This is a genomic window from Pseudomonas sp. Irchel s3h14 (genome assembly GCF_900187425.1).
Lineage (GTDB): Bacteria > Pseudomonadota > Gammaproteobacteria > Pseudomonadales > Pseudomonadaceae > Aquipseudomonas.
The window spans coordinates 320,824-433,136 of record NZ_FYDJ01000003.1 but is presented as its reverse complement, the minus strand read 5'-3'; the positions used below and the strand labels follow the sequence as shown (position 1 = coordinate 433,136).

Genomic DNA, 112,313 nt, shown 5'->3' with positions numbered 1-112,313 from the left:
CGGCCAGCACGTGGAACTCGTGGGAGCCGGCACCACCGATCGAGCCGTTGTCGGCTTCAACCGGGCGGAATTTCAGGCCCAGACGGGTGAACACGTTGCAATACGCCTGGTGCATGCGGTCATAGGTGACCTGCAGCGATGCCTGGTCAGCGTGGAAGGAGTAGGCGTCCTTCATGATGAATTCGCGACCGCGCATCAAACCGAAGCGTGGACGGATTTCGTCACGGAATTTGGTCTGGATCTGGTACAGGTTGATCGGCAGCTGTTTGTAGCTGCTCAACTCGTTGCGCATCAGGTCAGTGATGACTTCTTCGTGGGTCGGGCCGGCGCAGAAATCGCGACCGTGGCGATCCTTGAAGCGCAACAATTCAGGGCCGTATTCTTCCCAGCGACCGGATTCCTGCCACAGCTCAGCCGGTTGGGTGCTCGGCATCAACACTTCGAGAGAGCCCGCGGCGTTCATTTCTTCACGAACGATGGCTTCGACCTTGCGCATCACTCGCAAGCCCATCGGCAGCCAGGTGTACAGGCCCGAGGCGAGTTTGCGGATCATGCCCGCGCGCAGCATCAGCTGATGGCTGATCACGACCGCGTCGGAAGGCGTTTCTTTCTGTGTGGCGAGCAAAAATTGACTGGTGCGCATGGTTGGCCGTTGTCGGTTGCTGATGACGAGAAATGACGGAGCATTGTACGGGCGAGATCTGCTGGCGTACAGGCGTGCGGTCGGCGGGGTGTGGCGGGAGGGCGGGAATCCCCGCGCCCTCGGCTCTGCTTCCTGGTGAAGAACCTACGATTCTTCCGCGACCTGGGTCGGAACCGGTTCTGGTGTCGGCGTTGGCGTCGGGCCTTCGCGGCGGCTCTCCTGGAACCAGTGCAACGCGATCAACAGTAGCGTCGGTACGCCCAGCAGGGCGGTGATGAGGAAGAAGTTGTGATAACCGAATTTCTCCACCATGACCCCCGAGTAGCCGCCGATCAGGCGTGGCAGCAAGAGCATGATCGAGCTGAGCAGGGCGTACTGGGTCGCGGAGAACTTCAAGTTGGTCAGGCTCGACAGGTAGGCGACAAACGCCGAGGTCGCCAGGCCCGAACTGAAGTTATCCAGGGAAATGGTGAGGATCAGCATGTTCAGGTTGGCGCCCATGTCGGCGAGCATCAGGAACAGCAGGTTGGTGCCGGCTGATGCAATGCCGCCGATGAGCAGAATCGGCAAGATGCCGAAGCGCACAATCAGCAGGCCGCCCATGCCGGCGCCGACCAGGGTCATGATCAGGCCAAAGATCTTGCTGACGCTGGCAATCTGATCCTTGGTGAAGCCTTGGTCGATGTAGAACACGTTGGCCATCACACCCATGACCGTATCGGACATCCGATAGGTGGCGATCAGCCCAAGCAGCAGGAACGCTTGCCAGCGGTAGCGCAGAATGAAGTCGTTGATCGGCGTCAGCACCGGCGCCAGGCCACGGCGGCCAATGGCCGACAGGCACATGGCAGTGAGCGTGGTGTAGAGGATCGCTCGCAGGAACGCGCGGTCTTCTAGCAGCAGGTCGAGCACGCTCGCGCCTTCGAACAGCACGCTGGCGAAATCGGTGTTGTACAGCTGAGTGAACATGGCTGGCACGGAAACCAGCAGCACGATCAGCACAAACACCGATGCCAGTTGGTGCACAAAGCTGTAGCGCCCGGCCTGAAGCTGCGTGCGCAGCGGCACCGGCGGTTCGCGCATGAAAAAGGAAGTCAGCAGCGCCGGAACCATCAAGGCACCAAACAGGATGTAGGTGCCGGCCCATGCCGAATGCTTATAGTTGAAACCGGTCGAGCCGAAGCCCTCAGCGAAGAACAGGGCGCCGGCGGTGGCCAGCAGTGCGGCGATCCGATAACCGGACATGTAACTGGCGGCGAGCGCGGCCTGGCGGGTGTCGTCGGCGATTTCCAGGCGATAGGCGTCAACTGCAATGTCTTGCGTCGCCGAGGCGAAAGCAACGACCACGGCAATAGCGATCAGCCAGGACAAATGCTTTTGCGGGTCGCAGAAACCCATCCCGATCAGGCCGAGGATGACCAGTGCCTGGGAAAGCACAAGCCAGGAACGTCGGCGACCGAGCTTGCCGAGAAAAGGCAGGCGCCATTGGTCGAGCAGCGGTGACCAGACCCATTTAAAGGCGTAGGCCAGGCCGATCAGGCTTGCATAGCCAATGGTTTCGCGAGCCACGCCGGCTTCGCGTAGCCAGACCGAAAGTGTCGAAAACACCAGCATGTAGGGCAGGCCGGCGGCGAAACCAAGCAGCAACAGTACAAGCGTCGAGGGGCTGGCATAGGCGGCGAGCGCGGCGCGCCAGGTTTTACGGGGCATGGGCTGGAGTCTGCCTCAAGAAATACGGAAACAAAGCGCGCACTCTAACCGCTGTGCTCTACCGGGCGCCAGCCATGGCGCTGAATATCAACACGATTGTTCAGGATACTGATGCCCTCCATGCGCAAACGCGCGCGTTGTTCATCCCCCGAAGGGCTGCCTGCAGGCAGGCTGATACGCCCGCCGGCGCCGAGCACGCGGTGCCAGGGTAATTTGCTGTCGCCCGGCAGTTGGCTCAGTGTCCGCCCGACGAAGCGGGCGGCGCGACCCAGTCCCGCCAACTCGGCGAGCTGACCGTAACTCACGACTTTGCCCTCCGGGACTTGCGCCAGTGTCAGGTACAGCGCCGTGCGTCGGATTTGCGCCGGACTATCGGTTTCAGTGGTTGAGTCGGTCACGTCGGCAGTTCCTGAAAAAGTTCGCCTTACCGTCTGTAGAGTAAATCCTGGATCGCCTATTGAGAAATGAACTCAATAGAAATAGTCGGGTCAGTCCTTGTTAGGGCCTTATTCGTATGGATAATGCCGACTTTTTTTCGCAAGCTTGAGCCTGTATTTGCTTATGTTGTCCAGAACCCTGCTGTGCCTCGCTGTCGTCAGTGCCTCCACGCCCTTGCTCGCCGATACTGTCTGGTTGAAGAACGGTGACAAGCTGAGCGGCAAGATCACCGTTTTCGATGGCGGCAAGCTGTTGATCCAGACCGAATACGCCGGTGCCGTCCCGATCGACTGGAAGCAGGTCAAAACCCTGGAAAGCGATCAGCAGTTGCTGGTCAAGCAGGATGCCTACACCGGCGAAAAGGCCAAGGCACTGCATGCGGCAGAAGACGGCAAGGTCACCCTGGCCAATGGCGACGGTCCCAAGACCGTCGAACTGGCCAGCATTCAGCAGATCCTCAAGCCCAAGCCGGTGGTGGAGGATTTGGTGTGGAAGGGTAATGTCGATGCAGCGCTGGATTATCAGCGGGCCGAGAAAGACACCGACGATTACGATATCGATTTCAAGACCACTGCGCGTCATGGCAGATGGCGACACACCGCAGAAGGCGAGTACAACCGCGAATTTCAGGATGACGTGGTCACTACCGACAACTGGCGGGGCGAATACTCGCTCGACCGCTTCCTGACCGAAAAATGGTTCTGGCAAGGGCGCGCGGTCTATAAGCGCGACAAGGTCGAAGAGCTGTCCCGCCAGCGCACCGTCGGTACCGGTCCGGGTTACCAGTTCTGGGATGACGAGCTGGGCGCATTTTCGCTGGGCTCGCTGGTCAACCGCACGGACTATGAGTTCGCTGACGGTGGCAAAGAAAACTTCTATTCCCTGGCGATGAAGTGGGATTACAACCGCTACCTGATTGGTAAGAAGGTGGAGTTCTTCACGAACGGCGAAGTGGGCAAGCCGTTGTCGGGCGTGGCGGATTACGCGCTCGATGCCGAAATGGGCTTGCGCTACAAGGTGACCGAGTGGGCGTCGCTTAACCTGAAGGCCGAACGAGACATCATCAGCGGCACCGACGATGCTGATTTGGACAAGACGCGCTACACCGCAGGGTTTGGCGTGGCTTGGTAAGACGCAAAAAATCGCAGCCATGGGCTGCGATTTTTTTTTTTGCCTGCAAAACAGACAGGCACAAAAAAGCCCCGCTTTTGAGGGCGGGGCTTTTTACTAAAGCAAGTACAAGTTAGATAACTTGAACTTCTTCAGCTTGCATGCCTTTCTGACCGCGGGTAGCGATGAAAGAAACCTGTTGGCCTTCTTTCAGGCTTTTGAAGCCGTCGGATTGGATAGCTTTGAAGTGAACGAACAGGTCGTCACCGGATTGTGGAGTGATGAAGCCGAAGCCTTTTTCATCGTTGAACCACTTAACGGTACCAGTTTGGCGATTAGACATGGTGTAACTCCTTGAACAAAGATAACTGCGACGCAGGAAGAACCCTGGCCGAGACTGAGTGCAAAGAGCAGGAAAAATTCTTGTAGATGGTTGGATCGAAATTCAACATATCGTGTAGAGATTCTCAGTGACACAAGCAGCACAGTGGCGCCACCTTAACCCTTTTTCCGGAACGTGCCAATGCTTGCGACGAAGGTTTCTCTGTTTTCATGACTGACGGTCCGCCGGTTTACCCGCAAGAGCCGGAAATTACGGGGGATCGGCAAGATTTGTGACCCGGACTTTGAACCCGAAGCGCGCGCCCGGTAAGATGCCGGACAGATTTTTTCCACCTCGCTATTCAGGACACCCGCCATGAGCATCAAATCGGACAAGTGGATTCGCCGCATGGCGCAAGAGCACGGCATGATCGAGCCCTTCGTAGAGCGCCAGGTGCGCGGCAGCGACGATAGCCGTGTGATCTCCTACGGCGTGTCAAGCTACGGCTACGATGTGCGTTGCACAAATCATTTCAAGGTGTTCACCAACATCAATTCGGCTATCGTCGACCCGAAAAACTTCGATGCCGGCAGCTTCGTCGACATCCACAGCGACGTGTGCATCATTCCGCCGAACTCCTTCGCCCTGGCCAGCACCGTCGAATATTTCCGCATTCCGCGTAATGTATTGACCATTTGCCTGGGTAAAAGCACCTATGCGCGCTGCGGTATCATCGTCAACGTCACGCCGCTTGAGCCTGAGTGGGAGGGTCATGTGACCCTGGAGTTCTCTAACACCACCAATCTGCCGGCGAAAATCTACGCGAACGAAGGCGTGGCACAGATGCTGTTCCTTGAATCCGACGAAGAGTGCGAAGTGTCCTACAAGGACCGTGGCGGCAAGTATCAGGGCCAGCGCGGCGTTACCCTGCCACGCACCTGATCCGTTCGTCAGGCAAGTCGTGGGAATTCTTGAGCGGGTGGACACTCTATTGGGTGTACTGCCCGGTTCGCGCAATGCGGACGGGCCATCGCTCAGGAGTGCCCTATGAAGATCGATCCGCGAATAAGTGCCGAACTGGCAAGGCTTGAGCCCAATCAGGTTGGCGTTTTGGCCTGGTCCTTGTTGGCACATCCACCTATCAACATGGCAGGGGGCATCCCCGGTCAGCCTGATCCCGATACCCCCAACGAACAGCCCACCGAGCCTGGTGAGCCCACCTTGCCGGACGAGCCGCCTCCAGCGCCCGTTGTTTGATCGCCGCCTGCGAAAAACGAATGGCGTGTAGGAGCGAAGCTTGCTCGCGAAGGCGGTGTGTCAGGCACGATAATGTCGGCTGACACACCGCCTTCGCGAGCAAGCTTCGCTCCTACAGGGTTTTAGGTTTACTTGAGGTTACCGCTCAGGAACTGCTTCAACCGCTCACTCTTCGGATTGCCCAGCACATCCTCTGGCGCGCCTTCTTCCTCGACCAACCCCTGGTGCAGAAACAACACCTGGCTCGATACTTTGCGGGCGAAGCTCATTTCGTGGGTCACCATGATCATGGTCCGGCCTTCTTCAGCGAGGCCCTGAATCACGCGCAGTACTTCGCCCACCAGTTCCGGGTCGAGCGCTGAGGTCGGTTCGTCGAACAGCATGACTTCCGGTTCCATCGCGAGTGCCCGGGCGATCGCCACGCGTTGCTGTTGACCTCCGGAAAGAAACGCCGGGTATTGATCCGCCACGCGCGAGGCCAGGCCCACCTTGTCGAGATAGCGCCGGGCACGGTCTTCGGCTTCCTGCTTGCTGCACCCCAGCACCCGACGCGGGGCCATGGTGATGTTTTCCAGCACCGTCATGTGGCTCCACAGGTTGAAGTGCTGGAACACCATCGCCAGGCGGGTGCGGATCCGTTGCAGTTCATCGGCGTCAGCCACGTGCATGCCGTGGCGATCCTTGATCATGCGGATGTTCTGGCCGTCCAGGCTCATGGCGCCGTCGTTGGGTTGTTCGAGAAAGTTGATGCAGCGCAGGAAGGTACTTTTGCCCGAGCCGCTGGCGCCGATCAGGCTAATGACGTCGCCGGTGTTGGCCTTGAGCGAAACGCCTTTGAGTACTTGATGTTCGCCATAGCTTTTGTGCAGGCCTTCAATGGTCAGTTTGTACATGGGGCATGCATCCTCAAGGCGAAAGTAGGTAGCCGCTGCGATAGGCTTCGGTGCCCGCAATATGGGCGATCACCATGCCGGCAGTGGCCATGCGCCGTAGCGAACGGGCGTACATCAACCCGGCAACGGTGCAATGAACGGGGGTGACGCGGTCAAAGATCGGGTCGATGATTTCAGCGATCAGTTGCCCGGCTTCGAGGTATTCCCCTGGTAGCGCGATGAATACCAGCAGTCCGCCGACCGGTGTTGCCACCGGTTCAACGCCGGCCAGCGGTGTGGCCGGGTAGGGCAGCTCGGGTAGCGACGTGGGTTCGCCGGCAATGGCGCCGAAGTGAATCAGGTAATCGATCAGCGCCTGGCAATCGAGGCTCGCCAAGGGGTGATTGACGTCGCCCTGACCGCGCAACTCGACGGTGACCGAGAAACTGCCTAGCGGAATATCGAAGTGTTCGCCGAAGCGTTCCTTCAACTGCCACCAGAGCAGGGTGAAGCATTCATCGAACGACTGACCGCCGGAATCGGTGGCCAGCAGGCTGGCTTCGGCACCGATGTACCGGGCCAGCGGCTCGACCTGCGGCCACGCCTCGGGCGTGGTGTAAAGGTGGGCGACCGCTTCGAAATCGCAATGCAGGTCCAGCACCATGTCGGCATCGCAGGCCAGCCGTTGCAGAGCCAGGCGCTGGGATTGCAGTTGCGTGCTGGCAGTCTGTTGGGCGAGGGCATTGCGCAGGCTGCTGCGAATTAGTTCGAGGTTGTGCTGCGGATCGTCGCCGAGCAGGCCTTCGATCTCGTTGCCAACGGCTTCGCTCAGATCGACGAACCAGCGGTTAAAGTTTTGCCCACTTTCGAGGTCGTAACGGCCCAGTGGCACATCCATCAGCACTTGTTCGAGGCCTACCGGGTTGGCCACCGGCACCAGCACGATTTCGCTGCGCAGACGGCCAGCGGCTTCGAGTTCCGCCAGACGCTGCTTGAGGTGCCAGGCAACCAGCATGCCCGGCATTTCGTCGGCGTGCAGGGACGACTGGATGTAAATCTTGCCTTTGGCCGCTGATGGGCCGAAGTGAAAGCTGTGAATCTGTCGAGCGGTCCCCGGCAGCGGGGCCAGCAGGTCATGAATCTGGTGGCGCATGTCTCTTTATTCCTAAAGCGGGTCCTAGTGGGTCGGCCCGAGGAAGGCCAGCCATCGGCGTTCGGCGAGGCGGAACAGGCCGACCAGCGCAAAGGTAACGGTCAGGTAGATCAGCGCAGCGATGCCGAACGACTGGAAGGTCAGGAAGGTCGCCGAGTTGGCGTCCCGCGCGACTTTCAATACGTCCGGGATGGTCGCGGTGAAGGCCACGGTGGTTGAGTGCAGCATCAAAATCACTTCGTTGCTGTAATAAGGCAACGAACGACGCAGGGCCGAAGGCATGATCACGTAGGCATACAGCTTCCAGCCTGTCAGACCGTAAGCCTTGGCCGCTTCGACTTCACCATGCGCCATGCTGCGAATCGCCCCGGCGAAAATCTCCGTGGTGTAGGCGCAGGTATTCAGGGCGAAGGCCAGGATCGTGCAGTTCATCGCATCGCGAAAGAACGCATCCAGTACGGGTTGGGCGCGCACGGCGGCCAGACTGTAAATCCCGGTGTAGCAGATCAGCAACTGAATATAGAGAGGCGTACCCCTGAACAGATAGGTGAAGAACTGAACCGGCCAGCGGATGTAGAAGTGCGGCGAAACCCGGGCGATGGACAGCGGGATCGACACCACGAAACCGATGAAGATCGATGCGCTGAGCAGCCACATGGTCATGGCCAGGCCGGTGATGTTGTAGCCGTCGGTATAAAGGAAAGGTCTCCAGTATTCCTGCAAGAGCTCGATCATCGTACGGCCTCCCGGGAACCGGCGGCATAGCGGCGTTCGAGCCAGCGCAGGACGAAGTTGGAGGCGCTGGTGATCAGCAGGTAAATCAGCGCTGCAAGCACCAGGAAGTAGAACAGCTGATAAGTGCTTTTACCGGCATCCTGCGCCGCCTTGACCAGGTCGGCGAGGCCGATGATCGAGACCAGTGCGGTGGCCTTGAGCATCACCATCCAGTTGTTACCGATACCCGGCAGGGCAAAACGCATCATCTGCGGGAACACCACGATCCAGAAACGCTGGCCGCGCTTGAGGCCATACGCGGTCGCCGCTTCGACCTGGCCCCGTGGCACCGAGAGAATCGCGCCACGGAAGGTTTCGGTGAAATACGCGCCATAAATGAAGCCCAGGGTGATGACCCCGGCGCTGAACGGGTTGATCTCGATGTATTCCCATTCCATGAAGTCGGTAAACGACGTCAGCCAGGTCTGCAGGCTGTAGAAGATCAACAGCATCAGCACCAGGTCCGGCACACCGCGAATCAGCGTGGTGTAGAGCTGGGCCGGTATTCGCACCAGTTTGACTTTTGACAGCTTGGCACTGGCGCCGAGCAGCCCGAGCAATACGGCCACCAACAGCGACAACACCGACAATTTGATGGTCATCCAGGTGCCTTCCATCAGCAACGGACCGAAGCCCTGGAGGCTGAAGGCTGAGAGCCCCAGGTTTTGTAATAGGTTTTCGAACATAAATCAGCAACCTGATCGGATGAAAAAAGCGCCCATCGCAAGATGGGCGCCGGGCATTATTTGCCGCTGTACAGATTCAGATCGCCAAAGTGTTTCTTCTGAATGGTGGCGTAGGTGCCATCGTCGTGTAACGCTTTGATACCTTTATTCAAAAGGTCTTTGAGGTCTTTGTTACCTTTAGAGATACCGATAGCTGTTTTGGCTGGCAGCAATTCACTGTCCACCGGCTTGCTGACTTCGTAGCCCTCGCCTTTTGGCGACTTCAAAAAGCCCAGTTCGGCTTGCAGCATGTCCTGAATCGCCGCGTCGAGGCGACCGGAAGTCAGGTCGGAATACACCTGATCCTGGTTCTGATAGGCCTGGGTTTTCACGCCAGCCTTGTCCAGAACGGCTTTGGCATAGGCTTCCTGAATGGTGCCTTGCTCGTAGCCGACGGTCTTGCCCTTCAGCGAAGCGACGTCTTCGGTCAGGCCGGAACCTTTCTTGAATACGTAGGCGGTTGGGCCGGAGAACAGCTCGTCAGAGAAGTCGATGACTTTTTCGCGGGCCGGGGTGACGGTCATCGAAGAGATCACACCGTCGAATTTATTGGCCTTCAGGCCCGGAATCATGCCGTCGAAATCGCTTTCGACCCATTTGCACTTGACCTTCAGCTCGGCGCAGATCGCGTTACCCAGATCGATGTCGAAGCCTACCAGGCTACCGTCAGCCGCTTTTGACTCAAACGGAGCGTAGGAAGGATCAACGCCAAAACGCAATTCCTTGTATTCCTTGGCCAGCGCGGAACCGGCTGCCATGCACAACGCCAGTGCAGAAAGGGTCAGCAATGCTTTTTTCATTATTCAATCCCTAAAAACCAATATGAGCGCTTGTGGCGCAGAATTATTGTTACTGGAAAGCGTAAGACCCTATGAAAGTAGCAATTTCCGAACCAGAGTCCCGAACAAGTGTTTTAAAAGGTGATTCAAGAAATGGCAAGGAGGGATTTGTGCACGAAAACGGGCGCCGGAAAACAGCTGCACCGATAAGGGGCGTAACTGATCGTTCCCACGCTCTGCGTGGGAATGCCTCCATGGACGCTCTGCGTCCAATCTGGGACGCGGAGCGTCCCGGGCTGCGTTACCACGCGGAGCGTGGGAACGATCTGGAAGGGTTCTAACTGATCGTCAGCCGAGTAAATCCTGCAACGTTCCTAAATTGTCCGCTTCCTCAACCGACTTATCCTGCCGCCAGCGCAGCATCCTCGGAAACCGCACCGCAATCCCGCTCTTGTGTCGTTTGGACAGAGCGATACCTTCAAATCCCAGTTCAAACACCAGACTCGGCGTCACACTGCTCACCGGCCCGAATGTCTCTACGGTGGTCTTGCGCACGATGCTGTCGACCTGGCGCATTTCTTCGTCGGTCAGCCCCGAATAAGCCTTGGCGAACGGCACCAGTGCGCGTTCGCTCGCGTCAGGCGGCCCGTCCCACACGGCGAAGGTGAAATCGCTGTAGAGACTGGCGCGACGACCATGGCCGCGTTGCGCATAAATCAGCACCGCGTCAACGCTGAACGGGTCGACTTTCCATTTCCACCAGACGCCCATGTCCTTGGTCCGCCCGACGCCATACAGCGCATCCCAGGCCTTGAGCATCATGCCTTCGACACCGAGCTTGCGGGAGGCTTGCCGTTGTCGGGCGAGGTCGAACCAGTCTTCGCCGGTGAGCACCGGTGAGATGAGTAATACCGGGTTGTTGCAGCGGGTGACGACGTGCTCCAGTTGAGTGCGACGCCTGGACTGAGGCTGATTACGCCAGTCTTCACCCTGCCATTCCAGCAGGTCGTAGGCGAGGATCACCACCGGCACTTCTTCGAGGATTTTTTTGTCCAGGGTTTTACGGCCGATCCGCTGTTGCAGCAGCGCGAAAGGCTTTACCGCGAGTGAAGCCGGGGGATGAGGGTTGAAGGCATCCCCGGTGGTGGGTTGTTCGGTTTTCCAGGCAACGATTTCACCGTCGATCACCGTACCCTCGGGCAAGCAGTGAACCAGACTGTCGAGTTCTGGGAAGCGCTCGGTGACCAGCTCTTCACCTCGCGACCAGATCCACAGTCGCCCGTCGCGTTTGACCACCTGGGCGCGAATACCATCCCACTTCCATTCCACTTGCCAATCGCTGGCCGGGCCGAGCAGGGCTTCGAATTGTTCAACGGGTTGTGATAGCGCGTGGGCCAGGAAAAACGGGTAAGGCTGACCGCCCCGTTTGGCATGTTCGTCAGACGATTCGGCGGCGATCAACTTCAAATAACCCAACGCGCTCGGGCGGTTGGACAGGTCGGTGTAACCCACCAGTCGCTGGGCGACGCGTTTGCTGTCGAGCCCGGCCATGGCCGCCAAGGCGCGGGTAACCAGCAACTTGGAGACCCCGACGCGGAAGCTGCCGGTGATCAGTTTGATGCACAGCATCAGGCTCTGGCGGTCCAGTTGCGACCACAGGGCAGGCAGTCGCTCGGCGAGGACTTGCGGGGTTTCACCGCGCAGCGGCAGCAGTTTGTCTTCAATCCACACCGCCAATCCATCGTTGGAGCTGTGAAGCGCCTCGGGCAGCACCAGCGAAATGGTTTCCGCCAGATCGCCGACCGCCTGATAACTCTCTTCGAACAGCCACGGCGCGAGGCCGGAGATCTCCACCGCCAACTCTCGCAGGATGCGCACCGGCACCAGTTGTCGAGGTCGCCCGCAGGACAAAAAGTAAACAGCCCATGCGGCATCTTCCGGCGCGGCCTCGGCGAAGTAGTGTTGCATCGCCGCCAGTTTGGCGTTGCTCGACGTCGTGGCATCGAGTTCGGCATACAAATCGGCGAACGCCTTCATGGCAGCACCTCGGCGCTCTCGGGTTCGACGGCTGCGTTTTCTTCCTCATCGTCGCCGTACTCGGTGCTGAAACTCATGGCATCGAGGCCCTGTTCGCGCAGATGGCGCACCAGTACCCCGACCGAACCGTGGGTCACCCTCACTCGCTCAGCACCGGTCTGTTCGATGGCCCAGAGCAGGCCGGGCCAGTCGGCGTGGTCAGACAGTACGAAGCCACGATCCACTCCACGTCGCCGCCGCGTGCCACGCAAACGCTTGCCACCACTGATTGATCTCGGCGAAGACGTGCGCCTGGGGTTGCCAGCGATAAATCGGCAGGCCGAAGGTCGATTCAGTGATGAAGGTATCGCAGCGCACCGGTTCGAATGGCGCGCAGGTGCCGTCGGGCTCGATCTTGTAGTCGCCCGAGGCGACCCAGACTTCGCCGCCGTATTCCAGACGCACCTGTGCCGAGCCGAGGACATTGCCGGCGGGGGTGAAAACTCAAGGTGACGCCATGACCTTCAGGACGCGCGATAACAAGATCCATGTTGTTACCAAAATGGAGGGACTTGTTTGCTATGAGGTTTGCGCGAGGCTAGAAGTTCTATTAATTTTTCAGGGATTCAGATCGTTCCCACGCTCTGCGTGGTAACGCCTCTAGGGACGCTCCGCGTCCAGTGACGCGGAGCGTCACGGGCTGCATTCCCACGCGGAGCGCGGGAACGATCAGGTGGAGGCGGAATTACTTGCCAGGAGTCAGCGTCAACCGCGTCTTCCCATACACCTTGTCAAAGTTCTGCGGCTGCATTGGCAAACTCATGTATTGCCCCTTCAGCCACGGATCAATGCTGTCGAGGTAGTTCGGACTCGCCGGATTACCGGATTGCCCGGTACCGTTCTGCCCCATCAGCGGTTCGGCCTGGCCGAAGTCGACGATAAAGCGCATGGCCGGTGCCAGGGTGGTGTTGAAATCCTGACCCCAGGCGAATGCAGCTGTATTCAGCGTGGTGTGGTCGCCGCCGGCCGCAAGCGGACCGCGCACCGTCTGGCCACTGGCGTTTTTCCATTCGTAGCGGTGCAGCTTGCCCCACTGCCAGGCTTTGTGATCGCCGCCCAACTGGCTGTCGCCCGCGCTGATCGCGGCTGCCAGGCAGCGAGCGAGAATCGCCGGTTTATCTTCTTTCTGCGGTGTGCGAGCGTCATCCCAGAACGGACTGTCCTCACGCCCCAGCAGGTGATCAGCCTGGGCCGCGTAGGACAACTTGCCGTTGGCGATAAAGGCTTTCCACGCCGGACTGCTTTCCGGGCCCAGTTCGTCGAGGAATATTTGCTGGGTGCTTTGCTGGAGGAACAGCTCATAAATCGCCGCATCGGTCGAGGTCGGGCTGAGTTTTCCGTCGAAGGCCATCAGGCGGGTATACGCCTCGCGAGCCTTGCCGCGATCCGCCACAGGCAATGCTTCAATGGCCTGCTTGAGCGGTTGCGACATGCCCGGTGCTTCGAACATTTTCTTCAGCTTGGCAGCGAAAGTGGTGGTCTGGTCGTATTGCATGGCGATCAGGCTGCGTGTGTCGTGTTTTCCCACTCCCGCCAGTTCGGCCAGGCGTTCGCCACGTTCCGGCGCCGACCATGAATTGGACAACTGCATGCCGTAGCCATGGGGAATGACGCGCTGGTTGGCAGTGCCGAGCCAGCCTTGGGCCGGATCCTGGTCATAGGGATGGAGCATCGGATCGGCGTAACCATCCCAATCGTAACGACCTTCCCAGCCCGGCGACGGCAGCAGGCCTTCGCCTTCGCGACGGTTCGGGAAGCGACCGGTGACTTGCCAGCCGATGTTGCTGGCGTCGGCGAATACCAGGTTCAGCGCGATGGCGCGGATTTCGCGGCTGGCGTCCGAGGCTTTCTCGACGGTCTGGGCGCGGGACAGGTCGAAAAACGCGTCCAGGGTCTTGTCATCGGTGAAGTTCGGCGACTGCAAGGCCAGGCCGAAACCGTTAGCCAGCGTCGTGCCTTGGGCACTGTTAAGCAGCGGGCCATGGCGGGTTTCGTACACCACTTCGCGAATCGGCCGCTGGCCTTTGACGAAGTAGGTTTCGTTTCGCACGATCGCCGGCTGCCATTTGCCGCCCACCTCGTAGGAAAGACTGTTGCCCTGGCGTTTGATTTTTTCCAGGAACAGGTCCTGGTTGTCACCCATGACGGTGGTCATGCTCCAGGCCACTTTGCCGTTGAAACCGCCAAGCACCATCGGCAAACCGGCAATTGTCACACCAGAAGCCTGGTACTTCGGCGCGCGAATCTGCACGTAGCTGAACAACGACGGCACGCCCAGTGGTCCATGGCTGTCGCTGGCCAGCAGGCTTTTGCCGCTGCGGCTGCGTTGCGGGCCGATCGCCCAGTTGTTCGACGAGGTGGCGCCCAGCAGGTTCAGATCGGACAGTTGGCTCGTGGCTTTGCTGATCTCGGCCAGGCCCGGGATTTGCCCGTTGAGCTTGATGCCCTGAAGTTTTTCAGCTTCGGCCAGCGGCAGCTTTTCATCGGGAGCGGACGGGGTCAGCCATGCGAGCTTGTCGGTGCTGACGGTCTGGGCCAGCATCAGCGACGAAATCTCTTCCGGCAGGTTCGCCGATTGGCTGAAGTTCAGCAGGCAGAAAATCAGCGCCGAATCTTCCGGCTTCCAGTATTCAGGCTTGTAGCCGGTGGCCGCGAGGTCCGCCGGCAGTTTGTCGCGATAGCGGAACAGGTAGGCGTTGACGCCGCGGGCATAGACTTCGAAGAAGCGTTTGAGGCGCGGCGAAGACGCCTTGTACAGCTCGCCTGCGCTTTTCTTCAGGTTGACGGCGCGCATGTAGCGGTCAGCGTCCAGCAGGTCCGAACCGGACATCTCCGACAAACGGCCCTGAGCCAACAGGCGCAGAGTGACCATCTGCGTGATGCGGTCGGTGGCGTGGACGTAACCCAGGGTGAACAGCGCGTCGTGGAAGGTGTTGCTTTCGATCAACGGCATGCCCATGGCATTGCGGCGCACCGAAACGTTCTGCGCCAAGCCCTTGAGCGGCTGCACACCGGTGGTTGGCGGGAGGGTGTCCTGGGTGTTCCAGGTCTGACAACCGGTCAGGCTCAAAACACCGGCCACTGCTGCGGCAACGCCGAACCGGGGAAGAAAATGTGTAAGGGCTGGCGAGGCCATGGCAAAGCTCCTGCGGGGGTAGAGGCGCAATAAAGGCGCTACGTTAGTGAGCAGGAGGTGCCCGCGCAAGCGGCGGCGGGGTTATTTCTTCAGTGATCGTTCCCACGCTCTGCGTGGGAATGCCTCAACGGACGCTCTGCGTTCGGCTGTAGATGTGACGCGGAGCGTCACGGGCTGCATTCCCACGCGGAGCGTGGGAACGATCGTAGGAAGGGGTCAGGATTTAGGCGGATTGACCTTGGCCGCGAGGGCATACGCCTTCACCGTCGCCGGACGGCTCTGGATGTGGTTGAACCAGCGCAGCACGTTGGGGAAGTCTTCCAGGTTCTGGTTCTGCCACTTGTGGGAAACGATCCACGGGTAGATTGCCATGTCGGCAATGCTGTATTCGCTGCCGGCGACGAAGTCTTTATCGGCCAGCTGCTTGTCGAGTACCCCGTAGAGGCGGGCGGTCTCGTCGATGTAGCGCTTGATCGCGTAGGGGATTTTCTCCGGCGCGAACCGACTGAAGTGATGATTCTGCCCGGCCATCGGCCCCAGACCGCCCATCTGCCAGAACAACCATTGCAGCGCTTGCTGGCGACCACGCAAGTCTTTGGGCAGGAACTTGCCGGTTTTCTCTGCCAGGTACAACAGAATCGCCCCGGACTCGAACAGTGCCAATGGCTCACCGCCATCGGCCGGTTCGGGATCGACGATGGCCGGAATTTTGTTGTTCGGGGAGATTTTCAGAAATTCGGGTTTGAACTGGTCGTTCTGGCTGATGTTGATCGGGTGAACGTTGTAGGGCAGGCCGGCTTCTTCCAGGAATATCGAGATTTTGTGGCCGTTGGGGGTGGTCCAGTAATACAGGTCGATCATGGAGTACTCCAAATCAAAAGATGTCGTTACTTGCGGACAGCAAACGCCGGCATCAGGTCGTCCTGTTTGCGTTCGATAGCTTGCCTGTAGGAGGAGGTGATGCTGAAGTGTGGGGAATTCAATGACCCCGCATGAGAAAAAACGGCATGGAGCTCAAAACAAACGCGGCGCTGATCATCATCGATCAACAAAAAGGCATCCTGCATCCCAAACTCGGTCGCCGAAATAATCTTCAGGCCGAGCAGCGAATCCTCGATTTGCTAGGGCATTGGCGTCGAACCGGGCGACCGGTCATTCATGTACAGCACCTGTCCCGTTCTCCCGACTCAGTGTTCTGGCCGCAGCAATCGGGGGTGGACTTTCAGGAGCGGTTTCTGCCACAGACCGGTGAGCAGCTTATTCAAAAGCAGGTGCCGGATGCGTTTTGTGCGACGGGGCTGGAAGCGAGTTTGCGAGAGGCAGGGATCGATCAGTTGGTCATTGTCGGCGTAGCGACCAACAACTCGATGGAATCCACGGCGCGAACGGCCGGGAATCTGGGGTTTGAAACGTGGGTGGCGGAGGATGCGTGCTTTACGTTCGACAAGGCCGATTATTTTGGCAACGCCCATTCAGCTGAAGAAGTGCATGCGATGTCGTTGGGCAATCTGCATGGGGAATATGCGACGGTCGTCAGCACCGCACAGATTTTGTAGGAGCAAGGCTTGCCCGCGATGAACGATGATGCGGTCCATCTGATACACCGCGGCGACCCAATCGCGGGCAAGCCATGCTCCTACAGGGATCTGCTACGCAACAAATTGCGATAGCGATTCAACAGGCGAAGAACATCTCCACCCGAAGCATCAAGCGCCGTGGCACTTCTTGAATTTCTTGCCGTTGCCGCATGGGCAAGGGTCGTTGCGGCCGACGTCTTTCAGGGCGTTGCGCACCGGTTCCTGGTGGGCGTGGCCGCAGTTCGGGCCGTGGACATGGCCATGGTCGTGATCATGGTGGTCGTGATGGTCATGATCGTGGTTGCAGTCAGGGCCATGGACATGGGGTTGCTGGGTCATCGGTTTTGCTCCGGAATTAAATCGGCGGCGATTATCACGCCATTGCGCGCCAGGTGCACGTAGTGCGCGATGAATAAACCGGTTTCCAGTTCACCTTCCAGACGATAGGGAATCGGCTGGTCGGGTTTTTTCAGCAGTTTCACCAGATCCCGCACCTTGGGCCACAGGTTGGTGCGGATCGGCACTTTGAAGTAGGCACTGCGCTTGGGCCCAACGGTGAACCAGTGTTCGTGCTCACCTTCAGTCAGCAGCATGTCGCCCAAGTGAATGCGGTACTCGATGCCCCGCACCGTCAGGTCGCTGTCGTTAGGGTTGTCCACGCGAAAGTGCAGCAGGAATCGCTGCTGCATCAGTTTGGCCTGGACCACTTCGACCTTGACCAGATGCACCTGCGGCTCAGGCAGATCATCGCCGAACCAGGACGCGCAGCCGCCGAGCCCCAGAAACAGGAGCAGGGTGAGGGTTTGAAAGACGCGCCGCTGACTGAGCATGGACTGACTCCTTCCCTTGTAGCAGCTGGCGAAGCCTGCGTTCGGCTGCGAAGCAGTCGTAAATCCGGCTTGCACGGTCTGCCTGAGGCACCGCGAGTTCTGATTTTGCGACTGCTTCGCAGCCGAACGCAGGCTTCGCCAGCTGCTACAGGTCACTCACCTCAACTGCTGAAATAACCCGCACAACACTTCTTGAACTTCTGCCCGCTGGCGCAAGGGCACGCATCATTGCGCCCGGCCTTGAGTTGTACGGTGGGATCGATGAAGTACCAGTGACCGGCGTTCTGCACGAACGACGAGCGCTCGCGGTGGCTGTGTTCACCGCTGCCGTCGTGCCAGCGCGCGGTAAAGGTCACGAAGGCATGTTCCGGCTGACCGCCGAAGACCTCGGAGCTTTCCACTTCAAGGCCCAGCCAGGTGCTTTGGGCGCTCCAGTCGCTGATGGACTGCCGATCCAGGCCTGCCTGTTGTGCGGGCAGGGTGGTCGCCACCAGATAATCGATCAGCCCCAGTACGTAGGCGCTGTAGCGCGAACGCATCAAGGCTTCGGCACACGGCGCCGGATGACCGGCATGGTAATGGCCGCAGCAGGCATCCAGCAGGGTGCCGCTGCCGCAGGGGCAAATGGATGTACTCATGGCGTTACCACCAATATTTCCCGAAGTTTTCCGGATTGGCCCAGAACCGTGAGTTGAGCCAGTCGGGGACTTGTTTGTAATCAAGCAGATCATAGGTGAACAGGGTCAGCACTTGATCGTCGCGCTGGAAGCGTTCGCTGGCTTGCAGGGCCAGGGAGAAAAAATCGGTCTCCTGCCAGCCGCTGGCCGGCAAGTCGGCCAGCACCGCGATGCGACTGGCGTTGAGGTTACGCACCCCGCCAAGCAGATTCAGGCCATCGCGTTTGGGCAAGTGTTCGAGGCAATCGACCACCAGCGCCAGGTCAAACCGGCGCGCCGCCAATTCAGCAGGCAACGGTCCAGGTGCCGCATGGGCCACACAAGTGTCCGGGTGCGCCAGCTTGAAAGCTTCAAGCGCGGGGAACTCGCTGGCGCCAATCAGCAACAGGCGCGCGGGGGCGTAACGATCAAGCAAAGCGGCCAACGCCTGCTGGGGCGTGCGCGAAGAAATACCTGCAATCATCGAAGATCCTCAATCAGAGCTGCCAAGACTAGCCTGCTCAAAGGGCCGGGCCTAGAGCTGGTTTGTCCCAAAAGCGCCGATGTGCCGTGAACACGGGTTAAAACTGCAATGGCCTATTGCTGGCGGAGATTAAAACTCGGGTCTTTACTACCTGAATCGGTTCTAAGCCGATCCCTCAGGAGAAAACTAGATGAGCATAGTTCGCACAGCATTACCCTTGGTTCTGCTAACCAGTGTGTTGACTGGTTGCGCAGGTTTGCAGAAAACCGACTGGCCGACCTGTGCGGCGGTCGGTGGTGTCGTGGGTGCAGGTCTCGGCGCGACCGAGAGCTCGGCATGGGCGGGGTATGGCGCGCTGCTCGTCGGCGGCACGGCTGCGGCCTATTGCTGGGTTCACGGTGATGGCGACGAAGACGGCGATGGCGTGCCGGATAGCCGCGACAAGTGCCCGGGAACACCTAAAGGCGTGCGCGTCGATGCCGACGGTTGCCCTCCACCGGTGCCTGCGCCAGTGGTCGAAGAAGCAGCCGTGGTTAGAGAAGAAGTCATCGTCATTCGCGATGTTCACTTCCAGTTCGACAAGGCCACGCTGACCCCTGCCGACAAAGTGGTACTCGATAAAATCGCCACTCGCTTGAAAGGGGAAGCGCCTAACGCCCAACTGACTGTAACCGGTCACACCGACAGCGTGGGCAGCGATACCTATAACCAGAAACTGTCAGATCGTCGCGCTCACTCGGTGGTTGAATACCTCATCCAGGAAGGCGTGCCACGCAGCAGCTTCGTCTCTGTCACCGGTGCCGGTGAAAGCCAGCCGGTTGCCGATAACAAAACCGCTGACGGCCGCGCGTTGAACCGTCGCACGGAAATCAAAATCAACCGCTAAACCCCTCGTACTCCGCGGCTTGTGCAGTCGCGGATGCGGGTCTTTACTCCTGTGTGACCGGCATTGGCCGGTAACACAGGAGCTTTCACCATGAGTGTTCTCACACGGACTGTCTTGCCGGTTGTGCTGCTTGGCAGCCTGTTGACCGGTTGCGCGACTCACAGCGATGGCACCGCCCCCCTCAATCAACGAACCTGGCCAATCTGCAGCGTTATCGGCGGCCTGGTGGGTGGCGGTTTGGGCGCTCTCCAAAGTAGCGGTTGGGCGGCCGGTGGGGCGGCGCTTGGTATCTTGACCGGTGGCTTGATCTGTTATGCCCAGGATGGCGACGAAGACGACGATGGTGTCTTCGATCGACGTGATCGCTGCCCTGATACGCCCGCCAATACTTCCGTTGAGCATCATGGTTGCCCATTGCCGCAGTACCCGGTCAGCGTGCCCGAACCTGCGCAATCGGAGGTCATCACCCTGAGCGACGCTGGCGACGTACTGTTTGCCTTCAACCAATCCGACCTGACCCCAGCCGCGCAGGTTCAGCTGGATTCGCTGATGCCCAAACTGCAAAGCGCCGATGTGGTGAGCATCAAGGTGATCGGGCATACCGACAGCGTAGGTTTGGACACCTATAACCAGGCACTCTCGGAACGTCGCGCCAGTAGCGTGGCAGCCTACCTGTTGAGCCAGGGCCTGGCGCCGAACAAGCTCACCAGCGAGGGCAAGGGCCAAAGTCAGCCGGTGGCCGATAATGAAACGGAAGAAGGACGGGCGAAAAACCGTCGGGTGGAGTTGCACGTCAATCGCTGAGCCCCGAGATAGAGCCGTCGGGCGACAATTTAAGTCGGTCCGGCGGCCATTCGGCGGCCTTCATGAAGAATTTTCCGTTGCCCTCTGGCTTATCCCGCGTGGAAGCCGGTACTGTGCGCGCAAAGAATAATTCTCAACGGGGGAGCGTATGAACGTGTTTTGGGGGCTGGGGAAGTTGTTGACCCTGCTGTTCTGGCTGGTGGTGCTGGTCAATCAGCTCATGCCGTTTGTCAATCCTCTGCATCTGCTGGTTGATCTGGCCGGCGGCCTGCTGGCATGCCTTCATCTTCTTGAGGCGGTGTTCTGTTTCCGCAGCCTCAGAGGTCGCGCTCATCCTTGGCTTGATCGCCTGAAGATCCTTTTTTTCGGTGTTTATCACCTGCAAACCATCCCGGCTCCGACCGCGTCTAAGGCTTCCCATGCGTAAACTCTGTCTGCTCGCTGCACTCATCAGCCCGTTGGCCTGCGCCCAGGTGGTGAACGTCGAAACCAACTCCTTGATGCGCTTGCCCAACACCGCCAGCACCTTGCAACTGGAACGCCTGGAAGTGGCCGACTACGGCACGTTGTTGATTCCCTCGAATGTGACCGAGGTGTCCGTCGGCGAATTGCGTCTGGGTCGTGAAGCGCGGATCGCCATCGTCCCCGGCGAACAGCCGCTTGAGCTGAAGGTCATTCGTGCGCAGTTGTCGGAAGGCAGCCAGATCACGGCTCGCGGCGCGCCGGGGACGTATCTCAAGGCCGCCCGCTCCGGGCGTAACCTGAACTTGCAGATCAAGGCACTGAGTGCGCCGCTGTTGTTGGTGGACGCTCGCGGCGGCGCGGGCGCACCGGGTTTCGTCGGTCTCGATGGGGCCAACGGTCAGGCACCGGGTTGTACCTGGGGCCAGGCCGGTCGCGGTGCCGATGGTAGTGATGGCAGTGACGGTCAGCCGGGCGCGCCGGGTGCACTGGTTCGTCTGGAAGTGCCGCGCGATTACCCGGCGGAACTGATCAAGGTTCAGGTGGCCGGCGGCGACGGTGGTTTGGCCGGGCCTGGCGGTAAACCGGGCGCGGGTGGCAAGGCCAAGGGCTGTTTCGTTTACAAGGCCGATGGCGGCAAGAACGGCAGACCGGGTGTTGATGGTCAGCCGGGGTCTGCCGGTGCGGCGGGTTCGGTGACTGTTCAACGGTTGTAACCTCTGACCGATCGTTCCCACGCTCTGCGTGGGAATGCCTCAAGGGACGCTCCGCGTCCAGTGACGCGGAGCGTCACGGGCTGCATTCCCACGCAGAGCGTGGGAACGATCATGAAGCCCTAGAACATCGGTCGGGTCGAGGCAATCGCCACCAGCACCAACCCGACAATCAGATTAATCCCCACCAACTTGCGAATTTTCCCAAGCGTAGCAGCCCCGGTCGGCCAGTCCTGCGCCGCCACCGCCGTGCGTAACTCCGGCAACATCAACGCCTGAATCCGGATAAACAACGCCGTCATCACCACGTACAACCCCATCATCACCTGCACATACCGCGGCGCCGCTTCAAAACCGCTGTACTGCAAATGAATCATGCCCACACCGCTGACCGGCAATAGCACCACCGCGACCCAGACCCAGCGGAAAAAACCTTGAAACACTTCTACCCAAAGCTTCAAGCGGGCAGGGCCCTCCAGAGCCTTCATCGCCGCGGGCCGCAAGACCATCCACGCGAAAAACATGCCGCCAACCCAGACCAGGGCTGACAAGACATGCAGGGTGTAAAGGATGCCAAAAGGTGTCATTGAGGTACTCCGTTCTGCGCGGGATTAATTAGCGGGGTATGATAGCGGCCGAACCGAACCACTGAAAATTTATCCAGCGTTTTTTGCGCCCGACAATCCATGATCAGCACCGAACTCAAAACCACGATCCAGGGCGCCTACTCGCGTTTTCTCGAAGCCAAGAGCCTCAAGCCGCGCTACGGCCAACGCCTGATGATCGCCGAAATTGCCAAGGTCCTCGGTGACATCGACACCGACGACGAAGGCCGGCGCAGTGGCGACCCCGCGATTGTCGCGGTGGAAGCCGGCACCGGTACCGGCAAAACCGTGGCCTACAGCCTGGCCGCCATCCCCACGGCCAAGGCTGCCGGCAAACGTCTGGTGATTGCCACGGCCACCGTGGCCCTGCAAGAGCAGATCGTCTACAAGGATTTGCCCGACCTGATGCGCAACAGCGGGCTGAATTTCAGCTTTGCCCTGGCCAAGGGGCGAGGGCGCTACATGTGCCTGTCCAAACTCGACATGTTGCTCCAGGAAGGTCACGCGCAAACCGCCACAGCGCAGCTGTTTGAAGAAGAAGGTTTCAAGATCGAGGTCGACGAGGCCAGTCAGAAACTGTTCACCAGCATGATCGAGAAACTCGCCGGCAATAAGTGGGACGGCGACCGCGACAGTTGGTCCACCGCCCTGGAAGACGCCGATTGGGCGCGACTGACCACCGATCACAGCCAATGCACCAACCGTCATTGCCCGAACTTCGGTCAGTGCGCCTTCTACAAGGCCCGCGAAGGCATGGGCAAAGTCGACGTGATCGTCACCAACCACGACATGGTCCTGGCCGACCTGGCGCTGGGCGGCGGTGCCGTGCTACCGGACCCGCGCGACACCATCTACGTGTTCGACGAAGGCCACCACCTGCCGGACAAGGCCATCGGCCATTTCGCCCATTACACGCGTCTGCGTTCCACCGCCGACTGGCTGGAAACCACCGCCAAGAACCTCACCAAGTTGCTGGCCCAGCATCCGCTGCCGGGCGACCTGGGCAAGTTGATCGAACAAGTGCCGGAACTGGCACGGGAGATCAAGACCCAGCAGCAATTCATGTTCAGCGCCTGCGAGCAGGTCGCCGATTTCAAACCCGGCGAAGACGTCGAAGGTCGCGAGCGGCCGCGTCATCGCTTCGTCGGCGGGGTGATTCCCGAGCACATGCGCGAAATGGGCATCGAGCTGAAGAAGGGCTTTGCCCGTCTGACCGACCTGTTCACCCGGCTCACCGAACTGCTCAAGGAAGGCATGGACGGCGAGGTCAACATCGGCATCGCCAGCAACCAGGCCGAAGAGTGGTACCCGCTGTTCGGCAGCCTGTTGTCCCGCTCTTCGGGCAACTGGGAATTGTGGGTCGCGTTCACCGCCGAAGACCCGGAAGACAACCCGCCCATGGCCCGCTGGCTGACCCTGGCCGAAAGCGGCTCGCTCTTCGACATCGAGGTCAACGCCAGCCCGATCCTCGCGGCGGAAATGCTCCGTCGCAATTTGTGGAATGTGGCCTACGGCGCTCTGGTGACCTCCGCGACCCTAACCGCGCTCGGCACCTTCGATCGCTTCCGCATGCGCGCCGGCCTGCCGAAAAAAGCTGTGACCGCGGTGGTTCCAAGCCCGTTCCATCACGCTGACGCTGGCGTGCTGCGAGTGCCGGACCTGAAGGCCGATCCGCGTGATGCGCCGGCCCACACCGCGGCGATCATCCGTGATTTGCCAGCCTTGGTGGAAGGTTCGCGCGGCACCCTGGTGCTGTTTTCTTCGCGCAAACAGATGCAAGACGTGTTCGACGGTCTCGACCGCGACTGGCGCAAGCAAGTGTTCATTCAAGGCAACCTGTCGAAACAGGAAACCCTGAACAAGCACAAGGCGCGGGTCGATGGCGGCGATTCCAGTGTGTTGTTCGGCTTGGCGAGTTTCGCCGAAGGGGTCGACTTGCCCGGCGCTTACTGCGAGCACGTGGTTATCGCGAAGATTCCATTCTCGGTGCCCGATGATCCGGTCGAAGCGGCCCTGGCCGAGTGGATCGAGGCTCGGGGTGGCAATCCGTTCATGGAAATCTCCGTGCCGGATGCTTCGCTGAAGCTGGTCCAGGCCTGCGGTCGCTTGCTGCGCACCGAAGAAGACCGCGGCACCATCACCTTGCTCGATCGACGTCTGGTGACCCAGCGTTATGGCAAAGCGATCCTCAATGCGTTGCCACCCTTCCGGCGTGAAATTTCCTGATACACCGGTGGGCAAATTTGCCCACCGCGTTGTCTATCTCTCTGCCATCGCTTTTCCACTGGCCCATTGAAGGTCGTTAGGGAGAATTTCGTTCTCATGATTCACCGTTCGCTGCGCCGTTCGTTACCTGCCGTTTTCGCCCTGATGTTCGCAGCCCCTTTGCTGGCGGCTCCTGCCGGCCAACAGACGCTGTTCAACTTTGTGCGCCCCGCCGATGTGGTCCAGGTGGCGACTCAGGACGCCAGCCTGCCGCAATCCAATGCCGAGCAAACGGCCGAAGGCGAAGTGCTGCGTCGGGTGACGTTCAACCCGGTGGCACAACCGACCTTGCGTCTGACCCCGCAGACGGGCGCCTGGGACTGGTCGCAGTCGGGCTTCATGAGTTTGCGGATTCAGAGCGCAATGAACTGGGCCGTGACCCTGTACGTGAAAATCCAGAGCAACGACGGCAAGACACTGGTTAGCCGCGTCGACTTGCCGGCCGGCCCTGCGCAAACCTTATTGGTGCCGCTGCAGCCCTTTACGCCATTGAGCCTGGGCCTGAAAGCGGGCCCACAGATGCCGATGACATTTGAGGGGCAGCGTGTATTGCTGGCCAGCAGCGCCGGTGAGCTGGAGCGCAGCCAGGTGGTGTCGGTGACCTTGTCGATGGATCAGCCGAAAGTCGCGCAAAGCATTCTGCTGGAACGCTTTGGCGTGCAGGACGGCGATGCGGTTACCCAAGCGGCTTTTGGCGGCCTAGTAGACGCCTATGGCCAGTCGACCCGGGCCAAATGGCCAGAGAAAGTCAGCAGCGACGAGCAACTGAAAAGCGCCGCCGCCAAGGAACAGCAGCAACTGAAAACCTGGCTGGCCGAGCGCGAGAAGTCGTCCCTGGACAAGTTCGGTGGCTGGAACAAAGGCCCGGTATTCAAGGCCAGCGGCTTTTTCCGCACTGAGAAGCGCGACGGTCGCTGGTACCTGGTGACGCCGGAAGGCCATCCGTTCTATTCGCTCGGGGTCAACACTGTCACCCCGGACGTCGACCAGACCTACGTCGCCGGCCGCGAGTGGATGTTTGAATCGCTGCCCAAACCCGACGAACCGTTGGCCAGCCATTTTGGCGAAGGCGACAACCGAGGCGGCAACGGCGCCGATCAGGGCCGTGGTTACAATGCCGGTCGCTGGTACGACTTCTATGGCGCCAACTTGCAGCGCTTGTATGGCGAACCTTGCGCACCGGGCAGTGAAACCAAGGCCGGTGTCGCCGAAGCCGCCAAGGCCGACGCCGTTGAGGCAACAGCCGAGAAGGCCTCTGAGCAACCTATTGCGCCTTCGACGGCCGAATCCGGTGTCGCCGAAGCCGCCAAGACCGGCGCCGTTGAAGCGACCGCCGCGAAAGCAGCTGAGCAAACAGCTGCCGAACCCTGCAAAGCGGTGGTTGATGAACAGCGCTGGGCCAGCCACACCCTTGATCGCCTGCAAGCCTGGGGCTTCAACACTATCGGCAACTGGAGCGCTCCGGCGTTGGCCAACGCTGATCGCGTGCCGTACACCTTGCCGCTGTCGATCGTCGGCGATTACGCCAGCATCAGCACCGGCACCGACTGGTGGGGCGGCATGCCCGATCCGTTTGACCCGCGTTTCGCCATGGCCACCGAACGTGCTGTGGCCATCGCCGCGCGCGACCATCGCGACGATCCATGGCTGATCGGCTACTTCGCCGATAACGAACTGGCCTGGGCCGGTCCCGGCGACGACCCGAGAGCCCGTTACGCCTTGGCCTACGGCACCTTGAAAATGACCACCGACGTGCCGGCCAAGCGCGCATTCCTCAAGCAATTGCGGGACAAGTACCGAAATCAGGCGGGCCTTTCCAAAGCCTGGGGCATTGATTTGCCGGCCTGGGAATTGATGGAAGATCCGGGCTTCGTGCCGCCGCTGCCAAGCGCCGAGTACCCGGAAATCGAAGCCGACTTCAAATACTTCCAGAAGGTCTTCGCCGACACGTACTTCAAGACCCTCTCCGACTCGCTCAAGTGGCACGCGCCGAATCAGCTGTTGCTGGGTGGCCGATTTGCCATCAGCACCCCGGAAGCGGTTGAGTCCTGCGCCCAGTATTGCGATGTGCTGAGCTTCAACATGTACACCCTGCAACCGCAGGACGGTTACGACTTCGCCAAGCTGCGCAGCCTGGATAAACCGGTGCTGATCACCGAGTTCAACTTCGGCTCCGCGGATCGCGGCCCGTTCTGGGGCGGCGTGACGCAATTGGCGAAGGAAGAGGACCGTGGGCCGGCTTACGCCAGTTTCCTCAAACAGGCGATGAGCGAACCGTCGATCGTCGGCGTTCACTGGTTCCAATACCTCGATCAACCGGTGACCGGTCGTCTGCTGGATGGTGAGAACGGTCACTTCGGGCTGGTGGGCATTACCGATCTGCCGTTCCAGGGGTTCGTCGACAGCGTACGCAAGAGCAATTTGCAGACCGTCGATCAGCTCGGTAAAGAAGCCGAGAAGGCCAAGGCTGAGGCGGATAAAGCCGGTCACGAAGCTGATTAAGCATTGAGACCGAGTGATCGTTCATCGCGGGCAAGCCATGCTCCTACAGGGGTTGTGGAGATCCTGTAGGAGCAAGGCTTGCCCGCGATAGCGCCCTCGGATTCACCACAGGTTTTCTGAACAAATCTATGGGCGGCTACGCCGCCCAGCCCGCCACAGTTCCCAAAACCCTCTAGGGCTGGAACAATGCGGGCCACTTTGTAGAGCTTTATATCCGGGGAGTTGCGGGTGCAGATTCAGGGTTTTTACGAGCTGAAGTTCGAAGCGGTGCGTGAAGCTTTCGCGGCGCTGTTCGACGATCCTCAGGAACGTGGTGCAGCGTTGTGCATCCAGATCAGCGGTGAAACCGTGGTCGACCTTTGGGCCGGCAGCGCTGATAAGGACGGTACCGAAGCCTGGCACAGCGACACCATCGCCAACCTGTTCTCCTGCACCAAGACCTTTACCGCCGTGACCGCCCTGCAACTGGTGGCCGAAGGCAAGTTGCAACTGGATGCCCCGGTTGCCCGCTACTGGCCCGAGTTCGCCGCCGCCGGCAAAGAGTCCGTGACCCTGCGTCAATTGCTCTGCCATCAGGCCGGTCTGCCGGCGCTGCGTGAGCTATTGGCCCCGGAAGCCCTTTACGACTGGCAAACCATGGTTGACGCCCTGGCCGCCGAAGAACCGTGGTGGACGCCGGGGGTTGGTCACGGTTACGCCGCGATCACCTACGGCTGGCTGGTCGGTGAGTTGCTGCGCCGTGCCGACGGTCGTGGGCCGGGTGAGTCCATCGTGGCGCGAGTCGCGAAGCCTTTGGGGCTGGATTTTCACGTCGGCCTGGCGGACCAGGAGTTCCATCGCGTGGCGCACATCGCCCGTGGCAAGGGCAATGTCGGCGATGCCGCGGCTCAGCGCTTGCTGCAAGTGACCATGCGCGAGCCGACCGCCATGACCACGAGGGCGTTCACTAACCCGCCGTCGATCATGACCAGCACCAACAAACCCGAGTGGCGACGCATGCAGCAGCCGGCCGCCAATGGCCACGGCAATGCCCGCAGCCTGGCCGGGTTCTATGCCGGTCTGCTCGATGGCAGCTTGCTGGAAAGCGAAATGCTCGAGGAACTGACGCGCGAGCACAGCCTCGGCGAGGACAAGACTTTACTGACCCGGACCCGTTTCGGCCTGGGTTGCATGCTCGATCAACCGGACGTCCCCAACGCCACCTACGGCCTCGGCCCTCGTGCGTTTGGCCATCCGGGTGCCGGCGGTTCCACCGGTTTTGCTGACCCGGAACACGATGTGGCCTTCGGCTTTGTGACAAATACCTTAGGACCGTACGTCTTGATGGACCCGCGCGCACAAAAGCTTGCGCGCGCACTGGCCACTTGTCTGTAAAACGCGCTCAGGGGTTCCAGGGCCGGAACCCCAAAGCCTTTATGGTTTCCAAGCGTCTGTTTATCCGGGTCAACCCGGTCTGATTTTTCATTACTTCATTTTGTGGATATCCAATGTCATCCAATAAAACTCTCGCTTTGGCCCTGTGCTTCGCTATTACCGGTTGCGCACAAACTCCACAAAATGACTCGGATGGCAGCAGCTGGTGGCCGTTCGGTTCCTCCGACAAAGTCGCCACTAAAGACCCGGCTCGGGCCCCTACGCCAGCCCCGGCACCTTTGAAACCTGCCGCGATCGCTCCGGTTGCCAAGGCTGAAAGCTCCAACCCTTGGTACTGGCCATTCGGTTCCGATGAAGTTCTCGACAAGAAGCCAGCGGTGAAAGCTGAAGCCAAGCCTGAAGCCAAACCGGTCGAGGTGGCCAAGGCCAAGGCTGAGGCCGATGCAGGTGGCAATTGGTGGTGGCCGTTCGGCGGTAAAGAGCAAAGCACTGCCAAAGCCGTGCCGATGCCTGATCCTAAAGTTACCCAAGCCTGGCTCGACGATTACGAACCGCGTCTGCGCGCAGCGATCAAGGACAGCAATCTGCAACTCGAGCGTCGTGAAAACGTATTGGTCGTTACCGCGCCGGTAGAAGGTTCGTTCAACCCTGACCGTCCAGCCATGCTGCTGCCGGTGACCCTCGGTCCATTCACTCGCGTTGCGAAAATCCTTGAAGTCGATCCAAAGACTGCCGTGCTGGTTCTCGGCCACAGTGATACGTCGGGTGCCGCACCGGCCAACGTGAAACTGAGCCAGGAGCGTGCCCAGTCCGTGGCAGCGATTTTCCGCCTCAGCGGTCTGCAGCGTGATCGTCTGATGCTGCGCGGTATGGGCGGCGAAGCCCCGCGTGCTGCCAACGACAGCAATGAAGGCCGTGCCTTGAACCGTCGCGTCGAACTGCTGGTGACCCCGCAAAACACCATGGTCGCGTTGCTGAGCAAGTACAACATGCCGGCCCCTGCGCCAGTGAAGTTGGTCGCTACCCAGGACGTCAAGCCAGTGGTCAAACCGGTCACCCCGGCGCCAGCCGCGAAGAAAGCGGCTGTGCCTGCTGCGAAAAAAGCCCCGGCCAAGAAAGCCGCCGCCAAGAAGGCACCGGCTAAAACCGCGACCCCTGCGAAAAAGACTGCTCCGGCCAAGGCTGCTGCCGACACGAAAAAAGTCGCCGACGCCGCCGATACTGTAAAAAAGTGATTCGTTAACCAAAAGGAATGCGCCATGACCCAGGGCCTGGCTGATATGCGTCGCGACTACACCCGTGATGGCCTGACCGAGGCGCAAGCCCCGGCCGAGCCATTCGCGCTGTTCCATCAGTGGTTCGCCGACGCGGTGAAAACCGAGCAGGCACCGGTGGAAGCCAACGCCATGACCCTGGCCACCGTCGATCAGGACGGTCGGCCGCATTGCCGCATTCTGCTGCTCAAGGGACTGGACGAGCTGGGCTTCACCTTCTTCACCAACTACGACAGCGCCAAGGGCCAGCATCTGGCCGCGAACCCGTTCGCGGCCATGACCTTTTTCTGGCCGGCCCTGGAGCGTCAGGTGCGCATCGAAGGGCGGGTGGTGAAAGTCACGCCTGAAGAGTCCGACGCCTACTTTCAGGTCCGGCCGCTGGGCAGTCGCCTAGGTGCCTGGGCTTCGCCCCAGAGCCGGGTAATCGCCGATCGCGCCGAACTGGAAGCGCTGCTCAAGAACACCGAGCAACGTTTCAGCGACACGCAACCTCATTGCCCTGAGCACTGGGGCGGTTATCGTTTGTTACCGGAGCGCATCGAGTTCTGGCAAGGCCGTTCGAGCCGCCTGCACGATCGCCTCAACTACCGCTTCCAGGGCGCCGACTGGACTCTTGAACGTCTGGCACCTTAAGCCGTCTACCGATCGGGATAACCTGCCGCAGCGGCTTCAAGCCACTGGGGCAGCTCCCGGCGCTTGATCTTCTGCGCTTGAGCGTTCGCCAGTTGCTGGAGCATGAACGCCTTTTTCTGCTCGTCTTTACCCGCCAGTGCCAACGCCAGATCGCGGTCCATCCAGCGTTTGATCCTCACGTATAGCCACCCGTGGAAATACAATCCGGCAACGGTAGTGACGACAATGATGAAGTAATCCATGACAATCCTTGGGGCAGCGACGCAGATTGCGGAATTTGCCGCTACTGTGTGGTGAGTTCGTGGAGGTGCCTGTACCGGGCCTGAATCAAACCAATTTTATCCGGGCGATGCAGTGACAGGCGTCAAGCTGCGGAGTTTAATGAATACCTGTCCTTTGGAGTTGATGCTATGCGTAAGTCTGTTCTGCTGGTTGCTTCCTTTTCCACGATGGCGATGTTGCTCACTGGCTGCCAATCGAGCCTGACCGGTGACTCCTACTCCCGTGACGAAGCGCGTCGCGTGCAGACCATTCGTATGGGCACCATCGAATCCCTGCGCCCGGTCAAAATCGAAGGCACCAAAACCCCGATCGGCGGCCTTGCCGGTGCGGCGGTTGGCGGTGTTGGCGGCAGCGCTATCGGTGGCGGTCGCGGCAGCATCGTTGCTGCGGTTATCGGCGCCGTTGCTGGCGGCCTGATCGGCTCGGCCACAGAAGAAGGCCTGACCCGCACCCAAGGCGTGGAAATCACCGTGCGCGAAGACGACGGCAGCATGCGCGCCTACGTGCAACAGGTTCAGGAGAATGAAGTATTCCGTGTTGGCGAGCGGGTGCGGATTGCTACTGTTGATGGGACTAGCCGCGTTTCGCATTAAGCGGGAATACAGGTAAAAGAAAACCCCGATCAGGTGACTGGTCGGGGTTTTGTTTGTTAAGGATTGTCACGACGCGGCGCGGGGACCTATAAAATATTCCAGCCCCTCGGGGAAGTCGACTTCTAGTAGTTCTGCAACCTGTAGGATTTGAGCAGCTGTTAGCTCCAGCTCTCCAGGCTCTATTTCTTCCAGTTTTTTTGACTCGGTCAATTGAGCCAATGCCTGGTTCAATTCATAGTTTTTGATAGTCAATTGGAACTGCAATGAATCATCTTGTTTTTCATCAGGGTAAAAACCGGTGATGGATAGATAGCGCACGTTTTTTATCTTCAGTCATTTTGAGGGCTTTCTACCTGGCTTCGCAGCCCCCCGAAAAGGGCTTCGTGACGTTAACGAAATTGGCTGACCACCGCAGTTAGCGGTAAGTCAAGTGTCTCGGGGGTTACCAGTTCTCGCGGTAATCGAAAGATAGTTGGTGATCGTAGGCGGCCAGGTCAATTATGTGGCGAAAGTAGGGTTGAATAATGGCGACCCAATGGCTGCCAACATTAAAACCTCCATTGTTAATATTGTTTTCGACAGGGATGCCGAGAGCATCAAGTATTGACTCATCGTCGCCTAAATCTTTGGAGGACTCTTCCCCCTCACAAATTTCAGTTTGCTTGTCATACCATTCCAGCCTTAGCTTCAGTCCCATCGTTGCCTCACAGATATTTTTTCTTGATGTTTCGTTCGCTTCTAGCATCATCGCGCCGCTCACCCGTTTTGGCATCAAATGCTCCCAAGTGACTCCCATTACTTGCGCGATAAGCTTCCAGCTCCCCATGCATAGAGTCCCACTCGTAGATGGTTTTGCCTTTTGCATCAATCCAGCGCTCTCTAAGTCCTCCACCTCCCACGATGGGATTCTTTTTCTTGGCCTTTTTAAGGCCCGGGAATGCAGTGATTTCTTCGGTTTTTGGTGCTGGATGATAATTGTGACCAGCTGCTGGCAAGCCTTTACGAGGAGCGCTGATCACAACATATAGCGGCGACACCCCGGAACCAGCCGGAAACACAAGAATGAAATCCTTGTACTCAGGCGGGTAAACCGGATTCACGATGATGCTGTCAGCCGTTTTCGTCGGCGGATAAACCCAAATATGCGGTGCTTGCGGCGCAGCCTCCAGCGCTGGAATACCGAGGATGTCTGAACCATCCACGGCCGGTGTCCAGATCAGTTCAACACCATCCCCCAGGACCGCCACCTGCTGGCTGCCGCGCAATGTGAACTGCACGACATCGACCATTTCCCAATCGCGGTTCTTGCCGGTGTAGAAACCGTATCCCTTGAGGCTGCCGTCAGCCTGTTGCTCGACTCTTAGCCGAACACGAGTTCGAGCCTGTTTCAGCGCGCGCAACTGATCTTCGGTATAGAGCGCGCTGTCGCCCAGGCTCGGCGTCCAGAAAAACGCGACCAGGCCGGCCAATATGGCGGTTCCAGCAGCACTGAGTGCTGCGGTGGGAACGGCGAGAGTCGGTGTGCGAAGAGCCATTCGGCCGATGCCGAGCGAGACAGTACTGCCACTGATCGTTTCAAGATTCAGCAGCCCGGCATCGTCTACCTCACGAGCACCGAGCCAGGCGACTTCTCCGTAGTCCTTGAGGCTGTCGGTAGGCACCATCCCCGAAGGATTCGAGTAATCGATGATGGCGTCGGGAAGCTTGCAGGACTTGGCGAATACGCATCCTGCGCGAACGGCCTCGTGCTTTTTCGCGACGACCTCACGACTCCGTTCGAAGGCGTCTTGCCTCGCGAGCATGGCGTCGTAAGCGTTTTGTCTGGCATCCCGCGCGGCCAGTTCGGTAGCCGTCATAAAGCGGTGAGTGACGTGATGACCGTCGCCTGACGGAGGGTTCTGAACCCGGGGAATGTCCTTATTGCCAGCCACTGATCTTCCTTGTGTTCGAACATCGACAGCCCCCAAAAAAGGGGCTGTGCGACGTTAACGAACGAGGCTGATCGTGGCTGTAGGACGAGTCTTCAATGACTCTAAGAGTTGTCTCTGTTTATCAGGATTGCAGAACGGCGCTCTTGCGACTCGCTGCCGCCGTCACCGCATAACCAATCAGCGCCGCCAGTATCGACCCGGTCAAAATCCCCATCCGGTCCATCCCGGCGTATTCACTGACACCCGGTACAAACGCCAGGGAGCCGACAAACAGACTCATGGTGAAGCCGATGCCGCAGAGGATTGCCACGCCCAATACCTGGCCCCAGTTGGCGCCTTGGGGCAGGGCGGCGATGCCGATTTTCACGGCCAGCCAGGTCAGGCCGAAGACGCCGAGGGTTTTGCCCAGCAGAAGGCCGACCGCGATGCCCATCGGCACGTGGTGGGTGAAACTTTCGACGGTCACGCCGCTCAGGGACAGGCCAGCGTTGGCGAACGCGAACAGCGGCAAGATGCCGTAGGCCACCCATGGATGCAGGGCGTGTTCGAGGGTCAGCAGCGGCGAAGGTTCGGCGTTTTTCGTGCGCAGTGGAATGCAGAAGGCCAAGGTCACACCGGCCAGTGTCGCGTGGACGCCGCTCTTGAGCACACAAACCCAAAGGATCAAACCGATGATCATGTACGGCCCGAGCTTGACCACCCCGAGCCGGTTCATCGCGATCAGGGCCACGATGCACGTCGCGGCCAGAGACAGCGAAAGGGTCGAGAGCGTACCCGAGTAGAAGATCGCAATGACGATGATTGCGCCTAGGTCGTCAATAATCGCCAAAGTCATCAGGAAAAGCTTCAGCGACACCGGTACCCGCTTACCCAGCAGGGCCAGTACGCCGAGGGCGAAGGCGATGTCGGTGGCCATCGGGATGGCCCAGCCACTCAGGGCTGCCGGGTCTTCGCGGTTCAGAAACCAGTAGACCAACGCCGGAACCACCATGCCGCCAATCGCCGCCGCGCCGGGCAGGACGATTTGCGACGGTTTCGACAGTTGACCGTCAAGGACTTCGCGCTTCACTTCCAACCCGATCAGCAGGAAAAACAGGGCCATCAGGCCGTCGTTGATCCACAGCAGCGCCGGTTTGGCGATTTGCAACGCGCCGACCTGGGCCACGACCGGAGTGTCCAGAAAGCTGCTGTAAAGCCACGACAGCGGGGAGTTGTTGATGATCAAAGCCAGGGCCGCAGCGGCGATCAATAACAGACCGCTGGCAGCTTCCAACTGGAAGAAACGCGTGAAAGTGCTACGCAGAGGCAAGGTCGCTCTCCATCGATGAATTCAAAAGGTGGCACACCCTAACCCGTACCGTTAGTTGTTAAAACAAAAGTTATATTCTTTTTTGTTATATGCCGTTACAACGTGAACGACCAGCAGGGACCTGAGCCTAGCAGTTGTCGGGCGTATTGAACCTCAGCTGTACCTGTGCGTGATGTAGGTTTTTTCCTAAGCTTGTTAGCTGAGCCTTGCAACAAGGCCGACTCAACGAGAAAACCACCATGAGCGACAACCGACAGTGGGCCCGCGAAGCCATCCGGATCATCGAGGCCGACTTCCAGCGCAGCGCCGACACCCACCTGATTCCCTTGCCGCTGCCGGGTTTTCCGGGCATCGAGTTGTATTTCAAGGATGAGTCCAGCCATCCCACGGGCAGCCTGAAGCACCGCTTGGCGCGCTCGCTGTTTCTGTATGCGCTGTGTAATGGCTGGCTCAAACCCGGTGCGCCGGTGATTGAAGCGTCCAGCGGTTCGACGGCGATTTCCGAGGCATACTTCGCCAGTTTGCTGGGCTTGCCGTTCATTGCGGTGATGCCGGCGACCACCTCCAAAGAGAAGATCGCGCAGATCGCTTTCTACGGCGGCAAGAGTCATTTGGTCGATGATCCGACGCAGATCTACGCCGAATCCGAGCGCCTGGCCCGCGAACACGATGGGCATTTCATCGATCAGTTCACCTATGCCGAGCGCGCTACCGACTGGCGGGCGAACAACAACATCGCCGAGTCGATCTTCCAGCAAATGCGCTTCGAACTGCACCCCGAGCCGAGCTGGCTGATTTCCAGCCCCGGCACCGGCGGCACCACCGCGACGCTGGGCCGTTACGTGCGTTATCGCCAGCATTGCACCCGCGTGCTCTGCGCCGATGCCGAGCGCTCGGTGTTCTTCGATTACTACCAGACCGGCGACGCCAGTCTGCGCCTGGATTGCGGTTCGCGGATTGAAGGCATTGGCCGGCCTCGGGTGGAAGCGTCGTTTCTGCCCAAAGTGATCGATGCGATGGTCAAGGTTCCGGACGCGTTGTCGCTGGCGGCCATGCATTACCTGGCGCAGCGTTTGGGACGTCGGGTGGGCGGGTCGAGCGGGACCAACCTGATCGGCGCCTTGATGGCGGCCCAGCAGATGGCGGCGGCGGGGGAGTCGGGGTCGATCGTGGCGATTTTGTGTGATGGCGGCGAGCGCTATGCGACCACCTATTACGATCAGGTTTGGCTCAAGGCCCAGGGGTATGAGTTGAGTGGTTTGATGGATGCCGTGGCGGGTTGTGTCGAGCGCGGCGAGCCGCTGCCGGCCAGCGTTCTGCGCGCCAATATTTAACCCGACGATCGTTCCCACGCTCTGCGTGGGAATGCCTCACCGGACGCTCTGCGTCCGCTTTCGGGACGCGGAGCGTCCCTGGCTGCATTCCCACGCAGAGCGTGGGAACGATCTATCTCAGGCTTCGAGGCCGAGGATGTCGCGGGCCACAGCTTCTGCAATCCGAATCCCGTCGACACCCGCCGACAGAATCCCGCCCGCGTAACCCGCGCCTTCACCTGCCGGGAACAAGCCTTTCACGTTCAGGCTCTGCATCGACTCGTCACGGGTGATCCGCAGCGGCGACGACGTACGGGTCTCGATCCCGGTCAACACCGCATCGTGCAGCGAGTAACCGCGAATCTGCTTCTCGAACGCGGGCAACGCTTCGCGAATGGCTTCGATGGCGAACGCCGGCAAGGCCAGCGCCAAGTCACCCAAGGCAACCCCCGGTTTGTAGGAGGGTTCTACGCTGCCCAACTCGGTGGACGGCTTGCCGGCAATGAAGTCGCCGACCAGTTGCGCCGGTGCTTCGTAGTTGCTGCCGCCCAGCACAAAGGCGTGGGATTCCAGGCGTTCCTGCAACTCGATACCCGCTAGCGGGCCGCCCGGATAATCGACTTCCGGGGTGATCCCGACAACGATCCCGGAGTTGGCGTTGCGTTCGTTACGCGAGTACTGGCTCATGCCGTTGGTGACCACGCGGCCCGGCTCGGACGTCGCCGCTACCACGGTGCCGCCCGGGCACATGCAGAAGCTGTAGACCGAACGTCCGTTGCTGGCGTGGTGCACCAGTTTGTAGTCGGCGGCCCCGAGTTTCGGGTGGCCGGCGTACTTGCCCAGACGCGCGCGGTCGATCAGCGATTGCGGGTGTTCGATGCGGAAACCCACCGAAAACGGTTTGGCTTCCATGAACACGCCACGGCCGTGGAGCATGCGGAAGGTGTCCCGGGCGCTATGACCGAGGGCCAGAATCACGTGTTTCGAATGGATCTGCTCGCCGCCATTGAGCTCGACGCCGACCAGTTGGCCGTCCTCAATCAACACGTCGGTAACGCGCTGCTGAAAGCGCACTTCGCCACCCAACGCGCGAATCTGCTCACGCATGTTTTCCACAACACCGGTCAGACGGAACGTACCGATGTGCGGTTTGCTGACGTAGAGAATTTCTTCCGGCGCGCCTGCTTTTACGAACTCGTGCAGGACTTTGCGACCGATGAATTTCGGGTCCTTGATCTGGCTGTAGAGCTTGCCGTCGGAGAATGTCCCCGCGCCACCTTCACCGAACTGCACGTTGGATTCCGGGTTAAGCACGCTTTTACGCCACAGGCCCCAAGTGTCCTTGGTGCGCTGACGCACTTCGGTGCCGCGCTCGAGGATGATCGGCTTGAAGCCCATTTGCGCGAGCAGCAGCCCGGCGAAAATCCCGCACGGGCCGAAACCCACGACGACAGGACGTTGCTCAAGATCAGCCGGCGCCTGGCCGACCGCTTTGTAGCTGACATCCGGCGCCACGTTGACGTTACGGTCATCGGCGAATTTGTGCAGCACCGCCGCCTCATCGCGAACGTTGAGGTCGATGGTGTAGATGAAGCACAGTTCGGAGGACTTTTTGCGCGCATCGTAGCTGCGCTTGAACAAGGTGAAGTCGAGCAGGTCATCACTGCTGATGCCCAGGCGCTGCACGATGGCAGGGCGCAGGTCTTCTTCGGGATGGTCGATCGGCAGCTTGAGTTCGGTGATTCGTAACATGACAGGATCCGGTTCGCGGGGCGCACAACTGCGCCAAGGCGTTTGAAGCCCGCGATTATAAGCCTCAACGAATGATTCCCGTGAGGCTAAAACGATCAGTCGTTACGCGATCCGCCGAAATACCCGCAACCACGCTGAACCTGGCCGTCGACGCGCAGTTCGGCGCTCATGTGCTGGACACTGCCGGTGGTGCTGTCGACGCAACGTTGCGGCGCGACCCACAGTTCAATGTGCTGGTTATTGGCTTCGGTGCTGAGGTTGAAGCGGCCATCGCCCAATTGCTCTTCAACGTAGGGCAAGGCCAATGGCGGCTGACCGGCGCGCTCGATGACCATGCCTTTGCCACTGACTTTCACGTTCCACTCAGGCCCATGGCCGGCGGCGCGCAGAATCAGCACTTTGAAATTCGGATCGTTGCACGCGGTGCCCGAGCGCTCGACGCGGTACAGCTGCGCAAGATCGAGGCGGCTGTCGGTACCATTGGCAACGATCCGGCCACGTACGTCGGCAAACAGCTTGCCCTGGGCATCGGCCAAGGTCGCGGCCTCTTGCAGGACGCTGGTGCCGCCGGTGTCGTTGACCACATAACTGCGCTGCTCATTGCACGGCTGGAACAACAGCTTGCCGTCGGCCGCCGTCAACTGGCCCTGCATGCGGGTCTGGCCCACGTGGGAGGCACTTTCACGCGGGCCATCGAGCAACTGGCAAGCGGCGAACAACGGAAGCAGGGCAACAAGGACTAAGGAACGGGCAACACGCATCTTTGAGTCTCCAGACAAGTGCCGCCACGTTACTCAGCCTGACCGTTCATCACAACCCCACCGACTTTTAGCGTCCTGTTGTCGATCACTTTGTAGGAGCAAAGCTTGCTCGCGATGGCGATCTCAAGGACGCCATCGCCGGCAAGCCGTGCTCCTACAGGTTGCGGCGGTTTAGCCCACGTGAAAGGTCTGACCTGTTTGCAGGCCTTCCACGCTTTTGGCGTAGGCCAATGCCACATCCGCTGCCGGAACCGGTTTGTAGCCGCGGAAGTACGGCGCGTATTTGTCCATGGCTTCGACCAGTACGTTCGGGCTCACCGAATTGACGCGCAGGCCGCGAGGCAGTTCGATGGCGGCGGCGCGGACGAAGCTGTCAAGGGCGCCGTTGACCAGCGCTGCCGAGGCGCCACTGCGAATCGGGTCGTGGCTGAGCACGCCGGTGGTGAAGGTGAACGAGGCGCCATCATTGGCGAACTCGCGGCCGATCAGCAGCAGATTGACCTGACCCATCAACTTGTCTTTCAGACCCAGCGCGAAGCTTTCTTCGGTCATTTCACCGAGGGGGGCGAAGGTCACGTTGCCGGCGGCGCAGACCAGTGCATCGAACTTGCCGGTTTTCTCGAACAGCTTGCGAATCGACGCACTGTCGCTGATATCCACATGGAAGTCCCCGCTGTTGCGGCCGATGCGGATGATCTCGTGACGCTCGGACAGCTCCTTGTCGACCGCCGAACCGATGGTGCCGCCTGCGCCTATCAAAAGAATTTTCATCGTGCTGTTCCTCGAAGTGGTTAAACGAGGTTGAAGTCTAGAGTGGTTTTTTCCATCGAGAAGCGTGCTAATAGGCAACCTTTGGTTTTCAAATGGAAACAATCCATGAGCGAAATGGATGATCTGGCAGCGTTTGCGGTGTTGATCGAGGCGGGGAGTTTCACCTTGGCGGCGCAACAATTGGGCTGTAGCAAGGGCCAATTGTCCAAGCGCATCAGCCTGCTGGAAACACGGTTTTCAGTGGTGCTGCTGCAACGCACCACTCGCCGTTTGAGCCTGACGGCCGCAGGTGCGGCGCTGTTGCCGCAAGCCCAGGCGCTCGTAGTCCAGGTCGAGAGGGCGCGTCAGGCATTGGCGCGGCTGAAGGACGACATGGCCGGCCCGGTGCGTATGACGGTTCCGGTATCGCTGGGGGAAACCTTCTTCGATGGCTTGTTGCTGGAGTTTTCCGGCAAATATCCCGAGGTGCAGATCGAGCTGGACCTGAGCAACAGCTACCGTGATTTGTCCCGCGACGGGTTTGATCTCGCGGTTCGCTCCGAGGTGGGCAATGACGAGCGTCTGGTGGCCCGACCGCTTTTAGCCTGGCACGAAATGACCTGCGCCAGCCCGGCTTACCTTGAGCAGTACGGCGAACCCTTGACGCCTCAAGCACTCGCCGAACACCGCTGTCTGCTCAACAGTCATTACAGCGGTCGCGAAGAGTGGCTCTATCACCAGCAACACGAGTTGTTGCGGGTTCGCGTGTCGGGACCGTTCGCCAGCAACCATTACAGCCTGCTGAAGAAAGCGGCACTGGCCGGCGCCGGCATTGCGCGGTTGCCGTCCTACTTGCTGCAAGCGGAATTGGCTGACGGGCGATTGCGATGGCTCCTGCGTGACTATCAGACCCGCCGCATGCCGATGTACCTGGTTCACCCGTATCAGGGCGGTTTGCCGAAACGTACGCAAGTGCTGGCGGATTATCTGATTGGCTGGTTCAAGCGCAGCGGTGAAGCGCTGGATCGGCTGCGCTAGAAAATGATCGTTCCCACGCTCCGCGTGGTAATGCAGCCCGGGACGCTCCGCGTCCCAAATGGACGCAGAGCGTCCGGTGAGGCATTCCCACGCAGAGCGTGGGAACGATCGGTCATCGTCGTTGAATGTAAAAACAAAAAACGGCCCGAAGGCCGTTTTTTGTTTACCGCGAAGACTCAACCACCCAAGTACGCTTCACGTACTTTCGGATCGGTCAGCAACGCTTCCCCAGTGCCTGTCATCACCACCCGGCCGTTCTCCAGAACGTACGCGCGGTCAGCGATTTTCAGCGCCTGGTTGGCGTTCTGCTCCACCAGGAACACCGTCACACCGTCCTTGCGCAGCTGTTCGATGATGTCGAAGATCTGCTGGATGATGATCGGTGCCAGACCCAACGAAGGTTCGTCGAGCAGCAACAGCTTGGGTTTGCTCATCAGCGCACGGCCGATGGCGAGCATTTGCTGTTCGCCGCCGGACATGGTGCCGCCGCGTTGGGCGAAGCGTTCTTTCAGGCGTGGGAAAAGTCCGAGAACCTTGTCCATCTGTTCCTGATAATCGCCCTTGTCGGTGAAGAACCCGCCCATGGCGAGGTTTTCTTCCACGGTCAGACGGGCAAACACCCGACGACCTTCCGGAACCACGGCGATGCTCTTGCGCATGATCTGCGCCGAGGTCTGCCCCACGAGCTCTTCACCCATGTACTTGATGCTGCCGCTGTGGGCTTGCGGCGAACCGCAAAGCGTCATCAGCAAGGTGGATTTGCCCGCGCCGTTGGCACCGATCAGGGTGACGATTTCGCCCTGACGGATTTCCACGTTGACGCTGTGCAGGGCCTGGATCTTGCCGTAGAAGGTGGAAACGTTTTCGAATTGCAGCATTTACGCTTCCCCCAGGTAGGCTTTGATCACTTCGGGATTGTCACGGATCTGTTCCGGCGTGCCGTCGGCCAGAGGCGTGCCCTGGTTGATCACGACGATGTGGTCGGAAATGCTCATGACCAGTTTCATGTCGTGTTCGATCAGCAGCACGGTGACGTTGTGCTCTTCACGCAGCATGCTGATCAGCGCCTTCAGGTCTTCGGTTTCCTTCGGGTTCAGGCCGGCGGCCGGTTCGTCGAGCATGAGGATCCGCGGACGGGTCATCATGCAGCGAGCGATTTCCAGACGACGTTGCTGACCGTAGGCCAGGGTGCCGGCCGGCCGGTTGGCGAACGCCTTGAGGTTGACCTTTTCCAGCCAGAACTCGGCGAACTCCATGGCCTCGCGTTCGCTCTTGCGGAACCCCGGGGTCTTGAACAGGCCCGCCAGGAAGTTGGTGTTCAGATGACGGTGCTGGGCGATCAAGAGGTTCTCGACCGCCGTCATGTCCTTGAACAGCCGCACGTTCTGGAAGGTGCGCACCACGCCTTTGAGGGCAATCTTGTGGCCGGGCAGGCCTTCGATCGGCTCGCCGTCCAGCAGGATGCTGCCGCCGCTCGGTTTATAGAAACCGGTCAGGCAGTTGAACACGGTGGTCTTGCCGGCGCCGTTCGGGCCGATCAGTGCCACGACCTGTTTTTCCTTCACGCTCAGGGCTACGCCGTTGACCGCCAGCAAACCGCCGAAGCGCATGCTCAGATTTTCGACTTTAAGGATCTCGCGGCTCATTTGCGCAGCTCCATGTGAGGACGTTGCATGGGCAGCAGTCCTTGAGGACGCCAGATCATCATCAGCACCATCAAGGCGCCGAACATCAACATGCGGTATTCACTGAACTCACGCATCATTTCCGGCAACAGGATCATCACCGTGGCGGCGAGTACGACGCCCAGCTGCGAGCCCATGCCACCCAGCACCACGATGGCGAGGATGGTCGCCGATTCGATGAAGGTGAAGGACTCCGGTGTCACCAGACCTTGGCGCGCGGCGAAGAAGCTACCGGCGAAACCGGCGAACGCAGCACCGAGGGTGAAGGCCGACAGCTTGATGACCGTAGGATTGAGACCCAACGCACGGCAGGCGATTTCGTCTTCACGCAACGCTTCCCAGGCACGGCCCAGGGGCATGCGCAGCAAGCGGTTGATGACGAACAACGCGAACAACGCCAGGAACAACGCCACCAGGTAAAGGAAGATCACCTTGTTGATCGAGTTGTATGCCAGGCCGAAGTACTCGTGGAACGTCTGCAGGCCTTCAGCAGCTTTACGTTCGAAGGTCAGGCCGAAGAACGTCGGTTTCTCGATGTTGCTGATGCCGTTCGGGCCGCCGGTGAGCTCGGTCAGGTTACGCAGGAACAGACGGATGATCTCACCGAAGCCCAGGGTCACGATCGCCAGATAGTCACCACGCAAACGCAGGACCGGGAAACCGAGCAGGAAGCCGAAGGTGGCCGCCATCATCCCGGCGATTGGCAGGCAGATCCAGAAGCTCAGACCGTAGTAGTGCGACAGCAGCGCATAACTGTAGGCACCGACGGCATAGAAGCCGACGTAACCGAGGTCGAGCAGACCGGCCAGACCGACCACGATGTTCAGGCCCAGGCCGAGCATCACGTAGATCAGCACCAGTGTGGCGATATCCACCGCGCCGCGGGAGCCGAAGAACGGCCAGACCAGCGCACCGATGATCAACGCGATGATGATCCAGCGCTGAGTGGTCGGCAGGGTCAGGAACGTACTGGCCTTGGCCGGCATCACCGGCATGTTCGGCGAGGATTTCCAGGCCGAGCTGATCTGCTGATCGAACAACACCCGCAAGAACATCAGCACCGAGCACACGGCAATGGTGATCAGCGTTGCGTTGCTGGTGCCATGTACTTCGAGGTTGATGCCGACAATGGTCAGTTTCAGACCGAGTACCGGGTAGGCAACGGCCCACACCAGCAAGGCGCTGAACAACGCCTGTTTAAGATTCCTAGTCATACTTTTTCAACCTCCGGACGGCCCAACAGGCCGGTTGGCCGGAACAACAACACCAGAACCAATAAGCCGAACGCCACGACGTCCTTGTATTGGTCGCCGAAAATATCGGCACCAAAGGCTTCCGCCACCCCAAGCACGATCCCGCCGAGCATGGCTCCGGGGATGCTGCCGATACCGCCCAGTACCGCTGCGGTGAAGGCCTTGAGACCGACCAGGAAACCGGCGTTCGGGTTGATCACGCCGTATTGCATGCTCAGCAACACAGCCGCGATGGCTGCCAGTGCGGCACCGATGACGAAGGTCAGGGCGATGATGTTGTTGGTGTTGATACCCAAGAGGTTGGCCATCTTGATGTCTTCGGCACAGGCGCGGCAGGCGCGACCCAGGCGAGAGCGGGAGATGAACAACGTCAGGCCGAGCATGGCGACAAAGGTCACCACGAACACCACGATTTGCATGTAGGAAATCAGCACTTCATGTGCGCCACCTGGCCCGAAGGAGATGTTACCGGGGATCAGGTTGGGGATGGATTTGTCCTTGGAGTCTTGCGCCAGCAGAACCGTGTTCTGCAGGAAGATCGACATGCCGATGGCGGAAATCAGCGGGATCAGACGGTTGCTGCCGCGCAGGGGGCGGTAGGCGATCCGTTCGATGCTGTAGCCGTAGGCACTGGTCACGACGATGGTCGCGAGAAAAGCAGCGGTCATCAACAGTGGAACACTGTCGAGTCCCATCATGGTCAGGCCCGCAATGGCAATGAACGCCACATAGGAGCCAATCATGTACACCTCGCCGTGGGCGAAGTTGATCATTCCAATGATGCCGTAAACCATCGTATAGCCGATGGCGATCAGGGCATATGTGCTGCCAATGGTCAGACCATTAACCAGCTGTTGGAAGAAGTGATAGATGTCAGGCATTACAGCGCTCCTAAAAACCTGATACGCATTTCACTGGTGGAGTCATTTTCCCGCTCGAGCCCCGTGGATCTGCACCCACTTCGAATTCGAGATTTGCCAGCGAACCGCTGATGACGGTTTTGAGATTTTCAGGTGGGGAGACTGGCGGATCACGCCAGCGCGGCCCAATACGTTCGTAAAACAAAGCCCACGGCACGCCGTGGGCTTTATTGGCAGTCAGTCAGGCAACGCCTTACTGAGGCTTGGCTTCAGTTTTTGGTTTGCCGAAGTGCCACTCGTAAACCACAAATTTGAAGTCTTTCAGGTCGCCTTTGGCGTCGAAGCTCAGGTCGCCAGTCGGAGTCTTGAAGGTGCCTGCGTGGATGGCTTCAGCCACTTTGGCAGAGTCTTCGCTCTTGGCAGCCTTGATACCGTCGGCAATTACGGTCACAGCCGAGTAGGCCGGGAACACGAATGGACCGCTCGGGTCTTCTTTCTTGGCTTTGAACGCATCAGCCAGGGCGATGTTGGCCGGATCCTGGTCGAAGGATTTCGGCAGGGTTACCAGCAGACCTTCGGAAGCGTCTTTGGCGATCTGCGAAATGGAGTCGTTACCCACGCCTTCCGGACCCATGAACTTGGCTTTCAGGCCTTTTTCCTGGGATTGACGCAGGATCAGACCCAGCTCCGGGTGGTAGCCGCCGTAGTAGACGAAGTCGACGTTGGCTTGCTTGAGCTTGGCGACCATCGAAGAGAAGTCTTTGTCGCCGGCGTTGATGCCTTCGAACACGGCAACCTTGATGCCTTTGCCTTCCAGGGTTTTCTTCACGGCGCTGGCGATGCCTTCACCGTATTGCTGTTTGTCGTGCAGCACGGCAACGATTTTCGGTTTTACGAAGTCGGCAATGTAGTTACCGGCGGCAGGGCCCTGGGCGCTGTCCAGACCGATGGTGCGGAAGATCATTTTGTAACCACGGGCGGTGATGTCCGGGCTGGTAGCAGCCGGGGTGATCATGATCACGCCTTCGTCTTCGTAAATGTCCGAAGCGGGTTGGGTGGAGCTGGAGCACAGGTGACCGACCACGAACTTGACGCCGTCGTTGACGACTTTGTTCGCGACCGCTACCGCTTGTTTTGGATCACAGGCGTCATCGTATTCAACGGCTTCGAGTTTCTTGCCGTCTACGCCGCCTTTGGCGTTGATCTGTTCGATGGCCATTTTGGCGCCACTGAACTGCATGTCGCCGTATTGGGCTACAGGGCCGGTTTTAGGGCCGGCGATGCCGATCTTGATGGTGTCAGCTGCGAACGAATGGCTGGCAACCCCGGCCAGAACCATAGCGGCAAACAGTTTGGAAATCTGCTTAGTAGCCTTAGTCATAGTGCTCCACTCTTACTGTTGTAGTTTTTATAGTCCTGGCGCCGTAGCAGCAGAACCGGGTCAGATATCTTCGATATCCTCCGGAAAATGCCCCCGGCAACTGTACCGGTACAGTGTAGAGCGCCAATTGTTAGCCTGGGAAGCTGGCGCCAGGGGGCAAAATCAGAGGGTGTCGCTTTTTTGAAAGAAAAAGACAGAATGGCGGCGGGGGTTATAGCTGAAATATCAGCAATCCTTGGCTTTCCTGCTGTTTTCAATCGGTAACTCAGTTGCATCCGGGTTTTTCTGCCAGACCACCAACGTTATGATTACGTCGATTTCTTTTCCGGACAGGACCCATGACTCAAGAACCTAGCACCCTCTATGCCAAGCTGCTTGGTGAAACCGCATCTATTACCTGGAAGGAGCTTGAGCCGTTCTTCGCCAGGGGTGCCCTATTGTGGGTCGATCCCGGTCTGGATTTGATTGCTGCAGCGGAGGCAGTCGCGACCGACGAAGGCGAGAAAGTGGCTGCCTGGCTGGCCGCCGACAAGGTTGCCAAGCTGTCTGAAACGCGGGCGCTGGATCTTTTCGAACGCGATCCGGAGCTGTGGGCAGTGGTCGTTTCGCCGTGGATTCTGATCCAGGAAAGGGCGACGAGCTGAAGATGTGCACTCTATTGGTGCGTGACTTTGTCGGGCAAAAGTGTGTAGCCGAGTAGCGTGATGGCATGTTGCCGTAGAGAAAGGCCACAGGCGGGCCAGCATCACGGTGACGTAAACGTAACGGGAACAGTTTACTAAGCAGCCTGATGGCTGCTTAATTGTTTCTGGATGTGATCGTTCCCACGCTCTGCGTGGGAACGATCGACAGTCGGTGAGTTAAGCAGTCTTGCCGGTATGGTTATTGAGGGAAATAACCTTGGTCTTGCCAATCCGGTGACGGTAAATCTCGCGCAAGTACTTGATCGCCTTCTTCACGCAATCCCGGGACAGACGAATGTCATTGATCGAGACGAACTTGTCTTTGTCGTTGATCAGCTCGCGGTACTTCTTCTCGTACATCGGTTTGATCGCGTACCAGTTGGTATCGAGGATCTTCGCCGGGTTCTCGAACTCATTAAGCAACTCGTCGATCCGGTCCTCGTCGAACTCTTCATTAATGATGAAGTCCAGGATCGAGTTATCCAGGGTCTCGTCAAAGCGGTACGGGTTTTTCGCGAAGCAACGCTTGATGAAGGCCACGATCAGCGTCAGGAAGTCGTCCGACAGGCACGGGCTCTTGGCGATCAGGGTGGTCAGCGACAGGTTGGCCGAGGCGCCGATGACCAGTGCATAACGCTTGAGCGTGGTGTTCGGGAACAGGCTGTTGAGGTGGGTCTTCAACCGGTTCAAGTCCATGTAGGACAGCTTGTAGTCCTTCGGCAACGAAACAATCGAGACCACCGACGAGCAGTTCTTGAAGAAGTGCAGGTCGTGCAACGCGGCCGCGTCGTATCCCGAATTCTTGTACTGCTCCAGCGAGGCGCGATAGCGCTTGGATTCGATTGGCAACAGGCTGATGCCTTCAATCGCCTGGGTCACTTTGTTGAAGTGCGGCAAGTCGATGGAGCGGAAGAACAGGTCGTCGATGTTCAGGCGCTGCGGTTCTTTCTCGAACACCTTGAACTTGTCGCTGCTCGGCGGCGGAGTTTCCGGCACCACGGACTCGGCGTAGGCAATCGCTACGGGGCCGGCCAGACTCATGAACAGGTCGTTGGCGTCGAGGCGAATGGTTTCGCCAATGTCGATGCCGGCGCGACGGAAATAGTTCTGGTCGTAGTCGGTTGTAACCGCCTGAGCCGTCAGAATGTTGAAGATCTGCTGTGAGATGTACTGGTTAGCGTGCTTTTCCATCGCGTTGACGTCGATGTTCTGAATGTTGCCGTCATCGCTTTCTTCGGCATAACGCATGATGTCGTTGGAGATCAGCATCATGGCGTTCCATGGGCGGATACGGCCCATGACACTGGCTTCGCTGCTGTCTTCGTTGGCGAAGTTGTAGGAGAAGTCCCACTCTTCCGACAGGTATTTACACAGCAGACGACCGGCGTTGATGTGCAACGCCTCAGACATTTCGCTGCGGTGATCGGAAATGTTCGGCAACACGCAAATGCCGCTGGTGAATATCGGTTCGAAGACGAAGGAATGACCGCTCTTGCTGTCGTGCTCGTCCATCGGCTTGGTATCGAACGTCTTGTTCATGTACGAGTGCTGCTGGGCCAGGCCGAATTCCGAGGCCATGCCCGAACCGGTACCGCCGCCGGCACTGAAGATCGAGAAGTACAGGCGCGACTGGTTGGCCTTGATCCCGCAGCTGTCGATCAGGTACGAGTGAATCATCTTCCAGTCAGGGCTGGAGAAACGCTGGGTGTCCTTGTTCAGGATGATCTTGGCCAGGTACTGGCCGAGGATCGGCGCGTTACCGGCGCCACCGGCGTGGACTTCCGACAAGTCCATGATCTTCATTTTGCTGTAGTCGCGCAGGAAACCGCTTTTTTCGCCCTTGCGCGAGAAACGGATGCGGCCGGCGATGTCTTTGTCCAGGTCGCCGAGCATCACCAGCGGCTCGACCAGGAATACCGGTTTGCTGGCCTTGTTCGGTCCCAGGCGCAGGTTGTTGCGAATCCACTGTGCCGGGCTGTAGCCCTTTTCGGCGAAGCGCTTGTCCGGCGACAGGCGATCTTCGTTATTGAATTCGTTGAGGTAGAACTTGCGGGCGTTGTACACCAGCTCGGCGACGTCCAGCGCGATGTTCGAACCGCAGCGGCCCAGGCCGATCAGGCACACCGACGGGAATTCCTGATCGCTGTGATGTTCACTGTCGCCTTCCAGATGCGGTGGGCGCGGGAACACCATGTCGCGCAGACCGTCGAGATTATCGAGGATGCGATCGGTATTGGTTTCGGTGAAGTACAGGTATTGCTGAGTTGCCAGCGGGCGCGATGGCGTCAATGGCTTCGACGGTGCGGGGCTGTTTGCCGCGGGGCTCAACGTCAGATCGGATATCGCAGTGGCCGGATTGTTTTTAGAAGTCATTGTGCGCCATTTACCTGGGCTGGTTGGTTGGGCGACACGATGTCGTCGAACCATCACGGATGGGATCTCGCGTCTTTTTTCAGCGCGTATGTGGCCCAAGCGTCAGGGCCTTGGCCTGAGCATCGCTCGGGGGAATCCTTTCCTAAGTCATGATGAATCGGCCAATATTCGATGATCTTTAATCAAAAGGAGGCCAAATGATGTCATCGTTACCTTCACTCGGGTTTGCCGGGGTCGGCCTGATGGGCTTGCCAATGTGCCGGCGCTTGCTGGCAGCGGGTTATCCGCTGACGGTGTGGAACCGCAATCCAGCCAAGTGCGCGCCGCTGGTCGAGGCCGGTGCACGACAGGTCGCCACGCCGGCTGAGCTGTGTCGGCACGCCGACGTGGTGATGTTGTGCCTGGCGGACACGTCGGTGGTGCGTGAGGTGGTGTTTGGCGCGGCAGGGATTGCGCAAGGTGCGAAAAGCGGTCAATTGCTGGTGGATTTTTCCAGCCTGGAACCTACCGCGACGCGGGAAATGGCGACCGCGCTGGTCAGCCAAACCGGCATGAGCTGGCTGGATGCACCCGTGTCCGGCGGAGTGGTCGGCGCCGAGGCCGGCAGCCTGGCGATCATGGTGGGCGGTGAAACGGCGGATCTTGAGCGCGTCAGGCCAGTGCTGTTGAGCCTCGGCCAGCGCGTGACCCACATGGGCGCCGTCGGAGCGGGGCAGGTGACCAAGGCTTGTAATCAGATGATCGTCGCCTGCAACGCGCTGGTGATCGCCGAAGTGGTGGCGTTGGCCGAGCGTTCCGGCGTCGACGCCCGTCTGATCGCCGAGGCTCTGGCCGGTGGTTTCGCCGATTCAAAGCCGTTGCAGATCCTTGCCCCGCAAATGGCCGAAAGCCGTTTCGAACCGGTGAAATGGCATGTGCGCACGCTGCTCAAGGACCTCGACACCGCGGTGAAGTTTTCCCGTGAGCAAGGCTCGGCCACGCCGATCAGTGGACTGGCCGCACAACTGATGCGCCTGCATGGGGGCCAGGGTTTTCTGGAAAAAGATCCGTCGACGTTAGTGCAGTTGTACCGCGAACCAGACTCAGAGAACTGACGATGGACGAGTGTCTGCGCTGGTTGATTTCGTTCAGCACGGGACGCAATTGCGCCAGCGGTACCGGACGACTGAGCAGGTAGCCCTGCACGAAGTCGCAGCCGTTACGCTCCAGAAACTCGTATTGCTCAAGGGTTTCGACGCCTTCGGTCACCACCTGCAAATGCAGCGTGTGGGCCATGACGATGATCGCTTGAACGATTTCCATGTCCTGGGTGGCCTTGGGAATGTCCTGGATGAACGAGCGGTCGATCTTCAGCGTGTTGAGTGGCAGCCGTTTGAGATAGGCCAGTGATGAGTAACCGGTGCCGAAGTCATCAATCGACAGCGACACGCCGAGGGCACGAATCTGGCGCAGCAACACCAACGTATCGGCGATGTTGCCCATCAGCGCATTTTCGGTCACTTCCAGTTCCAGCCGCTGCGGCGCCACTCCGGCGACCCGCAGCGCGTGTTCGATTTCATCGGCCAATTCTTCGCGTGCCAGGTTCAGGGGCGAACAGTTCACGGCGATGTGGAGTTCTTCGCAACCCTGACGCGACAACTCGCCCAGATCCTCACAGGCTTTGCGCAGGACCCAGTTGTCCAGTTCGGCGATCAGGCCGTTGGCTTCGGCGATGGCAATGAACCGGTCCGGTACCAGCAGTCCGTGAACCGGATGTTGCCAGCGGACCAGCGCTTCAAGTTTGCTGACCTGAGCGTTTTTCAGATCGTAGATCGGTTGGTAATAGAGCATCAGCCCGGTGTTTTCGCGTAGGGCGTGGCGCAGTTCTTCTTCCAGTTGCAGTTCCAGCGTCGCACGGGTTTTCAGGTTTTCGCTGAAGAAGTTCAGGCCATTGCGCCCGCTGTCCTTGGACTGATACAGCGCCAGGTCAGCGTTTTTCAGCAACTCTTCACAGGTCTTGCCATCGTCCGGAAACAAGCTGATGCCAATACTGGTGGTCATGACCATGCGCCGCCCGGACAGCTCGATGGGCTCCTTCATTTTCGCCATGATGCGCTGGGCCATATGCCGCGCTTCTTCACGATCATACAGGCCGATGAGGATGCAAAACTCGTCGCCTCCGAAGCGCGCGACCACATCTTCGTGGCTGCGCACCGAAACCTTTATGTGGTTGGCCAGGACCTTGAGCAATTCGTCGCCGGCATCATGGCCGAGGCTGTCGTTGATCCGCTTGAAATGGTCGATGTCCAGGAACAGCACCGCCAGCATGCCGCCTTCGTTGGTTTTCTCGATGAGTTTCTCGGCAAAAATCTGGTTGAAGCCACGACGGTTGATCAGGTTGGTCAGGGGGTCGTAGTGCGCCACCTGTTGCAACGACATCCTCGCCTGGTCCAGTTGACTGAGCAGGGCGTTGACCCGTTGCAGGTCGCGCTCCTTGTTTTGCAGCTTCTTGTCCGCCAGCGCCGCGCTGATGCTGCTGCCGATGATCAGCAGCGTCATGATCGCCACCGTCAGGCCCAGTTGCAGATGATTGTTTACGCCGGGCAGCGGTAGGAGGCTGTCGGCGGGCAGCACCAGATTGAAGGCAGCCATGCCGGTGAAGTGCATGCTGACGATACCGGCCCCGAGTACCAGGCTGGCGCTGTATTTGAGCAGTTGATGGAACAGGCCGGTGCCGTCGCGCAGATGACTTGATATCAGCAGGGCTGCAAGGCTGGCACCGATGGCGATCACAATGGAGAGGGCGAATAGCGTGGGTTGGTAATAGGCCACCGCACTCGAACGCATGGCGGTCATGCCCACGTAATGCATGGTGGCGATGCCCAGGCCGATGCAGATCGAAGCCTGGAGATATTGCCAAAAACTCAGGCGGGGATGACTGAGTGTATGCATGGCCAGCCACGAGGCGAGCAGGGCGATCAACAGAGAAAGGAGAGTAATGGGTAGATCATATTGAATGTCGATCGGCGCCTGAAACGCTAGCATGCCAATGAAGTGCATGGCCCAGATTCCGCCCGCCAGGCAACTGGCGCCGACCCAGCGCCAGAGCCGCTGCGAGGCGGGTTTTTCCACGTGACCGACCCGTTCGGCCATGTCCAATGTGGCAAAGCTGCCGACACAGGCGACCAAATAGGCCAGCAGTACCAGAAAAGGGTCATGTGTGCAGTTGAGTATTACCTGGCCGTTCGCCGTCAGCTCGGTAATGGAACGCAAACCAAGCCACTCCATAGCATGCCCCATTGTCATCCTGGCTGGCGCCATGAACGCTGGCGAATGCTTTGGAGTATAGAAGGCATGTTTAGAGTGCAAACGATAGTGGCACATCGGCCCTAACCATTTTGGAATGGGCGTTAGAGCGTTTGGAAATAAATGTTGTATCAGCTGCGACATCTTCCATGGGCGGATATCAGCTTTACAAATAATGACAGACAGCTCTGGCGGGCCTGACTAGATTGCAGGTTCCGGGCTCGGATGCGTTGGCAGTGAAGCCCCAATAACAATAAAAGAGACGGACCCATGCAGAACTCGACCCAAGCGGCGAATGCCTGGCGCATTCTGTTCCTGCTGTTCCTGGCCAACCTGTTCAACTTCTTCGACCGCACCATTCCAGCCATCATCATCGAACCTATCCGCATGGAATGGCACCTGAGCGACTTTCAGCTGGGGATCATCGGTACCGCATTCACCCTCGTTTATGCCATTGCCGGCCTGCCTCTGGGGCGGATGGCCGATACCGGTTCACGCAGCAAATTGATGGGCTGGGGCCTGGCGGCGTGGAGCGGGCTGACAGCAGTCAACGGACTGGTGGGGAGTTTCTGGGCTTTCCTGATCGTGCGCATGGGCATCGGCATCGGTGAAGCCAGTTACGCACCGGCCGCCAACTCGCTGATCGGCGACCTGTTCCCGGCCCACCGCCGGGCGCGGGCGATGGGTATCTTCATGCTGGGGCTACCGTTGGGGCTGCTGCTGGCGTTCTTCACCATCGGCGCCATGGTCAAGGCCTTCGACAGCTGGCGCGCGCCGTTCTTTATCGCAGCAGTGCCGGGGCTGATCCTGGCGGTCTTCATGTTCTTTATCAAGGAACCGAAACGCGGCGCCGCAGAGAGTGTGCAGGTTTCTCAGGAACGCGTAGACCGGCCGATCCGTCGGGTGTTGGCGGTGCCGACTTTCCTGTGGCTGGTGATGGCGGGGCTGTGTTTCAACTTCGCCACGTACGCCTGCAACTCGTTTCTGGTGCCGATGCTGCAGCGTTATTTCCTGATGCCGTTGCAGGAAGCGGCGGTGGCGACCGGGGTGATCGTCGGCGTCACCGGGTTGTTCGGCCTGACACTGGGCGGTTGGGTGGCTGACAAGATTCACCAGCGGGTGGCCAATGGGCGACTGCTGTTTGCCGCGTTCAGCTTGATCATCTCGACGGTGTGCACGGCTTGGGCGCTGCATTCCGGGCGGATCGAGATCGGCGTGTTTGTGGCGGTGTTCAGTGTGGGCTGGTTGTTTGCCTACAACTTCTACACCTGCGTTTACACCGCCATTCAGGACGTAGTCGAGCCGCGCTTGCGGGCTACGGCCATGGCGCTGTTCTTTGCCGGGTTGTATTTGCTGGGTGGTGGTTTGGGGCCGGTGGTGGTGGGCGCATTGTCCGACCACTTTGCGCATACCGCGATGCTCTCGGCCGGTGCTGAACAGATGACCGAGGCGTTCAAGGCTGTCGGTTTGCATGACGCGATGTATTTGATCCCGGTGGCGCTGTTTTTCACCATGGTGTTTCTGTTCCTGGCTTCACGGTGTTTTGTGCGCGATGCCAAGCGGATGAAGGAAGGGTTGGTGGCGGTGGTCGAGCCGCAGATTCCGGCGGTCACTGCGTAATGATCGCCAAATGATCGTTCCCACGCTCTGCGTGGGAATGCCTCAAGGGACGCTCCGCGTTCCAGCTCTCGAAAGGGACGCAGAGCGTCCCGGGCTGCATTCCCACGCAGAGCGTGGGAACGATCGGCAGACAAAAAAAGGCCCGCATCGCTGCGGGCCTTCTTTGTTTTAGCGGGGCAGAGCAGGGGAGTTAACCCGCCACCAACACCCGAATCGCTTCCAGTCGCAGCGCAGCCTTGTCGAGCATGGCCAGGCCTTGCTCGCGTTGCTTGCGCAAGGCAACCAGTTCGCTGTCACGCACTGTCGGGTTGACAGCTTGCAACGCGGTCAGGCGCGCCAGTTCTTCCTCGGTATCAGCCGCGAGGCGACGCTGCGCCTCAGCCACGCGCTCGGCGTGACGCGGGAAGATCTTCTCTTCGCCGGCGTTGATCCGTGGCGTCAGCTGATCGCGCTGGGCCTGGATGAACTTGTTGGCGCTGGCGCGCGGCACGCTTTCCAGCTGATCGTTAAGGGTTTCGAACGACACCCGGGTCGACAGGTCATTACCGTTGGCATCGAGCAGGCAGCGCAGGGCGGCCGGCGGCAGGTAGCGGCCCAGTTGCAGCGAGCGCGGAGCAACCACTTCGCTGACGTAAAGCAGTTCCAGCAACACGGTGCCAGGTTTCAGCGCCTTGTTCTTGATCAGCGCCACGGCGGTGTTGCCCATGGAACCGGACAAGACCAGGTCCATGCCGCCCTGAACCATCGGGTGTTCCCAGGTAATGAACTGCATGTCTTCGCGAGACAGCGCCTGGTTGCGGTCGTACGTGATGGTCACGCCTTCGTCGTCGCCCAGCGGGAAGCTGGCGTCGAGCATTTTTTCGCTCGGTTTGAGGATCAGCGCGTTTTCCGAATGGTCTTCGCTGTCGATGCCGAAGGCGTCGAACAGGGTTTCCATGTAGATCGGCAGGGCGAACTGATCGTCTTGCTCAAGGATGTCCTCGACCAGTGCATCACCTTCGCCAGCGCCGCCGGAGTTGAGCTCCAGCAAACGGTCGCGGCCGGTGTGCAGCTCGGCTTCCATGCGCTCTCGCTCGGCGCGGGCTTCGTCGATCAGCGCTTGCCACTCGCCGTCGTCGGCATTTTCCAGCAGCGGCAGCAGGCGCGGGCCGAACTGATGCTGCAAGGCGTTGCCGGTCGGGCAGGTGTTGAGGAACGCGTTCAGCGCTTCGTGGTACCACTGGAACAGGCGCTCTTGCGGGCTGGTTTCCAGGTACGGCACGTGCAGTTCGATGATGTGCTTCTGGCCGATCCGGTCCAGACGACCGATACGCTGCTCCAGCAGGTCCGGGTGCGATGGCAGATCGAACAGCACCAGGTGGTGCGAGAACTGGAAGTTACGACCTTCACTGCCGATTTCCGAGCAGATCAGCACTTGCGCGCCAAATTCTTCGTCGGCGAAGTAGGCCGCGGCGCGGTCACGCTCGAGGATGTTCATGCCTTCGTGGAAGACCGTGGCCGGAATGCCGGAACGCACGCGCAGGGCGTCTTCCAGGTCCATGGCGGTTTCGGCATGGGCGCAGATCACCAGCACTTTGGTGCGCTTGAGCATCTTCAGCTGATCGATCAGCCACTCGACGCGCGGGTCGAATTTCCACCAGCGTTCTTCTTCGTTGGCGTCCGGCTGGGCCTGGAAGCTGACTTCCGGGTACAGCTCGGCGTGATCACCCAATGGCAGTTCGAGGTATTCGTCGGGGCATGGCAGCGGGTACGGATGCAGCTTGCGCTCCGGGAAACCCTGCACGGCGGCGCGGGTGTTGCGGAACAGCACGCGGCCGGTGCCGTGGCGGTCGAGCAGTTCGCGCACCAGGCGGGCACTGGCTTCGGTGTCGCCATCGTTGACCGCAGTCAGCAAGGCTTCGCCTTCGTTGCCGAGGAAACCGTGAATGGTCTTGTGCGCTTCAGGCGACAGGCGCCCCTTGTCCAGCAACTCCTGAACGGCTTCGGCCACCGGGCGATAGTTTTCGCTTTCGGCACGGAAGGCGTGCAGGTCGTGGAAACGGTTCGGGTCAAGCAGGCGCAGACGCGCAAAGTGGCTGTCCTGACCCAGTTGTTCCGGGGTCGCGGTCAGTAGCAGGACGCCGGGAATGACTTCGGCCAGTTGTTCAACCAGCGAGTATTCCGGGCTGGCCTTGTCTTCGTGCCACACCAGGTGGTGGGCTTCGTCGACGACCATCAGGTCCCAACCGGCGGCGAACAGTGCGTCCTGGGCCTTCTCGTCTTCCACCAGCCACTCGAGTGCAACCAGCGCGAGCTGGGTGTCTTCGAACGGGTTGGCGGCATCGCTTTCGATGAAGCGTTCTTCGTCGAACAGCGCAACTTGCAGGTTGAAGCGGCGGCGCATCTCCACCAGCCACTGGTGCTGCAGGTTCTCTGGAACCAGGATCAGCACGCGGTTGGCGCGGCCCGAGAGCAGTTGGCGATGGATCACCAGACCGGCTTCGATGGTTTTGCCCAGGCCCACTTCGTCTGCCAGCAAAACCCGCGGTGCAATGCGGTCGGCGACTTCACGGGCGATGTGCAGCTGGTGCGCGATCGGTTGCGCACGCACGCCACCCAGGCCCCAAAGCGCGGACTGCAACTGGCGGCTGGTGTGTTCCAGGGTGTTGTATCGCAGGGAGAACCAGGCCAGCGGGTCGATCTGCCCGGCGAACAAACGATCGCTGGCCAGACGGAACTGAATGAAGTTCGACAGTTGGGTTTCCGGCAGGGTAACCACTTCGTTATGCCCGTTGAGGCCGTGGTAAACCAGCAAGCCGTCGACGTCGTCGACTTCTTGTACGGTCAGTTTCCAGCCTTCGAAGTGAGTGATCGAGTCACCCGGCGAAAACCGCACGCGGGTAAGGGGCGCATTCCGTAGCGCGTACTGGCGAGTCTCGCCAGTGGCCGGGTAGAGCACGGTCAACAAGCGGCCGTCCTGTGCCAGAACGGTGCCTAAACCCAGCTCGGCTTCGCTGTCACTGATCCAGCGTTGCCCCGGTTGATACTGCTGCGCCATGCTGCCTGACTCCCACCTTGAAAAAGCGGGCTATCTTAACGGAATGAGGGCTTCAGGGCCAAAGGACTCTCATAAAAACCCGAAGTCTTACGTTAGTACAGCGATGCAGCGCTTGCAGGTCGGGGCACCTATTCGTGCCAAACGGGTCACAGTTTGCGACCGATGGCTCAAGTCGGCATCCCCGCAGCCGACAGCCTGCTGACAGGAGACTAATAATTATGCTGCCACCGATGCTCCCCTTGAGTGCCGTGCCAATCACCTCACAGCAGGATCCGATTCGCCAGCGGCCGGATATTCCCCCCGTGGTGCCGGTGCAGGAAAGCTCCAACGAAAGCACCATCGACCTGCAGCAGCGCGATCCGGAAGAGGCGGCGTTTCAGCTGCGCGAGGAACAGCGCCGCAAGCAGGAACAGCAAAGACGCCGCCGTGAAGCCGATGAAGATCCTGAAGAACACCTGGCGATTCCCGGTGACGAACTCAATGCCGACAATACCGTGCCGGTGGCGCCATTGATGGAAGATCAGCCACGACAGGGTTTGTGGGTCGATATTCAGATTTGAGCTCACGGCTGGTCAGCGCGGCCATCAGACCGCATTATTGGCACATCCTTGCCTGCAAATGCGGCAACTGAATTTCCTTTCAAGCGATGCACTGAGCACCATGAGCCAAGATGACAAGCTGATTGATCTCAACGCCGAACGCGCCAAGCGGGTTCATGACCTTAATGAAAAGCGCCTGAACGAAGTGCGCCAGGCGTTCGAACACGCCATGCCGTTGGGTAAAGCGAAGAAGAAGCCGAAGAACAAACCGAAAAAGCGTTGAAACACCCTGCATTGGTTGATGCAGGTCAGTTATTCCCCTCCTTTACGCCCAGTCTCGGGCGACATTGATCCCGGTCAATTTTTTCTCCTGCCTGATTGGTTAACTTAGCCCTATCGCAACAAGGCAAGTGCAGGAGGCCAGTCATGTTTTTCGACAACGTGGTGATCGCCGGAGTGCTGACAGTCGGCCTCATGGTTCTGTTTTTTGCAGGGTTTGGATATTTCATCTGGAAGGATTCGCATAAGCGCAAACCGTAGGTCTTTCTGGAAGCAATGAGCACGCAAGGCATTTTGGGCAACTTCGGTTGCCCTTTTTTTTGTGTCTGAAAATCTATCGGAATACGCGCCTGATCGTTCCCATGCTCTGCGTGGGAATGCCTCAAGGGACGCTCCGCGTTCCAGCTCTCGAAAGGGACGCGGAGCGTCCCGGGCTGCATTCCCACGCAGAGCGTGGGAACGATCTACTTTCCAGCAGTAATAAAAAAGGCGCGAACCTTACGGAACACGCCTTTTTTGTGCGGCTATGTATCAGCTGCCCAGTGCCTTCGACGCCAGCCAGAACAGGCCGGCCGACAGGGCCACTGTGGCTGGCAGGGTCAGGACCCAGGCCAGCAGGATGGTTCTGACAGTACCGCCTTGCAGGCCGCTTTTGTTGGCGACCATGGTGCCGGCCACGCCCGAGGACAGGACGTGGGTGGTGGACACCGGCAGGCTGAAGATGTTGGCCATGCCGATCAGGCTTGCGGTAGTGATCTGAGCCGACATGCCTTGGGAGTAAGTCATGCCCTGCTTGCCGATCTTCTCGCCGATGGTCAGAACCACGCGCTTCCAGCCCACCATGGTACCCAGGCCGAGGGCCAGGGCGACCGCCAGAATCACCCAGAACGGGGCGTATTCGGTGGTAGTGGTCAGGTCTTTGCGCAGCTTGTTCAGGTCAGCCTTTTCACGGGCAGCGAGACCAGGAAGCTTGCTGACTTTCTTCGCCGTGTCGTCCAGGCAGAGCAGGTAGCGACGCACTTCGATGCGGCTTTCCGACGGCAGCGAGTGGTAGTCGGCTACACCTTTAAGGGTGCCGAGCAGGGCGGTAATGGTCGGTTCGGTCTGTTGCGGGTTGCAACGGAATTTCTCCGGCAGATCACCTTCCATGCTTTTGCCCAGGGCCAGGAATTCACCCAGCGTATCGGCATTGCGCTTGTAGAACTGGCTCAGGTGCAGGGTCGCGTCGCGAGTCCGTTCGATCTGGTAGGTTGTGCTGCCCAGGTCGAGTACGAACTGCGCCGGCACGATACCGATCAGCACCAGCATGATCAGGCCGATACCTTTCTGGCCATCGTTGGAGCCGTGCACGAAGCTCACGGCCATGGCCGAAATGACCAGCACCAGGCGGTTCCAGAACGGCGGGTGTTTCTTGTCATCGATCTTGCGGCGCTGTTCCGGTGTCTTGTGCATCTTCGACAGTGGACGCCACCATTTAAGGCCGATCAATATCAGAGCGGCGACCAGGAAGCCCGCCATTGGCGAGAACACCAGGGACGCACCGATATCGATCGCTTTCTGCCAGTTCACACCATCAGCCAACGGAATATCGTTGATCAAGGCGTTGGCAAGGCCGACACCGAGGATCGACCCGATCAACGTGTGGGAGCTGGAGGCCGGGATACCGAAGTACCAGGTGCCCAGGTTCCAGGTGATGGCGGCGGCGAGCAGCGAGAACACCATGGCCAGCCCGTGACCGGTGTTCACATTGATCAGCAGTTCTACCGGCAGCAGGTGGACGATGGCATACGCCACGCCAACACCGCCCAGCAGCACGCCGAGAAAGTTGAACACACCGGAAAAGAACACCGCCAGATGGGGCGGCATGGCTTTGGTGTAGATAACAGTGGCCACCGCGTTAGCGGTGTCATGAAAGCCGTTGATGAACTCGAAGGCGAGGACAAAGGCCAGGGCGAGCAAGAGGCTCACAAGCACCCAAGCATCTAGTCCGCTGAATAAATCGATCATGAAGGTTTTCTGACCCGGTCGTAAGGGGGCGCGATTATGCCAGAAAAGACTGCTAATCAATGCACTTGCTGCTCATCGGTAACATTCTTCAACGAATTAATTTGTGGCAGCAGCCAAAACCCCAGGTTTTTACTGGGTTTTGCAAGTCATTGAATTTCTTTGAAAAGGCCGCAGCCACAAGGCGTCCTCTCGTAGGAGCAAGAGGTTTGAACGCTTGTGTGAAATATCTGAAAAGAGGGCCAGACATGAGCCATTTGCCTCATCCGGTGGGTGAGGTGGCCGCTGCCCGCTGGTAGCGGGCGCGAAAGGCATCATCGATACATCCCGTTTTTAACGGGTGCAGACGCAGACCCTTGAAAGGATTCAGGCCGAGGGCTTATGGCTCTTCGGCTTTGAGTTCCTTTTCCATTTTCTGCAATTCTTGAGTGAAAGCCTGATCCTGAACGGTGGCGCGTTTACGCCAGGGTTTGCGTTCCGGTTCGGGCTGAGCGGCGTAGGTGGTGACTTCCCCGCCGTAAACTTCCTTGTAACGTTGTTCCTGGCGCTCAAGTTCCGCGCGCAGTTCGTCTTTCGTCACAGTGCTACCTGATTGAGTTGAGATGAATTCTGGTGAAACGCGCTGCATCAAATGTATTTGACCACGCTCGCCGAATGGACAAGGCCTGCAAAGGCATCATTTTTTACGGCATTGCGATCAATTACTTCCATGTTGCAGGCGGCCACGACACCAGAGATAAACAGCTGACGCAGCATCAGTTTCCTGTTTCAGCGAACACCTTGGCCAAGCATATGAAATGAGTGTCAGGCGCTTGCTGCGGGCAACGGCGATGGAACATCGCGTTACCGGGTGGCGGAGTCGGCAATTAAAAACCGGTCACCACTGAATTTCATTATAGCGGTCGATTCGAAGAACACTATCGCCAAAGAGTTAAAAGTGGGTCTTGATGTGTGATTGTTTTGTTACTCGCAACTTTATACGGCTAACTAGGTCGTTCGGCGGCACGACGTTACAGTGATGTCTTTCTGACGCCATTCAGTCGAACAAGTTAGGACAATTACATCGGCCCTTCTAGTCTGCGTCAGAGCCAGTGTAAAAACAGGTACAAGCACGTTCAATAATCGGCTGATCCGATTGCGATTATCGGTCGACGGTTCGATAATCGAACAGTCTTGGCTGCCCGGGGTTGTGTGAGGGGCCGGCTGCCGCTTGTAATAGCCACTGAACCGTGTGGGAAAAGGACCTTATATGAACGATCAAATGCGCAATTCCTTCGCTTCAGTGGCGCCGCCGATCGTGGCCTCGCCCGCCAAACGGATCCAGGCACTGACCGGCGACCCGGATTTCATGACCTCCCTGGCCCGTGGCCTGGCTGTGGTGCAAGCGTTCCAGGAGCGCAAACGTCACCTCACCATCGCTCAGATCAGTCACCGCACGGAAATTCCCCGCGCCGCTGTGCGACGTTGCCTGCACACGCTGATCAAACTTGGTTACGCCACCACCGACGGCCGCACGTATTCGCTGCTGCCCAAAGTACTGACGCTTGGCCATGCCTATGTGTCCTCGACGCCGCTGGCGGTTTCCGCTCAGCCCTACCTGGACCGCATGAGCGAGCAACTTCATGAAGCCTGCAACATGGCCACTCTGGAAGGCGATGACATCTTGTACATCGCTCGTTCGGCCACCACCCAGCGACTGATTTCGGTCGACCTGTCGGTGGGTGGACGTCTGCCAGCCTATTGCACCTCGATGGGTCGGATTCTTCTCGCGGCGCTGGACGATACGTCGCTGCGCGAGTACCTCGACCATGCAGAGTTGCAAGCCAAGACCAGCCGAACCTTGCACACCCCCGAGGCGTTGCTCGAATGCCTGCAAGAGGTGCGGCAGCAAGGCTGGTGCATCGTCGATCAGGAACTGGAGCAGGGGCTGCGCTCGATTGCCGTTCCGGTGTACGACGCTTCCGGCCAAGTGGTCGCGGCGTTAAACGTCAGTACCCACGCCGGCCGAGTCAGCCGCAACGAGCTGGAACAACGTTTCCTGCCTGGCCTTCTAAGCGCGAGTCGCGACCTCAGCGCGCAACTCTTCGCCTAAGCTGTTCGATAAACGCACAGAGTCGCGTTTATCGAATTGACGCTCTTTCCCTTGGATCATTAATGTCGCGGCAGCGTCATCCGGCGCTGCTGTTCTCGCTCCATTGCCGGGCGATGACCCCAATAATAATGAGAAGAGGCACCTCCCATGCGTACGTTTCCCGACTGTCGCTGTTCCCAACGGTTTCCTTGCCGGAACCGCATCGCCTGATCCCGACACCTCTTTCTTGTGACAGCGTCAGCCTCGGCTGGCACCTGTTCGACTGCGTTCTTTGCGTGGAATAAAAATAATGAACCAGCCCCAGTCTGCTGTAGGAAACTGCCTCGACGTGCAGTCCTTCATCAATGCTCAACCCATTTCGCGCTACCAATGGCGAGTGGTGATCCTGTGTTTCCTGATTGTTTTCCTCGATGGCCTCGACACGGCGGCCATGGGTTTCATCGCGCCCGCCCTGTCTCAGGATTGGGGCATCGACCGCGCCAGTCTCGGCCCGGTGATGAGCGCGGCGTTGATCGGCATGGTCTTCGGCGCACTGGGTTCTGGCCCGTTGGCTGACCGCTTCGGGCGAAAAATCGTACTGGTGGGCGCGGTGTTGTTGTTTGGCGCGTTCAGCCTGGCTTCGGCTTACAGCACCAACGTCGATCAACTGCTGGTGCTGCGTTTCCTCACTGGCCTGGGCCTTGGCGCCGGCATGCCGAACGCCACGACGCTGCTGTCCGAATACACCCCGGAGCGCAAGAAATCCCTGCTGGTGACCAGCATGTTCTGCGGTTTCAACCTCGGCATGGCGGGCGGCGGTTTCATTTCCGCCAAACTGATTCCGGCGTTTGGCTGGCACAGTCTGCTGATGATCGGCGGGATTTTGCCGCTGATCCTCGCCGTCGTATTGCTGTTCTGGCTGCCGGAATCGGCGCGCTACCTCGTCGTCCGCAATCGCGGCACTGACAAAGTGCGCAAGACTCTGGCGCCCATCGATCCAATCGTCGTCGCTCAGGCTTCCAGCTTCAGCGTGCCAGAACAGAAAACCGTGAAGGCCCGCAACGTGTTCGCGGTGATCTTCTCCGGCACCTACAGCACCGGCACCTTGTTGCTATGGCTGACCTACTTCATGGGGCTGGTGATCGTTTATCTGCTGACCAGTTGGCTGCCGACGCTGATGCGTGACAGTGGCGCGAGCATGGAGCAGTCGGCATTCATCGGTGCGTTGTTCCAGTTTGGCGGGGTATTGAGCGCGGTGGGCGTGGGCTGGGCGATGGACCGGTTCAATCCGCACAAGGTTATCGGCATTTTCTATCTATTCGCCGGGGTGTTTGCCTACGCGGTAGGGCAGAGCCTGGGCAACATCACGCTATTGGCGACGTTGGTGCTGGTGGCCGGGATGTGCGTCAACGGCGCGCAATCGGCGATGCCTTCACTGGCGGCGCGGTTTTATCCGACGCAGGGGCGGGCGACCGGGGTGTCGTGGATGCTCGGGATTGGTCGCTTTGGCGCGATTCTCGGTGCGTGGATGGGCGCAACGCTGCTGGGCCTGGGCTGGAACTTCGAGCAGGTGCTCACGGCGCTGGTGATTCCAGCGGCATTGGCGACCACGGCGGTGGTGATCAAGGGCATGGTCAGTCATGCGGATGCGACTTGAGGGCTGGTGATGATCGTTCCCACGCGGAGCGTGGGAACGATCAGTGTGGAGATCGGTAGGCAGGCAACAATGTGTTCGATAAACGAACACTCAGTCGATTATCGGATTGTTTGACGATTTTCAGGGGCTTACTCTTCAGTCATTCCGGCGCTGCGCATCGCGCCTTTTTCTTCCACTGTCGGTTCATAACAAAACGGGAGCCTGCCCCATGGCTGAAATCCTTTCGCTGCACGACGCGGTGAAGCAATTCGTTAACGACGGCGATACCGTCGCGCTCGAAGGCTTCACTCACCTGATCCCTACGGCGGCGGGTCACGAAATCATTCGCCAGGGCAAGAAAGACCTGACCCTGGTGCGGATGACGCCTGACCTGATCTACGACCAGTTGATCGGCGCCGGTTGTGCTCGCAAACTGATTTTCTCCTGGGGCGGTAACCCGGGCGTCGGTTCGCTGCATCGCCTGCGTGACGCCGTCGAGAAGCAGTGGCCGCACGCGCTGGAAATCGAAGAGCACAGCCACGCCGACCTGGCCAATGCCTACGTCGCTGGCGCCTCCGGCCTACCGTTCGCGGTGCTGCGCGCCTACGCCGGCTCCGACCTGCCGAAGGTCAACCCGCTGATCAAAACCGTCACCTGCCCGTTCACCGGTGAAGTGTTGGCGGCCGTACCTTCGGTGCGCCCGGACATCACCGTGATTCACGCGCAGAAAGCCGACCGCAAAGGCAACGTGCTGCTGTGGGGCATTCTCGGCGTACAAAAAGAAGCGGCACTGGCCGCCAAGCGCTGCATCGTCACCGTCGAGGAAATCGTCGACGACCTCAATGCACCGATGAACTCCTGCGTTCTGCCGACCTGGGCCTTGAGCGCGGTCTGCCACGTCCCCGGCGGTGCGCATCCGTCCTACGCTCACGGCTACAACGAGCGTGATAACCGTTTCTACCAGGCTTGGGACCCAATTGCCCGCGACCGTGAAACCTTCACCGCGTGGATCAACGAGTACATCCACGGCTGCGCTGACTTCAGCGAGTTCCAGGCCAAACTGGCCGCTGCTTCGGAGGCCAAGTAATGACTTACACCACCAATGAAATGATGACCGTCGCCGCTGCCCGCCGTTTGAAAAACGGTTCGGTGTGCTTCGTCGGCATCGGCCTGCCGTCGAAAGCCGCCAACCTGGCGCGTCTGACTTCCTCGCCGGATGTCGTCCTGATCTACGAATCGGGTCCGATCGGTGCCAAGCCGAGCGTACTGCCGCTGTCGATCGGTGACGGTGAACTGGCGGAAACCGCCGACACCGTCGTCCCGACCGGTGAGATTTTTCGCTACTGGTTGCAGGGCGGGCGCATCGACGTCGGTTTTCTCGGTGCCGCGCAAGTCGACCGCTTCGGCAATATCAACACCACGGTCGTTGGCGATTACCACGCGCCGAAAGTTCGCCTGCCGGGTGCCGGTGGTGCGCCGGAGATCGCTGGCTCGGCCAAAAGCGTGTTGATCATCCTCAAGCAGTCGGCGCGTTCCTTTGTCGACAAACTCGACTTCATTACCTCGGTCGGCCATGGCGAGGGCGGTGATTCGCGCAAGCGTCTCGGCCTGCCGGGTGCCGGTCCGGTCGGCATCATCACCGACCTGTGCATCATGGAGCCGGAAACGGATACCCATGAGTTCGTGGTCACCGCGCTGCACCCAGGCGTGACCCGTGAACAAGTGACCGCGGCTACCGGTTGGGCTGTTCGTTTTGCAGAAAATGTTGAAAACACAGCCGAGCCAACGGATGTCGAACTGAAGGCACTCAGGGATCTGGAAGCCCGCACCGCAGCCGCCCACGGCCAAGCACCCGGAGAAGCCTGATGCGTGACGTTTATATCTGCGATGCGATTCGCACCCCCATCGGCCGTTTCGGCGGTGGCCTGTCGGCTGTTCGCGCCGACGACCTGGCCGCCGTGCCAATCAAGGCGCTGATGGCGCGCAACCCGTCGGTGGACTGGAGCGCAGTGGACGAGGTGTTCCTCGGTTGCGCCAACCAGGCCGGCGAAGACAACCGCAACGTGGCGCGCATGGCGTTGTTGCTGGCGGGCCTGCCGGAAACCATTCCGGGCGTGACCCTCAATCGCCTCTGCGCCTCGGGTATGGACGCCATCGGCACTGCCTTCCGCGCCATCGCCAGTGGCGAGATGGAGCTGGCGATTGCTGGCGGCGTCGAGTCGATGTCCCGTGCACCGTTCGTGATGGGCAAGGCTGATGCGGCGTTCTCGCGCAACATGAAGCTGGAAGACACCACCATCGGCTGGCGTTTTATCAATCCGTTGATGAAAGCCCAATACGGCGTGGATGCGATGCCGCAGACGGCCGACAACGTGGCTGACGATTACGAAGTTTCCCGCGAGGATCAGGACGCTTTCGCACTGCGCAGTCAGCAGCGGACAGCCGCCGCGCAGGCCGCAGGATTCTTCGCTGAAGAAATCGTTGAAGTGCGCATTGCCCACAAGAAGGGTGAAAGTGTCGTCAGCCAGGATGAGCATCCTCGCGCCGACACTACGCTGGAAACCCTGGCCAAACTCAAACCGGTCAACGGTCCCGACAAAACCGTCACCGCCGGCAATGCTTCCGGGGTGAACGACGGTGCGGCGGCGTTGATTCTGGCCTCCGGCGACGCCGTGAAAAAGCACGGCCTGACGGCTCGCGCCAAAGTACTGGGCATGTCCAGTGCCGGTGTTGCACCACGGGTCATGGGCATCGGCCCGGTGCCGGCGGTGCGCAAATTGACTGAGCGTCTCGGTCTGGCCGTCAGCGATTTCGATGTGATCGAACTCAACGAAGCGTTCGCCAGCCAAGGCTTGGCGGTGCTGCGTGAACTGGGGCTGGCGGATGACGCCGCCCAGGTCAACCCGAACGGTGGCGCCATTGCCTTGGGCCATCCGTTGGGCATGAGTGGCGCCCGCCTGGTACTGACCGCGCTGCATCAGCTGGAAAAGACTGGCGGCAAGAAAGGCCTGGCGACCATGTGCGTCGGCGTCGGCCAGGGTCTGGCCTTGGCGATCGAACGGGTCTGACGCGCAGCGTTGATGAACAAGAACGGAGGAATGCTTCATGACTGACAAGCCTGGTTACCGCCGCCCGCAAGAGGGCACCCAGCCGGAATACCTGCACCCGGCCTATCAATCCACCAACCGTCGCTCGCCGTCCAAGCCGTTGGTGTTTTTGCCCCATTCGCTGTCGGAAATTACCGGTCCGACCATCGGCGCCGAGCGTGTGCAGGAGAAGGACAACGACCTGACCGCCCAGCACAAGGGTGAGCCACTGGGCGAGCGCATCATCATTCACGGCCGCGTGCTGGATGAAGATGGCTTGCCGGTGCCGGGGATTCTGGTGGAGATCTGGCAGGCCAATGCCGCCGGTCGCTACAACCATGACCGCGACCTGCACGATGCACCGCTGGACCCGAATTTCACTGGCACCGGCCGCACCGTGACCGACGCCGATGGCTGGTACCAGTTCCAGACCATCAAGCCCGGCGCCTATCCGTGGGGCAACCACCACAACGCGTGGCGCCCGGCGCACATCCATTTCTCACTGTTCGGGCCGAGCATTCTGACGCGCCTGGTCACGCAGATGTATTTCCCGGGCGACCCGTTGCTGGCCTACGACCCGATCTACAACTGCGTACCCGATACCAGCGCCAAAGAACGCTTGATCGCCAGTTTCGACCTGGAAAAAACCATCCCTTCCTATGCCCTCGGTTATCGCTGGGACATCGTCTTGCGCGGCCGCGAAGCCACGCCGATGGAGAAATAAGATGACGCTGAACGCGACCACGTCCCACACCGTCGGGCCGTATTACCACATCGGTTTGACCTGGCTGAACCGCGAAGACCTGACCGTCGAACAAACCCTGGGCGAGCGCGTGGCGATCACCGGGCAAGTCATCGATGGCAACGGCGACGTCGTCAACGACGCGATGCTGGAAGTCTGGCAAGCCAACGCCGCCGGCAAGTATGACCACCCCGAAGACGATCAGGACAAACCCCTGGACCCGAACTTCGAAGGGTTTGGCCGGGTGCCGGTGGATGCAGAAGGGCGCTTCCGCTTCACCACGATCAAGCCGGGCACGGTGGAAGGCTTGAAAGGCACGACTCAGGCGCCGCATCTGGTGGTGCTGGTGTTTGCTCGCGGGTTGGTGAAGCACTTGCTGACGCGGATTTACTTTGATGGCGAACCGGCCAATGTGGCGGATCCGCTGCTGGAATGTGTGCCGGCTGAACGCCGCGGCACCTTGCTGGCGAAGAAGGATGCGTCCGGTGTGTACCAGTGGAATGTGATCCTGCAGGGCACCGATGCCGAGACAGTGTTCTTCGATTATTGACTTCAACCTGATCGTTCCCACGCTCTGCGTGGGAATGCCGCCATGGACGCTCCGCGTCCACTGTGACGCGGAGCGTCACGGGATGCATTCCCACGGGACCGTGGGAACGATCGGTGTGAAGACTGCATCTGTGGAACGGGATTGTTGCAAAGTGTGTCTAGACTCTCACAGTCCCCATTGAGTGAAAAACAATGACAACTAGCACCGCTACTACAGCGCTCTACACCGGTGAAGAGCGCAGCAAAAGGATCTTTGCGATCGTTGGTGCCTCGTCCGGCAACCTCGTCGAATGGTTCGACTTCTACGTCTACGCCTTCTGCGCGATCTATTTCGCCCCTGCCTTTTTTCCGTCCGATAATCCGACTGTGCAGCTTGTGAATACGGCTGGCGTATTCGCCGCCGGGTTCCTGATGCGGCCCATCGGCGGCTGGATCTTCGGCCGGCTGGCGGACAAGCACGGGCGCAAGAATTCGATGTTGATCTCGATTCTGATGATGTGCTTCGGTTCGTTACTCATCGCTTGCCTGCCGACCTACAAGGACATCGGCGTCTGGGCGCCGATCATGCTGCTGTTCGCCCGCTTGCTGCAGGGGCTGTCGGTGGGCGGTGAATACGGCACCACTGCGACCTACATGAGTGAAGTGGCCCTCAAGGGCCAGCGCGGTTTCTTTGCCTCGTTCCAGTACGTGACGCTGATCGGTGGGCAACTGCTGGCGGTGTCGCTGGTGGTGGTCCTGCAACAGGTTCTCACTGAGGATGAATTGCGTGCCTACGGCTGGAGGATCCCGTTTGTCGTCGGTGCGGCGGCGGCGTTGATTTCGCTGTTCCTGCGCCGTTCGCTCAAGGAAACCACCAGCAAGGAAATGCGCGAAAACAAGGACGCCGGCAGCATCCGTGCGCTGTTCCGCGACCACAAGGCTGCGTTCATTACCGTGCTCGGTTACACCGCCGGTGGCTCGCTGATTTTCTACACCTTCACCACGTACATGCAGAAGTACCTGGTGAACACCGCCGGCATGCACGCCAAGACCGCCAGTTACATCATGACCGGCGCACTGTTCCTTTATATGTGCATGCAGCCACTGTTCGGCATGCTCGCGGACAAGTTCGGCCGACGTAACTCGATGCTGTGGTTCGGCGCTCTGGGGACGTTGTTCACCGTGCCGATCCTGCTGAGCCTGAAAAGTGTCAGCAGTCCGTTCCTGGCGTTCGTGCTGATTACCGTGGCGCTGGCGATCGTCAGTTTTTACACCTCCATCAGCGGCCTGGTAAAAGCCGAAATGTTCCCGCCGGAAGTGCGCGCATTGGGTGTCGGCCTGGCTTACGCGGTAGCGAATGCAATCTTCGGTGGTTCGGCGGAATATGTGGCTCTGAGCCTCAAGGCCGTGGGCATGGAAAACTCCTTCTATTGGTACGTGACGGTGATGATGGCGGTGGCGTTCCTGTTCAGCCTGCGCCTGCCGAAACAGGCGAAGTACTTGCAAAACGACCTTTGATCTTTACCCGTGGGCCTGACCGGCCCACGCCTCCAGGGACTGTTTATGAACGAGCGACCGGGCAATCAATTGTTCGATGCCTATTTCACTGCCCGCGACATGCGTGAAGTGTTCTGCGATCAGGGTCGGGTTCAAGCGATGCTTGATTTCGAAGCAGCACTGGCGCGGGCCGAGGCGCGAGTCGGGCTGATCCCGCAGACGGCTGTCGCGCCGATTGAAGCGGCCTGTCAGGCCGGGCATTACGACTTTGTCGCCCTCGGCGAGGCGATTGCCACGGCGGGCAATTCGGCGATTCCGTTGGTCAAGGCGTTGGGTAAACAGATCGCGGCCAAGCATGCCGAAGCCGAGCGTTACGTGCATCTGGGCGCGACCAGCCAGGACGTGATGGACACCGGACTGGTGTTGCAACTGCGCCGTGCTTTGGAACTGATTGAAAGCGATCTGGCGCAACTGGGTGAAACGCTGGCGACCCAGGCGTTGCGCTACGTCGCCACACCGCTGGCCGGGCGCACCTGGTTGCAGCACGCGACACCCGTCACCCTCGGCATGAAGATCGCCGGTTGGCTGGGTGCTGTGACCCGCAGCCGCCAACGTCTGCTGGAACTCAAACCACGATTGTTGGTGCTGCAATTCGGCGGCGCCTCTGGAACCCTCGCGGCCCTCGGCGAGCAGGCGATGCCGATTGCCCAGGCGCTGGCTGAAGAATTGAAACTGACACTGCCGGATCAACCTTGGCACACCCAGCGAGATCGCTTGGTGGAGTTCGGCTCGGTACTGGGATTGATCGCCGGCAGCCTAGGTAAACTCGGCCGCGACATCAGCCTGTTGATGCAGACCGAGGCGGGGGAGGTGTTCGAGCCTTCTGCGCCGGGCAAGGGCGGTTCTTCGACCATGCCGCACAAACGCAATCCGGTAGGCGCGGCGGTGCTGATCAGTGCGGCGACTCGCGTACCCGGTTTGCTCTCGACCCTGTTCAGCGCGATGCCTCAAGAACACGAGCGCAGCCTGGGCCTGTGGCATGCCGAGTGGGAAACCCTGCCGGAGATTTGCTGCCTGGTGTCCGGCAGCCTGAAACAGGCGCGGCTGGTGGCGGACGGACTGGAAGTGGATGCCGAGCGCATGGCCCGCAACCTCGATCTGACCCAAGGCCTGGTGCTCGCCGAAGCAGTGAGCATCGTCCTCGCCCAGCGAGTGGGGCGCGACACTGCGCACCATTTGCTGGAGCAATGCTGCAAGCGTGCCGTGGCCGAACAACGTCATCTGCGAGCGGTACTCGGCGACGAGCCGCAAGTGACCGCCGAACTGTCGGATGCTGAACTCGATCATCTACTGAACCCTGCCCATTACCTCGGCCAGGCCCATACCTGGGTCGAGCGAGCGGTGGCTGAACATTCTGCGTTGACTGCCTGAAGGAGATTGCTGTGGCTTTCGTACAACTCGCCGAGGGCGAACTGCACTACCAAATTCAAGGGCCGCAACTCGATGGCCCGGCGGATGCGCCGGTGCTGGTGTTGTCCAACTCGCTGGGCACCGACCTGCATATGTGGGACGCGCAGATTGCGGCGTTCACCGAGCATTTCCGCGTGTTGCGTTTCGACACCCGGGGTCATGGCCAATCGCTGGTCACGCCGGGGCCGTACAGCATCGAGCAACTGGGCCATGACGTGCTGGCGCTGCTGGATGCGTTGCACATCGAGCGCGCACACTTCTGCGGCCTGTCCATGGGCGGCTTGATCGGCCAGTGGCTGGGGATCAACGCTGGTGATCGCCTGAACAAACTGGTGGTATGCAACACCGCGGCGAAAATCGGTGATCCGTCGGTGTGGGACCCACGCATTGAAACCGTGCTGCGTGACGGCCCGGCTGCCATGGTCGCCTTGCGTGATGCGTCGATTGCGCGCTGGTTCACTGCGGATTTTGCTGAAGCCAATCCTGCTGCTGCGAAGAAGATTACTGACATGCTCGCGGCCACCTCGCCTGAAGGGTATGCCGCGAACTGTGCCGCCGTGCGCGATGCCGATTTCCGAGATCAGTTGTCCTCGATCAAGGTGCCGCTGCTGGTCATCGCCGGCACCGAGGACGCGGTGACGCCGCCGTCCGGCGGGCACTTCATTCAGGAACACGTGCAGGGCGCCGAGTACGCCGAGTTCTATGCGGCGCACCTGTCCAACGTCCAGGCTGGCGCTGCGTTCAGCGAGCGCGTGTTGGCGTTTTTGTCAGGTCATTGAGGGTTTTTTTGTGGACGAGAAACAACGTTACGACGAAGGCCTGAAAGTCCGCCGTGCCGTGCTCGGTGACGCTCACGTCGACCGCAGCTTGAACGCGCTGACCGAGTTCAACTCGGAGTTTCAGGAAATGATCACCCGTCACGCCTGGGGCGACATCTGGACCCGTCCGGGGCTGCCGCGTCATACCCGCAGCTTGATCACCATGGCGATGCTGATCGGCATGAACCGCAACGAAGAACTCAAACTGCACCTGCGCGCCGCCGCCAACAACGGCGTGACCCGCGGCGAGATCAAGGAAGTGATCATGCAGAGCGCGATCTACTGCGGCATTCCGGCAGCGAATGCGACGTTCCATCTCGCGGAGTCGGTGTGGGATGAGTTGGGGGTTGAATCGCGGGAGTGATCCTGGCGGTTTCAGGTGTCTGAGCTGACGCCTTCGCGAGCAAGCCCGCTCCCACATTTATCCGAGTTCCTCCTGGGAGAATGCGGTCGAATGTGGGAGCGGGCTTGCTCGCGAAGACGGTAGTCGCCTTGATACTTAATCAACGGTGGCGACTATAAAAACCCGCTTGAACGGAAACAACGTGTGCCCGTCGCTCTCCGGCGGGTAATGCGCATGTACGCGCATCAGGTAGTGGTAGATGAACCGCGCCTGCTCATCATCCATCAGTCCCTGCATCACCGGCCTTAGCGCCGAGACTTTGACCCAGTCATAGATCGGCGACTTGCCGTCGACAACCTGTAGCTGCTCAGTCTCCCAGATATCCAGTGTCCGGGTGATCGGTGAGAGCAACCGATAATAACTTTCCAAAGACAACAGCGGCCGTGCAGCCATGGCTTCGCGCAGCTGCGGGGTGCCGAGTGGTTTGCCGCCGGGGCCTGCCTCTTCAAGGGTGTCGAGCATCAGTTGATACCACAGCGCATCCCGCCAGTCGGGCATGTGCGCCGCCAGGCATCCACCCGGATTGAGCTGGCCGAGCAGTCGCGGCAACAACTGTTCGTGACCACTGACGAAGTGCAGTACGGCGGCGGCGAACAGCAGGTCCGCCGGTTGTTCGGGGTGCCAGTCGAGTAGATCGCACTGTTTCCACAACGCCTTGATCGGCAGACAACGGGCCTCGTCCAGCATTTGCCCGGAACTGTCGATGCCTTGCAACTGCGCTCGAGGCCAACGCTTGGCCAACAGTTGCGTGGCGATGCCGGTGCCGCATCCCAGGTCGTAGATGCGCTTGGGCTGTTTGAGTTCGACACGGTCGAGCAATTCATTGACCGGTCGTTGCCTGAGACGGGAAAACTGCTGGTACGCCTTGGCGTCCCAGTCGGTGCAGGCTTTCCTTGCCGATTCAAGTTTGACGCTCATGAGGTGGTCCTCTCTGGCGGCTACAGTTGTCTTCCGATGACGTTCAGTGTTTTCAGGACAACGGCCACGCCTTTGCGCGTGTCCGGCTCGTTCAGCAGTTTGATCAACGCATAGGCTCCCGGCGGCTCGGGGGCGGCGGCGACCTCGGCCTTGGCCAGGCGCACGGCGTTACTGACTGTCCAGGTGGCCGCCGTAGCGTTTTCGAACAGCCGCGCCAGTTTTTCCACCATTGCTGCGTCCAGCAGGTCGGTCATGTCCGAGACCAGCGATAGCACATCGACAATGTTGTCCAGTCGACCGCCGTCGATCAGCGGCTGAATTTTCGCCATCAAGGCGGTGAGTCCCGGCGTCACTGGCATGCCGGCAGCGCTGGTCGCCAGTGTTTCATCTGATAGGTTCGTCACGGTTTACGCCTCCCTGGGCAGATCAAAGCATTCCACGAGCAACCGCCCAGTACAGGCCACGATTGAAACCATTTCTCAGCAGACCGCCGAGCTTGGTCGGCGGTGTCGGCAGGACGTCATGGGCGTAGTCGTACCACAGCGGCATACCGGCGTTGAGACCCATCTGCGCCACGGCCTGAACCCGTCCGTCGTAGACGCTGTTGGGCGCGCCGAGGCGAATCTCGGCGGCAATGTTGTTGGCGATGACCGGCGCCTGGTTATGGCAGGCACCACCGGCCTTGCTCACCGGCAGATCGACGGTGTCGCCAATCACGTAGACGTGTTCCAGGCCGTAGACCTGCAAGGTCTCGTGGTGGGGCGGCAGCCAACCTTCGTTGTTGGGCGCTTGCGACGCTCCGGACTCCAGCACCGCATCGACAGCGCGGATCGGCGGAGTCGCCATCAGGATGTCGAAGGGTTGCTCTTCGCCTTCTTCGGAGTAGGCGATTTTTCGCTCGGGATCGACACGGCTGAGGGTGAAGCCGCGTTGGAAGCGGATGTTCTTCTGCTCGAAAATGCCGGGCAGGATTTCCCCGGTGGGGCGTTGCAGAAACAGGCAGTTACGCAGCAACTGAGCCGTGGTCGGGTAGGTGTAGACGATTTCCACCTGGTCCCGCACACCCCGACGATGCAGGAAGTCGTCGAGCATCAACGTCGTTTCTACCGGCGCAATGCCGCATTGGTGCGGCACGTTGGGTGTCTGCGGGAAAGACACCGTGATGAAAATCCGGCCTTTTTTGATCGTGCTCAGCCGTTCTGCCAACTGCCGGGCGGGCTGATATTGGTAGAAGTGGTCGCCGGCTTCTTTCAAGCCTTCGATGCGCTCCGGCGCGGGCACGCAACCGGTGGCAATGACCAGAAAGTCATAGCCATAACGCTTGCCGCTACGGGTTTTCAGGCATTGTCCGGGGAAATCGAAACGCGTGACCTCTTCGACGTAAAAGCTGATTTCCGGGCGCAACAGTGAACGTTCCGGGCGCTTGAGTTCTTCTTCAAAGAACTGATTGAACGCCACATACATGAACGCAGGTTTGTAGTAGTGATCGGGGGAATTGGACAGTAGTGCAATCGAGACTTCGCCGCGCAGGATTTCTGGATACAGCTTGCTGGCCAGTTGATTGGCCAACATGGTTCCACCTACGCCGCCACCGACGATAACTATTCGCTTGCTCATACCTGACCTCCGTGGTCATGGCAGCTTCGCGTACAGCATCCGGAGATAACGGAAGAAAAAAGGGGCTCCTACATCGGAATGGAGAGTTAAACACGCTTCCTGACTGTATCTGTGAACACACAAAGCGCTAGTTTGTACCGACCAGCGGTGAGAGGCAGGCGACCGTTTTCATCCTGCGGTCGCTGCCTGAGCTCCGCTATAGCAAGCGCTATAGCAAGCTGATCGGATAGCTGACGATCAACCGGTTCTCATCAAACTCGTTGTTGCTGAAGTCGCGACGAATGGTCGAGTTGCGCCATTTGACGTTGAGGTCTTTTAGCGCGCCGCTCTGCACGGTGTAGCCCAGTTCGCTTTCGCGGCCCCATTCCTTGCCGTCGGTGATGGTGCCGGTGTGGACGTTGTCGCCGCTGATGTAGCGGTTCATCAGGGTCAGGCCGGGAATGCCGAGGGCGACGAAGTTGTAGTCATGACGTACCTGCCAGGATTTTTCTTTCGCATTGTCATAACTGGCGTTGTAACTGTCGTTGGCCAGGGTGCCGCCGCTGGTGCCGTTGACCCGCATCCAGGCGTTGTCGCCGGTGAGCTTTTGCAGGCCGACATAGAAGGTGTTGCCGCCGTATTTGGCCGAGAACAGGCCCGACCAGGTCTTGTTGTCCAGCTCGCCGGCCCGGGCGCTGCCGTCATCCTTGCCGTAGAAGAAACCGAGATTGGCGCCCAGGGTCCAGTCGCCGATGGGCTGGCTGTGGATCAGATTCACGTACTGTTGGCTGTAGATGTCCTTGAGTTCGGCGTTCCACACACCGATCTGGGTGCGCTTCTCGTTGAAGGCGTATTCGCCGCCCTGGAAGTTGAAACGGTCGGAAGTGAACGCTGGTTTTCCGGTCATCGACATGTCGTTCATGCTGCTGTCGTCACGCGGGCTGTTGGCGCGGAACTGGCCGCCGTAGAGCGTCAGGCCGTTGATTTCCTTCGAGGTGATCTGACCACCACGGAAGGTTTGCGGCAGGGAACGACCGTCGTCCGAACGCAGGATCGGCAGCACCGGCATCCATTCGCCCACCTTCACTTCGGTCTGCGACAGCTTGGCTTTGAACGCCACGTTGGTGCGACCGAAGTTGTCCGCCGGGCGACCGTCGTGATCCAGCGGCAGCAACTGCGTACCGCCCGTGCCTTTACCGCCATCGAGCTTCACCGAGTACAGCCCCAGCACATCCATGCCGAACCCGACGGTGCCCTGAGTGAACCCGGACTTGGCGTCGAGGATGAAGCTTTGTGTCCATTCTTCTGCCTTGCCCTGGGTTTTGGTCGGGTTGGTGAAATTGCGATTGATGTAGAAATTGCGCAGGTTCAGGTTGACCTTGGCACCTTCGACAAAGCCTGACTCCTCGGCCATGGCGGGCAGAGCCGTACTGGCCAGTGCAACGGCGATGAGGCTGGGGAACCAGTATTGAGTATTGGAAGGTGTCATGTGCTCGGGTCTCTCTAGTTTTTAGGCGTGAAACGGGGCGCTGCCGCAACTTGGGGGGTTGCAGACAAAAATTTGAGTTCGGGATAAAAACGAACGGGATCAGCCGGACAGGGCAGGGCGCGGGGGCATGGTGTCGAACCTGTTGTTATTGGTCTTGTGCGACGAATGGTGCGGGGGATGGGCGGGATGGTTCAATCGGCGAAAGCGGGTTTTGGGCGATTATCGAACATAAGATTGGCAAGAGTTTGTGTTGTCTGGTCTGGCCCCTTCGCGAGCAAGCCCGCTCCCACATTTAACCGGGTTCTTCCAGAAAGAATGCGGTCGAGTGTGGGAGCGGGCTTGCTCGCGAAGGGGCCAGACCAGACACCTCCCCTTTTCCCGCAGACAACAAAAAGCCCACCAAAAGGTGGGCTTCTTGTTCTACAGCGCTATCAGAACAACTTCATCTTCGGCGCTTCTTCTTTCAACGGCTCGTTCTTCGCCGTCTGCTCGTTCCAGCCACCGCCCAGTGCCTTGTACAGATTGACGGCACTGACCAGTTGCGCCAGACGGTCGGTGATCAGTACCTGTTGGGCACTGAACAGCTGGCGCTGGGCATCGAGGAAGGTCAGGTTGCTGTCGACACCAATGCGGTAACGACGCTCGGCCAGACGGTAGTAGTCCTGGTTTGCGGTGACGAAATCACGCTGGGCCTTCAACTGATCGGTGTAGGTCTGGCGGGCAGCCAGGCCGTCGGCGACTTCCTGGAAGGCCGTTTGAATGGACTTCTCGTAGTTGGCCACGCCGATGTCTTTCTGGATTTTTGAATAATCCAGGCTGGCGCGCAGGCTGCCGGCGTTGAAGATCGGCAGGTTGATCTGCGGCTGGAACAGCCAGGTGCCCGAACCGCCCTTGAACAGACCGGACAGGTCCGGGCTCAGGGTCCCGGCATTGGCCGTCAGGCTGATGCTCGGGAAGAACGCCGCCCGCGCCGCGCCGATGTTGGCGTTGGCGGCTTTCAGGTTGTATTCGGCCTGAAGGATGTCCGGACGACGTTGCAGCAAGTCCGATGGCAGACCGGCCGGCACGTCGCTCAGCAGGTCATCAGCCAATGGCTTGGCCGCTTGCAGATTGGCCGGGACGCCAGTGCCGAGCAGCAACACCAGGATGTTTTCATCCTGGGCGACTTGACGGGTGTACTTGGCCATTTGTGCGCGGGCGTTTTCCACCGAGGTACGAGACTGGGCCAGGTCCAGGGCCGAGGCCACACCCACTTCGTTGCTGCGGGCGGTGAGCTTGTAGCTCTCCTCGAACGCAGCCAGGGTGTCCTGGGTCAGTTTCAGCAGTTCCTTGTCGGCCTGCCAGGTCAGATAGGCGTTGGCCACACTGGCCACCAGGCTGATCTGGGTACTGCGGCGCGCTTCTTCAGTGGCGAAGTATTTCTGCAGCGCTTCTTCGCTCAGGCTGCGAACCCGACCGAACAGGTCGAGTTCATAGGCGCTGATGCCAACCGTGGCCGAGTAGGAACTGGTGATGTCCGCTTGGCCTGTCTGCGAGGCCCGAGCCGGGACCCGCTGGCGGCTGCCGGTGCCGTTGGCCGACACGGCCGGGAACAGATCGGCACGCTGGATGCGGTATTGAGCCGCAAAGGCGTCGATGTTCAGCGCCGCGACACGCAGGTCACGGTTGTTTTCCAGGGCGACCTGGATCAGCTGTTGCAGCGCCGGGTCATGGAAAAACTGCTTCCAGCCCTGTTCGGCGGCAGCCTGGGCAGGCGCCTGGGCCGGCGAATACGCCGGACCTTGCGGGTACTGGCCCGCCACCGGTGCTTCAGGCTGCTGATAATCGGGAATCAGCGAGCAGCCGCCGAGCACGAAAGCGGCAACAGCCAGGGAGAGTAGCGACTTGCTCATTAGCCAGCCTCTTTAGAAGGTTCAATAGCGTCGTCCTGGTCAGCGGTTTTGCGCTGCCCCATGGCCGACACAGTGACGAAAAACAGTGGGACCCAGAAGATCGCCAGGATCGTGGCCGTGAGCATACCGCCAATCACCCCGGTACCGATCGCATGCTGGCTACCCGAACCTGCACCCGTGGAAATTGCCAGTGGTACCACACCGAGGACGAAAGCGAGCGACGTCATGATGATCGGTCGCAAGCGCATCCGGCAGGCTTCGACCGCGGCATCGCGCAGGCTACGCCCTTGTTCATGCAGTTCCTTGGCAAATTCGACAATCAAAATGGCGTTTTTTGCCGCCAGACCAATGGTCGTCAACAGGCCCACCTGGAAATACACATCGTTGGACAGGCCGCGCAGGCTGGTCGCCATCAGCGCACCGATGATCCCCAGCGGCACCACCAACATCACCGCGATCGGGATCGACCAGCTTTCGTACAGCGCCGCCAGACACAGGAACACCATCAGTAGCGACAGGGCGTACAGCGCTGGCGCTTGCGAACCGGACAACCGTTCCTCGTATGACAGGCCGGTCCAGGAAATACCGACACCGGCCGGCAGTTTCTTGGCCAGGGCTTCGACTTCGAGCATGGCTTCACCGGTGGAATAACCGGGTGCCGGGGCACCGAGGATTTCCATTGCTTCGACGCCGTTGTAACGCGACAGCTTCGGTGCACCGTAGATCCACTCACCCTTGGCGAACGCCGAGAACGGAACCATGGTGCCGGCGCTGTTGCGCACATACCATTTCTTCACGTCTTCAGGACTCATGCGCGCGCCCGGCTGGCCTTGCACGTACACCTTCTTCACCCGACCGCGGTCGATGAAGTCGTTGACGTAGCTACTGCCCAAGGCAATCGACAGGGTGTTGTTGATGTCGGTGAGGGTGATGCCCAGGGCACTGGCCTTCTCGTCATCGATTTCCAGCTGGTATTGCGGTTCGTCGTTCAGACCGTTCGGGCGGACTTGCGACAGCACCTTGCTCTGCGCCGCCATGCCAAGGAACTGGTTGCGTGCAGCCATTAGTGCGTCGTGACCGATACCGGCACGGTCTTGCAAGAACACGTCGAAACCGGTGGCGTTACCCAGCTCCAGCACCGCCGGCGGTGCGAACGCAAACACCATGGCGTCACGGAAGGTGAAGAAATGCTGTTGGGCACGGGCCGCGACTTTGAACACGCTGTTTTCGGCGTTACGTTCGTCCCACGGTTTGAGCATGATGAACGCCATACCCGAACTCTGACCACGGCCGGCGAAGTTGAAGCCGGTCACGGTAAACACCGAGGCCACCGCGTCGCCTTCACCACCGTCCTTGCCCGGACGCAGCAGGAATTCGCGCATTTCATCCACGACCACTTGCGTGCGCTGGGCACTGGAACCGGCCGGGGTTTGCACCTGGGCAAACAATACGCCCTGGTCTTCTTCCGGCAGGAACGCGGTTGGAATGCGGGTGAACAGCCAGATCATGCCGACCAGGATGACGAGGTAGGCCAGCAAGTACGGGGCCTTGTTCGCGAGCATGTTGCCCACGCCACGCTCGTAGCTTTTGACGCCACGGTCGAAATTGCGGTTGAACCAGCCGAAGAAGCCGCGTTTCGGCGTGCCGTGCTCGCCTTTCGGAATCGCCTTGAGCATGGTTGCGCAGAGCGCCGGGGTGAAGATCAGCGCGACCAGTACCGACAGGGCCATGGCCGAGACGATGGTGATCGAGAACTGCTTGTAGATCACACCGGTGGAACCGCTGAAGAACGCCATCGGCAGCAGTACCGCCGAGAGCACCAGGGCGATACCGACCAGTGCACCCTGGATCTGCCCCATGGATTTCTTGGTGGCCTCCTTGGGTGACAGGCCTTCTTCGCTCATGACCCGTTCGACGTTTTCCACCACGACGATGGCGTCGTCCACCAGCAAACCGATGGCCAGCACCATACCGAACATGGTCAGGGTGTTGATGCTGAAGCCGAACGCCGCGAGGATCCCGAAGGTACCCAGCAATACGACTGGCACAGTCATCGTGGTGATGACGGTGGCGCGGAAGTTTTGCAGGAACAGGAACATCACCAGGAACACCAGCACGATCGCTTCGACCAGGGTTTCAACCACACCCTTGATCGACTCGGTCACCACCGGCGTGGTGTCGTACGGGAACACCACTTCCATCCCTTCCGGGAAGAACGGCTTCAGGGTTTCGATGGTCTTGCGCAGGGCTTTTGCAGTGTCGAGGGCGTTGGCGCCGTTGGCCAGTTTCACCGCCAGACCGGAGGCCGGGGCGCCGTTGAACTGGGCGCTGATCGAGTAGTTTTCGCCGCCCAGACCGACTTCCGCCACGTCGCCGACACGCACTTGCGAGCCGTCCTTGTTGACCTTGAGCAGGATGGCCTTGAACTGCTCGGCGGTCTGCAGGCGGGTCTTGCCGATGATCGTCGCGTTCAGCTGTTGGCCGGCGACGGCAGGCAAACCACCGAGTTGGCCGGACGACACCTGGACGTTCTGAGCCGCGATGGCGGTTTTCACGTCCACCGGGGTCAGGTTGAAGTTGTTCAACTTGGCCGGGTCGAGCCAGATCCGCATCGCGTACTGCGCACCGAAGACCTGGAAGTCACCGACACCGGCGGTGCGCGAAATCGGGTCCTGCATGTTCGACACGATGTAGTTGGACAGGTCGTCCTTGGTCATGCTGCCGTCGCGCGACACCACGCCGATCACCATCAGGAAGTTTTTCACTGCCTTGGTCACGCGGATACCCTGTTGCTGCACTTCTTGCGGCAGCAGCGGGGTGGCCAGGTTCAGCTTGTTCTGGACCTGAACCTGCGCGGTATCGGAGTTGGTGCCCTGCTCGAAGGTCGCGGTAATGGTCATGTTGCCGTCAGAGTTACTTTCCGACGAGACATAACGCAGGTTATCGATACCGTTGAGCTGTTGCTCGATCACTTGCACCACGGTGTCCTGCACGGTTTGTGCAGACGCGCCCGGGTAGGTCACCGAGATGGCAATGGCCGGAGGCGCAATGCTTGGGTATTGGTTGATCGGCAGTTTGAGGATCGATAGTGCCCCGACCAGCATGATGACCAGGGCAATTACCCAGGCAAAAATCGGACGGTCGATAAAAAATCTGGACATGGTTTACTCCCCTTTGCCGCTGGAAGCCTTGTTAGCTACCTGTGCGGGGGCCGGGTTCTTTGCGCCAACGTTAGTCGCTTCACTGGCTTTTACTTCAACGCCAGGTTTGACGTATTGCAGCCCTTCGGTAATCAGACGATCGCCGGCCTTCAGGCCGTCTTCGATCAGCCATTGGTTGCCGACAGTGCGGCTGGCCTTGAGCTGACGCAGTTCGACCTTGTTGTCCGGACCGACGACCAGCGCGGTCGGGGTGCCTTTGAGATCACGGGTCACGCCTTGTTGCGGGGCGAGGATCGCCGCGTTGTTCACACCGGCCTGCAATTGGGCGTGTACAAACATGCCTGGCAGCAGGGTGTGATCAGGGTTCGGGAATACCGCACGCAAGGTCACGGAACCGGTGGTCTTGTCTACCGAGACTTCCGAGAACTCGAGTTTGCCTTCCTGTTTGTACTGGCTGCCGTCTTCGAGGGTCAGCTTGACCTTGGCCGCGTTGTCGCCGGATTTTTGCAGACGACCGCTTTCCAGTTCGCGGCGCAGTTCCAGCAGCTCTACCGAAGACTGGGTGACGTCGACGTAGATCGGGTCGAGTTGCTGAATCACTGCCATCGCGTCGACCTGACCGCTGGTGACCAGCGCGCCTTCAGTCACGGTCGAGCGGCCGATACGGCCGGAGAGTGGCGCGTAAACCTTGGTGTAACGCACATTGATCTGGGCGCTTTGCAGGGCGGCTTCCGATTGCAACCGGTTGGCCAGGGCTGTGTCGTATTCCTGACGGCTCACGGCCTGTTCGTTGACCAGTTGCTTGTAGCGATCCGAAATCGACTTGGTCTGCTGCAGGTTGGCTTCGGCGCTTTTCAGGGTGGCTTCATAAACGGCCGGATCGATCTGATACAGCTGCTGGCCGGCCTTGACGTCGCCGCCTTCCTTGAACAGGCGCTTGAGAATGATGCCGTTAACCTGAGGGCGAACTTCGGCGATGCGGTACGCGCTGGTACGGCCCGGAAGCTCGGAGGTCAGGGTGAAGGCTTGAGGTTGCAGAGTAACGACGCCGACCTGAGGGGGTGGTGCGGCAGGTGCCGCCTCTTCCTTTTTGCATCCGCTGAGCAGCGATGCCAAGGCGAGGGCGGTGACCAGAGCGGTAACAGCTGGCTTGAATTGCATGAAAAACCTCGGGTCAGGCGCGCAAATTGCGCACTAGAAATGTGGAAAGGTAAAAAATGTGCGCTGAGTGGATAAGTAGCTTGCTAAGGAATATACTTACGTTCATGGTTGTTTGTAAATACCTTGGCCGTGTATCCACACCATTACAAAAGCCGTTCAAGGGTTCGAATTGTAGGCCGGGGACGACGCCCAAGAACGCTCGCCCCACTTTTATTCAGCGGATGTTCAGGCATCGCTGAAGCATCCTGATTGAGGTTGTACTGCCATGGTCCGTCGTACCAAAGAGGAAGCTCAAGAAACCCGCAGCCAGATACTGGAAGCGGCAGAAAAAGCCTTTTACGAAAGGGGCGTGGCGCGCACGACACTGGCGGATATCGCTACCCTGGCCGGGGTCACGCGCGGCGCTATCTACTGGCATTTCAGCAACAAGGCGGATCTGGTGCAGGCCATGCTGGATACCTTGCATGAGCCGCTGGAAGAAATGGCCAAGGCCAGCGAAAGCGAGGATGAACTCGACCCCCTCGGCTGCATGCGCAAGCTGCTGATTCATTTGTTTCATCAAGTTGCCCTGGATCCGAAAACCCGACGCATCAATGAGATTCTGTTTCATAAGTGCGAATTCACCGATGAAATGTGCGACCTGCGCCAGCAGCGTCGAGCGGTCAGCCTTGATTGCAATGTGCGAATCGCTCTGGCGCTGAGTAATGCGGTCAATCGGGGGCAGTTACCGGAAAGCCTCGATACGGCCCGCGCAGCCATCAGCCTGCATGCGTACATCGACGGCATCCTGTATCAGTGGCTGTTGGCGCCCGACAGCTTTGAACTGCACATCGACGCCGAGCGTTGGGTCGATACAGGGTTGGACATGCTGCGCTTGAGCCCCAGCCTGTGCAAATGAAACAAAATGCGTAATTGGATCCGGTAGTGTCAACACTTGAGTCGGGCGAAGATCATCTCGACACCGCAATGGGTTGCTTTTATATACGTACGCTCGCCAGGTTGATAGGTAGTGAGCTACCTGATTTGTAGGGATTTTGTGAGTAACCCGCTTGCAAAAAAGCCCCGGCTCTTTCGAGTCGGGGCTTTTGCGTTTCAAGGATGGATGCTTACAACACCGGGTAGTCGATGTAGCCGACCGCGCCCTTGGAATAAAACAGCTCAGGACGTGGCTCGTTCAGCGGCGCATCGGCCTTCAAACGTGCCGGCAGGTCCGGGTTGGCAATGAACGGCACGCCGAAAGCGACTGCATCAGCCTTGCCGCTGGCTAGCCACGCGTTGGCGCTGTCCTTGGTGAAACGCTCGTTGGCGATGTACGGGCCGCCGAATGCTTCTTTCAATTGTGGACCCAGGCTATCGCCATCTTCTTTCTCGCGGGAGCAGATGAAGGCGATGCCACGTTTGCCCAGTTCGCGAGCGACGTAAGTGAAGGTTTCGGACAGGTTGTCGTCGCCCATGTCATGGAGATCGGCACGGGGTGACAGGTGCACACCCACGCGGCCCGCGCCCCAGACTTCGATCGCGGCATCGGTCACTTCCAGCAACAGGCGCGCCCGATTTTCCACGGAACCGCCGTAGTTGTCGGTGCGCTGGTTGGTGCTGCTTTGCAGGAACTGGTCGAGCAGGTAACCGTTGGCGCCGTGGATTTCCACACCGTCAAAACCGGCGGCCTTGGCGTTCTCGGCACCGACGCGGTAGGCGTCGACGATGTCGGCGATTTCAGCGGTTTCCAGGGCGCGTGGGGTTGGGAAGTCGGCCAGTGGGCGAACCAGGCTGACATGGCCTTTTGGCTGAATGGCGCTCGGTGCGACCGGCGCTTCACCGCCCAGGTACGACCCGTGGGAAATACGACCGACGTGCCACAGTTGCAGGAAAATCTTGCCGCCCGCGCCGTGGATCGCCTTGGTGACGTTAGCCCAGCCACGCACCTGATCGTTGGACCAGATACCCGGGGTGTCCGGGTAGCCGACGCCCATCGGCGTGACCGACGTGGCCTCGCTGAGGATCAGGCCGGCCGAGGCGCGTTGTACGTAGTACTCGGCCATCAGCGCGTTTGGCACGCGGCCTTCGTCGGCGCGGCAGCGGGTCAGCGGCGCCATGATGATGCGGTTGGCCAACTCGAGGTCGCCCAGTTTGATCGGATCGAAAATAGTCGTCATTTCAGTACAACCCTCGTGAGGTATCAGTTAGTCGCAGGAGCCAGTTCGGGATTACCGCTCTGACGGAAAGTAATCAGGGTCACCAGCAGGGCGAGTACCGCCAGTGCGGCTGCCGCGAGAGGAACGCTGGTCAAGCCGAAACCGTGGGCGATGACGCTGCCACCGACCCAGGCACCCAGTGCGTTGCCGATATTGAAAGCGCCGATGTTCAGGGTCGACACCAGGTTCGGTGCGGCCTTGCCGTAGGTCACGACGTTCACTTGCAGGGCGGGCACGGCGGCAAAGCACGCGGTGGCCCAGAGGAACAGGGTGATTTCGGTCGGAATCAGCGCAACGCTGGTCCAGGTCAGTACGGTGGAGATCACGGCCATCGAGATGAAGACGCCGATCAACGTTGCGGCCATGCTTTTGTCAGCCAGCTTGCCGCCGATGATGTTGCCGACCGTCAGGCCCAGGCCGATGAGCATCAGGGTCCAGGTCACGCCTTTGGGCGAGACGCCAGTGACATCGCCGAGCAGCGGGGCGACGTAGGTGAACAGGGTGAATACCGAAGCAGCGAACAACGCGGTCATGCTCAGGGACAGCCAGATCCCGGCACCTTTGAGAGCACGCAGTTCGGCGCGCATGTCGAGTTTCTCTTCATCGCGCTTGGCCGGCAGGAAGCGGATCAGGCCGATCAATGCGATCACACCAATCACGGTCACCGCCCAGAAGGTCGAACGCCAGCCGGCTTCCTGACCGAGCGCGGTGCCCAGCGGAACGCCGAGCACGTTAGCCAGAGTCAGGCCGGTGAACATCAGAGCCACGGCCGAAGCGCGCTTGTTCGCCGGCACCAGACCCGCCGCCACCACCGAGCCGATACCGAAGAACGCACCGTGGCAGAGAGCGGTGACCACACGGGCAAACATCAGCACGTTGTAGTCGGTAGCCATTGCACAGAGCAGGTTGCCGATGATGAAAATCCCCATCAACGCTACCAGCGCGGCCTTGCGCGGCAATCGAGAGGTGGCCAGTGCCATGAACGGCGCACCGATGGCCACGCCCAGGGCGTAACCGGTCACCAGCCAGCCGGCGCCGGGAATCGACACGCCGAGATCGGCCGCCACATCGGGCAGCAAACCCATGATGACGAACTCGGTGGTGCCGATGGCGAAGGCGCTCAAGGCCAGAATGAGTAGCGAGAGGGGCATTGTTAATTCCTTGCCGGAGCGCTGAGCTCCTTGACGATGGCGTCGAGGAACGCCTGAATCACGTCCTCGTTGCGTTTGAAGAAGTGCCATTGACCGGCTTTCTGGCTGCTGATCAGTCCCGCACGTTGCAAGTTCGCCAAATGGGCGGACACGGTCGACTGCGACAGGCCGCAGCGTTGATCGATCTGTCCGGCGCAAATGCCGTACTCGTGGTTGTGGATCTGTTCCGGGAATTGGACCTTGGGGTCTTTCAGCCAGATGAGGATGTCTCGGCGTACTGGGTGTGCCAGGGCTTTTATTATTTCGTCGAGGTCGATGGTCATGGTTTGGGCTCGTGATGAGTAAAACGCTATATCGCGATGAGGCGAACTTTAAATCGATACTTCGCGATATACCAATATGATTTTGGTCTGATGACCGAGTAATTCGGTATATCGAGTTATAACGATATGCTGGGTGTAACGATACAAAGCCGCAGTGCTAAGCTGCGCGCATGAACTATCTCGCACATCTGCACCTCGGTGGCCAGCGCCCCGGTCAATTGCTCGGCAGTCTGTATGGCGATTTCGTCAAAGGGCGGCTGCAAGGGCAGTTTGATCCGGAGATCGAAGCGGCCATCCAGCTGCATCGCAGCATCGATGTCTTTACCGACCGCCATCCGTTGGTGGACGTTTCGTTGTCACGGTTTTCCATGACCCGCAGGCGTTACGCCGGGATCGTGCTCGACGTATTTTTCGACCATTGCCTGGCCCGGGACTGGACGCTTTACTCGGATCAGCCACTGGAGCAATTCACTTCGGGGGTGTATCGGGTGTTGTCCGCCGAGGCGCAATTGCCGGAACGGCTGGCGCAGATTGCGCCGTACATGGTGGCCAATGACTGGTTGGGTTCTTATCGGGAGTTTGCGGTGCTTGAGCAGGTGCTGCGAGGGATTTCACGGAGACTGACGCGACCGGAGGAGCTGGCTGCAGCGATGCAGGAATTGCGGGTGTTGTATGAACCGTTGAGCGATGACTTCCGTTTGTTCTATCCGCAGCTTCAGGACTTCGCCAAAAACCGCTGACACCCATCCCTGTAGGAGCAAAGCTTGCTCGCGATAGGGTCACCGCGATTTACCTGATGACCGCGTTATCGTTCATCGCGAGCAAGCTCGGCTCCTACAGAAGCGGGGTTACGCGGCGATGAGTTCGCCGGCATGTTGTGGTTCCGCCGGTTTGGCCACTTCCCCAAACAACGCCTTCTGCACCGCTTGCTGTGCCTCAAATGCCAGTGCCGCACGCTCGCGACCTTCACACGCGATCGGCTTGAGCAAATGAATCTCCACCTCACCCCGATCATGTGCAAACAAGCGCATCAAGTGTGAGAGCAAATCATCATCGCCAATGAACGGCGCCAGTGAATCGAGCTTTCCGTCGCGCAGATAACGAATCGCCACCGGCTGCAACTTCACGTCGGAGTCGATCGCCGCAGACAGCAATCGACCGTGGAAAGTGCGCAACGAACGGCCATCGGTGGTGGTGCCTTCCGGGAACATCAGCAGTGGATGTTCCTGCTCCAGATGACGGGTCATCTGTTTGCGAATCAACTGGCTGTCACCCGACCCGCGACGAATGAACAAACTGCCGGCCTTGGCCGCCAGCCAGCCCGCCACCGGCCAGGTGCGGACTTCGGCCTTGGACAGGAACGACAGCGGCGTGAGCATGCCCAGCAGCGGAATGTCGGTCCATGAAACATGATTGCTGACCCAGAGCATCGGCGCCTTCGGCAATTCACCGTGCAGGGTCACGCGAAAGGGCAGGGCATTGCTCAGGCGCGCCATGAAAAATCGCGACCAGCGCTGGCGACGGACCATCGAATGAGCAATCCCCAAACGCTCGAATAGCCCAAACACACTGGCCATACTCAAACCCAGCGCCACCACCACCAACACTCGCGCAATCCGCGCGTACACCCGTAACCGACTCATCACACGGCCGCCTTGAAGTGCTTGGCATAACGCGGGCAGAGTTCGTCGCGCTTGAGCAGAATGAACACGTCGGCGACCTGGAAGTCTTCATCCCAGCACGGCTCGCCGCAGATCTTCGCGCCAAGACGCATGTAGGCCTTGAGCAGCGGTGGCATTTCGGCGATGACGTTGGACGGGATGTCGAGGCTCGGCAGCGGTTTTTTCGGTTCCGCCCGCAGGTGTTCAGTGCACAGGTAGCGTTCGCGCAGGCGCTGCATGATCGCGTGGGCCTGAATGCCGCCGTCCTGCATCGGGATGCTCGCACAACCCATCAAGTAGCTGTAGCCGCCCTGGTTCAGCACTTCGGCGAGTTCGCCCCAGAGTACGGCGATGGTGCCGCCGTTGCGGTAGGCCGGGTCGACGCAAGTGCGGCCGATTTCCAGGATCGGGCCTTTGAGATGGACCAGGCCATGCAAGCTGAATTCTTCTTCGCTGTAGAACTTGCCCAGGCTGCTGGCGGCTGTGTGGTCGAGCAAACGGGTAGTCGCCACCAGACGCCCGGTGTTCAAGTCACGCACGCCGATGTGGGCGCAGTGAACATCATAGTCATCCATGTCCAGACCCAGCTCCGCGCCTTTCAGCTTGGCGTTGAATTCGCCGCTGAACACGTTGAAGCGCAAGGCCTGGGCTTCCTGCAAGGCCTCGGCGCCCACCAGGCGTTCGGCTTGCAGGCGGCGTTCATTGCCGGTGTCGCTGATGCGGGCGATCTGAGTCATTGCGAATCTCCATACGGGCCGGTCACCCGTCTTGGGTTGCAGCCGATCGACTTTCTTTATGCAGCCGTGTTGTGCAAAGTCAGGCTATGTAGCCCCGGTGTCATCGCCATGAAGCTTTGGTGATGCTTATATGACAGCCCACGAGGAGCCTCTTATGCCCTGGCAAAACCTGCTGCGCCGCCGCGATCGCTTACCCACCAACCCGGACCTGGGCGAGGGTTTCGCGACCTTGTTGCACCAGTTGGGCAACGTCACGCCGTTCGAACTGGCGGTGGCCGGCGGGCGTTTGATGTCGACGCCGGGACTGGCGTTTCTGGTGGGCTATCAGGCGGCGTTGCGCATGCTTTGGCCGAACGCACCGCTGAGCCTCGGCGCCTTGTGCGCGACCGAACAGCGCAGCCTGCGGGTGACGGACATGCAGACCCGTCTGCACGATTTGCGTCTGAGCGGGCGCAAGGATTTTGTCACCGCAGGCGATGCCGCCGATTGGCTGCTGATCGCTGCTCGCAGCGAAGCGCCTGACGAAAAGCCGCGCCTGAGCTTGGCGGTGGTCTATCCCGATGAACCGGGCGTGCGTCTGGAAAAACTGCCGGCGATCCCGTTGATGCCAGACATCAGCCATGGCCGGCTGTTTCTCGATAACGCTCAGTGCGAACTGTTGGCGGGGGATGGCTGGGATGCTTACATCAAACCGTTCCGCACCCTTGAAGACATCTATGTGCTGAGCGCCATGACCGCCTGGTTGTACGGCGTCGGTCAGGACAGCGACTGGCCGCAAGCCTTGCAACTGCGTTTACTGGCGCTACTGGCCGGGTGTGCGGAAGTCAGCCGGCAGGCGCCGAATAATCCGTCCGGGCATGTGTTGCTCGGTGGCTTGTTTGCGCAGTTCGATGGGCTCAAGGCCGAGGTGGCACAGGCACTGGCCGATGGTCCGCAGCATTGGGCGGCGATGTGGCAACGCGATCAGGGCGTGTTGGATTTGGCGGCGGGTGCGCGGGGGAAGCGGTTGGCCAAGGCACTCGCGGGATCTTCAGTGGGCTGACTGGCCTCTTCGCGAGCAAGCCCGCTCCCACAGGGGGAATGCATTTCAAATGTGGGAGCGGGCTTGCTCGCGAAGGCGGCCGCATTGATGACACAAATCCCGGAACTGTCATCAACCTGAACTAGGCTCAGCAGGTTCATCCTTCCGAGCCCCCACCATGTTCAAAGGCTTGTCTCTTATTTTCGGGCTGTTGCTCAGCCTCACGGCCCACGCCGAATACTGGCCTGCCGAGCAATGGCCGACCGGCCCGACAGTCACCGGGCCGGCGCTTCAAGCGCTGGAGACTTACGCCTTTCCACCCCGTGATGAGGCCACCCGAAAAGGCATCCGCACCGACACCTTGCTGGTGATCCGCGACGGCCAGTTGATCTACGAACGCTACGCCGGCCCGACCACGGCTGACACCCCGCACCTGACCTGGTCCATCAGCAAAAGCCTGATGGCCGCGGTCCTCGGCGTGGCCTATGGCGAAGGCCTGTTCAAGCTTCAGGATCCAGCGCAGAAATTTTATCCACCGCTGGAAAAACACCCGACGATGACCATGGCCGATCTGCTGCACTGGGCCTCGGGCCTGGACTGGCAGGAAGACTATGAATACGCGCCGTTGAAGTCCTCGGTGGTCGCGATGCTCTACACCCGCGGTCACCCGGACATGGCCGCGTTCACCGCCGATCACGGTGAATACGCCAAACCCGGTCAGGCATTCCGTTATTCCAGTGGCGACAGCAATCTGTTGTCCGCCGCGCTGAAAACCATCGTCGGCCCGAGCCGTTGTTCGGACTATCCATGGACTGCTCTGTTCGAGCCCTTGGGGATTCGCCACGCCGTTTGGGAAAGCGATGCCACGGGAACCTTCGTCGCTTCGTCCTATGCCTACCTCACCGCCAGGGATCTGGCCCGAGTTGGTCTGCTGATGGCCCGCGACGGTCGTTGGGGCGAGCACCAATTGCTGCCCAAGGACTGGGTCACTTTCAACCGCGAACCGTTCGCCCGCTATCAAGCCAATCAAGACGACGCCGTGCCCGGCGGCCATTGGTGGCTTAACCGCGCGGTGGAAGGCGCCGCAAAACCATGGCCCGATGCACCCGCCGACAGCTTCGCCGCGCTGGGTCATTGGGGCCAGGCGATGTACGTGATTCCCAGCGAAAACCTGGTGATTGTGCGCTACGGCGATGACCGCGACGGCAGCTACCGGCACAACGATTTGCTCAAACTCGCGCTCAAGGCATTTGCCGCGAAGGTGCAGCCATGAAGCGTCGCAGCCTTGTTCGTCGTCGACCGTTCAGCACGTTGTTGTTGATCCTGCTGATCGCCTTGCTTGGCTGGATCTGGCAGGAGCGCGTGGCGCTGTGGGCATTCCCGGACATCATCAGTGCCTACACCGCCAAGGAATATTGTTCGTGCCGTTACGTGATGAACAACCCGGCCGAGTACTGCCACGACTATGTGAAACAGTGGCTGCCGCCCCGTGGCTTTACCGATGACGCCGCCAGCAAGCGCGTCACCGTCAGCGGCATGGGCCGCAGCAATAACGCCAACTGGGTCGGCGAACGCCAAGGCTGCCGCCTGAATCCCTGAACACCACTGCCCTTGTAGCAGCTGGCGAAGCCTGCGTTCGACTGCGAAGCAGTCGTAAAACCGGGCACCGCGGTGTTTCAGTAAAAACGAGGTGGCAGGATTGGCGACTGCTTCGCAGCCGAACGCAGGCTTCGCCAGCTGCTACACGTTTGCAATTGGCTCAGGGGCGGTTAAGGTTCGTGCAGGTTTATCTGCCCCACGAGTCTCTATGTTCAACCGCTTCCTCTGCAAAACCCTCGCCTTCCTGCTGTTGGCCAGCGCCACGCTGTCGGCTCACGCCGATTGGTATCTGGATGGCGAGTCCTCGCGGCTGTCGTTCATCAGCACCAAAAACACCAACATTTCCGAAGTGCAGCGCTTTCTGGTGCTGCACGGCAAGGTCGATCCCAAGGGGCTGGCGCAGGTCGAAGTCGAACTGGACTCGGTCAACAGCGGCATTCCGTTGCGCGATGAACGCATGCGCAAGGACCTGTTTGAAATCCAGACCTTCCCCGAAGCGCTGATCACCGCGCAGATCGATCTGCGGCCGATCAACGACCTCGCACCCGGCGCACAACTTGAATTGCGCCTGTCGCTGACCGTCAACCTCCACGGTAAACAACACGAATACAACGCCGAACTGCTGGCAACCCGTCTTGATGACCGGCGCTTCCAGGTGGTGACCCTCGAACCGCTGATAATCAATGCCGCGGATTTCGACCTGGTCCCCGGCCTGGAAAGTTTGCGCAAGGTCGCCGGTTTGTCGGCCATCAGTTTGTCAGTGCCGGTGAGTGCGGTACTGATTTTCACGGCGCGCTGACATGGCCGGCGCGATTTTCCCTTGGCGTGAAGGCAACCGTTTTGAACTGTTGATCGACGGTCCGCAGTTTTTTCCACGAATGTTGGTGGCGATTGCCCGCGCCGAAGAGCAGGTCGAGCTGGAGCTGTACCTGGTGGAGGCGGGTGCCTGTGCCGAGGCGATGGTTCAGGCGTTGGTCCAGGCTGCCGAACGCGGCGTGCGCGTGCGCTGCCTGTTCGATGATTACGGCAGCCTCGCGTTCACCCTGAACTTGCGTCAGCGTTTGATGGCGGCGGGCGTGGAGCTGCGTTTCTACAATCGCCTGAGCTGGCGGCGCTGGTTGGGCAACTTCTACCGCGATCACCGCAAGCTGTTGCTGGTCGATCAGAGCATGGCCGTGGTGGGTGGCACCGGGGTGACCGACGAATTCTGGACGCCGGGCGAAGACACCAGCGAATGGCACGAAGTGATGGTGGAAATCACCGGTCCCCTGGTTATCGACTGGCAGTTGCTGTTCGACCGCCAATGGATCGCCAACCGCCATCGGCGCGCCTGGAAACCCGCTTCGCATTTTGGCTTGCCGCGTCTGCCACGCGTGCCGTCCATGGGCGAGGGCATGGGCCGGGTCGCCTATGCCGACGCCCGCCAGCACCGGGACATCTTGCAATCGTTGACTCGCGCGTTGAACAGCGGCCAGCAGCGGATCTGGCTGGCGACGCCGTATTTCCTGCCGACCTGGAAAGTCCGCCGCTCACTGCGCCGGGCTGCCGCCCGCGGTGTCGATGTGCGCCTGCTGCTGACCGGGCCACGCACCGATCACCCGTCGGTGCGCTACGCCGGGCATCGCTACTACCCGCGATTGCTCAAGGCCGGGGTGACGATCTTCGAATACCAGCCGTGTTTCCTGCACCTGAAAATGGTCCTGGTCGATGACTGGGTGAGCATCGGCTCGTGCAATTTCGATCACTGGAATTTGCGCTTCAACCTGGAAGCCAACCTTGAGGCGCTGGACCCTGGGCTGACGCGAGCGGTGGCGGCGAGTTTCGAGAGGGACTTTGCGCAGAGCCAGGAAGTCAGCCTGGAGGCATGGCAACGCCGGCCGCTGTGGCGGCGGGTGAAGCAAAGGATTTGGGGATGGGTGGATCGGCTGGTGGTGAATCTGCTGGACCGACGGGGATAGTCGTCGTCCAGATCGTTCCCACGCTCTGCGTGGGAATGCCTCTAGGGACGCGGAGCGTCACGGGCTGCATTCCCACGCGGAGCGTGGGAACGATCAGTCCGCGCAGGGATTACAGCAATTCAAAGCTCTGCTGCGTCACGTCCTGTGAATCCAGGCCGATCTCCACGTTGAACTTGCCCGGCTCGGCAGCGAACTTGAGATGGGTATTGAAGAACTTCAGGTCATCCTCGGTGATGGTGAAGTGCACGACTTTCTGTTCGCCGGCCTTGAGCATGACTTTCTGGAAGTTCTTCAGTTCCTTGATAGGGCGGATCATCGAGCCGGTCACGTCCTGGATGTACAACTGCACCACGGTTTCGCCGTCACGCTTGCCGGTGTTTTTCACCATGACGCTGGCGTCGAGCTTGCCGGTTTTGTTCAGCGTGGTCGACGACAGCGCCATGTTGCTCAGGCTGAAATCGGTGTAGCTCAGGCCGAAGCCGAACGGGAACAGGGGACCTGTGGTGTCATCAAAATACTGCGAGGTGTAGTTACCCGGTTTGCCCGGTGTGAACGGCCGGCCAATGCTCAGGTGGTTGTAGTAGGTCGGAATCTGGCCTACCGAGCGCGGGAAGGTGATCGGCAATTTGCCCGACGGGTTGTAGTCGCCGAACAGTACGTCGGCGATGGCGTTGCCGCCTTCGGTGCCGCTGAACCAGGTTTCCAGGATCGCGTCAGCCTGTTCCTTCTCTTCGAGAATCGACAGCGGACGGCCGTTCATCAACACCAGCACCAGCGGTTTGCCGGTGGCTTTCAGCGCCTTGATCAAATCGCGCTGGTTGGCCGGGATGTTCAGGTCGGTGCGGCTCGACGACTCGTGGGACATGCCACGGGACTCGCCCACTGCTGCCACCACCACATCGGCATCCTTGGCGGCTTTCACCGCTTCGTCGATCAGCACTTGGGCCGAACGCGGATCATCCACAACTTCCGGGGCATCGAAGTTGAGGAAGTTCAGGTAACCGAGGATTTTGGGGTCGCTGGTGATGTTGGCGCCGCGAGCGTAGATCAGCGTCGATTGTGCGCCCAGTGCAGTGGTCATGCCGTCGAACAGGGTCACCGATTGCGCGGGTTTACCGGCGGCGGCCCAGCTGCCCATCATGTCGATCGGTGCCTTGGCCAGCGGGCCGACCAGGGCGATTTTCGCGGTTTTCTTCAACGGCAGGGTTTCGCCCTGGTTCTTCAGCAACACCATGCTGCGGCGCGCGACGTCACGGGCCTCGGCGCGGTGCAGGCGGCTTTCGGCATAAGTGTCGGCCGGATCATCTTCAGCCTTGCCGATGCGCAGGTACGGATCCTTGAACAGGCCCATGTCGTACTTGGCGGCAAGCACTTCACGCACGGCGTTGTCGATGTCGCTTTGCTGGATCTCTCCCGCCTTCAACAGCCCCGGCAGCTCTTTGCCATAAAGGGTGTCGTTCATGCTCATGTCGATGCCGGCCTTGATCGCCAGCTTCGCGGCTTCGCGACCGTCACGGGCGACGCCGTGTTTGATCAGCTCGAAAATCGCCCCGTGGTCGCTGACGGCCAGGCCCTTGAAGCCCCATTGCTTGCGCAACAGGTCGTTCATCAGCCAGGTGTTGGCGGTGGCCGGCACGCCGTTGATCGAGTTCAGCGCGACCATTACCCCACCAGCACCGGCGTCGATAGCCGCACGGTACGGTGGCAGGTAGTCCTGGAACATCTTGACCGGGCTCATGTCGACGACGTTGTAGTCGCGACCGCCCTCGACCGCGCCGTACAGGGCAAAGTGCTTGACGCTGGCCATGATGCTGTCGGCCGCGTTCGCGCCCGTGCCCTGGAAGGCTTTGACCATCACTCCGGCGATGCGCGACACCAGGTACGTGTCTTCACCGAAGCCTTCGGAAGTCCGGCCCCAGCGCGGATCGCGAGAGATGTCGACCATCGGCGCGAAGGTGATGTCGAGGCTGTCAGCCGCGGCTTCCTTGGCGGCGATGCGCCCGGAAAGGCCGATGGCGTCCATGTCCCAGCTTGAGGCCAGGGCAATCGGGATCGGGAAAATGGTGCGGTGGCCGTGGATCACGTCATAGGCGAAGAACATCGGGATCTTCAGCCGGCTACGCATGGCCGCGTCCTGCATCGGACGGTTTTCCGGGCGGGTGATCGAGTTGAACGTGCCACCGATGTTGCCGGCAGCGATTTCCTTGCGGATCATCTCCCGTGGCATTTCCGGGCCGATGCTGATCAGGCGCAACTGGCCGATCTTTTCATCGAGGGTCATTTGCTTCATCAGGTTGCTGATGAAAGCGTCCTTGTTTTCCAGAGGTGCGGGGGTCGTGGCGGCCAATACGTTATGACTGGCCAGGCTGACGAACAGGCCCAGCAAACACAGCTTCTTCATGAATAGTTTTCTCAAAAGCCTAAACGGCAGTGAATACGCGCCGGTCAGCCAAAAATTAGGGAGCGACTATTGTTGTTCAGGTAAATGCAGCACACTTCGGCAGTGTTTTTGCGCTGGGGCATCTTTTAGCCCATTGGCTCGATGCAATCCAGTGGCGGCGGCAGATTATGCCCCAAGAGCCGGGCTCAAAGTTCGAAGGTTGTTTTTCAACTGAATGTGCAAGGGAGCATCAACCAGATGAATGTACGACACCACTATCGGTCGAGCCTGCAGGTTGCAGCCTTGATGTTGCTGACCACACTGCTGGCCGGCTGCGGCATCAACACGATCCCGACCCTCGACGAACAGGCCAAGGCCGCCTGGGGCCAGGTGCAGAACCAGTACCAGCGACGTGCCGACCTGATTCCCAACCTGGTGGAAACCGTCAAGGGCTACGCCCAGCATGAGCAGGAAACCCTGACCGCGGTGATCGAAGCCCGGGCCAAGGCCACGTCGATTCAGGTGGACGCCAGCACGCTGGACAATCCAGAAAAGCTCAAGCAATTCCAGCAAGCCCAGGATCAACTGACCGGCGCCTTGAGCCGTTTGATGGTGGTGTCCGAGCGTTACCCGGACCTCAAGGCCAACCAGAACTTCCTGGCGTTGCAATCGCAACTTGAAGGCACCGAGAACCGCATTGCCGTGGCGCGTCGGGACTTCATCCTCGCCGTGCAGAAATACAACACGGAACTGCGTACCTTCCCCGGTCGCCTGTGGCACACCGTGATGTACAGCGATTTGCCGATCCGCGAAACCTTCGAGGCCACCAGCCCCGATGCGGAAAAAGCGCCTCAAGTGAAGTTCCAGTAAGCGCCGCAAGGGGCTTGAAGCATCACCAAGGATGAGGTTGCCAATGCGTGTGTTGAAAGTTGGCCTGGTGCTGTTGCTCTGGGTGTTTGCCCTGACGGCCCAGGCTGCGTTGAAGTTTCCGGAACTGACCGGGCGGGTGGTCGATAACGCCCAGATGATCGAACCTGCGGTGCGTGAGCAACTGACGCAACAGCTTCAGGCCCATGAAAAATCCACCGGCGAGCAGTTGGTGGTGGTCACGTTGCCGGATTTACAGGGCACCGACATTGCGGACTTCGGTTATCAACTGGGGCGCTACTGGGGCATCGGCCAGAAGGACAAGAACACTGGCGCACTGCTGATCGTTGCGCGTGACGATCGCAAGCTGCGGATTGAAGTCGGTTATGGCCTGGAAGATCGGCTGACCGATGCGCAGAGCTCGGTGATCATCAATCAGGTGATCACCCCGGCGTTCAAGACCGGCAACTTCAGCAAGGGCATCAGCGACGGGGTCGCGGCAATGCTCGTGGTATTGGGCGGCAATCCACTGGATGAACCGTCCACGGTGTATGACTCCGGCGACAATCAGGAAAGCGACTTCGTCTCACGGCATCCGGGGATCTTCGTGTTTCTGGTGATGCTGTTCATCCTGACGATGTTTGTCTGCCAGATGCTCGGGATCCTGCCCAGCGGCGGCGGAGGCCGAGGTGGTTCGAGCGGCGGGTTCGGTGGTGGAGGTTTTGGCGGCGGTGGAGGCGGGGGCTTCAGCGGCGGCGGTGGCAGTTTCGGGGGCGGCGGTTCATCGGGCGGCTGGTGATCAAACAACAATAGCGAGTGGGCATTCTTAGACATGGCATTACTGACCGAACACGAACAACGCAAAGTCGCTGAGGCGATTGCCCGGGTCGAGCGCGACACCGACGCCGAACTGGTGACCGTACTCGCGGCCCGCGCCGACGACTATGCGTACATCCCGCTGCTCTGGGCCAGCCTGCTGGCGCTGGTCGTGCCGGGTGTCGTGCATTACCTGACAGGCTGGCTGACCATGCACAGCTTGCTGCTGGTGCAATGGATCACGTTCATCGTGTTGTGCCTGGTGTTCCGTATTCCGAAAATCACCACGCACCTGATTCCGCGCTCGGTGCGTCACTGGCGCGCCTCGAACCTGGCACGCCGGCAGTTTCTGGAGCAAAACCTCCACCACACGGCGGGTAGCACCGGGATGCTGATTTTCGTCTGCGAGGCTGAACGCTATGTGGAAATTCTGGTGGATGAAGGGATTTCGAAACGGCTGGACAACACGAACTGGGATGCAATTGTTGCGACGTTCACTCAGCAGGTGAAGCAGGGGCAGACGTTGCAGGGGTTTGTGACGTGTGTGGAGGCGTGCGGCGAGTTGCTCAAGGTGCATGTGCCGGTGACGCATGTGAGGAATGAGTTGCCGAATCGGTTGGTGGTTTTAGGCTGATCTCAGCCGCGACGCATCCCTTGTAGCAGCTGGCGAAGCCTGCGTTCGGCTGCGCAGCAGTCGTAAATTCGGTATTCACGGTCTTCCTGATGCACCGCGTGTGCTGGTTTTACGACTGCTTCGCCGCCGAACGCAGGCTTCGCCAGCTGCTACAGATCGCACCGTTCGGGAAATTACCCGTGCCCTGCATCCACATCCCCCCTAAAATACCCGCCATTCCCTGATCCGCACCGCCCGAGGCCGTTTTTCCCATGTCTGTCACCGCCACTCCCGCCAGCCTCGCGCCGGATCACCATGCCCAGTTCATCGACCTGCTGCAGTCCAGCCTTGATCAGAACGCCTTCATCAAACTGGTGTTGGCCAAGTACGTCGGCACTGAAGTGGACTTGCAGCGGCTGATCATCAAGCAGCTGACGGTCAAGGATCAGCCCTGCCTGTCCTTCGTTTACCGCTACAAGACGCGCGACATCACCAAGAATTTGCCGATTGCCGAGGGCGTAGCGACCATCGTCGCACTCTTGCCGGCATCGTTCAAAAATGCTCATTTGCTGTCGCTGACGGATGAAGCTCAGCTGGAATACAGCAAAAAGGGCAAGTCTTCGCTGTTCAAGAGCAAACCTCAGCAATTACGTGAAGTGCCATCCGCCGAGCACAACCGCGAGAAGAACCGCTTCCTCGACCTGAGCCGGCCGTTCCTCGCCGACCTCGGCGTGACCAACAAGCAACATGAGCTGATCCCGGCGATGTCGCGCAAGTGGAAGCAGATCAACAAGTTCATCGAGGTCTTCAGCCATGCACTGACTACCTCACCGCTGGCGCTGGACAAGCCGGTTCAGGTGGCGGATTTCGGCTCGGGCAAGGGTTACCTGACGTTCGCGATTCATGACTACCTGCGCAATACCTTGAAGGCCGAAGGCGTTGTGACCGGCGTCGAGTTGCGCGAAGAGATGGTGGATTTGTGCAATGCCGCGGCCGCAAAGCTCGAGCATCCGGGGCTGGTGTTCAAGTGCGGTGATGTGCGCAGCGTGGCGCCGAGCGAGCTGGATGTGATGATCGCGTTGCATGCCTGCGACATCGCCACCGACTATGCGATTCACACCGGCATCCGTTCCGGCGCCTCGATCATCATGTGCTCGCCGTGCTGCCATAAGCAGATCCGCCTGCAGATCCAGAGCCCGGCGCTGCTCAAGCCGATGCTGCAATACGGTCTGCATTTGGGCCAGCAGGCGGAAATGGTCACCGACAGTTTGCGCGCGTTGTTTCTGGAAGCCTGTGGTTACGAGACCAAGGTGTTCGAGTTCATTTCACTGGACCACACCAACAAGAACAAGATGATCCTGGCGGTCAAACGTGCCGAACCGGTTGATCCGGCCCAGCTGTTGGTGAAGATTCAGGAGCTGAAGGATTTCTACCACATCAGCGAACATTGCCTCGAAACGCTGCTGCGGGCCGATGGTTACCTCTGATCACCATCCCTGTGGGAGCAAAGCTTGCTCGCGATGGCGATTTCAAAGACGCCATCGCCAGCAAGCTGTGCTCCTACAGGTTTAGGCGGTGGCCACACGCGCTGGCTTGACCGCGGTCTTGCGTCCCAACATCACGGTCACGATCACCCCGGCGGCAAACAGCCAGGTGATCGGCTCGATGTGTTCGCCGAAGAACAGCGCCGAAAAAGCGATGGTGAAGAAGATCTGCAACAGCTGGATCTGACTGACCCGGGCGATGCCGCCCATCGCCAGCCCGGCGTACCAGGCGAAGAAACCGATGAACTGCGAAAACAGCGAGACGTAACCGAAGGCCCACCAGGTCTTGGCCGAAATCTCGCCCTGATGTTGCAGCGCCAGGTACACCACCGGCCCGATCAGCAACGGCGTCGACAGCACCAACGCCCAGCAGATCACCTGCCAGCCGCCCATCTCCTTGGCCAATCGGCCGCCCTCGGCGTACCCCAAACCGCCCACGGCAATCGCCCCGAGCATCAGCAAATCACCCGCCTGAATGCTGCCGGCCCCGCTGATCAGCGCATAACCCAACACCAGCGCGCTACCCAGCGCGGCGCAGGCCCAGAAGGCTTTCGACGGTCGTTCGTGGGACAACCATGCGGCGTACAGCGCTACGCACAATGGCTGTAAGCCGTTTACCAGTGCTCCGTGAGACGCCGGTAAGGTTTGCATCGCCCAGGCCGACAACACCGGGAAGCCGAGGATCACCCCGGCAATCACCAGGGTCAGGCCTTTGACCTGTTTCCAGGTCGGCCACTTTTCCCGGCGCCACAGCAACAACATCGCCGCCGGAACTGCCGCGAACAGCGCACGGCCCAAGCCGTTGAGCAGAGGATGGAGTTCCTGCACGACGATCCGTGTGAAGGGCAGGGTGAGGCTGAAGATCACAACGCCGAGCAGGCCGAGGGCCATGCCGGTGTTTTCGCGCGAGGACATGATGGCAACCAGAATCCAGGGTGACGGGAAGACCTTCATCTAGCCATAAACCTGGGTCGTTGCTCTGTTACAGCTAGGTGCAGAGTTATCCGTACAGTTTGAGGACGCCATCGCGGGCAAGCCTTGCTCCTACATGTCCGGTGTCGTTCTCACCTGTAGGAGCAAGGCTTGCCCGCGATGAACGATGACGCGGTCTATCAGGTAGTAGCTGGTTATTACCCGGCCCCGCAGATAAGGACTACTTTGAATACTCCTGCAGGCCCACGTATTTCCCAGAGGAGTCATCCCCATGGCGGCTAAAAAAATTCTGATGCTGGTCGGCGATTATGTTGAAGACTACGAAGTGATGGTGCCGTTTCAGGCGCTGCTGATGGTTGGCCACACAGTGCACGCCGTTTGCCCGGACAAAACCGCCGGTCAGACCGTACGCACGGCGATCCATGACTTTGAAGGCGACCAGACCTACAGCGAAAAACCCGGTCACCTGTTTGCCCTGAACTTCGACTTCGCCAAGGTCAAGTCCGAGGACTATGACGCCCTGCTGGTGCCGGGCGGTCGTGCGCCGGAGTACCTGCGCCTGAACGAAAAAGTCCTGGAACTGGTGCGCGCGTTTGACAAGGCCGGCAAACCGATTGCCGCCGTGTGTCACGGTGCTCAATTGTTGGCGGCCGCGGGGATTCTCGAAGGTCGCGAGTGCAGCGCCTACCCGGCCTGCGCCCCGGAAGTGCGTCTGGCGGGCGGTACGTTCATCGATATCCCGGTGACGGAAGGTCACGTACAAGGCAATCTGGCCACTGCGCCAGCCTGGCCGGCGCACCCGAGCTGGCTCGCCGGTTTCCTCGGGTTGCTGGGCACCAAAATCACGCTGTAACGAGGGACCTTTCCATGTGCGAGCTCTACGTCAAAGCCGATCCGATTCTCTACGAATCGCGCTCCCGCTCGCTGCGCATCTGCGGGGTGGTCACCACCCTGCGGCTGGAAAATCAGTTCTGGGACATCCTCAGCGAAATCGCCGAGGTCGACGGCATGACCACCAACCAGTTGATCGCCAAGCTGTATGAAGAGGTGATGGACTACCGCGGCGAGGTGGTGAATTTCGCCTCGTTTTTGCGGGTCAGTTGTACGCGGTACCTGAGTCAGCGACGGGTGCAGTCACCGGAGTTATCAGTGGTGCGTGCGGTGGTGAAGTAGGGCAGGTTGGTCTTTACTCTGAAGCGCGAAACCTCTCAATTGCCAAGGAGAAAGAGCATGTCTGGATGGTATGAAGTGAGCAAAAGCAGTAATGGTCAGTTCAAATTTGTACTGAAGGCCGCCAACGCGGAAACCATTCTGACCAGCGAGCTGTACACCACTCGCGCTGCCGCTGACAAAGGCATCGTGTCGGTTCAGAGCAACAGCCCGAAGGATGAACGCTACGAGAAGAAAACCACCAAGGATGGCCATCCTTACTTCAACCTCAAGGCTGGTAACCACGAGATCATCGGTAGCAGCGAGGCTTACACCTCCGCTGCCGCGCTGGAGAAAGGCATCGCCAGCGTGAAGGTCAACGGGCCGACCACGGTGATCAAGGACAAGACCCTGCCGGTGCTCTGACAGTCCGAGATCGTTCCCACGCTCTGCGTGGGAATGCAGCCCGTGACGCTCCGCGTCACTGGACGCGGAGCGTCCCTTGAGGCATTCCCGCGCAGAGCGTGGGAACGATCAGTTAACGCAGGATCAGCGCAATGCTTTCAACAATTCCTGCAACTGACTGCAACCCGCGTCGCCGAGTGGAAACACCGGCAACCGCGGATCGCCCACTTCCAGTCCGGTGGCGCGCAAGCCGGCCTTGATCGTCGCCGGCAAGCCACCCTTCAGTATGAAATCCAACAGCGGCAACTGGCGATAGAACACTTCGCGTGCCTTGCCCAGGTTGTTGGCCAATACCGCTTCATACAAATCAAGATTGAGCTGCGGGATCAGGTTCGGTGCCGCCGTGCACCAACCTTTTGCGCCTGCTGCAAAGGCTTCCAGCGCCAATGGATTACAGCCGTTGTAGAACGGCACCTGACCTTCGCCCAGCCGTTGCAGCTGGTGCATGCGCTGGATGTCGCCGGTGCTTTCCTTGACCATCGTCACGTTGTCCACGGCATTGAAAATCCGCAGGATCAGGTCAACCGACATGTCGGTGCCGCTGGTCGCCGGGTTGTTGTAGAGCATGATCGGTACGCCGATGCTTTCGCCGATAGCGCGGTAGTGGGCGAGGATTTCCGCTTCGCTGAGTTTCCAGTAGGAGGTCGGCAGCACCATCACCACGTCCGCGCCTTGGGCTTCGGCGAAACGTGCGCGGCGCACCGCTTTGGCCGTGGTCAGGTCAGACACACTGACAATGGTCGGCACGCGTTTGGCCACGTGTTTGATGCTGAATTCGCTGACCTGATCCCACTCCGCGTCGCTCAGGTAAGCGCCTTCGCCGGTGCTGCCCAGCGGTGCGATAGAGTGGACGCCGCCGTCGATCAGGCGGTCGATGGAGCGCCCGAGCGCGTCGAGATCAACGCCTTCGCCGTTGGCGGTGAACGGGGTGATGGTGTAGCCGATGATGCCGTGAATGGTTGGGGTCGACATGGCGACTCTCCTCTTGAAAATGAGTGGTTTCAGTTCAGGCAATCGGCGTGTTGACGCAGGTTCTGCCGAGCGTAGTAGTTGAAAGCGGCGGCGTGACGTTTCGGCCTGGCGATCCAGTCATGGGCTTCGCGGCCCAGCTCTGGCAGGATCGGCTTGATGGTCCCGGCGCTCATGGCCAGCAATTGCAGCTTGGCCGCTCGTTCAATCAGTTGCGCAATGACACAGGCCTCTTCGATGGTCGCGCCTGTGGACAATTGGCCGTGGTGCGAAAGCAGGATCGCCCGTTTGTCGCCCAGGGCGGCGGCAATCAGTTCACCTTCCTCGTTGCCCACCGGCACGCCCGGCCAGCCTTCGAGAAACGCGCAATCGTCGTAGAGCGGGCAGAGGTCCATGTGGGAAATCTGCAGCGGCACTTCGAGCATCGACAGCGCGGCAACGTGGGTCGGGTGCGTGTGAATGATGCAGTTCACGTCTGGCCGCGCGCGGTACACCCAGCTGTGGAAACGGTTGGCCGGGTTCGGCATGCCGTGGCCTTCAAGCACGTCCAGGTCTTCGTTGACCAGCAGCAGATTGCTGGCGGTGATTTCGTCGAAACCCAGGCCCAGTTGTTGAGTGTAGTAGGTGCCCGGTTGCGGGCCGCGGGCGGTAATCTGCCCGGCCAGGCCAGAGTCGTGGCCGTTCTCAAACAGAATCCGGCAGGTCAGGGCCAGCTTTTGCCGGTCGGTCCACGTATTATCCGCCAGGGTATTTTGCATCTGGGTCAGCGCTTGCTTGACCAGTTGCTCTTTGGGTAGTGCTAAGGTCTTGGCCATATTGGTGTCCTTTGGGTGGTTCAATGGACGTCGGATTTGCCGTTCACTCGTTGCTCGCAAGGTCATGGGTGAATGCAAATGACACAAGTGATGCTATATGACACTTTGTGTCATTGGCAAGGAACAATCGTTGCTCCCTTGATGGATTAAACGCTCTACATGTCTATCCGTTTGAAATTACTGAGAAAAAAACTCGGCGTGACGCTGGAGGCCTTGGCCGAAAAGTCCGGCATGACCAAGAGCTATCTGTCGAAAGTCGAACGCGGGTTGAACACCCCGTCGATCGCTGCCGCCCTGAAACTGGCCAAGGCACTGAACGTAAAGGTCGAGGAGTTGTTCTCCGAAGACAATGTCAGCCTCGACAGTTACAGCCTGGTGCGCAGCGATGAGCGCCAGTCACTGGCGGCCAACGATGACAGCCCGGGTTACGCGGTGCTGGCCCATCAGGTCAGCGAACGCAGCCTGTTGCCGTTCATGATTTACCCGCCGACCGAGTTTGCCGACAAGACCTTCAAGGAACATTTGGGGGAGGAGTTTCTGTTCGTGCATGAGGGGCAGGTGGAAGTGGACTTCATGAACGAGCGGGTGCTGCTCAATCGAGGGGACGCGTTGCACTTCAATGCGCAGAAACCGCACCGGATACGGTCAGTGGGCGAGGTTCAGGCGCAGTTGCTGGTGGTGGTGCATAGCGCTGAGGAATGAGTCGATTGGTCTGACGCCTTCGTCGGAACGCCGCCCGGAGCAAGCCCGCTCCCACATGGGGAATGCATTCCAATGTGGGAGCGGGCTTGCTCGCGAAGGCGTCAGCCGCGTCGCCGCTAAACCTCGACCGGCACGGTCAGCTTCGGGCTGCCCAACGCATGCGTCTTCGAATCAAAAAACCGCAACTCACTCCCAGTCCCCTCAAACACCTTCGCGTAATGCCGCTTCTGGTGCTGAATGAACGCCTTGCTGCGCGGATAAATCGAGATCGCCACCACCGGCGGTTTCGCCTGGCGCAAGGCGTGGATGATGTGGCTGTCCTGCTCACCCAGGGCATGACCAAACAGGCACAACCCATCGCCATGGCCAAGTAGCTGGTCGTAGCAGAACGACAGATAGTCCGAACTGCGAATGGTTTTGAGCTTGTCCTGCGCCGGACCTTCATTGACGAACAGCGGCACGTCGTCGAGGGTCTTGATCGTGTTGTTGATCGCGAAACTGCCGAGCAACGTGCCCTCGGTCGATATCAGTTTGCGCGCCGTACCGTCCTGATTTCGCACCAGATGCAACCCGCCATGCAGGTAAAGCAGCCGGGTTTTATCGGTCGCCGTGGCGCTCAGATCAAAGCTTGATTCTGCACCCTGAAACAGGTCGCTGATCGCATCAGGCTGGTGCTGGATCGCCCAGTAGTTGAGCAAGTCGTAGTTGGTGGTGAACACGGTCCGGTAGCGGCCCAGTTCCTGATTGATCGCCGCGAGCGTTGAAGGCACCACCAGCCGCCACGGGATGTGCACCGCGTGCACGGTGTTGATCAGCGCTTCCTTGATTGCGTAGTAACGATTACGTGGCGCGGCGGAACTCACGGCCAGGGCCTTGTTGACCCGGCTGGTGGTTTTCAGTGCGCTGAGCACCTGCTCGAAGTTGCGCGTCTGCAGGGCGTCGAACACGCTCAGCTCGGACTGGCTCAGGGGTTTTTCTTCGACGTTACGGGCGTTTTCGAACAGCGAGTCGTAGCCGAAGTCGTCCCACACGGCACGGCTGGCGCCGTTGCCCACCAGCAGGCCGCTGAACGAGGCGGTGGCGCGCAAGGCGTTCCAGTCTTCAAGTTGGGCATCAACATCCTGGAAATCGGTCATTGCGGTCAAAGTCTCAAAGCAAAAGGTCTGGTGGGCGGCGACTTTATCACGACCAAGACTTGAGCCAGATCAAGTTACTTCCTAACCGATAGGTCGATCCTGTGGGTCCCCGCTGGATCGGCGCTGCCGATTCGGCCTCAGCCAGGAGACTCGCTCATGAGCAGCACGTTTTTCATCCCCGCCGTGAACATCATGGGCATTGGTTGCCTCGACGAAGCCATGGACGCCATTCGCAAGTACGGTTTTCGCAAGGCGCTGATCGTCACCGACGCCGGGCTGGCCAAGGCGGGTGTAGCGAAGATGATTGCCGAGAAGCTGGCGATGCAGGACATCGATTCGGTGATTTTCGACGGCGCCAAACCTAACCCGAGCATCGCCAACGTCGAGAGCGGTCTGGGGCTGCTGAAGGAAACCCGCTGTGATTTCGTGGTGTCCCTGGGCGGCGGTTCGCCCCATGACTGCGCCAAAGGCATCGCGTTATGCGCAACCAACGGCGGGCAGATTGGCGATTACGAAGGCGTCGATCAATCCACCCAGCCGCAACTGCCGCTGATCGCCATCAACACCACCGCCGGCACCGCCAGCGAGATGACCCGTTTCTGCATCATCACTGATGAATCCCGACACGTAAAAATGGCCATTGTCGATCGCAACGTCACGCCGCTGCTGTCGGTCAACGACCCGGCGCTGATGGTCGCCATGCCCAAGGGCCTGACAGCTGCCACCGGCATGGACGCGTTGACTCACGCCATCGAAGCCTACGTTTCCACGGCGGCCAATCCAATCACCGATGCCTGCGCACTGAAGGCGATCACGTTGATCAGCAACAACCTGCGCCTGGCCGTCCGCGACGGCAGTGACATGGCCGCGCGGGAAAACATGGCCTACGCGCAGTTCCTCGCCGGCATGGCGTTCAATAACGCATCGCTGGGTTATGTCCACGCCATGGCTCACCAGTTGGGCGGGTTCTACGACTTGCCTCATGGTGTGTGCAACGCGGTCCTGCTGCCCCACGTGCAAAGCTTTAATGCGCTGGTTTGCGCCGATCGCCTCACCGATGTCGCCCTTGCGATGGGCGCCGATGTTCGTGGTTTCACCCCGGAAGCAGGCGCCCAGGCGGCCATCGTGGCGATCCGCAGCCTGTCTAAAGACGTGGAAATTCCGGCCGGATTGCGTGAGCTCGGCGCCAAGCTCAACGACATCCCGATCCTCGCCACCAATGCCTTGAAAGACGCGTGTGGCCTGACCAATCCTCGCGTGGCGGATCAGCGCCAGATCGAGGAGATTTTCCGCAGCGCGTTTTAGGAGGTTTTTCGACCGGGCGCGAGCATTACGCAGAGCATCGCGCCCAACGCCAGCAAGGTACACAACAGTGACAACGGCCATGCTTGCGGGCTCGCGATCAAACTGGCGATCCCGCCGATAACGGCAGCCATCAGTTGATGAATGAAACCGCTCAACGCCATAGCATACGCACCGCCGACCGGCGAACCGTCATTGGCCAGGGACAGGCTGATCGGGTAAGTCAACGACTGGCCGAACACCGCAACGCAATAGGGCAACCAGAACAGCAGCGCCACTGAAGTACCCGCCAGACTCCCCAGCCACATCACCGCGCTGCCTGCCAGCACAAGCCCCACACCCGCCGTCATCAACCCGCGTTGACCGGTGCGAAGTACAAAGCCATTGACCGCCAAAGCCCCCAGAAAATACGCCGCGCTGATCGGCCAGCCCAACAACCCGTATTCCACGGCCGACCAGTTGAACGGTCCTTGCAGAATCAGCGGCGCTGCGGTGTTGAACGCAACGATCACCCCGTACCCAAGGCCGCCGGTGAGGGCCGGCAGCAGAAAGGCTCGATGACGCAAAATGCGCCAGTAGCTCGGCCAGGCGGATGAGGGGGCATTCTCCTCGGCCAGCATCGGGAACCTGACCCGGGCCACAACCAGCCCCATCATCAGACTCACAGCACCCAACAGGTAGAAAATCGCTGGCCAGCCCAGCGCCACCTGGATGATCGACCCCAGGTACTGGCCGATCCCCAGCGCCACCACAAAGGAAATCGAAATCCAGGACAACGCCTTGGCCAGCAGGTCACCGCGGAAATTGTCGCGGATCAGCACTCGGGCCATGACCGAAATACCGCTGGCGCCAATGCCCTGAACCAGTCGAAACGCCAGGAACGATTCAAGCGTCTGGCTCAGGGGCAGGGCCAGATTGCCCAACCCGTAGATACCCAGCGCGGCGAGCAGCACCGGTTTGCGACCGATGCGCTGGCCCAGGCTGCCCCAGAACAACATTGGCAACGCCATGCCGATCAGATACACCGCCAGCCCCCAGGACACCTGCGAGGCGTCGGCGGACAGATCCCGGGCCATGTTCGGTAGCGCCGGCAGGTAAATGCTCATGCCCAACTGGGCGAGGAAAACCGTGCAGCAGGTGACGAGGAGGGTGGTGCTGCTCTTCATTAAATCTTCCCTGATTTCAGTTCAACAGCCGATGTCCCGGTCTTGAGTGCGTAAAAGCTCGGTAATGAGTTCACAAAAGTGGCGGATCAGCGTCGGTTCCATGTCGGCGCGCAGGGTGATTCTGATGGCTGCCTTGCCCTGTGCGACCACCGGGAAAAACACGGCCGAGGTGAAGAAGCCGTGATTGGCCAGTTCCATCGCGATGTTGTTGGCCAGCGCTGCTTCGCCGCAGTTGACCAGTCGAATGGCCATGTTGCTGTTGTGTTGATCGGTGCGGATGAGGCTGTCGAACAGCCGGATATTAACCTGAAGTTTTTCCTGTAACGCGGCAAATTCCGGCGTGCGATGAAGCAGGATGGACGCTCTGCCCGCGCCAATGGCTGCACTGTTCAGGCTTTGCGACCAATTGCTGGGGCCACCGTAACGGGCAATGAGCCTCTTCTGCCGTTCATTGCCCAGCATCACCAGACCACCGCTGGCGCCAAACGACTTGGCCAGCGAGGCGACGATCAGGCAGTCATCCCCCAGGGTGTGCAACCTGGGGCGCACGAGGCCAGCGCCGAATGTTCCGACGGCGGACAGCGCGTGGGAATCGTCCAGATAGAGAAACAACCCATAGCGGTCCTTGAGATACAAAAGACTGTCCAGGTCTGCGACCCCGCCCATGCTGTAGGCACCGTCGGCGACATACGCGACGGTGCGGTGTTGCTGGCACTGCTTCTCGAGAAAATCCATGTCGTTATGAGGGCAGGTCACGACCGTGGTTTCATCGGCGCAGGCGGCTTTGAGGTGATTCATCGAGTAGTGCACCAACCGGTCGAAGACCATCACGGGAGGGCGGTTTTCCGTGAACACGCCGCTGGCCAGCAACGGCAGGATTCCGGCACTCGCTGCACTGCACGACAAGGTGCTCAGGCAGCTGGCGCCGAACAACTCGGACAGTTCGGTTTCGTACTGTTCCAGAATGGCCAGCTTGCAGCGGTTCTTTGAGTTGGCGACGCGTAGGGTGCCGGTTTCCCACAGGGTATTCATGGCGCCGTCGAGAATGTCGGGATGGTGATCCAGGCCCAGGTACGACGTCGTGCAGAAATGATGAAACGCGCGCCCGTGCTGATCGAGCATTCGGTTGGCACTTTTGATTTCGACGTTAAGCCCCGAAATTTTCCCGGCTTCAGCGCTCTCCCAATCGTGATCGGCCAACGCGATGACTTTGCGGTAGTTGGTGTAGCGGTTTGCCGCGTGTGCTGTCTGGTCCATATGAAAATGACTTTCCTTGAGTGAAACGATCCATGGGTTTGTTGCAGTTCGTGTGTGTTTCCAGACTTTACAGAGCGCGGCGAAGGCTTTGAATCGGCTGTTTCCGGTACGGCTGAGTGTTACAAGAGATTTATGTGTAGGGCGATGCCTCGTGATGTTGTGGGCAATTTGCTTTGCCGAGTCGCGTAGAAACCGGGCTATCCTGCCGACTCAGTCGAACAGAAGTCATCGAGCCCTCCATGCTGCAAAAAAGCCTGATCCGCCGCCTCGACCTGATCACTCTCCAACTGTTTGTCGCCGTTCATGAGGAGGGCACGCTGACCCGTGCCGCCGCGCGTGAAGCCATCGCCGTGTCGGCGGCCAGCAAGCGGCTGATGGAGTTGGAAGAAGCGTTGGGCATCAGTCTGTTCGTGCGCCAGGCCAAGGGCATGACCCTGACGCCGGCCGGTGAAACCTTGTTGCACCATGCCCGGCAGATGCTGTTCAACGTTGAGAAAATGGGGCTCGAACTGGGCGAACACAGCCACGGTATCCGCGGCTATGTGCGGATGCTCGCCAACCTGTCGGCGATCATTCAGTTTCTGCCCGAAGACCTGCGGGACTTTTCCGAGCGTCATCCTCAGGTCAAGACCGACCTCGAAGAACGCCCCAGCAGCGGGGTGATTCAGGGTGTGCTGGATGGCGTGGCGGACCTTGGGATCTGCTCCAGTGACAGCGACGTCAAAGGTCTGCACAGCGTGCTTTATCGACAGGACAAACTGGTGGTGTTGATGCTGCCCGATCATCCGCTGGCGAGTCGTTCCAGCCTGGCCTTCGCCGATACGCTGGGCAGCGATTACGTCGGTCTGCATTCCGCCAGTTCGATCAATATGCGTACCCACGCAGCCGCGCGCCAGGCCGACAAAGTGTTGCGGCTACGGATTCATGTACCGGGTTTCGACGCCATGTGCCGGATGGTCCAGGCCAACATGGGCATCGGCATCCTGCCGCAAAAGGCCTATGAACTGTTTGGCCGGGCGCTGGGCTTGCACGCGGTGCCGTTGACGGATGACTGGTCGGATCGCGCGTTGGTTCTGGTGGTGCGCGATGAAGCGGCGCTGTCGCCGGTGAGCCGGATGTTGTTCGAGCAGTTGCGTGGGGTGGTCTGACAGTTCTCTATTGGCTAGGCCGGCCCCTTCGCGAGCAAGCCCGCTCCCACACTGATCTGCAGCGTACACAAAACCCCTGTGGGAGCGGGCTTGCTCGCGAAGGCGGACTTGAGATCGCGGTAACTCTCAAGGCGTTCGCGTTTCGCGAACGTTCGTTGCCAACTGAAGGTTGGATTCCTTCACCCGTGGTCCTCTAGCCTTGGCTCATATTCCAAGAACAACATGAGGTACCCCGCGATGACTGCCCCCTTGAGTGCAATCAAAGTGATCGAGATCGGCACGCTGATCGCCGCGCCGTTCGCCGCACGCATGCTCGCCGAGTTCGGCGCCGAAGTGATCAAGATCGAAGCCATGGGTCAGGGCGACCCGCTGCGCAAATGGCGCAAGCTGCACGAAGGCACGTCGCTGTGGTGGTACCTGCAATCGCGAAACAAGAAGTCCCTTGCACTGAATCTCAAATCCCCCGAAGGCATTGAACTGGTCAAGCAACTGGCGACCAGCGCCGACGTGCTGATCGAAAACCTGCGCCCCGGCGCCCTGGAAAAACTCGGCTTGGGCTGGGACGTGTTGCACGCCCTCAACCCTAACCTGACGCTGGTGCGTATTTCCGGTTATGGCCAGACCGGCCCGTACCGCGATCGTCCTGGGTTCGGTGCGATCGGCGAGGCCATGGGCGGGATCCGCTACACCACCGGCACACCCGGTTCTCCACCGGCACGGGTGGGCGTCAGCCTCGGCGATTCCCTGGCTTCGCTGCACGCGGTGATCGGTGCCTTGATGTCGCTGCTGCGGGTCAAGACCGGGCAGGGCGGTGGGCAAGTGGTCGATGTATCGCTGGCTGAAAGTGTGTTCAACGTCATGGAAAGCCTGGTGCCGGAATACGACATGCTCGGCCATGTTCGTGAGCGCAGCGGCGGCGCCTTGCCGGGCATCGCGCCGTCCAACACTTACCTGACGGCCGATGGCGCCTACGTGGTGATCGCCGGTAACAGCGACCCGATCTACAAGCGCTTGATGGACGTCATCGGTCGCCGTGATCTGGCCGATGCGCCGGAGTTTGCTCATAACGACGGGCGTGCCGCCAAGAGCAACGTGCTCGATGCGGCGATCACTCACTGGACCAGCAGCCTGCCGATCGACGAGGTGTTATCGGCACTGGAAGCTGCCGAAGTCCCGGCCGGGCGCATCTATTCAGTCGCCGACATCGTCGCCGATCCGCACTATCAGGCGCGGGACATGCTGCTCAACGCCGACCTGCCCGGCGGCGCCACGGTGAAGATGCCCGGCATTGTGCCGAAAATGTCCGAAACCCCTGGTGGCGTGAACTGGTCCGGACCTACGTTGGGCCAGCACACCGACGGCATCCTCGCGGAGCTGGGCCTTACCGGTTCGGACATCGAACGGCTGAAAGCTGCAGGGGTGGTGCAATGATCACTGATTTTTCCGAGGCCCTGATTGTTCAGGAAGTCTCCCCCCGCGACGGCTTGCAGATCGAGCCGACCTGGGTCGAAACCGTCGACAAGATTGCCTTGATCGATCAGCTGTCGCTGGCTGGTTTCAGCCGCATCGAAGCCGGCTCGTTCGTTTCGCCCAAGGCGATACCGGCGCTGCGCGATGGTGAGCTGGTGTTCAAGGGCATCGCCCGGCAACCGGGGGTGATTTACGTCGCGTTGATCCCCAACCTGAAAGGCGCGCAACGGGCGCTGGCAACGAGGGCCGACGAGTTGAATCTGGTGATGTCCGCCAGCCAGACCCACAACCTGGCCAACATGCGCATGCGTTGCGAAGCCTCATTGGCTGCGTTCGGTGAGATCGTGCAATACGTTCGCGGGACGACGGTGCGACTCAACGGCAGCATCGCCACCACCTTCGGCTGCCCGTTTGAAGGCAAGATCGATGAGGATCGCGTGCTGCAAATCGTCGAGGCTTATCAGGAGCTTGGGATCCAGGGCATTACCTTGGCCGACACTACGGGTATGGCCAATCCGCGGCAGGTTGATCGTCTGGTGCGGCGTGTCTTGCAGCGGGTTTCGCCGGCTGATTTGACCCTGCATTTCCACAACACTCGCGGCCTCGGTTTATGCAACGTGCTGGCCGCCTATGAGGCGGGTGCCCGTCGTTTCGACGCGGCACTCGGCGGGCTCGGCGGTTGCCCGTTCGCGCCGGGTGCCTCGGGCAATATTTGCACCGAAGATTTGGTCAACCTGTGCGATGAGATCGGCATTCACACCGGCATCGATCTGCCGCTGTTGCTGCAATTGTCACGAGGGTTACCCGCGCTGCTGGGCCACGAAGTGCCCGGTCAACTGGCCAAGGCCGGACGCAGTTGCGATCTGCATCCGACGCCGTCCTGACTCCAACAAACCCCTGTAGGAGCCGAGCTTGCTCGCGATGACTGAGTCACATCCAACATTGATGTCGACTGACCCACCGCTATCGCGAGCAAGCTCGGCTCCTACAGAAAGCAGCATCTCAACCAGACAACAAAAACAATCGGACACCCACGGGCAGTCCGCCTGGAGAACCATCATGAGCCTTAATGTACTGGAGGCGGGCGCGAGCCCGTCCGTTAGCCACGACGAAGAAAAAGCCCTGGTCAGCAAAGTCGCCTGGCGCCTGATGCCGTTGATCATGGTCTGCTACCTGTTCGCGTTTTTCGACCGCATCAACATCAGCTTCGCCAAGTTCCAGCTGCAGACCGACCTGAGCCTGAGCGACACCGCTTACGGCCTCGGCGCCGGGTTGTTCGTGGTCGGTTACGTGATCTTCGAAGTGCCGAGCAACATGATGCTGTACAAGGTCGGCGCCCGGCGCTGGATCGCCCGGATCATGATGTCCTGGGGCCTCGCCACTGCGGCCATGGTCTTCGTCAATAGCGAATGGCAGTTCTACGCGCTGCGCTTTGTGATTGGCGCGATGGAGGCCGGTTTTGCGCCGGGTGTGTTGTATTACCTGACGCTGTGGTTCCCGCAGCACTATCGCGGGCGCATCACTTCGATGTTGTTTCTGTCGTCGGCGTTTGCCGGTCTGGTCGGCGCACCGTTCTCCGGGCTGGTGTTGCAACACCTCGACGGTTTTATGGATATGCGCGGCTGGCACTGGCTGTTTTTGCTCGGCGGCGTGCCTTGCATTGGCCTCGGCTTGCTGGTG

The 112,313-nt window shown here is 59.8% G+C and carries 108 protein-coding genes and 1 pseudogene (2 of these 109 only partly in view); 53 read left to right on the top strand and 56 right to left on the bottom strand.

What is annotated here, in order from left to right; genetic code table 11:
* The 3 genes from CKW16_RS08735 to CKW16_RS08725 form a co-directional block, all read right to left on the bottom strand.
* A protein-coding gene (locus CKW16_RS08735) for a proline--tRNA ligase (protein ID WP_095128060.1) crosses the window boundary here: on the bottom strand, positions 1-643 show its beginning. 1,073 nt of this gene lie to the left of the window's left edge; the window shows 643 of its 1,716 coding nt (coding positions 1-643); the start codon lies at positions 641-643; the stop codon falls past the left edge of the window.
* A gap of 144 nt (positions 644-787) precedes the next feature.
* Positions 788-2,353 carry an AmpG family muropeptide MFS transporter gene (locus CKW16_RS08730; protein ID WP_095128059.1) on the bottom strand — a complete coding sequence of 522 codons (1,566 nt, stop codon included), beginning with the start codon at positions 2,351-2,353 and terminating at the stop codon, positions 788-790.
* 44 nt (positions 2,354-2,397) lie between these two features.
* A complete protein-coding gene (locus CKW16_RS08725) occupies positions 2,398-2,751 on the bottom strand; it encodes an MGMT family protein (protein ID WP_008153938.1) in 354 nt (117 codons plus the stop codon).
* Positions 2,752-2,914: 163 nt separating this feature from the next.
* On the opposite strand from CKW16_RS08725, the gene CKW16_RS08720 reads away from it, so the two are divergent.
* Positions 2,915-3,922, top strand: a complete 1,008-nt coding sequence (locus CKW16_RS08720; protein WP_095128058.1) for a DUF481 domain-containing protein — start codon at positions 2,915-2,917, stop codon at positions 3,920-3,922.
* A 112-nt stretch (positions 3,923-4,034) separates the two neighbouring features.
* Here the strand turns inward: CKW16_RS08720 and CKW16_RS08715 are convergent, their stop codons facing one another.
* Positions 4,035-4,244, bottom strand: coding sequence for a cold-shock protein (locus CKW16_RS08715; RefSeq protein ID WP_002554837.1), 210 nt, complete (start codon positions 4,242-4,244; stop codon positions 4,035-4,037).
* A gap of 354 nt (positions 4,245-4,598) precedes the next feature.
* Here CKW16_RS08715 and dcd point away from each other — a divergent pair, with 354 nt between their 5' ends.
* Both dcd and CKW16_RS08705 read left to right on the top strand, forming a co-directional pair.
* Positions 4,599-5,165 carry a dCTP deaminase gene (dcd, locus tag CKW16_RS08710; RefSeq protein WP_007904652.1) on the top strand — a complete coding sequence of 189 codons (567 nt, stop codon included), beginning with the start codon at positions 4,599-4,601 and terminating at the stop codon, positions 5,163-5,165.
* Positions 5,166-5,270: 105 nt separating this feature from the next.
* The gene (locus CKW16_RS08705) at positions 5,271-5,480 is read left to right on the top strand and encodes a hypothetical protein (protein WP_095128057.1); all 210 of its coding nucleotides are present in this window, start codon (positions 5,271-5,273) and stop codon (positions 5,478-5,480) included.
* A gap of 128 nt (positions 5,481-5,608) precedes the next feature.
* Here the strand turns inward: CKW16_RS08705 and CKW16_RS08700 are convergent, their stop codons facing one another.
* The 9 genes and pseudogenes from CKW16_RS08700 to CKW16_RS08660 all read right to left on the bottom strand — a co-directional run bounded on the left by CKW16_RS08700 (position 5,609) and on the right by CKW16_RS08660 (position 15,856).
* The gene (locus CKW16_RS08700) at positions 5,609-6,373 is read right to left on the bottom strand and encodes an ABC transporter ATP-binding protein (RefSeq protein WP_095128056.1); all 765 of its coding nucleotides are present in this window, start codon (positions 6,371-6,373) and stop codon (positions 5,609-5,611) included.
* A 13-nt stretch (positions 6,374-6,386) separates the two neighbouring features.
* Complete coding sequence (locus tag CKW16_RS08695; protein WP_095128055.1) at positions 6,387-7,505, bottom strand: succinylglutamate desuccinylase/aspartoacylase family protein; 1,119 nt, start codon at positions 7,503-7,505, stop codon at positions 6,387-6,389.
* Between the two features lie 24 nt (positions 7,506-7,529).
* A complete protein-coding gene (locus CKW16_RS08690) occupies positions 7,530-8,240 on the bottom strand; it encodes an ABC transporter permease (RefSeq protein ID WP_095128054.1) in 711 nt (236 codons plus the stop codon).
* Positions 8,237-8,965 carry an ABC transporter permease gene (locus CKW16_RS08685; protein WP_095128053.1) on the bottom strand — a complete coding sequence of 243 codons (729 nt, stop codon included), beginning with the start codon at positions 8,963-8,965 and terminating at the stop codon, positions 8,237-8,239. Before CKW16_RS08685 ends, CKW16_RS08690 begins: the two co-directional genes overlap by 4 nt.
* Before the next feature lie 56 nt (positions 8,966-9,021).
* Positions 9,022-9,804, bottom strand: a complete 783-nt coding sequence (locus tag CKW16_RS08680; protein WP_095128052.1) for a transporter substrate-binding domain-containing protein — start codon at positions 9,802-9,804, stop codon at positions 9,022-9,024.
* A gap of 327 nt (positions 9,805-10,131) precedes the next feature.
* Complete coding sequence (locus CKW16_RS08675) at positions 10,132-11,820, bottom strand: ATP-dependent DNA ligase (protein WP_095128051.1); 1,689 nt, start codon at positions 11,818-11,820, stop codon at positions 10,132-10,134.
* A pseudogene (locus tag CKW16_RS08670) lies at positions 11,817-12,319 on the bottom strand (DNA ligase-associated DEXH box helicase); the annotation flags it as partial. The pseudogene CKW16_RS08670 and the gene CKW16_RS08675, both read right to left, overlap by 4 nt.
* 225 nt (positions 12,320-12,544) lie before the next feature.
* Positions 12,545-14,995 (bottom strand): penicillin acylase family protein, encoded by a 2,451-nt coding sequence (locus CKW16_RS08665; protein ID WP_095128050.1) that lies wholly within the window; start codon positions 14,993-14,995, stop codon positions 12,545-12,547.
* Positions 14,996-15,211: 216 nt separating this feature from the next.
* Entirely contained in the window at positions 15,212-15,856 is a 645-nt protein-coding gene (locus CKW16_RS08660; protein WP_095128049.1) for a glutathione S-transferase N-terminal domain-containing protein, read from the bottom strand.
* A gap of 146 nt (positions 15,857-16,002) precedes the next feature.
* On the opposite strand from CKW16_RS08660, the gene CKW16_RS08655 reads away from it, so the two are divergent.
* Positions 16,003-16,551 carry a cysteine hydrolase family protein gene (locus tag CKW16_RS08655; RefSeq protein ID WP_095128048.1) on the top strand — a complete coding sequence of 183 codons (549 nt, stop codon included), beginning with the start codon at positions 16,003-16,005 and terminating at the stop codon, positions 16,549-16,551.
* Positions 16,552-16,701: 150 nt separating this feature from the next.
* Here the strand turns inward: CKW16_RS08655 and CKW16_RS08650 are convergent, their stop codons facing one another.
* From CKW16_RS08650 to CKW16_RS08635, 4 genes are all read right to left on the bottom strand, one after another.
* Entirely contained in the window at positions 16,702-16,911 is a 210-nt protein-coding gene (locus CKW16_RS08650) for an SEC-C metal-binding domain-containing protein (protein WP_007906737.1), read from the bottom strand.
* Entirely contained in the window at positions 16,908-17,402 is a 495-nt protein-coding gene (locus CKW16_RS08645; RefSeq protein ID WP_095128047.1) for an LEA type 2 family protein, read from the bottom strand. Before CKW16_RS08645 ends, CKW16_RS08650 begins: the two co-directional genes overlap by 4 nt.
* Before the next feature lie 161 nt (positions 17,403-17,563).
* A complete protein-coding gene (locus CKW16_RS08640) occupies positions 17,564-18,040 on the bottom strand; it encodes a YchJ family protein (protein ID WP_095128046.1) in 477 nt (158 codons plus the stop codon).
* Positions 18,041-18,044: 4 nt separating this feature from the next.
* The gene (locus CKW16_RS08635; RefSeq protein ID WP_046046245.1) at positions 18,045-18,542 is read right to left on the bottom strand and encodes a DUF6231 family protein; all 498 of its coding nucleotides are present in this window, start codon (positions 18,540-18,542) and stop codon (positions 18,045-18,047) included.
* 190 nt (positions 18,543-18,732) lie between these two features.
* On the opposite strand from CKW16_RS08635, the gene CKW16_RS08630 reads away from it, so the two are divergent.
* The 4 genes from CKW16_RS08630 (at position 18,733) to CKW16_RS08615 (ending at position 21,410) form a co-directional block, all read left to right on the top strand.
* On the top strand, positions 18,733-19,428 hold the full coding sequence (locus CKW16_RS08630; RefSeq protein ID WP_095128045.1) for an OmpA family protein: 696 nt from the start codon (positions 18,733-18,735) through the stop codon (positions 19,426-19,428).
* A 90-nt stretch (positions 19,429-19,518) separates the two neighbouring features.
* Positions 19,519-20,232 (top strand): OmpA family protein, encoded by a 714-nt coding sequence (locus CKW16_RS08625; protein ID WP_095128044.1) that lies wholly within the window; start codon positions 19,519-19,521, stop codon positions 20,230-20,232.
* Between the two features lie 148 nt (positions 20,233-20,380).
* Positions 20,381-20,659 (top strand): DUF1145 domain-containing protein, encoded by a 279-nt coding sequence (locus tag CKW16_RS08620; RefSeq protein WP_095128043.1) that lies wholly within the window; start codon positions 20,381-20,383, stop codon positions 20,657-20,659.
* Positions 20,652-21,410 (top strand): collagen-like protein, encoded by a 759-nt coding sequence (locus CKW16_RS08615; protein WP_095128042.1) that lies wholly within the window; start codon positions 20,652-20,654, stop codon positions 21,408-21,410. Before CKW16_RS08620 ends, CKW16_RS08615 begins: the two co-directional genes overlap by 8 nt.
* Before the next feature lie 119 nt (positions 21,411-21,529).
* On the opposite strand, the gene CKW16_RS08610 is transcribed toward CKW16_RS08615, so the two are convergent.
* The gene (locus CKW16_RS08610; RefSeq protein WP_095128041.1) at positions 21,530-21,994 is read right to left on the bottom strand and encodes a CopD family protein; all 465 of its coding nucleotides are present in this window, start codon (positions 21,992-21,994) and stop codon (positions 21,530-21,532) included.
* 99 nt (positions 21,995-22,093) lie between these two features.
* Between CKW16_RS08610 and dinG the strand changes: the two genes are divergently transcribed.
* The 5 genes from dinG (at position 22,094) to pdxH (ending at position 30,060) form a co-directional block, all read left to right on the top strand.
* Complete coding sequence (gene dinG, locus CKW16_RS08605; RefSeq protein ID WP_095128040.1) at positions 22,094-24,238, top strand: ATP-dependent DNA helicase DinG; 2,145 nt, start codon at positions 22,094-22,096, stop codon at positions 24,236-24,238.
* A gap of 96 nt (positions 24,239-24,334) precedes the next feature.
* Positions 24,335-26,779: a beta-galactosidase gene (locus CKW16_RS08600; RefSeq protein ID WP_256580459.1), complete on the top strand. Its 2,445-nt coding sequence runs from the start codon at positions 24,335-24,337 to the stop codon at positions 26,777-26,779.
* A 228-nt stretch (positions 26,780-27,007) separates the two neighbouring features.
* A complete protein-coding gene (locus CKW16_RS08595; RefSeq protein WP_095128039.1) occupies positions 27,008-28,153 on the top strand; it encodes a serine hydrolase domain-containing protein in 1,146 nt (381 codons plus the stop codon).
* Between the two features lie 113 nt (positions 28,154-28,266).
* Positions 28,267-29,388 (top strand): OmpA family protein, encoded by a 1,122-nt coding sequence (locus CKW16_RS08590; RefSeq protein ID WP_095128038.1) that lies wholly within the window; start codon positions 28,267-28,269, stop codon positions 29,386-29,388.
* A 24-nt stretch (positions 29,389-29,412) separates the two neighbouring features.
* Positions 29,413-30,060: a pyridoxamine 5'-phosphate oxidase gene (pdxH, locus tag CKW16_RS08585; RefSeq protein ID WP_095128037.1), complete on the top strand. Its 648-nt coding sequence runs from the start codon at positions 29,413-29,415 to the stop codon at positions 30,058-30,060.
* A gap of 5 nt (positions 30,061-30,065) precedes the next feature.
* Here the strand turns inward: pdxH and CKW16_RS08580 are convergent, their stop codons facing one another.
* Positions 30,066-30,302: a hypothetical protein gene (locus CKW16_RS08580; protein ID WP_095128036.1), complete on the bottom strand. Its 237-nt coding sequence runs from the start codon at positions 30,300-30,302 to the stop codon at positions 30,066-30,068.
* A gap of 168 nt (positions 30,303-30,470) precedes the next feature.
* Between CKW16_RS08580 and CKW16_RS08575 the strand changes: the two genes are divergently transcribed.
* A complete protein-coding gene (locus CKW16_RS08575) occupies positions 30,471-30,935 on the top strand; it encodes a glycine zipper 2TM domain-containing protein (RefSeq protein WP_095128035.1) in 465 nt (154 codons plus the stop codon).
* A 66-nt stretch (positions 30,936-31,001) separates the two neighbouring features.
* Here CKW16_RS08575 and CKW16_RS08570 read toward each other — a convergent pair whose 3' ends face one another.
* The 4 genes from CKW16_RS08570 to nhaA form a co-directional block, all read right to left on the bottom strand.
* Complete coding sequence (locus tag CKW16_RS08570) at positions 31,002-31,253, bottom strand: pyocin S6 family toxin immunity protein (protein ID WP_095128034.1); 252 nt, start codon at positions 31,251-31,253, stop codon at positions 31,002-31,004.
* Positions 31,254-31,377: 124 nt separating this feature from the next.
* Positions 31,378-31,632 (bottom strand): colicin E3-like toxin immunity protein, encoded by a 255-nt coding sequence (locus CKW16_RS08565; protein WP_095128033.1) that lies wholly within the window; start codon positions 31,630-31,632, stop codon positions 31,378-31,380.
* Positions 31,633-31,639: 7 nt separating this feature from the next.
* Entirely contained in the window at positions 31,640-32,866 is a 1,227-nt protein-coding gene (locus tag CKW16_RS08560) for a colicin E3/pyocin S6 family cytotoxin (RefSeq protein WP_095128032.1), read from the bottom strand.
* Between the two features lie 121 nt (positions 32,867-32,987).
* Complete coding sequence (nhaA, locus tag CKW16_RS08555) at positions 32,988-34,175, bottom strand: Na+/H+ antiporter NhaA (RefSeq protein WP_095128031.1); 1,188 nt, start codon at positions 34,173-34,175, stop codon at positions 32,988-32,990.
* Between the two features lie 239 nt (positions 34,176-34,414).
* Here nhaA and CKW16_RS08550 point away from each other — a divergent pair, with 239 nt between their 5' ends.
* The gene (locus tag CKW16_RS08550; protein ID WP_095128030.1) at positions 34,415-35,509 is read left to right on the top strand and encodes a PLP-dependent cysteine synthase family protein; all 1,095 of its coding nucleotides are present in this window, start codon (positions 34,415-34,417) and stop codon (positions 35,507-35,509) included.
* Positions 35,510-35,626: 117 nt separating this feature from the next.
* Here CKW16_RS08550 and CKW16_RS08540 read toward each other — a convergent pair whose 3' ends face one another.
* The 3 genes from CKW16_RS08540 to CKW16_RS08530 all read right to left on the bottom strand — a co-directional run bounded on the left by CKW16_RS08540 (position 35,627) and on the right by CKW16_RS08530 (position 38,772).
* Entirely contained in the window at positions 35,627-37,240 is a 1,614-nt protein-coding gene (locus CKW16_RS08540; RefSeq protein ID WP_095128028.1) for an NAD(P)/FAD-dependent oxidoreductase, read from the bottom strand.
* Positions 37,241-37,335: 95 nt separating this feature from the next.
* Positions 37,336-38,001, bottom strand: coding sequence for a COG3650 family protein (locus tag CKW16_RS08535; protein ID WP_095128027.1), 666 nt, complete (start codon positions 37,999-38,001; stop codon positions 37,336-37,338).
* Between the two features lie 171 nt (positions 38,002-38,172).
* A complete protein-coding gene (locus tag CKW16_RS08530) occupies positions 38,173-38,772 on the bottom strand; it encodes a short chain dehydrogenase (RefSeq protein WP_095128026.1) in 600 nt (199 codons plus the stop codon).
* Positions 38,773-38,877: 105 nt separating this feature from the next.
* On the opposite strand from CKW16_RS08530, the gene CKW16_RS08525 reads away from it, so the two are divergent.
* Entirely contained in the window at positions 38,878-39,789 is a 912-nt protein-coding gene (locus CKW16_RS08525) for a LysR family transcriptional regulator (RefSeq protein ID WP_095128025.1), read from the top strand.
* A 176-nt stretch (positions 39,790-39,965) separates the two neighbouring features.
* On the opposite strand, the gene CKW16_RS08520 is transcribed toward CKW16_RS08525, so the two are convergent.
* The 5 genes from CKW16_RS08520 to CKW16_RS08500 form a co-directional block, all read right to left on the bottom strand.
* A complete protein-coding gene (locus CKW16_RS08520; protein ID WP_046046223.1) occupies positions 39,966-40,667 on the bottom strand; it encodes an ABC transporter ATP-binding protein in 702 nt (233 codons plus the stop codon).
* A complete protein-coding gene (gene livG, locus CKW16_RS08515; RefSeq protein ID WP_095128024.1) occupies positions 40,668-41,435 on the bottom strand; it encodes a high-affinity branched-chain amino acid ABC transporter ATP-binding protein LivG in 768 nt (255 codons plus the stop codon).
* Positions 41,432-42,688, bottom strand: a complete 1,257-nt coding sequence (locus CKW16_RS08510; protein WP_095128023.1) for a high-affinity branched-chain amino acid ABC transporter permease LivM — start codon at positions 42,686-42,688, stop codon at positions 41,432-41,434. The genes livG and CKW16_RS08510 overlap by 4 nt, the downstream gene beginning before the upstream one ends.
* Positions 42,685-43,608: a high-affinity branched-chain amino acid ABC transporter permease LivH gene (gene livH / locus CKW16_RS08505; protein ID WP_095128022.1), complete on the bottom strand. Its 924-nt coding sequence runs from the start codon at positions 43,606-43,608 to the stop codon at positions 42,685-42,687. Before livH ends, CKW16_RS08510 begins: the two co-directional genes overlap by 4 nt.
* Positions 43,609-43,840: 232 nt before the next feature.
* Positions 43,841-44,968, bottom strand: coding sequence for a branched-chain amino acid ABC transporter substrate-binding protein (locus CKW16_RS08500; protein ID WP_095128021.1), 1,128 nt, complete (start codon positions 44,966-44,968; stop codon positions 43,841-43,843).
* Between the two features lie 338 nt (positions 44,969-45,306).
* Here CKW16_RS08500 and CKW16_RS08495 point away from each other — a divergent pair, with 338 nt between their 5' ends.
* Positions 45,307-45,612: a DUF2288 domain-containing protein gene (locus CKW16_RS08495; RefSeq protein ID WP_007906642.1), complete on the top strand. Its 306-nt coding sequence runs from the start codon at positions 45,307-45,309 to the stop codon at positions 45,610-45,612.
* Between the two features lie 216 nt (positions 45,613-45,828).
* On the opposite strand, the gene CKW16_RS08490 is transcribed toward CKW16_RS08495, so the two are convergent.
* Positions 45,829-48,024, bottom strand: coding sequence for a hypothetical protein (locus CKW16_RS08490; RefSeq protein ID WP_095128020.1), 2,196 nt, complete (start codon positions 48,022-48,024; stop codon positions 45,829-45,831).
* A 197-nt stretch (positions 48,025-48,221) separates the two neighbouring features.
* Between CKW16_RS08490 and CKW16_RS08485 the strand changes: the two genes are divergently transcribed.
* Positions 48,222-49,118: an NAD(P)-dependent oxidoreductase gene (locus CKW16_RS08485; RefSeq protein WP_095128019.1), complete on the top strand. Its 897-nt coding sequence runs from the start codon at positions 48,222-48,224 to the stop codon at positions 49,116-49,118.
* Here the strand turns inward: CKW16_RS08485 and CKW16_RS08480 are convergent.
* Positions 49,009-51,291 carry a bifunctional diguanylate cyclase/phosphodiesterase gene (locus tag CKW16_RS08480; RefSeq protein ID WP_095128018.1) on the bottom strand — a complete coding sequence of 761 codons (2,283 nt, stop codon included), beginning with the start codon at positions 51,289-51,291 and terminating at the stop codon, positions 49,009-49,011. The genes CKW16_RS08485 and CKW16_RS08480 overlap by 110 nt on opposite strands.
* Before the next feature lie 288 nt (positions 51,292-51,579).
* Here CKW16_RS08480 and CKW16_RS08475 point away from each other — a divergent pair, with 288 nt between their 5' ends.
* Entirely contained in the window at positions 51,580-52,929 is a 1,350-nt protein-coding gene (locus CKW16_RS08475; RefSeq protein WP_095128017.1) for an MFS transporter, read from the top strand.
* Positions 52,930-53,119: 190 nt separating this feature from the next.
* Here the strand turns inward: CKW16_RS08475 and rapA are convergent, their stop codons facing one another.
* A complete protein-coding gene (gene rapA, locus CKW16_RS08470) occupies positions 53,120-55,966 on the bottom strand; it encodes an RNA polymerase-associated protein RapA (protein WP_095128016.1) in 2,847 nt (948 codons plus the stop codon).
* A gap of 218 nt (positions 55,967-56,184) precedes the next feature.
* On the opposite strand from rapA, the gene CKW16_RS08465 reads away from it, so the two are divergent.
* The 3 genes from CKW16_RS08465 (at position 56,185) to ccoM (ending at position 57,045) form a co-directional block, all read left to right on the top strand.
* Positions 56,185-56,526: an aspartate-semialdehyde dehydrogenase gene (locus CKW16_RS08465; protein ID WP_095128015.1), complete on the top strand. Its 342-nt coding sequence runs from the start codon at positions 56,185-56,187 to the stop codon at positions 56,524-56,526.
* A gap of 100 nt (positions 56,527-56,626) precedes the next feature.
* Positions 56,627-56,788, top strand: a complete 162-nt coding sequence (locus CKW16_RS32275; RefSeq protein ID WP_095128014.1) for a hypothetical protein — start codon at positions 56,627-56,629, stop codon at positions 56,786-56,788.
* A 143-nt stretch (positions 56,789-56,931) separates the two neighbouring features.
* Positions 56,932-57,045, top strand: coding sequence for a cytochrome c oxidase subunit CcoM (gene ccoM / locus CKW16_RS32770; RefSeq protein ID WP_054046898.1), 114 nt, complete (start codon positions 56,932-56,934; stop codon positions 57,043-57,045).
* Positions 57,046-57,315: 270 nt separating this feature from the next.
* Here the strand turns inward: ccoM and CKW16_RS08450 are convergent, their stop codons facing one another.
* From CKW16_RS08450 to CKW16_RS32480, 3 genes are all read right to left on the bottom strand, one after another.
* Positions 57,316-58,791 carry an inorganic phosphate transporter gene (locus tag CKW16_RS08450; protein WP_095128012.1) on the bottom strand — a complete coding sequence of 492 codons (1,476 nt, stop codon included), beginning with the start codon at positions 58,789-58,791 and terminating at the stop codon, positions 57,316-57,318.
* Between the two features lie 376 nt (positions 58,792-59,167).
* Complete coding sequence (locus CKW16_RS08445; protein WP_007935837.1) at positions 59,168-59,368, bottom strand: hypothetical protein; 201 nt, start codon at positions 59,366-59,368, stop codon at positions 59,168-59,170.
* A 47-nt stretch (positions 59,369-59,415) separates the two neighbouring features.
* Positions 59,416-59,544, bottom strand: a complete 129-nt coding sequence (locus tag CKW16_RS32480) for a hypothetical protein (RefSeq protein WP_256580458.1) — start codon at positions 59,542-59,544, stop codon at positions 59,416-59,418.
* Between the two features lie 493 nt (positions 59,545-60,037).
* On the opposite strand from CKW16_RS32480, the gene pcaR reads away from it, so the two are divergent.
* From pcaR to pcaC, 11 genes are all read left to right on the top strand, one after another.
* On the top strand, positions 60,038-60,880 hold the full coding sequence (gene pcaR / locus CKW16_RS08440) for a pca regulon transcriptional regulator PcaR (protein ID WP_008147316.1): 843 nt from the start codon (positions 60,038-60,040) through the stop codon (positions 60,878-60,880).
* Positions 60,881-61,169: 289 nt separating this feature from the next.
* Positions 61,170-62,516, top strand: coding sequence for an MFS transporter (locus CKW16_RS08435; protein ID WP_095128011.1), 1,347 nt, complete (start codon positions 61,170-61,172; stop codon positions 62,514-62,516).
* Between the two features lie 208 nt (positions 62,517-62,724).
* Complete coding sequence (locus tag CKW16_RS08430; RefSeq protein WP_007947285.1) at positions 62,725-63,582, top strand: CoA transferase subunit A; 858 nt, start codon at positions 62,725-62,727, stop codon at positions 63,580-63,582.
* Positions 63,582-64,361 carry a CoA-transferase subunit beta gene (locus CKW16_RS08425; RefSeq protein ID WP_095128010.1) on the top strand — a complete coding sequence of 260 codons (780 nt, stop codon included), beginning with the start codon at positions 63,582-63,584 and terminating at the stop codon, positions 64,359-64,361. The genes CKW16_RS08430 and CKW16_RS08425 overlap by 1 nt, the downstream gene beginning before the upstream one ends.
* Positions 64,358-65,563, top strand: coding sequence for a 3-oxoadipyl-CoA thiolase (gene pcaF / locus CKW16_RS08420; RefSeq protein WP_176471534.1), 1,206 nt, complete (start codon positions 64,358-64,360; stop codon positions 65,561-65,563). Before CKW16_RS08425 ends, pcaF begins: the two co-directional genes overlap by 4 nt.
* A gap of 37 nt (positions 65,564-65,600) precedes the next feature.
* Positions 65,601-66,305: a protocatechuate 3,4-dioxygenase subunit beta gene (gene pcaH, locus CKW16_RS08415; protein WP_095128008.1), complete on the top strand. Its 705-nt coding sequence runs from the start codon at positions 65,601-65,603 to the stop codon at positions 66,303-66,305.
* A gap of 1 nt (position 66,306) precedes the next feature.
* A complete protein-coding gene (gene pcaG / locus CKW16_RS08410; protein ID WP_095128007.1) occupies positions 66,307-66,873 on the top strand; it encodes a protocatechuate 3,4-dioxygenase subunit alpha in 567 nt (188 codons plus the stop codon).
* Positions 66,874-67,064: 191 nt separating this feature from the next.
* Positions 67,065-68,369 carry an MFS family transporter gene (locus tag CKW16_RS08405; protein WP_095128006.1) on the top strand — a complete coding sequence of 435 codons (1,305 nt, stop codon included), beginning with the start codon at positions 67,065-67,067 and terminating at the stop codon, positions 68,367-68,369.
* Between the two features lie 45 nt (positions 68,370-68,414).
* The gene (locus CKW16_RS08400) at positions 68,415-69,779 is read left to right on the top strand and encodes a 3-carboxy-cis,cis-muconate cycloisomerase (RefSeq protein ID WP_095128005.1); all 1,365 of its coding nucleotides are present in this window, start codon (positions 68,415-68,417) and stop codon (positions 69,777-69,779) included.
* Positions 69,780-69,790: 11 nt separating this feature from the next.
* Positions 69,791-70,597 (top strand): 3-oxoadipate enol-lactonase, encoded by an 807-nt coding sequence (gene pcaD, locus CKW16_RS08395; RefSeq protein WP_095128004.1) that lies wholly within the window; start codon positions 69,791-69,793, stop codon positions 70,595-70,597.
* A 10-nt stretch (positions 70,598-70,607) separates the two neighbouring features.
* Positions 70,608-71,000: a 4-carboxymuconolactone decarboxylase gene (gene pcaC, locus CKW16_RS08390; RefSeq protein WP_033060940.1), complete on the top strand. Its 393-nt coding sequence runs from the start codon at positions 70,608-70,610 to the stop codon at positions 70,998-71,000.
* Positions 71,001-71,135: 135 nt separating this feature from the next.
* Here pcaC and CKW16_RS08385 read toward each other — a convergent pair whose 3' ends face one another.
* The 7 genes from CKW16_RS08385 to emhA all read right to left on the bottom strand — a co-directional run bounded on the left by CKW16_RS08385 (position 71,136) and on the right by emhA (position 81,256).
* A complete protein-coding gene (locus tag CKW16_RS08385; protein ID WP_095128003.1) occupies positions 71,136-71,957 on the bottom strand; it encodes a methyltransferase domain-containing protein in 822 nt (273 codons plus the stop codon).
* A 20-nt stretch (positions 71,958-71,977) separates the two neighbouring features.
* Positions 71,978-72,361 carry a DUF1641 domain-containing protein gene (locus CKW16_RS08380; protein ID WP_095128002.1) on the bottom strand — a complete coding sequence of 128 codons (384 nt, stop codon included), beginning with the start codon at positions 72,359-72,361 and terminating at the stop codon, positions 71,978-71,980.
* A gap of 22 nt (positions 72,362-72,383) precedes the next feature.
* Entirely contained in the window at positions 72,384-73,574 is a 1,191-nt protein-coding gene (locus tag CKW16_RS08375; protein ID WP_095128001.1) for an FAD/NAD(P)-binding oxidoreductase, read from the bottom strand.
* A 208-nt stretch (positions 73,575-73,782) separates the two neighbouring features.
* A complete protein-coding gene (locus tag CKW16_RS08370) occupies positions 73,783-75,042 on the bottom strand; it encodes an OprD family porin (protein WP_095128000.1) in 1,260 nt (419 codons plus the stop codon).
* A gap of 431 nt (positions 75,043-75,473) precedes the next feature.
* Positions 75,474-76,934, bottom strand: a complete 1,461-nt coding sequence (emhC, locus tag CKW16_RS08365; protein WP_095127999.1) for an efflux RND transporter outer membrane subunit EmhC — start codon at positions 76,932-76,934, stop codon at positions 75,474-75,476.
* Positions 76,934-80,095 carry an efflux RND transporter permease subunit EmhB gene (gene emhB, locus CKW16_RS08360; RefSeq protein WP_095127998.1) on the bottom strand — a complete coding sequence of 1,054 codons (3,162 nt, stop codon included), beginning with the start codon at positions 80,093-80,095 and terminating at the stop codon, positions 76,934-76,936. Before emhB ends, emhC begins: the two co-directional genes overlap by 1 nt.
* Before the next feature lie 3 nt (positions 80,096-80,098).
* Positions 80,099-81,256: an efflux RND transporter periplasmic adaptor subunit EmhA gene (emhA, locus tag CKW16_RS08355; RefSeq protein WP_095127997.1), complete on the bottom strand. Its 1,158-nt coding sequence runs from the start codon at positions 81,254-81,256 to the stop codon at positions 80,099-80,101.
* Positions 81,257-81,521: 265 nt separating this feature from the next.
* On the opposite strand from emhA, the gene emhR reads away from it, so the two are divergent.
* Positions 81,522-82,154, top strand: a complete 633-nt coding sequence (emhR, locus tag CKW16_RS08350) for an efflux system transcriptional repressor EmhR (protein ID WP_095127996.1) — start codon at positions 81,522-81,524, stop codon at positions 82,152-82,154.
* 208 nt (positions 82,155-82,362) lie between these two features.
* On the opposite strand, the gene CKW16_RS08345 is transcribed toward emhR, so the two are convergent.
* Genes CKW16_RS08345 through CKW16_RS08335 form a run of 3 tightly spaced genes read right to left on the bottom strand, consistent with a single transcriptional unit; the run spans position 82,363 to position 84,925 of the window.
* Positions 82,363-83,412: an alkene reductase gene (locus CKW16_RS08345; RefSeq protein ID WP_095127995.1), complete on the bottom strand. Its 1,050-nt coding sequence runs from the start codon at positions 83,410-83,412 to the stop codon at positions 82,363-82,365.
* A 23-nt stretch (positions 83,413-83,435) separates the two neighbouring features.
* Complete coding sequence (locus tag CKW16_RS08340; RefSeq protein WP_095127994.1) at positions 83,436-84,602, bottom strand: MFS transporter; 1,167 nt, start codon at positions 84,600-84,602, stop codon at positions 83,436-83,438.
* A gap of 2 nt (positions 84,603-84,604) precedes the next feature.
* Positions 84,605-84,925 (bottom strand): helix-turn-helix transcriptional regulator, encoded by a 321-nt coding sequence (locus tag CKW16_RS08335; RefSeq protein ID WP_095127993.1) that lies wholly within the window; start codon positions 84,923-84,925, stop codon positions 84,605-84,607.
* 170 nt (positions 84,926-85,095) lie between these two features.
* On the opposite strand from CKW16_RS08335, the gene CKW16_RS08330 reads away from it, so the two are divergent.
* Positions 85,096-85,665, top strand: coding sequence for an ACP phosphodiesterase (locus tag CKW16_RS08330; protein WP_095127992.1), 570 nt, complete (start codon positions 85,096-85,098; stop codon positions 85,663-85,665).
* A gap of 108 nt (positions 85,666-85,773) precedes the next feature.
* On the opposite strand, the gene CKW16_RS08325 is transcribed toward CKW16_RS08330, so the two are convergent.
* Entirely contained in the window at positions 85,774-86,568 is a 795-nt protein-coding gene (locus CKW16_RS08325; protein WP_095127991.1) for a 1-acyl-sn-glycerol-3-phosphate acyltransferase, read from the bottom strand.
* Entirely contained in the window at positions 86,568-87,323 is a 756-nt protein-coding gene (gene olsB / locus CKW16_RS08320; RefSeq protein WP_008152922.1) for an L-ornithine N(alpha)-acyltransferase, read from the bottom strand. The genes CKW16_RS08325 and olsB overlap by 1 nt, the downstream gene beginning before the upstream one ends.
* A gap of 154 nt (positions 87,324-87,477) precedes the next feature.
* Here olsB and CKW16_RS08315 point away from each other — a divergent pair, with 154 nt between their 5' ends.
* The 5 genes from CKW16_RS08315 to CKW16_RS08295 all read left to right on the top strand — a co-directional run bounded on the left by CKW16_RS08315 (position 87,478) and on the right by CKW16_RS08295 (position 91,901).
* Complete coding sequence (locus CKW16_RS08315) at positions 87,478-88,365, top strand: acyl-CoA dehydrogenase family protein (protein WP_095127990.1); 888 nt, start codon at positions 87,478-87,480, stop codon at positions 88,363-88,365.
* Positions 88,366-88,522: 157 nt separating this feature from the next.
* Positions 88,523-89,617, top strand: coding sequence for a serine hydrolase (locus tag CKW16_RS08310; protein ID WP_095127989.1), 1,095 nt, complete (start codon positions 88,523-88,525; stop codon positions 89,615-89,617).
* Positions 89,614-89,943: an amidase gene (locus tag CKW16_RS08305; protein ID WP_095127988.1), complete on the top strand. Its 330-nt coding sequence runs from the start codon at positions 89,614-89,616 to the stop codon at positions 89,941-89,943. Before CKW16_RS08310 ends, CKW16_RS08305 begins: the two co-directional genes overlap by 4 nt.
* Before the next feature lie 208 nt (positions 89,944-90,151).
* Positions 90,152-90,742, top strand: a complete 591-nt coding sequence (locus tag CKW16_RS08300; RefSeq protein WP_095127987.1) for a YceI family protein — start codon at positions 90,152-90,154, stop codon at positions 90,740-90,742.
* A gap of 1 nt (position 90,743) precedes the next feature.
* On the top strand, positions 90,744-91,901 hold the full coding sequence (locus tag CKW16_RS08295) for a phosphatidylserine/phosphatidylglycerophosphate/cardiolipin synthase family protein (RefSeq protein ID WP_095127986.1): 1,158 nt from the start codon (positions 90,744-90,746) through the stop codon (positions 91,899-91,901).
* 109 nt (positions 91,902-92,010) lie between these two features.
* Here CKW16_RS08295 and bglX read toward each other — a convergent pair whose 3' ends face one another.
* Positions 92,011-94,302 carry a beta-glucosidase BglX gene (bglX, locus tag CKW16_RS08290; RefSeq protein WP_095127985.1) on the bottom strand — a complete coding sequence of 764 codons (2,292 nt, stop codon included), beginning with the start codon at positions 94,300-94,302 and terminating at the stop codon, positions 92,011-92,013.
* A gap of 237 nt (positions 94,303-94,539) precedes the next feature.
* Here bglX and CKW16_RS08285 point away from each other — a divergent pair, with 237 nt between their 5' ends.
* The 4 genes from CKW16_RS08285 (at position 94,540) to CKW16_RS08270 (ending at position 98,064) form a co-directional block, all read left to right on the top strand.
* Positions 94,540-95,151 (top strand): LemA family protein, encoded by a 612-nt coding sequence (locus tag CKW16_RS08285; RefSeq protein WP_076030017.1) that lies wholly within the window; start codon positions 94,540-94,542, stop codon positions 95,149-95,151.
* Positions 95,152-95,194: 43 nt separating this feature from the next.
* Entirely contained in the window at positions 95,195-95,947 is a 753-nt protein-coding gene (locus tag CKW16_RS08280) for a YgcG family protein (RefSeq protein ID WP_095127984.1), read from the top strand.
* A gap of 33 nt (positions 95,948-95,980) precedes the next feature.
* Complete coding sequence (locus CKW16_RS08275; RefSeq protein ID WP_095127983.1) at positions 95,981-96,598, top strand: TPM domain-containing protein; 618 nt, start codon at positions 95,981-95,983, stop codon at positions 96,596-96,598.
* 251 nt (positions 96,599-96,849) lie between these two features.
* Positions 96,850-98,064 (top strand): SAM-dependent methyltransferase, encoded by a 1,215-nt coding sequence (locus tag CKW16_RS08270; protein WP_095127982.1) that lies wholly within the window; start codon positions 96,850-96,852, stop codon positions 98,062-98,064.
* Between the two features lie 81 nt (positions 98,065-98,145).
* Here CKW16_RS08270 and CKW16_RS08265 read toward each other — a convergent pair whose 3' ends face one another.
* Positions 98,146-99,036, bottom strand: coding sequence for a DMT family transporter (locus CKW16_RS08265; protein WP_095128139.1), 891 nt, complete (start codon positions 99,034-99,036; stop codon positions 98,146-98,148).
* A 289-nt stretch (positions 99,037-99,325) separates the two neighbouring features.
* Between CKW16_RS08265 and CKW16_RS08260 the strand changes: the two genes are divergently transcribed.
* From CKW16_RS08260 to CKW16_RS08250, 3 genes are read left to right on the top strand one after another with little or no spacing between them, the layout of a single operon-like run.
* Positions 99,326-99,907, top strand: a complete 582-nt coding sequence (locus tag CKW16_RS08260; protein ID WP_008152949.1) for a DJ-1/PfpI family protein — start codon at positions 99,326-99,328, stop codon at positions 99,905-99,907.
* Between the two features lie 14 nt (positions 99,908-99,921).
* Complete coding sequence (locus tag CKW16_RS08255; protein ID WP_095127981.1) at positions 99,922-100,227, top strand: ribbon-helix-helix domain-containing protein; 306 nt, start codon at positions 99,922-99,924, stop codon at positions 100,225-100,227.
* A gap of 57 nt (positions 100,228-100,284) precedes the next feature.
* Positions 100,285-100,629: a YegP family protein gene (locus tag CKW16_RS08250; protein WP_095127980.1), complete on the top strand. Its 345-nt coding sequence runs from the start codon at positions 100,285-100,287 to the stop codon at positions 100,627-100,629.
* Between the two features lie 123 nt (positions 100,630-100,752).
* Here CKW16_RS08250 and CKW16_RS08245 read toward each other — a convergent pair whose 3' ends face one another.
* The gene (locus CKW16_RS08245; RefSeq protein ID WP_095127979.1) at positions 100,753-101,640 is read right to left on the bottom strand and encodes a dihydrodipicolinate synthase family protein; all 888 of its coding nucleotides are present in this window, start codon (positions 101,638-101,640) and stop codon (positions 100,753-100,755) included.
* 29 nt (positions 101,641-101,669) lie between these two features.
* On the bottom strand, positions 101,670-102,452 hold the full coding sequence (locus tag CKW16_RS08240) for an aldolase (RefSeq protein ID WP_095127978.1): 783 nt from the start codon (positions 102,450-102,452) through the stop codon (positions 101,670-101,672).
* 159 nt (positions 102,453-102,611) lie between these two features.
* Here CKW16_RS08240 and CKW16_RS08235 point away from each other — a divergent pair, with 159 nt between their 5' ends.
* Positions 102,612-103,154 carry a helix-turn-helix domain-containing protein gene (locus CKW16_RS08235; RefSeq protein WP_046046177.1) on the top strand — a complete coding sequence of 181 codons (543 nt, stop codon included), beginning with the start codon at positions 102,612-102,614 and terminating at the stop codon, positions 103,152-103,154.
* Positions 103,155-103,270: 116 nt separating this feature from the next.
* On the opposite strand, the gene CKW16_RS08230 is transcribed toward CKW16_RS08235, so the two are convergent.
* Positions 103,271-104,290, bottom strand: a complete 1,020-nt coding sequence (locus CKW16_RS08230) for a DUF4917 family protein (protein WP_095127977.1) — start codon at positions 104,288-104,290, stop codon at positions 103,271-103,273.
* 156 nt (positions 104,291-104,446) lie between these two features.
* Here CKW16_RS08230 and yiaY point away from each other — a divergent pair, with 156 nt between their 5' ends.
* Positions 104,447-105,595, top strand: a complete 1,149-nt coding sequence (yiaY, locus tag CKW16_RS08225; protein ID WP_095127976.1) for an L-threonine dehydrogenase — start codon at positions 104,447-104,449, stop codon at positions 105,593-105,595.
* Here the strand turns inward: yiaY and CKW16_RS08220 are convergent.
* Together CKW16_RS08220 and CKW16_RS08215 are read right to left on the bottom strand one after the other, a co-directional pair.
* Positions 105,592-106,758 (bottom strand): MFS transporter, encoded by a 1,167-nt coding sequence (locus CKW16_RS08220; RefSeq protein WP_095127975.1) that lies wholly within the window; start codon positions 106,756-106,758, stop codon positions 105,592-105,594. The genes yiaY and CKW16_RS08220 overlap by 4 nt on opposite strands.
* Positions 106,759-106,779: 21 nt before the next feature.
* The gene (locus CKW16_RS08215) at positions 106,780-108,015 is read right to left on the bottom strand and encodes an aminotransferase class I/II-fold pyridoxal phosphate-dependent enzyme (RefSeq protein ID WP_095127974.1); all 1,236 of its coding nucleotides are present in this window, start codon (positions 108,013-108,015) and stop codon (positions 106,780-106,782) included.
* A gap of 239 nt (positions 108,016-108,254) precedes the next feature.
* Between CKW16_RS08215 and CKW16_RS08210 the strand changes: the two genes are divergently transcribed.
* The 4 genes from CKW16_RS08210 to CKW16_RS08195 all read left to right on the top strand — a co-directional run.
* Positions 108,255-109,163, top strand: a complete 909-nt coding sequence (locus tag CKW16_RS08210) for a LysR family transcriptional regulator (RefSeq protein WP_095127973.1) — start codon at positions 108,255-108,257, stop codon at positions 109,161-109,163.
* Positions 109,164-109,400: 237 nt separating this feature from the next.
* Positions 109,401-110,594, top strand: a complete 1,194-nt coding sequence (locus tag CKW16_RS08205) for a CaiB/BaiF CoA-transferase family protein (RefSeq protein WP_095127972.1) — start codon at positions 109,401-109,403, stop codon at positions 110,592-110,594.
* Complete coding sequence (locus CKW16_RS08200; RefSeq protein ID WP_095127971.1) at positions 110,591-111,517, top strand: hydroxymethylglutaryl-CoA lyase; 927 nt, start codon at positions 110,591-110,593, stop codon at positions 111,515-111,517. Before CKW16_RS08205 ends, CKW16_RS08200 begins: the two co-directional genes overlap by 4 nt.
* Positions 111,518-111,692: 175 nt before the next feature.
* Positions 111,693-112,313: the 5' portion of an MFS transporter gene (locus CKW16_RS08195; RefSeq protein WP_033061371.1), read on the top strand. The gene runs 711 nt beyond the window's last position; 621 of the gene's 1,332 nt are visible here — the first part of the coding sequence; it begins with the start codon at positions 111,693-111,695; its stop codon lies beyond the right edge, outside the window.

Excerpts from the sequence above, each read along its gene's own strand:
- CKW16_RS08625 (WP_095128044.1), top strand. The coding sequence starts at position 19,519 with ATGAGTGTTCTCACACGGACTGTCTTGCCGGTTGTGCTGCTTGGCAGC.
- CKW16_RS08645 (WP_095128047.1), bottom strand. The coding sequence starts at position 17,402 with ATGCTCAGTCAGCGGCGCGTCTTTCAAACCCTCACCCTGCTCCTGTTT.
- CKW16_RS08370 (WP_095128000.1), bottom strand. The coding sequence starts at position 75,042 with ATGACACCTTCCAATACTCAATACTGGTTCCCCAGCCTCATCGCCGTT.
- dinG (WP_095128040.1), top strand. The coding sequence starts at position 22,094 with ATGATCAGCACCGAACTCAAAACCACGATCCAGGGCGCCTACTCGCGT.
- CKW16_RS08660 (WP_095128049.1), bottom strand. The coding sequence starts at position 15,856 with ATGATCGACCTGTATTACTGGACCACCCCCAACGGCCACAAAATCTCG.
- CKW16_RS08680 (WP_095128052.1), bottom strand. The coding sequence starts at position 9,804 with ATGAAAAAAGCATTGCTGACCCTTTCTGCACTGGCGTTGTGCATGGCA.
- CKW16_RS08285 (WP_076030017.1), top strand. The coding sequence starts at position 94,540 with ATGAATGTACGACACCACTATCGGTCGAGCCTGCAGGTTGCAGCCTTG.
- CKW16_RS08400 (WP_095128005.1), top strand. The coding sequence starts at position 68,415 with ATGAACGAGCGACCGGGCAATCAATTGTTCGATGCCTATTTCACTGCC.
- CKW16_RS08450 (WP_095128012.1), bottom strand. The coding sequence starts at position 58,791 with ATGATCGATTTATTCAGCGGACTAGATGCTTGGGTGCTTGTGAGCCTC.
- CKW16_RS08610 (WP_095128041.1), bottom strand. The coding sequence starts at position 21,994 with ATGACACCTTTTGGCATCCTTTACACCCTGCATGTCTTGTCAGCCCTG.
- CKW16_RS08715 (WP_002554837.1), bottom strand. The coding sequence starts at position 4,244 with ATGTCTAATCGCCAAACTGGTACCGTTAAGTGGTTCAACGATGAAAAA.
- CKW16_RS08485 (WP_095128019.1), top strand. The coding sequence starts at position 48,222 with ATGATGTCATCGTTACCTTCACTCGGGTTTGCCGGGGTCGGCCTGATG.
- CKW16_RS08245 (WP_095127979.1), bottom strand. The coding sequence starts at position 101,640 with ATGTCGACCCCAACCATTCACGGCATCATCGGCTACACCATCACCCCG.
- CKW16_RS08260 (WP_008152949.1), top strand. The coding sequence starts at position 99,326 with ATGGCGGCTAAAAAAATTCTGATGCTGGTCGGCGATTATGTTGAAGAC.
- ccoM (WP_054046898.1), top strand. The coding sequence starts at position 56,932 with ATGTTTTTCGACAACGTGGTGATCGCCGGAGTGCTGACAGTCGGCCTC.
- CKW16_RS08640 (WP_095128046.1), bottom strand. The coding sequence starts at position 18,040 with ATGAGTACATCCATTTGCCCCTGCGGCAGCGGCACCCTGCTGGATGCC.
- CKW16_RS08705 (WP_095128057.1), top strand. The coding sequence starts at position 5,271 with ATGAAGATCGATCCGCGAATAAGTGCCGAACTGGCAAGGCTTGAGCCC.
- CKW16_RS08480 (WP_095128018.1), bottom strand. The coding sequence starts at position 51,291 with ATGGAGTGGCTTGGTTTGCGTTCCATTACCGAGCTGACGGCGAACGGC.
- rapA (WP_095128016.1), bottom strand. The coding sequence starts at position 55,966 with ATGGCGCAGCAGTATCAACCGGGGCAACGCTGGATCAGTGACAGCGAA.
- CKW16_RS08540 (WP_095128028.1), bottom strand. The coding sequence starts at position 37,240 with ATGTTACGAATCACCGAACTCAAGCTGCCGATCGACCATCCCGAAGAA.
- CKW16_RS08280 (WP_095127984.1), top strand. The coding sequence starts at position 95,195 with ATGCGTGTGTTGAAAGTTGGCCTGGTGCTGTTGCTCTGGGTGTTTGCC.
- CKW16_RS08700 (WP_095128056.1), bottom strand. The coding sequence starts at position 6,373 with ATGTACAAACTGACCATTGAAGGCCTGCACAAAAGCTATGGCGAACAT.
- CKW16_RS08335 (WP_095127993.1), bottom strand. The coding sequence starts at position 84,925 with ATGACCATCGACCTCGACGAAATAATAAAAGCCCTGGCACACCCAGTA.
- CKW16_RS08650 (WP_007906737.1), bottom strand. The coding sequence starts at position 16,911 with ATGACCCAGCAACCCCATGTCCATGGCCCTGACTGCAACCACGATCAT.
- CKW16_RS08240 (WP_095127978.1), bottom strand. The coding sequence starts at position 102,452 with ATGGCCAAGACCTTAGCACTACCCAAAGAGCAACTGGTCAAGCAAGCG.
- CKW16_RS08250 (WP_095127980.1), top strand. The coding sequence starts at position 100,285 with ATGTCTGGATGGTATGAAGTGAGCAAAAGCAGTAATGGTCAGTTCAAA.
- CKW16_RS08255 (WP_095127981.1), top strand. The coding sequence starts at position 99,922 with ATGTGCGAGCTCTACGTCAAAGCCGATCCGATTCTCTACGAATCGCGC.
- livH (WP_095128022.1), bottom strand. The coding sequence starts at position 43,608 with ATGCCTGACATCTATCACTTCTTCCAACAGCTGGTTAATGGTCTGACC.
- CKW16_RS08345 (WP_095127995.1), bottom strand. The coding sequence starts at position 83,412 with ATGACGACTATTTTCGATCCGATCAAACTGGGCGACCTCGAGTTGGCC.
- bglX (WP_095127985.1), bottom strand. The coding sequence starts at position 94,302 with ATGAAGAAGCTGTGTTTGCTGGGCCTGTTCGTCAGCCTGGCCAGTCAT.
- livG (WP_095128024.1), bottom strand. The coding sequence starts at position 41,435 with ATGAGCCGCGAGATCCTTAAAGTCGAAAATCTGAGCATGCGCTTCGGC.
- CKW16_RS08565 (WP_095128033.1), bottom strand. The coding sequence starts at position 31,632 with ATGGGACTGAAGCTAAGGCTGGAATGGTATGACAAGCAAACTGAAATT.
- emhA (WP_095127997.1), bottom strand. The coding sequence starts at position 81,256 with ATGCAATTCAAGCCAGCTGTTACCGCTCTGGTCACCGCCCTCGCCTTG.
- CKW16_RS08330 (WP_095127992.1), top strand. The coding sequence starts at position 85,096 with ATGAACTATCTCGCACATCTGCACCTCGGTGGCCAGCGCCCCGGTCAA.
- CKW16_RS08425 (WP_095128010.1), top strand. The coding sequence starts at position 63,582 with ATGACTTACACCACCAATGAAATGATGACCGTCGCCGCTGCCCGCCGT.
- CKW16_RS08220 (WP_095127975.1), bottom strand. The coding sequence starts at position 106,758 with ATGAAGAGCAGCACCACCCTCCTCGTCACCTGCTGCACGGTTTTCCTC.
- pcaR (WP_008147316.1), top strand. The coding sequence starts at position 60,038 with ATGAACGATCAAATGCGCAATTCCTTCGCTTCAGTGGCGCCGCCGATC.
- CKW16_RS08385 (WP_095128003.1), bottom strand. The coding sequence starts at position 71,957 with ATGAGCGTCAAACTTGAATCGGCAAGGAAAGCCTGCACCGACTGGGAC.
- pcaH (WP_095128008.1), top strand. The coding sequence starts at position 65,601 with ATGACTGACAAGCCTGGTTACCGCCGCCCGCAAGAGGGCACCCAGCCG.
- CKW16_RS32480 (WP_256580458.1), bottom strand. The coding sequence starts at position 59,544 with ATGCTGCGTCAGCTGTTTATCTCTGGTGTCGTGGCCGCCTGCAACATG.
- CKW16_RS08720 (WP_095128058.1), top strand. The coding sequence starts at position 2,915 with ATGTTGTCCAGAACCCTGCTGTGCCTCGCTGTCGTCAGTGCCTCCACG.
- CKW16_RS08730 (WP_095128059.1), bottom strand. The coding sequence starts at position 2,353 with ATGCCCCGTAAAACCTGGCGCGCCGCGCTCGCCGCCTATGCCAGCCCC.
- CKW16_RS08340 (WP_095127994.1), bottom strand. The coding sequence starts at position 84,602 with ATGCCCCTCTCGCTACTCATTCTGGCCTTGAGCGCCTTCGCCATCGGC.
- CKW16_RS08265 (WP_095128139.1), bottom strand. The coding sequence starts at position 99,036 with ATGTCCTCGCGCGAAAACACCGGCATGGCCCTCGGCCTGCTCGGCGTT.
- CKW16_RS08510 (WP_095128023.1), bottom strand. The coding sequence starts at position 42,688 with ATGACTAGGAATCTTAAACAGGCGTTGTTCAGCGCCTTGCTGGTGTGG.
- emhC (WP_095127999.1), bottom strand. The coding sequence starts at position 76,934 with ATGAGCAAGTCGCTACTCTCCCTGGCTGTTGCCGCTTTCGTGCTCGGC.
- CKW16_RS08310 (WP_095127989.1), top strand. The coding sequence starts at position 88,523 with ATGTTCAAAGGCTTGTCTCTTATTTTCGGGCTGTTGCTCAGCCTCACG.
- CKW16_RS08375 (WP_095128001.1), bottom strand. The coding sequence starts at position 73,574 with ATGAGCAAGCGAATAGTTATCGTCGGTGGCGGCGTAGGTGGAACCATG.
- CKW16_RS08465 (WP_095128015.1), top strand. The coding sequence starts at position 56,185 with ATGCTGCCACCGATGCTCCCCTTGAGTGCCGTGCCAATCACCTCACAG.
- CKW16_RS08635 (WP_046046245.1), bottom strand. The coding sequence starts at position 18,542 with ATGATTGCAGGTATTTCTTCGCGCACGCCCCAGCAGGCGTTGGCCGCT.
- CKW16_RS08430 (WP_007947285.1), top strand. The coding sequence starts at position 62,725 with ATGGCTGAAATCCTTTCGCTGCACGACGCGGTGAAGCAATTCGTTAAC.
- CKW16_RS08550 (WP_095128030.1), top strand. The coding sequence starts at position 34,415 with ATGAGCGACAACCGACAGTGGGCCCGCGAAGCCATCCGGATCATCGAG.
- emhR (WP_095127996.1), top strand. The coding sequence starts at position 81,522 with ATGGTCCGTCGTACCAAAGAGGAAGCTCAAGAAACCCGCAGCCAGATA.
- CKW16_RS08270 (WP_095127982.1), top strand. The coding sequence starts at position 96,850 with ATGTCTGTCACCGCCACTCCCGCCAGCCTCGCGCCGGATCACCATGCC.
- CKW16_RS08690 (WP_095128054.1), bottom strand. The coding sequence starts at position 8,240 with ATGATCGAGCTCTTGCAGGAATACTGGAGACCTTTCCTTTATACCGAC.
- CKW16_RS08590 (WP_095128038.1), top strand. The coding sequence starts at position 28,267 with ATGTCATCCAATAAAACTCTCGCTTTGGCCCTGTGCTTCGCTATTACC.
- CKW16_RS08620 (WP_095128043.1), top strand. The coding sequence starts at position 20,381 with ATGAACGTGTTTTGGGGGCTGGGGAAGTTGTTGACCCTGCTGTTCTGG.
- CKW16_RS08490 (WP_095128020.1), bottom strand. The coding sequence starts at position 48,024 with ATGACTTCTAAAAACAATCCGGCCACTGCGATATCCGATCTGACGTTG.
- CKW16_RS08655 (WP_095128048.1), top strand. The coding sequence starts at position 16,003 with ATGGAGCTCAAAACAAACGCGGCGCTGATCATCATCGATCAACAAAAA.
- olsB (WP_008152922.1), bottom strand. The coding sequence starts at position 87,323 with ATGACTCAGATCGCCCGCATCAGCGACACCGGCAATGAACGCCGCCTG.
- CKW16_RS08575 (WP_095128035.1), top strand. The coding sequence starts at position 30,471 with ATGCGTAAGTCTGTTCTGCTGGTTGCTTCCTTTTCCACGATGGCGATG.
- CKW16_RS08615 (WP_095128042.1), top strand. The coding sequence starts at position 20,652 with ATGCGTAAACTCTGTCTGCTCGCTGCACTCATCAGCCCGTTGGCCTGC.
- pcaG (WP_095128007.1), top strand. The coding sequence starts at position 66,307 with ATGACGCTGAACGCGACCACGTCCCACACCGTCGGGCCGTATTACCAC.
- CKW16_RS08200 (WP_095127971.1), top strand. The coding sequence starts at position 110,591 with ATGATCACTGATTTTTCCGAGGCCCTGATTGTTCAGGAAGTCTCCCCC.
- CKW16_RS08300 (WP_095127987.1), top strand. The coding sequence starts at position 90,152 with ATGTTCAACCGCTTCCTCTGCAAAACCCTCGCCTTCCTGCTGTTGGCC.
- CKW16_RS08205 (WP_095127972.1), top strand. The coding sequence starts at position 109,401 with ATGACTGCCCCCTTGAGTGCAATCAAAGTGATCGAGATCGGCACGCTG.
- CKW16_RS08630 (WP_095128045.1), top strand. The coding sequence starts at position 18,733 with ATGAGCATAGTTCGCACAGCATTACCCTTGGTTCTGCTAACCAGTGTG.
- pdxH (WP_095128037.1), top strand. The coding sequence starts at position 29,413 with ATGACCCAGGGCCTGGCTGATATGCGTCGCGACTACACCCGTGATGGC.
- CKW16_RS08675 (WP_095128051.1), bottom strand. The coding sequence starts at position 11,820 with ATGAAGGCGTTCGCCGATTTGTATGCCGAACTCGATGCCACGACGTCG.
- CKW16_RS08230 (WP_095127977.1), bottom strand. The coding sequence starts at position 104,290 with ATGACCGATTTCCAGGATGTTGATGCCCAACTTGAAGACTGGAACGCC.
- CKW16_RS08275 (WP_095127983.1), top strand. The coding sequence starts at position 95,981 with ATGGCATTACTGACCGAACACGAACAACGCAAAGTCGCTGAGGCGATT.
- CKW16_RS08435 (WP_095128011.1), top strand. The coding sequence starts at position 61,170 with ATGAACCAGCCCCAGTCTGCTGTAGGAAACTGCCTCGACGTGCAGTCC.
- CKW16_RS08475 (WP_095128017.1), top strand. The coding sequence starts at position 51,580 with ATGCAGAACTCGACCCAAGCGGCGAATGCCTGGCGCATTCTGTTCCTG.
- CKW16_RS08665 (WP_095128050.1), bottom strand. The coding sequence starts at position 14,995 with ATGGCCTCGCCAGCCCTTACACATTTTCTTCCCCGGTTCGGCGTTGCC.
- CKW16_RS08520 (WP_046046223.1), bottom strand. The coding sequence starts at position 40,667 with ATGCTGCAATTCGAAAACGTTTCCACCTTCTACGGCAAGATCCAGGCC.
- emhB (WP_095127998.1), bottom strand. The coding sequence starts at position 80,095 with ATGTCCAGATTTTTTATCGACCGTCCGATTTTTGCCTGGGTAATTGCC.
- CKW16_RS08325 (WP_095127991.1), bottom strand. The coding sequence starts at position 86,568 with ATGAGTCGGTTACGGGTGTACGCGCGGATTGCGCGAGTGTTGGTGGTG.
- CKW16_RS08695 (WP_095128055.1), bottom strand. The coding sequence starts at position 7,505 with ATGCGCCACCAGATTCATGACCTGCTGGCCCCGCTGCCGGGGACCGCT.
- CKW16_RS32275 (WP_095128014.1), top strand. The coding sequence starts at position 56,627 with ATGAGCCAAGATGACAAGCTGATTGATCTCAACGCCGAACGCGCCAAG.
- CKW16_RS08210 (WP_095127973.1), top strand. The coding sequence starts at position 108,255 with ATGCTGCAAAAAAGCCTGATCCGCCGCCTCGACCTGATCACTCTCCAA.
- CKW16_RS08685 (WP_095128053.1), bottom strand. The coding sequence starts at position 8,965 with ATGTTCGAAAACCTATTACAAAACCTGGGGCTCTCAGCCTTCAGCCTC.
- CKW16_RS08580 (WP_095128036.1), bottom strand. The coding sequence starts at position 30,302 with ATGGATTACTTCATCATTGTCGTCACTACCGTTGCCGGATTGTATTTC.
- CKW16_RS08600 (WP_256580459.1), top strand. The coding sequence starts at position 24,335 with ATGATTCACCGTTCGCTGCGCCGTTCGTTACCTGCCGTTTTCGCCCTG.
- yiaY (WP_095127976.1), top strand. The coding sequence starts at position 104,447 with ATGAGCAGCACGTTTTTCATCCCCGCCGTGAACATCATGGGCATTGGT.
- CKW16_RS08215 (WP_095127974.1), bottom strand. The coding sequence starts at position 108,015 with ATGGACCAGACAGCACACGCGGCAAACCGCTACACCAACTACCGCAAA.
- CKW16_RS08295 (WP_095127986.1), top strand. The coding sequence starts at position 90,744 with ATGGCCGGCGCGATTTTCCCTTGGCGTGAAGGCAACCGTTTTGAACTG.
- CKW16_RS08525 (WP_095128025.1), top strand. The coding sequence starts at position 38,878 with ATGAGCGAAATGGATGATCTGGCAGCGTTTGCGGTGTTGATCGAGGCG.
- CKW16_RS08500 (WP_095128021.1), bottom strand. The coding sequence starts at position 44,968 with ATGACTAAGGCTACTAAGCAGATTTCCAAACTGTTTGCCGCTATGGTT.
- CKW16_RS08235 (WP_046046177.1), top strand. The coding sequence starts at position 102,612 with ATGTCTATCCGTTTGAAATTACTGAGAAAAAAACTCGGCGTGACGCTG.
- CKW16_RS08405 (WP_095128006.1), top strand. The coding sequence starts at position 67,065 with ATGACAACTAGCACCGCTACTACAGCGCTCTACACCGGTGAAGAGCGC.
- CKW16_RS08530 (WP_095128026.1), bottom strand. The coding sequence starts at position 38,772 with ATGAAAATTCTTTTGATAGGCGCAGGCGGCACCATCGGTTCGGCGGTC.
- CKW16_RS08535 (WP_095128027.1), bottom strand. The coding sequence starts at position 38,001 with ATGCGTGTTGCCCGTTCCTTAGTCCTTGTTGCCCTGCTTCCGTTGTTC.
- CKW16_RS08495 (WP_007906642.1), top strand. The coding sequence starts at position 45,307 with ATGACTCAAGAACCTAGCACCCTCTATGCCAAGCTGCTTGGTGAAACC.
- CKW16_RS08305 (WP_095127988.1), top strand. The coding sequence starts at position 89,614 with ATGAAGCGTCGCAGCCTTGTTCGTCGTCGACCGTTCAGCACGTTGTTG.
- CKW16_RS08315 (WP_095127990.1), top strand. The coding sequence starts at position 87,478 with ATGCCCTGGCAAAACCTGCTGCGCCGCCGCGATCGCTTACCCACCAAC.
- dcd (WP_007904652.1), top strand. The coding sequence starts at position 4,599 with ATGAGCATCAAATCGGACAAGTGGATTCGCCGCATGGCGCAAGAGCAC.